General features: G+C 61.8%; 87 protein-coding genes and 3 tRNA genes (1 of these 90 running past the window's edge). 48 read left to right on the forward strand and 42 right to left on the reverse strand.

Annotated elements, in window-relative coordinates; genetic code table 11:
• Nucleotides 1–120 precede the first annotated feature (120 nt).
• From I2I01_RS16550 to I2I01_RS16560, 3 genes are all read left to right on the forward strand, one after another.
• A complete protein-coding gene (locus I2I01_RS16550; protein ID WP_196287622.1) occupies nt 121–1,527 on the forward strand; it encodes a radical SAM protein in 1,407 nt (468 codons plus the stop codon).
• Nucleotides 1,528–1,667: 140 nt separating this feature from the next.
• Entirely contained in the window at nt 1,668–2,003 is a 336-nt protein-coding gene (locus tag I2I01_RS16555; RefSeq protein ID WP_196287623.1) for a hypothetical protein, read from the forward strand.
• A 15-nt stretch (nt 2,004–2,018) separates the two neighbouring features.
• Nucleotides 2,019–2,318 (forward strand): hypothetical protein, encoded by a 300-nt coding sequence (locus I2I01_RS16560; protein WP_196287624.1) that lies wholly within the window; start codon nt 2,019–2,021, stop codon nt 2,316–2,318.
• On the opposite strand, the gene I2I01_RS16565 is transcribed toward I2I01_RS16560, so the two are convergent.
• From I2I01_RS16565 to I2I01_RS16575, 3 genes are all read right to left on the reverse strand, one after another.
• A complete protein-coding gene (locus tag I2I01_RS16565; RefSeq protein ID WP_196287625.1) occupies nt 2,274–3,143 on the reverse strand; it encodes an Fpg/Nei family DNA glycosylase in 870 nt (289 codons plus the stop codon). The genes I2I01_RS16560 and I2I01_RS16565 overlap by 45 nt on opposite strands.
• A gap of 203 nt (nt 3,144–3,346) precedes the next feature.
• Nucleotides 3,347–4,261 carry a PhzF family phenazine biosynthesis protein gene (locus I2I01_RS16570; RefSeq protein ID WP_196287626.1) on the reverse strand — a complete coding sequence of 305 codons (915 nt, stop codon included), beginning with the start codon at nt 4,259–4,261 and terminating at the stop codon, nt 3,347–3,349.
• 132 nt (nt 4,262–4,393) lie between these two features.
• Nucleotides 4,394–5,362: a M48 family metalloprotease gene (locus I2I01_RS16575; RefSeq protein WP_196287627.1), complete on the reverse strand. Its 969-nt coding sequence runs from the start codon at nt 5,360–5,362 to the stop codon at nt 4,394–4,396.
• Between the two features lie 341 nt (nt 5,363–5,703).
• On the opposite strand from I2I01_RS16575, the gene I2I01_RS16580 reads away from it, so the two are divergent.
• The 3 genes from I2I01_RS16580 (at nt 5,704) to I2I01_RS16590 (ending at nt 11,541) form a co-directional block, all read left to right on the forward strand.
• Complete coding sequence (locus I2I01_RS16580; protein ID WP_196287628.1) at nt 5,704–6,162, forward strand: hypothetical protein; 459 nt, start codon at nt 5,704–5,706, stop codon at nt 6,160–6,162.
• Nucleotides 6,163–6,274: 112 nt separating this feature from the next.
• The gene (locus I2I01_RS16585) at nt 6,275–6,790 is read left to right on the forward strand and encodes an MOSC domain-containing protein (protein WP_196287629.1); all 516 of its coding nucleotides are present in this window, start codon (nt 6,275–6,277) and stop codon (nt 6,788–6,790) included.
• A gap of 173 nt (nt 6,791–6,963) precedes the next feature.
• Nucleotides 6,964–11,541 carry a fibronectin type III domain-containing protein gene (locus I2I01_RS16590; RefSeq protein WP_196287630.1) on the forward strand — a complete coding sequence of 1,526 codons (4,578 nt, stop codon included), beginning with the start codon at nt 6,964–6,966 and terminating at the stop codon, nt 11,539–11,541.
• A gap of 254 nt (nt 11,542–11,795) precedes the next feature.
• On the opposite strand, the gene I2I01_RS16595 is transcribed toward I2I01_RS16590, so the two are convergent.
• From I2I01_RS16595 to I2I01_RS16615, 5 genes are all read right to left on the reverse strand, one after another.
• Nucleotides 11,796–13,196, reverse strand: a complete 1,401-nt coding sequence (locus I2I01_RS16595; protein WP_196287631.1) for an RtcB family protein — start codon at nt 13,194–13,196, stop codon at nt 11,796–11,798.
• A gap of 162 nt (nt 13,197–13,358) precedes the next feature.
• Complete coding sequence (locus I2I01_RS16600) at nt 13,359–13,847, reverse strand: SgcJ/EcaC family oxidoreductase (RefSeq protein WP_196287632.1); 489 nt, start codon at nt 13,845–13,847, stop codon at nt 13,359–13,361.
• Between the two features lie 99 nt (nt 13,848–13,946).
• Complete coding sequence (locus tag I2I01_RS16605; protein ID WP_196287633.1) at nt 13,947–15,347, reverse strand: RtcB family protein; 1,401 nt, start codon at nt 15,345–15,347, stop codon at nt 13,947–13,949.
• A 1,447-nt stretch (nt 15,348–16,794) separates the two neighbouring features.
• Nucleotides 16,795–18,318, reverse strand: coding sequence for a TROVE domain-containing protein (locus I2I01_RS16610; RefSeq protein ID WP_196287634.1), 1,524 nt, complete (start codon nt 18,316–18,318; stop codon nt 16,795–16,797).
• A 103-nt stretch (nt 18,319–18,421) separates the two neighbouring features.
• Nucleotides 18,422–19,597 carry a PcfJ domain-containing protein gene (locus tag I2I01_RS16615; protein ID WP_196287635.1) on the reverse strand — a complete coding sequence of 392 codons (1,176 nt, stop codon included), beginning with the start codon at nt 19,595–19,597 and terminating at the stop codon, nt 18,422–18,424.
• 995 nt (nt 19,598–20,592) lie between these two features.
• Here I2I01_RS16615 and I2I01_RS16620 point away from each other — a divergent pair.
• Entirely contained in the window at nt 20,593–21,495 is a 903-nt protein-coding gene (locus I2I01_RS16620) for a histone deacetylase family protein (RefSeq protein WP_196287636.1), read from the forward strand.
• Nucleotides 21,496–21,519: 24 nt separating this feature from the next.
• Nucleotides 21,520–22,542, forward strand: coding sequence for a J domain-containing protein (locus I2I01_RS16625; RefSeq protein WP_196287637.1), 1,023 nt, complete (start codon nt 21,520–21,522; stop codon nt 22,540–22,542).
• A gap of 144 nt (nt 22,543–22,686) precedes the next feature.
• On the opposite strand, the gene I2I01_RS16630 is transcribed toward I2I01_RS16625, so the two are convergent.
• The 6 genes from I2I01_RS16630 to I2I01_RS16655 all read right to left on the reverse strand — a co-directional run bounded on the left by I2I01_RS16630 (nt 22,687) and on the right by I2I01_RS16655 (nt 28,538).
• Nucleotides 22,687–23,625, reverse strand: coding sequence for an aromatic alcohol reductase (locus tag I2I01_RS16630; RefSeq protein WP_230679178.1), 939 nt, complete (start codon nt 23,623–23,625; stop codon nt 22,687–22,689).
• A gap of 75 nt (nt 23,626–23,700) precedes the next feature.
• Nucleotides 23,701–24,627 (reverse strand): alpha/beta fold hydrolase, encoded by a 927-nt coding sequence (locus tag I2I01_RS16635; RefSeq protein WP_196287638.1) that lies wholly within the window; start codon nt 24,625–24,627, stop codon nt 23,701–23,703.
• Between the two features lie 44 nt (nt 24,628–24,671).
• Nucleotides 24,672–25,265, reverse strand: a complete 594-nt coding sequence (locus I2I01_RS16640; RefSeq protein ID WP_196287639.1) for a TetR/AcrR family transcriptional regulator — start codon at nt 25,263–25,265, stop codon at nt 24,672–24,674.
• 116 nt (nt 25,266–25,381) lie between these two features.
• Nucleotides 25,382–26,098, reverse strand: a complete 717-nt coding sequence (locus tag I2I01_RS16645; RefSeq protein WP_196287640.1) for a PD-(D/E)XK nuclease-like domain-containing protein — start codon at nt 26,096–26,098, stop codon at nt 25,382–25,384.
• Nucleotides 26,099–26,203: 105 nt separating this feature from the next.
• Entirely contained in the window at nt 26,204–27,547 is a 1,344-nt protein-coding gene (locus tag I2I01_RS16650) for a DUF4270 family protein (protein WP_196287641.1), read from the reverse strand.
• Entirely contained in the window at nt 27,537–28,538 is a 1,002-nt protein-coding gene (locus tag I2I01_RS16655; protein WP_196287642.1) for a Kelch repeat-containing protein, read from the reverse strand. Before I2I01_RS16655 ends, I2I01_RS16650 begins: the two co-directional genes overlap by 11 nt.
• Nucleotides 28,539–28,765: 227 nt before the next feature.
• Here I2I01_RS16655 and I2I01_RS16660 point away from each other — a divergent pair, with 227 nt between their 5' ends.
• Both I2I01_RS16660 and I2I01_RS16665 read left to right on the forward strand, forming a co-directional pair.
• Nucleotides 28,766–29,182 carry an EamA family transporter gene (locus I2I01_RS16660; protein WP_196287643.1) on the forward strand — a complete coding sequence of 139 codons (417 nt, stop codon included), beginning with the start codon at nt 28,766–28,768 and terminating at the stop codon, nt 29,180–29,182.
• 361 nt (nt 29,183–29,543) lie between these two features.
• Nucleotides 29,544–30,734 (forward strand): T9SS type A sorting domain-containing protein, encoded by a 1,191-nt coding sequence (locus tag I2I01_RS16665; protein ID WP_196287644.1) that lies wholly within the window; start codon nt 29,544–29,546, stop codon nt 30,732–30,734.
• A gap of 104 nt (nt 30,735–30,838) precedes the next feature.
• On the opposite strand, the gene argH is transcribed toward I2I01_RS16665, so the two are convergent.
• The 3 genes from argH to argB form a co-directional block, all read right to left on the reverse strand.
• Nucleotides 30,839–32,140, reverse strand: a complete 1,302-nt coding sequence (gene argH / locus I2I01_RS16670; RefSeq protein ID WP_196287645.1) for an argininosuccinate lyase — start codon at nt 32,138–32,140, stop codon at nt 30,839–30,841.
• Between the two features lie 69 nt (nt 32,141–32,209).
• Nucleotides 32,210–33,277, reverse strand: a complete 1,068-nt coding sequence (locus I2I01_RS16675; protein WP_196287646.1) for a M20 family metallo-hydrolase — start codon at nt 33,275–33,277, stop codon at nt 32,210–32,212.
• Complete coding sequence (argB, locus tag I2I01_RS16680; protein ID WP_196287647.1) at nt 33,265–34,047, reverse strand: acetylglutamate kinase; 783 nt, start codon at nt 34,045–34,047, stop codon at nt 33,265–33,267. Before argB ends, I2I01_RS16675 begins: the two co-directional genes overlap by 13 nt.
• 423 nt (nt 34,048–34,470) lie before the next feature.
• Between argB and I2I01_RS16685 the strand changes: the two genes are divergently transcribed.
• From I2I01_RS16685 to I2I01_RS16725, 9 genes are all read left to right on the forward strand, one after another.
• Complete coding sequence (locus I2I01_RS16685; protein WP_196287648.1) at nt 34,471–35,103, forward strand: GNAT family N-acetyltransferase; 633 nt, start codon at nt 34,471–34,473, stop codon at nt 35,101–35,103.
• A gap of 2 nt (nt 35,104–35,105) precedes the next feature.
• A complete protein-coding gene (argG, locus tag I2I01_RS16690; RefSeq protein ID WP_196287649.1) occupies nt 35,106–36,296 on the forward strand; it encodes an argininosuccinate synthase in 1,191 nt (396 codons plus the stop codon).
• On the forward strand, nt 36,286–37,266 hold the full coding sequence (gene argC / locus I2I01_RS16695) for an N-acetyl-gamma-glutamyl-phosphate reductase (RefSeq protein WP_196287650.1): 981 nt from the start codon (nt 36,286–36,288) through the stop codon (nt 37,264–37,266). Before argG ends, argC begins: the two co-directional genes overlap by 11 nt.
• Entirely contained in the window at nt 37,266–38,429 is a 1,164-nt protein-coding gene (locus I2I01_RS16700) for an aspartate aminotransferase family protein (protein ID WP_196287651.1), read from the forward strand. Before argC ends, I2I01_RS16700 begins: the two co-directional genes overlap by 1 nt.
• A gap of 63 nt (nt 38,430–38,492) precedes the next feature.
• Complete coding sequence (locus I2I01_RS16705) at nt 38,493–38,786, forward strand: hypothetical protein (RefSeq protein ID WP_196287652.1); 294 nt, start codon at nt 38,493–38,495, stop codon at nt 38,784–38,786.
• 41 nt (nt 38,787–38,827) lie between these two features.
• Complete coding sequence (carA, locus tag I2I01_RS16710; RefSeq protein ID WP_196287653.1) at nt 38,828–39,916, forward strand: glutamine-hydrolyzing carbamoyl-phosphate synthase small subunit; 1,089 nt, start codon at nt 38,828–38,830, stop codon at nt 39,914–39,916.
• Between the two features lie 142 nt (nt 39,917–40,058).
• Entirely contained in the window at nt 40,059–43,292 is a 3,234-nt protein-coding gene (carB, locus tag I2I01_RS16715; RefSeq protein ID WP_196287654.1) for a carbamoyl-phosphate synthase (glutamine-hydrolyzing) large subunit, read from the forward strand.
• A gap of 74 nt (nt 43,293–43,366) precedes the next feature.
• Nucleotides 43,367–44,143: a hypothetical protein gene (locus tag I2I01_RS16720; protein ID WP_196287655.1), complete on the forward strand. Its 777-nt coding sequence runs from the start codon at nt 43,367–43,369 to the stop codon at nt 44,141–44,143.
• Nucleotides 44,144–44,200: 57 nt separating this feature from the next.
• Nucleotides 44,201–45,145: a Rossmann-fold NAD(P)-binding domain-containing protein gene (locus tag I2I01_RS16725; RefSeq protein WP_196287656.1), complete on the forward strand. Its 945-nt coding sequence runs from the start codon at nt 44,201–44,203 to the stop codon at nt 45,143–45,145.
• Between the two features lie 202 nt (nt 45,146–45,347).
• On the opposite strand, the gene I2I01_RS16730 is transcribed toward I2I01_RS16725, so the two are convergent.
• Nucleotides 45,348–45,420: transfer RNA gene (locus I2I01_RS16730), tRNA-Lys, on the reverse strand.
• Between the two features lie 325 nt (nt 45,421–45,745).
• Between I2I01_RS16730 and I2I01_RS16735 the strand changes: the two genes are divergently transcribed.
• From I2I01_RS16735 to I2I01_RS16745, 3 genes are all read left to right on the forward strand, one after another.
• The gene (locus I2I01_RS16735) at nt 45,746–46,264 is read left to right on the forward strand and encodes a hypothetical protein (RefSeq protein WP_196287657.1); all 519 of its coding nucleotides are present in this window, start codon (nt 45,746–45,748) and stop codon (nt 46,262–46,264) included.
• Nucleotides 46,265–46,288: 24 nt separating this feature from the next.
• Nucleotides 46,289–47,113 (forward strand): MOSC domain-containing protein, encoded by an 825-nt coding sequence (locus I2I01_RS16740; protein WP_196287658.1) that lies wholly within the window; start codon nt 46,289–46,291, stop codon nt 47,111–47,113.
• A gap of 78 nt (nt 47,114–47,191) precedes the next feature.
• Nucleotides 47,192–47,869 (forward strand): DUF2461 domain-containing protein, encoded by a 678-nt coding sequence (locus tag I2I01_RS16745; RefSeq protein WP_196287659.1) that lies wholly within the window; start codon nt 47,192–47,194, stop codon nt 47,867–47,869.
• A 138-nt stretch (nt 47,870–48,007) separates the two neighbouring features.
• On the opposite strand, the gene I2I01_RS16750 is transcribed toward I2I01_RS16745, so the two are convergent.
• Complete coding sequence (locus tag I2I01_RS16750; protein ID WP_196287660.1) at nt 48,008–48,631, reverse strand: deoxynucleoside kinase; 624 nt, start codon at nt 48,629–48,631, stop codon at nt 48,008–48,010.
• 127 nt (nt 48,632–48,758) lie between these two features.
• Between I2I01_RS16750 and I2I01_RS16755 the strand changes: the two genes are divergently transcribed.
• The gene (locus I2I01_RS16755; protein ID WP_196287661.1) at nt 48,759–49,205 is read left to right on the forward strand and encodes a hypothetical protein; all 447 of its coding nucleotides are present in this window, start codon (nt 48,759–48,761) and stop codon (nt 49,203–49,205) included.
• A 93-nt stretch (nt 49,206–49,298) separates the two neighbouring features.
• Here I2I01_RS16755 and I2I01_RS16760 read toward each other — a convergent pair whose 3' ends face one another.
• Nucleotides 49,299–49,757 (reverse strand): hypothetical protein, encoded by a 459-nt coding sequence (locus I2I01_RS16760; RefSeq protein WP_196287662.1) that lies wholly within the window; start codon nt 49,755–49,757, stop codon nt 49,299–49,301.
• 113 nt (nt 49,758–49,870) lie between these two features.
• On the opposite strand from I2I01_RS16760, the gene I2I01_RS16765 reads away from it, so the two are divergent.
• Nucleotides 49,871–50,398, forward strand: coding sequence for a GNAT family N-acetyltransferase (locus I2I01_RS16765; RefSeq protein ID WP_196287663.1), 528 nt, complete (start codon nt 49,871–49,873; stop codon nt 50,396–50,398).
• A 121-nt stretch (nt 50,399–50,519) separates the two neighbouring features.
• Nucleotides 50,520–50,750, forward strand: a complete 231-nt coding sequence (locus I2I01_RS16770; RefSeq protein ID WP_196287664.1) for a CDGSH iron-sulfur domain-containing protein — start codon at nt 50,520–50,522, stop codon at nt 50,748–50,750.
• 72 nt (nt 50,751–50,822) lie between these two features.
• On the opposite strand, the gene I2I01_RS16775 is transcribed toward I2I01_RS16770, so the two are convergent.
• The 4 genes from I2I01_RS16775 to I2I01_RS16790 form a co-directional block, all read right to left on the reverse strand.
• Nucleotides 50,823–53,456, reverse strand: coding sequence for a T9SS type A sorting domain-containing protein (locus I2I01_RS16775; RefSeq protein ID WP_196287665.1), 2,634 nt, complete (start codon nt 53,454–53,456; stop codon nt 50,823–50,825).
• Nucleotides 53,457–53,537: 81 nt separating this feature from the next.
• A complete protein-coding gene (locus I2I01_RS16780; protein ID WP_196287666.1) occupies nt 53,538–56,201 on the reverse strand; it encodes a T9SS type A sorting domain-containing protein in 2,664 nt (887 codons plus the stop codon).
• 198 nt (nt 56,202–56,399) lie between these two features.
• The gene (locus I2I01_RS16785) at nt 56,400–57,440 is read right to left on the reverse strand and encodes a hypothetical protein (protein WP_196287667.1); all 1,041 of its coding nucleotides are present in this window, start codon (nt 57,438–57,440) and stop codon (nt 56,400–56,402) included.
• 149 nt (nt 57,441–57,589) lie between these two features.
• On the reverse strand, nt 57,590–57,844 hold the full coding sequence (locus I2I01_RS16790; RefSeq protein ID WP_196287668.1) for an acyl-CoA-binding protein: 255 nt from the start codon (nt 57,842–57,844) through the stop codon (nt 57,590–57,592).
• Nucleotides 57,845–58,058: 214 nt separating this feature from the next.
• Between I2I01_RS16790 and I2I01_RS16795 the strand changes: the two genes are divergently transcribed.
• Both I2I01_RS16795 and I2I01_RS16800 read left to right on the forward strand, forming a co-directional pair.
• The gene (locus I2I01_RS16795; protein WP_196287669.1) at nt 58,059–59,357 is read left to right on the forward strand and encodes a metal-dependent hydrolase family protein; all 1,299 of its coding nucleotides are present in this window, start codon (nt 58,059–58,061) and stop codon (nt 59,355–59,357) included.
• 269 nt (nt 59,358–59,626) lie between these two features.
• A complete protein-coding gene (locus I2I01_RS16800; RefSeq protein WP_196287670.1) occupies nt 59,627–60,184 on the forward strand; it encodes a CinA family protein in 558 nt (185 codons plus the stop codon).
• Here the strand turns inward: I2I01_RS16800 and I2I01_RS16805 are convergent.
• Nucleotides 60,181–60,801, reverse strand: a complete 621-nt coding sequence (locus I2I01_RS16805) for a hypothetical protein (protein WP_196287671.1) — start codon at nt 60,799–60,801, stop codon at nt 60,181–60,183. The two genes, I2I01_RS16800 and I2I01_RS16805, sit on opposite strands and share 4 nt — an antisense overlap.
• A gap of 155 nt (nt 60,802–60,956) precedes the next feature.
• On the opposite strand from I2I01_RS16805, the gene I2I01_RS16810 reads away from it, so the two are divergent.
• Together I2I01_RS16810 and I2I01_RS16815 are read left to right on the forward strand one after the other, a co-directional pair.
• On the forward strand, nt 60,957–62,153 hold the full coding sequence (locus I2I01_RS16810; RefSeq protein ID WP_196287672.1) for a zinc dependent phospholipase C family protein: 1,197 nt from the start codon (nt 60,957–60,959) through the stop codon (nt 62,151–62,153).
• A 64-nt stretch (nt 62,154–62,217) separates the two neighbouring features.
• On the forward strand, nt 62,218–62,940 hold the full coding sequence (locus I2I01_RS16815) for a peptidylprolyl isomerase (protein ID WP_196287673.1): 723 nt from the start codon (nt 62,218–62,220) through the stop codon (nt 62,938–62,940).
• A 311-nt stretch (nt 62,941–63,251) separates the two neighbouring features.
• Here I2I01_RS16815 and I2I01_RS16820 read toward each other — a convergent pair whose 3' ends face one another.
• Nucleotides 63,252–65,351 (reverse strand): M13 family metallopeptidase, encoded by a 2,100-nt coding sequence (locus I2I01_RS16820; protein ID WP_196287674.1) that lies wholly within the window; start codon nt 65,349–65,351, stop codon nt 63,252–63,254.
• Between the two features lie 231 nt (nt 65,352–65,582).
• A complete protein-coding gene (locus tag I2I01_RS16825; RefSeq protein WP_196287675.1) occupies nt 65,583–67,649 on the reverse strand; it encodes a M13 family metallopeptidase in 2,067 nt (688 codons plus the stop codon).
• A 225-nt stretch (nt 67,650–67,874) separates the two neighbouring features.
• Here I2I01_RS16825 and xseA point away from each other — a divergent pair, with 225 nt between their 5' ends.
• From xseA to I2I01_RS16855, 6 genes are all read left to right on the forward strand, one after another.
• A complete protein-coding gene (gene xseA, locus I2I01_RS16830; protein WP_196287676.1) occupies nt 67,875–69,248 on the forward strand; it encodes an exodeoxyribonuclease VII large subunit in 1,374 nt (457 codons plus the stop codon).
• 37 nt (nt 69,249–69,285) lie between these two features.
• Nucleotides 69,286–69,576 (forward strand): exodeoxyribonuclease VII small subunit, encoded by a 291-nt coding sequence (gene xseB / locus I2I01_RS16835; RefSeq protein ID WP_196287677.1) that lies wholly within the window; start codon nt 69,286–69,288, stop codon nt 69,574–69,576.
• Between the two features lie 100 nt (nt 69,577–69,676).
• On the forward strand, nt 69,677–69,991 hold the full coding sequence (locus tag I2I01_RS16840) for a hypothetical protein (RefSeq protein ID WP_196287678.1): 315 nt from the start codon (nt 69,677–69,679) through the stop codon (nt 69,989–69,991).
• Nucleotides 69,992–70,019: 28 nt separating this feature from the next.
• Nucleotides 70,020–70,721, forward strand: coding sequence for a hypothetical protein (locus I2I01_RS16845; protein WP_196287679.1), 702 nt, complete (start codon nt 70,020–70,022; stop codon nt 70,719–70,721).
• Between the two features lie 203 nt (nt 70,722–70,924).
• Entirely contained in the window at nt 70,925–71,746 is an 822-nt protein-coding gene (locus tag I2I01_RS16850) for a sensor histidine kinase (RefSeq protein ID WP_196287680.1), read from the forward strand.
• Nucleotides 71,743–72,156: a response regulator gene (locus tag I2I01_RS16855; RefSeq protein ID WP_196287681.1), complete on the forward strand. Its 414-nt coding sequence runs from the start codon at nt 71,743–71,745 to the stop codon at nt 72,154–72,156. Before I2I01_RS16850 ends, I2I01_RS16855 begins: the two co-directional genes overlap by 4 nt.
• A 119-nt stretch (nt 72,157–72,275) precedes the next feature.
• Here I2I01_RS16855 and I2I01_RS16860 read toward each other — a convergent pair whose 3' ends face one another.
• Complete coding sequence (locus I2I01_RS16860) at nt 72,276–74,966, reverse strand: TonB-dependent receptor (RefSeq protein WP_196287682.1); 2,691 nt, start codon at nt 74,964–74,966, stop codon at nt 72,276–72,278.
• 194 nt (nt 74,967–75,160) lie between these two features.
• Here I2I01_RS16860 and I2I01_RS16865 point away from each other — a divergent pair, with 194 nt between their 5' ends.
• Complete coding sequence (locus I2I01_RS16865; protein ID WP_196287683.1) at nt 75,161–76,681, forward strand: hypothetical protein; 1,521 nt, start codon at nt 75,161–75,163, stop codon at nt 76,679–76,681.
• Here I2I01_RS16865 and I2I01_RS16870 read toward each other — a convergent pair.
• Nucleotides 76,678–77,034: an MGMT family protein gene (locus I2I01_RS16870; RefSeq protein ID WP_196287684.1), complete on the reverse strand. Its 357-nt coding sequence runs from the start codon at nt 77,032–77,034 to the stop codon at nt 76,678–76,680. The two genes, I2I01_RS16865 and I2I01_RS16870, sit on opposite strands and share 4 nt — an antisense overlap.
• Nucleotides 77,035–77,216: 182 nt before the next feature.
• Between I2I01_RS16870 and I2I01_RS16875 the strand changes: the two genes are divergently transcribed.
• From I2I01_RS16875 to I2I01_RS16890, 4 genes are all read left to right on the forward strand, one after another.
• Nucleotides 77,217–78,434, forward strand: coding sequence for an efflux RND transporter periplasmic adaptor subunit (locus tag I2I01_RS16875; RefSeq protein WP_196287685.1), 1,218 nt, complete (start codon nt 77,217–77,219; stop codon nt 78,432–78,434).
• A gap of 128 nt (nt 78,435–78,562) precedes the next feature.
• Complete coding sequence (locus tag I2I01_RS16880) at nt 78,563–81,676, forward strand: efflux RND transporter permease subunit (protein ID WP_196287686.1); 3,114 nt, start codon at nt 78,563–78,565, stop codon at nt 81,674–81,676.
• A gap of 133 nt (nt 81,677–81,809) precedes the next feature.
• On the forward strand, nt 81,810–83,192 hold the full coding sequence (locus tag I2I01_RS16885) for a TolC family protein (RefSeq protein WP_196287687.1): 1,383 nt from the start codon (nt 81,810–81,812) through the stop codon (nt 83,190–83,192).
• On the forward strand, nt 83,192–84,070 hold the full coding sequence (locus I2I01_RS16890; protein WP_196287688.1) for an EamA family transporter: 879 nt from the start codon (nt 83,192–83,194) through the stop codon (nt 84,068–84,070). The genes I2I01_RS16885 and I2I01_RS16890 overlap by 1 nt, the downstream gene beginning before the upstream one ends.
• Nucleotides 84,071–84,233: 163 nt before the next feature.
• Here I2I01_RS16890 and I2I01_RS16895 read toward each other — a convergent pair whose 3' ends face one another.
• The gene (locus I2I01_RS16895; RefSeq protein WP_196287689.1) at nt 84,234–85,118 is read right to left on the reverse strand and encodes a T9SS type A sorting domain-containing protein; all 885 of its coding nucleotides are present in this window, start codon (nt 85,116–85,118) and stop codon (nt 84,234–84,236) included.
• A gap of 173 nt (nt 85,119–85,291) precedes the next feature.
• Nucleotides 85,292–88,594, reverse strand: a complete 3,303-nt coding sequence (locus I2I01_RS16900; protein WP_196287690.1) for a pectinesterase family protein — start codon at nt 88,592–88,594, stop codon at nt 85,292–85,294.
• 206 nt (nt 88,595–88,800) lie between these two features.
• On the opposite strand from I2I01_RS16900, the gene I2I01_RS16905 reads away from it, so the two are divergent.
• Together I2I01_RS16905 and I2I01_RS16910 are read left to right on the forward strand one after the other, a co-directional pair.
• Nucleotides 88,801–89,280, forward strand: coding sequence for a cupin domain-containing protein (locus I2I01_RS16905; protein WP_196287691.1), 480 nt, complete (start codon nt 88,801–88,803; stop codon nt 89,278–89,280).
• 227 nt (nt 89,281–89,507) lie between these two features.
• On the forward strand, nt 89,508–91,277 hold the full coding sequence (locus I2I01_RS16910; RefSeq protein ID WP_196287692.1) for a T9SS type A sorting domain-containing protein: 1,770 nt from the start codon (nt 89,508–89,510) through the stop codon (nt 91,275–91,277).
• A gap of 243 nt (nt 91,278–91,520) precedes the next feature.
• On the opposite strand, the gene I2I01_RS16915 is transcribed toward I2I01_RS16910, so the two are convergent.
• The 9 genes from I2I01_RS16915 to mltG all read right to left on the reverse strand — a co-directional run bounded on the left by I2I01_RS16915 (nt 91,521) and on the right by mltG (nt 103,456).
• Nucleotides 91,521–97,259 (reverse strand): IPT/TIG domain-containing protein, encoded by a 5,739-nt coding sequence (locus tag I2I01_RS16915; RefSeq protein WP_196287693.1) that lies wholly within the window; start codon nt 97,257–97,259, stop codon nt 91,521–91,523.
• 194 nt (nt 97,260–97,453) lie between these two features.
• Nucleotides 97,454–98,716 carry a zinc dependent phospholipase C family protein gene (locus I2I01_RS16920; protein WP_196287694.1) on the reverse strand — a complete coding sequence of 421 codons (1,263 nt, stop codon included), beginning with the start codon at nt 98,714–98,716 and terminating at the stop codon, nt 97,454–97,456.
• A 149-nt stretch (nt 98,717–98,865) separates the two neighbouring features.
• Nucleotides 98,866–99,717, reverse strand: a complete 852-nt coding sequence (locus I2I01_RS16925) for a DNA/RNA non-specific endonuclease (RefSeq protein ID WP_211538005.1) — start codon at nt 99,715–99,717, stop codon at nt 98,866–98,868.
• 262 nt (nt 99,718–99,979) lie between these two features.
• Nucleotides 99,980–100,064: transfer RNA gene (locus tag I2I01_RS16930), tRNA-Ser, on the reverse strand.
• Nucleotides 100,065–100,136: 72 nt separating this feature from the next.
• Nucleotides 100,137–100,223: transfer RNA gene (locus I2I01_RS16935), tRNA-Ser, on the reverse strand.
• A gap of 113 nt (nt 100,224–100,336) precedes the next feature.
• On the reverse strand, nt 100,337–101,341 hold the full coding sequence (locus I2I01_RS16940; RefSeq protein WP_211538006.1) for a YihY/virulence factor BrkB family protein: 1,005 nt from the start codon (nt 101,339–101,341) through the stop codon (nt 100,337–100,339).
• A 91-nt stretch (nt 101,342–101,432) separates the two neighbouring features.
• On the reverse strand, nt 101,433–101,924 hold the full coding sequence (locus I2I01_RS16945) for an acyl-CoA thioesterase (protein ID WP_196287696.1): 492 nt from the start codon (nt 101,922–101,924) through the stop codon (nt 101,433–101,435).
• A 39-nt stretch (nt 101,925–101,963) separates the two neighbouring features.
• Nucleotides 101,964–102,317 carry a four helix bundle protein gene (locus I2I01_RS16950; protein ID WP_196287697.1) on the reverse strand — a complete coding sequence of 118 codons (354 nt, stop codon included), beginning with the start codon at nt 102,315–102,317 and terminating at the stop codon, nt 101,964–101,966.
• A gap of 50 nt (nt 102,318–102,367) precedes the next feature.
• Nucleotides 102,368–103,456 (reverse strand): endolytic transglycosylase MltG, encoded by a 1,089-nt coding sequence (gene mltG / locus I2I01_RS16955; protein ID WP_196287698.1) that lies wholly within the window; start codon nt 103,454–103,456, stop codon nt 102,368–102,370.
• Between the two features lie 207 nt (nt 103,457–103,663).
• On the opposite strand from mltG, the gene I2I01_RS16960 reads away from it, so the two are divergent.
• Nucleotides 103,664–104,296 (forward strand): L-threonylcarbamoyladenylate synthase, encoded by a 633-nt coding sequence (locus tag I2I01_RS16960; RefSeq protein ID WP_196287699.1) that lies wholly within the window; start codon nt 103,664–103,666, stop codon nt 104,294–104,296.
• A 244-nt stretch (nt 104,297–104,540) separates the two neighbouring features.
• On the opposite strand, the gene I2I01_RS16965 is transcribed toward I2I01_RS16960, so the two are convergent.
• Together I2I01_RS16965 and I2I01_RS16970 are read right to left on the reverse strand one after the other, a co-directional pair.
• Nucleotides 104,541–105,458, reverse strand: a complete 918-nt coding sequence (locus tag I2I01_RS16965; RefSeq protein WP_211538007.1) for a lysophospholipid acyltransferase family protein — start codon at nt 105,456–105,458, stop codon at nt 104,541–104,543.
• A 2-nt stretch (nt 105,459–105,460) separates the two neighbouring features.
• On the reverse strand, nt 105,461–106,330 hold the full coding sequence (locus I2I01_RS16970) for a hypothetical protein (protein WP_196287700.1): 870 nt from the start codon (nt 106,328–106,330) through the stop codon (nt 105,461–105,463).
• A gap of 298 nt (nt 106,331–106,628) precedes the next feature.
• On the opposite strand from I2I01_RS16970, the gene I2I01_RS16975 reads away from it, so the two are divergent.
• The 5 genes from I2I01_RS16975 to I2I01_RS16995 all read left to right on the forward strand — a co-directional run.
• On the forward strand, nt 106,629–107,045 hold the full coding sequence (locus tag I2I01_RS16975) for a hypothetical protein (protein WP_196287701.1): 417 nt from the start codon (nt 106,629–106,631) through the stop codon (nt 107,043–107,045).
• A 148-nt stretch (nt 107,046–107,193) separates the two neighbouring features.
• Nucleotides 107,194–111,609, forward strand: coding sequence for a CusA/CzcA family heavy metal efflux RND transporter (locus tag I2I01_RS16980; RefSeq protein WP_196287702.1), 4,416 nt, complete (start codon nt 107,194–107,196; stop codon nt 111,607–111,609).
• 135 nt (nt 111,610–111,744) lie between these two features.
• Nucleotides 111,745–112,938, forward strand: coding sequence for an efflux RND transporter periplasmic adaptor subunit (locus I2I01_RS16985; protein WP_196287703.1), 1,194 nt, complete (start codon nt 111,745–111,747; stop codon nt 112,936–112,938).
• A 69-nt stretch (nt 112,939–113,007) separates the two neighbouring features.
• Nucleotides 113,008–113,682 carry a WbqC family protein gene (locus I2I01_RS16990; protein WP_196287704.1) on the forward strand — a complete coding sequence of 225 codons (675 nt, stop codon included), beginning with the start codon at nt 113,008–113,010 and terminating at the stop codon, nt 113,680–113,682.
• 183 nt (nt 113,683–113,865) lie between these two features.
• Nucleotides 113,866–115,343, forward strand: partial view of an ATP-dependent Clp protease ATP-binding subunit gene (locus tag I2I01_RS16995; RefSeq protein ID WP_196287705.1) — the 5' portion only. Its footprint extends 1,135 nt past the window's final position; 1,478 of the gene's 2,613 nt are visible here — the first part of the coding sequence; it begins with the start codon at nt 113,866–113,868; its stop codon lies beyond the right edge, outside the window.

Here is a 115,343-nt window from a genome sequence, read left to right on the forward strand (position 1 = left end):
GGACCTTCTCACGCTAGCAGTCTAAGCGTGAGAAGGTCCTTCGCGGCGCTCAGGATGACAGAAATAATGCTAGCTCCTCCCCTATCTTCCACTGTCGAACTTCCTTTCCCCGCGTCCGCCATGCCCGAACGGCCTTACACTTACTACGATTTCACCCTCAGCCTCTGCCCACAGTGCCTTCGCCGCATCGAGGCCAAGATTGTTTTTGAGGACGGCAACGTGTTCATGCTCAAGCGCTGCCCCGAGCACGGGCGGCAGAAGGTGCGCATTGCCACCGACATTGAGTACTACAAGAGCATCCGCAACTACGTGAAGCCCAGCGAAACGCCGCGGCGCTTTAACGCGGCCACGCACTACGGCTGCCCCTACGACTGCGGCCTCTGCACCGACCACGAGCAGCACAGCTGCCTCACAGTGGTGGAAATAACCGACCGCTGCAACCTCACCTGCCCCACTTGCTACGCCGAAAGCAGCCCCACCCATGGCCGCCACCGCTCCCTGGACGAAGTGGAAGCCATGGTGGACCTGGTGGTGGCCAACGAAGGCGAACCCGACGTGGTGCAGATATCCGGCGGCGAGCCCACGCTGCACCCGCAGTTCTGGGAAATTCTGGATATGTGCAAGCGTAAGCCCATCAAGCACCTGATGGTGAACACCAACGGCGTGCGCCTGGCCAAGGACGAAGCCTTCGTAGCCCGGCTGGCTACCTATGCAGGCGCGTTTGAGGTATACCTGCAGTTCGACTCCTTCCGCGAAGACGTGCTGCTGCAAATGCGCGGCCGCGACCTGCGCGAAGTGCGCCAAAAGGCCATCGAAAACCTGAACAAATACAACCTGAGCACCACGCTGGTGGTGACGCTGCAAAAGGGCCTGAACGACGACGAGATGGGCGCCATCATCGACTACGCCCTCAAGCAGAAGTGCATCCGCGGCGTCACATTCCAGCCCACACAGGCGGCCGGGCGCATCGAGAATTTCCGGCCCGAAATCGACTCATTTTCGCTCACGGAAGTGCGCCAAGGCATCATCGACCAAAGCCCAGTGTTTACGGCCGACGACCTGCTGCCCGTGCCCTGCAACCCCGACGCCCTGGCTATGGCTTATGCGCTGAAACTGGACGGCGAGGTTTTCCCACTAACACGCTACGTCGACCCTGCCGACCTGCTCACCAACGCTGGCAATACCATTGTGTATGAGCGCGACCCCCGCCTGCGCCAGCACATGCTCAAGCTCTTCAGCACGGCCAATACGGTGGACACGGTGGTGCCCGAAATCAACCAGCTGCTGTGCTGCCTGCCGCAGGTGTCGGCCCCCAACCTAAGCTACGAAAACCTGTTCCGCATCATCATCCTGCAGTTCATGGACCCGTGGAATTTCGACGTGCGGGCCGTGAAGAAGTCCTGCGTCCACATTGTGAGCAAGGATTTGAAAATCATCCCGTTTGAAACGATGAACATTTTCTACCGCGACCAGGAAAAGCTAGCGCGGCTGGAAGAGCTGCGGGCCGAGCGGGTGGGCGTTGTGTAATGGAGCCGTTTAAGCCAGTTGGCCCGCCCCGCGGCGAACCGCCCAAATCCAACGGTTGCCTCATTGCCGCGCTCGTCGGGCTCGTATTGCTGCTGATTGGCTGGAGTATGTGCGGTGGGGGGTACTAAATGTTCTAAAAAATGGCTACCAACCCACCTGACAAGAGAAAGCATCCTTACGCCTGGCCCGTGGGCATCAACCTAGCGTTCCTGCTATTCATGGTGGCATTCAACCGGCATAATGGTCCCGGCCTGGGCTTATTCACATTGGCTTTGGCCTTATTTAATGGCTTCCTTGGCTTAGTGTTTCTACTGTTTGAGCGGCTTCTGTTTAGGCGGCAGCGCGGTGCGGGCTACGCGGGTGGATTTTTTCTGTCGTTGCTGCTCCTGTTGATTATCGGGTTTGGCATGTGCGCCAGGGAATCCCGTAACCACCAAGAGGTAGAAGTTATCGAAGACCCAGCACAAATTCACTAAAATCTGTATCCGCTTATGAATAAGCCCACCTTCGGCAGCATTGTTCGCAACAATCTGCTGGTTCTGCTGGCTACGGCCGTGGTGCTGGGTGCAGCAGCCAATATGGGATTCGATGCCGGTATTTTCTTGTTTGGCTTTTTTTACCTGGGCCAGGCGTTATATAATTTAATTCTGGCCATTGCGCACAGTGGCCGCGGCCCCGAAGGTGTGGGCGCCGCGCCTTATTTCGTGAGCATGCTGCTGGTGCTCATCGTGGGCTTCGGGGCGTGCTCAGGCATTTTTATTGTTGCCGGCAGCCTTGGCAACATGCACTGATTCGGGGGCAGGCTGGCACTTGGGGCAGGTGTAGGTAGCGCGTCCTCCCACGTAGTATTTGTCGATTTTTACGTTTTGGTGGCGCGGACAAAACGTGTGGGCGTCGTCGCTGGCCGGCGTGGCCGAGGTGTCCCACTCGCGGGCGTGAATGAGAAAGCTGGCCGGGAAATGCCGGTAGTTGGCATCCTGGTTGATGGTCGTGTTCAGCACCAATTGCACAGCGTCGTGCAGAGCCTTGCCCTCTTTCTCGGTGAGCGTGGCCCCAATGCGCTCAGGGTGAATTTTGGCCTGGAACAGCACTTCGTCCACAATCCAGTTGCCGAGGCCGGCCGTAATGCCCTGGTCGAGCAGAAGCGGCTTCAGCAAGGTTTTGCGGCGGCTAAGTTTCTGGTGCAGTTCGGCGGCGGTTATTTCCAGCGCATCGGGGCCTATTTTTTTGGCTTTCTGGTGGGCAGCCGCGCTATCGGCCAGCCGAATGCGGCCAAACTTGCGCGGGTCGATGAAGGCCAGGCGCAGGCCGGAGTATGCGAGGTGCAGGGCCACGCGGGTGAAGCGCGGGGCGTCGGGCTCGTCGCGGTAGGCGCCCACGTCGCCGGTCATGCCGAAGTGCAGCACCAGCACCTTGCCATTGTCCAGCTCCACAAAGCAGTTTTTGCCCAGGCGCGAAGTGCCCGTGATGGTGCGGCCCACAAGGCCGGCGCGCAGCTCAGCTTCGGGCGTGGCCAGCACGTGGGCATCGTTTACCTGCACGGCGGCAATGGTTTGGCCCACGGCCAGCTCGTCAATAAATCGGCGGTAGGTTTCGACTTCGGGTAATTCGGGCACAGACGGAGTGGTTGGGTTGACGGATTGAATGCTGCGTTTATAATGAACGTCATGCTGAGCGCAGTCGAAGCATCTCTCCCGCTTTGCTAAAATCAATTAGTTGCGCGGGAGAGATGCTTCGACTGCGCTCAGCATGACAGTATAACACAACGTTCTGCTATTGCTTTAAACAGCCCAACTTCCGTCGTAGTTGCACCAGCGCGCTACAAATCCGCCCGCAGGCCGCCTTCCAGCACCACCACGCCAGTACCGCCAATCTGTACCGACTCAATGGCCTCGCGGGGGCCGTGCACCCGTACTTGCACGGTGCCGGCGCGACCCATATCATGCCCCTGCTCGGCAATAAATTCCGCTGAATCGAGATAGCCGTGGTGCCAAAGGTAGGCCGCCATGCCGCCCGTGGCCGAGCCCGTCACGGGGTCTTCCGACACGTCGGGCGGGGTGCCGAAGTGGCGGGCAAAAGTGTGGCCCGCGGGCGTGGCCCCGCCCAGGCAAAACAGGTGCGGGCTAAAGAAGTCGCTGCCGGCGCGGTAGCGGCCCAGCGCGGCGGCATCGGCTACGTGGGCACGGCGCAGGCCAGCGTGGTCGCGCAGGGGTATCATGAGCTGCGGCGTGCCGGTGCTCACCGTCTGGATGGGCGCGCCGGGCAGCAGGTCGTCGGGCGTGAGGCCGAAGAGCGGCAGCACGGTTTCCGGGGCGTGCGTGGCGCCGAAAACGGGCCGGCGCTGCGTCATCCACACCAGGGCCGGCCCACCCGAGGCGCCCGGCAGCACATCAACCCGGATGGGGCCGTGCAGCAAGTGCAGCGTAAGGGTGAGGGCCGCGCCGCCCGCCGGTAGCGCCACCCGGTCGGCGTGCAGCAGGGCCGTGACGGCGGCAATGGTGGGGTGGCCAGCCAGCGGAATTTCCTCGGCCGGCGTGAAGAAGCGCACCGTAAACTCGGCGCTGCCGGGCGCGGCGCGGTTCACGAAAGCCGTTTCCGACTGGTTGAACTCGCGGGCCAGGCGCTGGCGCCGCTCGGGGTCGAGGTCGTCGGCGTCGAGCACCACCGCGCAGGGGTTGCCGCGCAAGGGCTCGGCGGTGAAGGCATCGACCAGCAGAAAAGGCAAATGGAGCATGGTTAAAGGGAACCGTGAAAGAGGAAACGGCCGCGAAGGAACAACAGCCCATCAAAACCCGCCCCGTAACCGCACAAAAAAGCCGACCTACTATGCAGCAGGCCGGCTTTTTTGAACAGGACTAAGCGCTTTTTAGATGGTATCGTGCACTTTGGCTACGCGCTGGCCGGCCTTGTCGTACACATCGCCGCGGGCGGTGATGAACAGGCGGCGCTGCTGGGTATCGGTGAGCACGAAGGGAAACGTTTCGCTGCCGGTACGGCTGATGCGACCCACCACTTCGGCGTTGTCTTCGTCGTCGACGCGGACCACCTTCAGGGCGTTGGTGAGGTAGTAGCGGCGGCTGGGGTCGTTGCGGAACGTGAGCTGGCCCACGAGGCGCACCGCGTCGCCGCTGGTTTGGCTCACGGCCACCATTTCGCGCGAATCGTCGCTATCCGTCTGCACGGTCGGGAACAAGCGCACCGAGGTATTGTCGTAGCTGGGGCGCGAGGCCGGCTGGGGCTTGCTGGCCGCCACCACGGCCGGCGCGGCCGACGGGGCTTTAACTTGGGTGCTGGCCACAATCTGCGTGTTGGCGCGTTGCCAGCCCTGGCCGATGGCCACGAGGCGCGGCGCCCGGCCGGGGTGGGTGGCCGAGCCGCCATCGTCGGGCACGGTGGCCATAGCGGCCTGAGCCTGGGCCAGACTGGCGCCCAGCTTGCGCAGCACGAAGCCCGAAAACTCATCGGCCTCCAGCTCGTCGGCCGGCTGCGAACCACCACCGCGCAGGGTGTGCCCGTTGAGGTGGTGGCCCATTTCGTGGGCCAGGATGCTGATGCCGGCCCAGTCGGTGTGGCCGGCGCGGTTGATTTCGTTTAGGAAATCGGGGTTGTAAAGCAGGTAGCGCTTGCCGTCGTAAATAACGGCCGCGGCGTTATCAACCTCGCGCGTGGAACGCAACTCGAAGCGCGCTTTGAGGCCCACGGCGTCCGTAATCTCACGGATGACATCGGTGGGCGCCGGGGCGGATTGGGCCTGCGCGGCGGGCGCTGCCAGGACCAAGGGAAGGGCCAGCAGCGGAGCAGCCAGCCGGCTCAGAAGACGTGAGAACAAAGTCATAGCAGGCAATCGAAAAAGTGAATGACTAGTAGCGAAACCTAAGGCAAGCGGGATGCCAGAAATGTGACACGGCGCCTTCATCCGGCAACCCGCAGCGGCGCATGCGCCTTGTTATTGTTACAACGAGTAAGCTCGGTTTTCATTGCCGCAGCCCCCTCCGATGGCCGCTTCGCACAACGTACCGGCGGCTGTTGAAATAACGATTCCGCCGGCGTAGCAGTTCAATTGCAAAGAGTCGCACGGCGCCGCTTACGGTTGCGTCGCGGGGCACTGCTGTGGGGCACTGCAGTAGCTTTGTGGCCCCTGCCGCTTGGGCCGGGCCCCCTTCTAGTTTCTTTTTCATGAACCAAGCCCACATTCACCTGCTCGTCAACCACTTGCCCATCGCGGGCAGCCTGTTTGCCGCCGTGCTGCTGGGTGTGGGGTTACTTAAGCGCGATGCGTCGCTGTCGAAAGCGGGGCTGGTGGCCGTGCTGGCGGCCGGCCTGCTGTGCTGGCCCGCCCAGCTCTCGGGCGACGGCGCGGCGGCCGTGGTACAGGGCTTGTCTGGCACAAGCCCTGCCCTCGTCCAGGCCCACGCCACGGCGGCCGAGTTGGCCTTCTGGACGCTGGAGGCCACGGCGGCGCTGGCTTTGTTCGGGCTCTTGCTGCTCAAGAATGCTTCGCCCAAAGCCCGCCTGCTGGCCTGGGCCACGCTGGGGGCCGCGCTGCTCAGCTTTGGGCTGCTGGCGCGGGCCGGTAGCATGGGCGGCCTCATCCGGCACACCGAAATTCGGGAGGGCCTCGACAGGCCCATTTAGCTGTAATACCTCAGCGCTTGGCTTTTTGTGATTGATTCAGGGGCTTTTTCGTAGGCTAAGCCAAAAGTCAACGACGAAAACGCATTAACCAGACTTCCAAAACCTTCCTGCCATGGCATTCCCTTTCTTCGGCGACGACAAGTCGACCGTGGCCCGCCTGCTGGCCACCCTGCCCCAAACCGGCCGCCTGGAGTGGATTGGCCAACGGCCGGTGCGCCGCCAGCCGCTGCTGGCTGTGCCCGAAGCCGAACTAAAAACCGACTCGCACCTGCTCGGCGACCATGCCCGGCCCAAAGCCGGCGGCAAGCGGCAGGTCACGCTCATTCAGCACGAGCACCTGGCGGCGGTGGCCGGCTTTCTGGGCCTCGATGCGCCGCTCGACCCGGCCCGCCTGCGGCGCAACCTGGCGGTGAGCGGCCTCAACCTGCTGGCCCTGAAAAACCGCCAGATTCAAATCGGTGATGAGGTCATTCTTGACATCACCGGCGAATGCCACCCCTGCTCGCGCATGGAAGAAGAGCTGGGCCCCGGCGGCTACAACGCCATGCGCGGCCACGGCGGCCTCACGGCCCACATTGCCCAGGGCGGCCTCATCCGGGTGGGCGATGCGGTGCGGGTGTTGGGTTGACTTGTAGCGGGAATTTTCTTATTTTTAGATGCATTCGGGTGCCCAGGCCCTGACAAAGGAATGCACTTTTTTCGTGCATTTTCATCCTAAAATGGGCCGAAGTCGTATGAGCCGCCACGGGCGGCGCTGCCGTCCTCGTTGGTGATTGTTCATTATTTTTTCCCTTTCATCTTATGTACACACGCCTACTTTCGCGCCCGGACGCGGGCCGGCTACTGAGCCCAAGTCGTTGCCTGAGTATCATTCTGAGTACACTGCTGATTTTAGCGGGCAGCTTCCTTGCCCAGGCACAAACGTCCATTATTGGCCTCGGCACGCTCACGCAGAACGTTTCGGCAGGCAACCCGATTTTCCCGCCGGGCGGCAGCACTGGCGACCAGGGCCTGGCCTCGTTCGACGCGGTTTTGGGCGGCCCGAATTTGCAGTTGCGGAAAATCTTTGGCGTCACGAGCGGCCAGAAGCTGGTGGGCATCGATTTCCGCGCCAGTACGGGCCAGCTGTACGGCCTGGGATATAATTCTCTGACCAATGACGTGCAGCTCTATATGCTATTGGCGGACCCGGCCGACCCGCAACGCGCCGTTGCCGCGCCGGTCAACACCACGCCGGTGACGCTGCTGCTGGGCGGCCCCACGGCGCGCATTGGGTTTGCCATCGAGCCGAATACCGATTCGGTGCGGGTGGTGAGCTCCAACGAAAGCAACTACCGTCTGAGTGTGCTAACCGGCCAGAGCCCCTTGGTGGCTGGTACCGCCACGCCCCGGCCGTTTGGCCCGCTGAATTATGCCAGCCCCGACGCCGCGCTGAACCCAGCCCGCGTGAGCGGCATCGCCTACACGAATTCCTATCCGGGCAGCACGAGCTCAGTGGCTTACACCGTGGACGTGCGTCCCGACCCGAGTGCGCCTCCCGGCGTATTGGCGACGTTGGACCCTGGCTATGCCGGCACGCTGAACAAGGCCGCTGACATTCGGCTGCTAGGGGCGGGCGTGGCCGCGCAGGCGGTGTTGAATCTGGATATTTACTCCAACGGGCCGGGAGTCAACACGGGTTATTTGCTGGAACTAACCGCTCCCAATGCCAGTGGCTACTCTTCCAGCAACATATACGATTTTTCGCTGACCACCGGCGCCGCAACCAACAAGCGAAATGTGGTGCCCGCTTTTAGCTTTACGCCGTTCAACCTGCTGGCCATTGCAGCCGTTCCGCAGGCCACCATCACCAGCCTCGTGCCCCCCTCGGCCGAAGTGGGCACCGCCGGTCTCACGCTCACCGTCAACGGTACAGGCTTTATGCCTGGGGCCACGGTTCAATACAACGGCTCCGACCGCACGACCACCTACGTATCGTCCACGCAACTCAGGGCCGTGTTGACCGCCGCCGACCTGGCCACGGTGGGCTCCTACAACGTGACCGTGACCAATCCGCCCTTCCCCGGCGTGCCCTCGGCCCCGGCCATCTTCCGCGTGACGCCGACCTGCGCGGCTCCCACCAACCTAGTAGCCAGCAACGTGACCAGCAGCTCGGCCACGGTTTCCTTCACGGGCAATGGCTCGGCCACGAGCTATACCGTCACAACTTCGCCGGCCACTACTCCCCAGACGCTGCCCGCTAGCGCTACTTCGGTGAACTTCACCGGCCTCACGCCTGGTACGGCTTACACGGTGAGCATCACCACTACCTGCCCCAGCGGCACAACCGCCCCGGCCACGGTAAACTTCACTACCAACAACGCCGCGCCCACTATCACCAGCCTTTCGCCGGCGGCGGTGACGGCTGGGGCCGCCGCCCAAACCCTGACGGTGAACGGCACGGGCTTCATTAGCGGCTCAACGGTGAGTTTCAACGGTACCACGCGGGCCACCACGTTTGTATCGGCCACGCAGCTCACCATTCAGCTCACGGCCGCCGACCAGGCCACGCCTGGCACCTACAACGTGACCGTGACCACGCCCGCTCCGGGCGGCGGCACCTCGGCCCCGGCCACCTTCACCGTGAACGCGGCAGCCTGCAACGCACCCTCGGGCCTGGCGGCTAGCAGCGTGACCAGCAGCTCGGCCACCGTGACGTTTACGGGCAGCGGCACGGCCACCGGTTATACGGTGACCACCTCGCCGGCCACTACGACGCAGACGCTGCCCGCCGGGGCTACTTCGGTGAACTTTACCGGCCTCACGCCCAGCACCACTTATACGGTGAGCATCACCACCATTTGCCCCAGCGGCACCGCCGGCCCGGCCACGGTAAACTTCACTACCAACAACGCTGCGCCCACCATCACCAGCCTTTCGCCGGCGGCGGTGACGGCTGGGGCCGCCGCCCAAACCCTGACGGTAAACGGCACGGGTTTCATCAGCAGCTCGACGGTAAGCTTCAACGGCACCACGCGGGCTACCACGTTTGTATCGGCCACGCAGCTTACCATTCAGCTCACGGCCGCCGACCAGGCCACGCCCGGCACCTACAACGTGACCGTGACCACGCCCGCTCCGGGCGGCGGCACCTCGGCCCCGGCTACGTTCACCGTGAATGCGGCGCCTTGCAATGCGCCTTCGAACCTGGCCTCCACCAACGTAACCAGCAACTCGGCCACCGTCACGTTTACCGGCAGTGGCACGGCCACGGGCTACACCGTGACCACCTCGCCGGCTACCACGACGCAGACGCTGCCCGCCGGGGCTACTTCGGTGAGCTTCAGCGGTCTGACGCCGAGCACGTCTTACACGGTTAGTATTGTGAGCAACTGCGCCGGCGGGGCTACGTCTAGCGCGGCCACGGTTGGTTTCACCACTCAGGCCGCACCGCTGACGGACCTGACCGTGAGTACGACGCAAAACGTGCAGGGCAGCTACAACAACGTGACCGTGACGGGCTCCGGCAATGCCATTCTTACCGGTACGCTGAACGTAGCGGGCACCCTGACCGTGCAAACGGGCGGCGGCCTGGTGCAAAACTGCCAGCTGGTGACAGGCACCGGCAGCTTCGTGCTGCAGGCCGGCGCCAACCTCGTGATTTGCGACCCGGCCGGCATCACGGCCTCGGGCGCTACGGGCGCTATTCAGTTAACTCCCCGTTCTTTCAGCCCCGATGCCAGCTACGCTTACAACAACCCCGGCACGGCGCAGGTGACGGGCTCGGGCCTACCGAGCCGCGTGCTCAACCTGGTGGTGGCCAACTCGGCCGGCCTTACGTTGAGCCAAGCCTTGAGCGTGACTCAGGTGTTGCGCCTGCAAACCGGCAACCTGAATACCAACAGCCAAGCCCTGACGCTGCTCTCGTCGGCTGCCGGCACGGCCATTGTGGACAACACGGGCGGCGTGGTGAGCGGCCTGGCCACGGTGCAGCGCTACATCACGCCCACCAACCCGGGCTTGGGCTACCGCCACTACAGCTCGCCGGTGACGCGCAACACGACCGTGGCCACCAGCAACACGGTGGCTGACCTGGCTACTACCAACTTCACGCCGGTGGTGAACCCGGCCTACAATACTTCCAACACTCCCCGCCTGGTGACCGCCTACCCCAACGTGTTCTATTATGACCAGTCGCGCCTGGCCACCAGCAACGCCTCCTACGCGGTGGGCGATTTCGACAACGGCTTCCTCTCGCCGAACGCGCTGACCGACGTACTGGTGACGGGCCGGGGCTACACCGTGAACCTCAGCAGCAACAATCTGGTCGATTTCCAGGGCACGCTCAACACCGGCACGTATGCAACGGGCACGCTGCCCCGCGGCGCGCAGACCAACGCCGGCTGGCAGTTTTTGGGCAACCCCTATCCTTCGGCTATCGACTTCACTACCGTGCGGGCCAACTCGACGGGCATGGAAGACGCGCTGTATGTATTCAAGAGCAGCGGCCAGTACACGGGCGCTTACGCAGGGTACGTGAACGGGCAATCTGTGAATGGTGGCACCAACCTGGTACCGGTGGCCCAGGGCTTCTTCATGCGGGCGCAGGTCGGCGGCGGGGCAGTGACTTTCACCAACAGCAGCCGCCTGACTACCTATGACACCACGCCCTTCCAGCGCACCACCGCCGACACCCGCCCGCGCCTGACCCTGTCGCTGGGCACGGCCAGCCTGCGCGCGCAAACCGTGGTGTACTTCGAGGCCGGCGCTACGGCCGCCTTCGATAGCCGCTTCGACGCCCACTACCTGCCGGCCACCAACGGCCTGACGCTGGCCACCGAAACGCCCGCCGGCGAGTTCCTCGCCATCAGCGGCCAGCCGACCTTGACGGGTGCCGACGTGGTGCTGCCCCTGCAACTGGCCGTGGCTACTGCCGGCACCTACACGCTGGCCGTGGATGACCTCTCCCACCTGCCCGCCGGCTACCACGCCTACTTGCGCGACGCCCTTGCCGGCACCTACACCGACCTGGCCACTACGCCCATGGTGAACCTGACGCTGGCCGCCAACGCCGCCCCCGGCGGGCGCTATGCCGTGGTGTTCACGCCGCAGGCCCGCGTGCTGGCCACGGCCCCGGCCGCACTGGCCAAGCTAGCCACCGTGTACCCCAACCCGGCCCACGGCTCGGCCACGCTGCTGCTGCCGGTGGCCCTACGCGGCCAGCAAGCCACCAATGTGTCGGTGGTTGATAACCTGGGCCGCACGGTGCTCACCCGGACGCTGGCCGCCGGTGCCGCCGAAACGCTGGAGCTGCCCCTGAGCGGCCTGGCCCCGGGCGTGTACTCGGTGCAAGCCCGCACGGCCTCCGGCCTCGTGGTGAAACGCCTCGTGGTGGAATAAGCCACTGCTGCGGAAAGCGCTTTAGCAGCGCCCCGAATGAAGAGCCCCGCCTGATTACAGGCGGGGCTTTTTTGTTGATAGCTACACCACAAAAGCTGGACGGCAGCTGATTTTATGGACGTTGATTCTGCGGCAATAAAAAACCTCCCGCCAAAGACGGGAGGCTTTCCTAGCTATGAAAACAACTGTCTCCTGTAGAAGACATAGGGACATTTACGTTGAAACTCAGGTAGTCGGTTTGTAAAACTTGGATTTTAGGCGCCATCCATTCGCACTATTTTGGGAGTGAAAGAACCCAGCACGTCCACCAGGTCTTGCTGGTGCGCCATCACCTGCCGGATGTCTTTGTAGGCGGCCGGGGCTTCGTCAAGGCCGCCGCCTAGCAGGTCCACGCCGTGGTCGCGCAGTTCGCGGCGCAGCTCGCCTTCGGTGATTTTAGCTTTGGCCTGGGTGCGCGAGAGGCGCCGCCCGGCCCCGTGCGAGGCCGAGTTGAGCGACTCCCGTTCGCCGCGCCCGCGCACGATGAAGCCCGGGGCCGTCATGGAGCCGGGAATGATGCCGAGCACGCCTGCCCCGGCCGGCGTGGCGCCCTTGCGGTGCACAATGGCCGTGCGCCCGTCGGCCAGCACTTCCTTCCAGGCAAAATTGTGGTGGTTTTCGACCTGGGCCAATGGCTTCTCGCCCAACGCCTGGCTCAGGCGGCGGTGAATGTCGTGGTGGCAGGCCGAGGCGTAGTCGCCGGCCAGGCTCATGGCGGCCCAATACTCCTGCCCTTCCTGCGAGTCGAGCGAGAGCCAGGCCAGGTGCCGCGCCTCGGGCGGCAGGGGGCATTTGTCCATGGCCACTTTAGTGTAGTGCTGCGCAATGGCCGCGCCCAGCCCGCGCGAGCCGCTATGCGAAAGCACGCCCAGGTACTGCCCCACAGGCACGCCTAGGTCGTTTTTCGCATCGGTAATGTCCACCAGGCCAAACTCCACAAAGTGGTTGCCGGAGCCCGACGAACCCAGCTGCTTCACAGCCGACTCACGCTTCTGGCGCGCCACGGCAATTTCCCGGAATTCGGGCCGGTCAAAAATGGGGTCGTCCATGTTTACCTGCTTGAAGACCTCTTTGTTGCCAAACTTGGTGTGGTGTAGCAGCAGCTTGCGCAACTCGTCGCGCCGCTGCTCCAGGTACTTGGGCGGCAGCTCAAACACCGACAGAGCCATGCGACAGCCAATGTCCATGCCCACGCCGTAGGGAATCACCGCGTTGTCGGCCGCCAGCACGCCCCCGATGGGCAAGCCGTAGCCCTGGTGGGCGTCGGGCATGAGCGCGCCATCCAGGGTGATGGGCAGTTGCATAGCAACGTCCATCTGTCGCCGGGCGCCGTCCTCGATGAAGTCGTTGCCATAGCGGCGGTAGTCTTTGATGGCGGGGCTCAGGGCCACGTCGCGGCTGGGCTGGGGCACGAGTTCCTGGGCCACGGGGCGCCAGTTTTCGTCGCGCACGTATTTGAAGGGGTCGTCCTTGATTTGCTTGAGCAGGGCCAGGGCGCTGCCTTTGTCCATCTTTTTGAATTCCTTGCGGGCCAGCACGTCGAGGGCGCGGTTGATGGCCGGGCCTTCGGGGTAGCCAATTTTGCGGAGGTCGTTGCCGCGGAGTTGGTTTGCCATAGCAGGAGTCGGGAAAGGGTGTGAGTCTTTCTCTACGCCGCAGGAATGGCGATGTTTGAGAATGGCCGGCACAAATAAAAAAGCCTCAGCTGTAGCAGCTGAGGCTTTTCAGTACCAGAATCGGATTGCTGACCAAGCGGTTTACCATTTGGCTCCGCTTGGCTATTTCTTGTATACTGGCGGTATTCCTGTATCGAGCAACTTCGAGTTGTGCATTACTTTGATTAGCCAGCGGCCATCGGGCTCTTTCGTTGCGACCCAGTTCATCAAAAACTTTATTGGTGGCATGTCTTTGCCGTCGAAGGTTTTGCCACCGGTTACATCGGTCTGAACGTCGACGGCAGCCACATCGGGCCGAATAAACCGGATTTTGGTATTGGCTATTTTCTGGGCGCCGTTTTTGTAGACGACCGTGAGTATCGGCACATGGAATGTTTCAATGTTAGCGCGTCCGTGTGCCGACTGGCCGACCCAATTGGTGAAGTCCGCATCTTCCGTAAAAGCAGCCGCAAAAGCCTTTGTATCGTGGGCATTGAAGGCGGCATTAAAGCTTTCTATGAGCGACTTCACTGCCGTTTCATCGGCCGATTGGGCCTGGGCCAGCGACGTAAAACCAAGGCCTAATGTGAGGAGTAGGAAGCATTGTTTCATGAGCTCATGTGCATTAGTTGCAATACGATAAAGCAAAGCTATTCCATTTCACCTTGCACTGCTAAACACCTCTGAGATAAGAAGCTAGCGAATGAGGTTTTACGCCCCGTCCATCCGCACAATCCTGGGCGTGAACGAACCCAGCACGTCCACTAATTCGCGCTGGCTAGCCATCACGGCGCGGATGTCCTTGTAGGCCTGCGGAGCCTCGTCGAGCCCGCCGCCGATGAGCTCGATGCCGTGCTCAGCGAGGTACTTGCGCACCTGGCCTTCGCCCAGTTCGGCCTTGGCGCGGGTGCGCGACAACAGCCGCCCCGCTCCGTGCGAAGCCGAAGCCAGCGACTCGGCCACGCCCCGGCCGCGCACGATGAAGCCAGGCGCTGTCATCGAGCCGGGGATGATGCCCAGCACGCCCGCGCTGGCCGGCGTGGCGCCCTTGCGGTGGGTGATGACCTCGCGGCCATCGGCCAGCCGTTCTTTCCAGGCGAAGTTGTGGTGGTTTTCCACCTTTGCCAGGGGTTTTTCGCCCAGGGCTTTGGCCAGGCGGCGGTGAATCTGCTCGTGGCAGGCCGAGGCGTAGTCGCCGGCCAGCGTCATGGCGGCCCAGTATTCCTGGCCGGCTTCAGTGTCGAGGCCGAGCCAGGCGAGGTGCTGGGCTTCGCCGGGCAGTTGGCACACGTCCTTGGCCAGCTTAGTGTAGCGCTCGGCGATGCCGGCGCCCAGCCCCCGCGAGCCGGAGTGCGACAACACGCCCAGGTACTGGCCTACGGGCACACCCAGCTCGTTTTCCGCCTCGGTGATTTCGACAATGCCGAATTCTACGAAGTGGTTGCCGGAGCCGGATGTTCCTACTTGCTCAGCAGCCTTATCGAGCTTGTTTTTCAGGAAAGGAATTTCTCGGAACTCGGCTCGGTCAAGCACGGCGTGGTCCAGCCGCTGGCCGCGCTCGAAGCCACGGCCGCTGCCGAAACGAGTGTTTTCGAGCAGCAGGCTGCGCAGCTCCTGGGTACGCTGCGCTAGGTATTTGGGTGGCAAATCGAACACCGACAGGGCCATGCGGCAGCCGATGTCGACGCCCACGGCGTAGGGAATCACGGCGTTATCCGTGGCCAGTACGCCGCCGATGGGCAGGCCGTAGCCGTGGTGGGCGTCGGGCATGAGCGCGCCGGCCACGGTCACGGGCAGTTTCATGGCCGTTTCCATTTGGTGGATGGCGCTAGGGTCGATGTGCTCGGCCCCGAACACGGCGTAATCCTTGCGCTCTACCAGGCCGATGTGGCGGTTGGGCGGGGGCAGCAGGGCCGCGGCCGTGTGGCTCCAATCCAGGTGCGTGAGGTAGTCGTTGGGGTTGGCTAAAAGTTGACCTAGCAAAGCCAGCTGGTCGGTTTGAGAGAGTTTCTTGAGGTGCTTGCGCTGCAATTGGGCCAGCGCGAGCCCGATGGCACGGCCCTCGGGGAAACCGAGGTTTCGGAGGTCGTTGCCGCGTAGTTGTGAGGCCATGAGAATGGTTGTGGCACGAGGCGGGGGCGCTTAAGTAGGCCTCCGTCGTTGATTGATGAAAAAGAAATAAAACGGGCCGGGCAACAGGCGCAGCGCCTACATATGTGCTCTAACCAACTGAGCTACCGCGGGCCGAAGCCCACGGGCCGGCCTCGAACCGGCGACCCCATCGTCCTTAACGAAGTATGGCGGTGCTACGGCACCAGCCCGTTTTATCCAGAAAAACCGAAGCAATAAGCGTCTCGCGTGGTGGCCCCGCAGGGCCGACGTGGCATGTCGAAGTAGCGCGAGACTACGGCATCCGGTTAGGTTTGTAGCGTGGACTCTGCGAGTCCGCGCCTGGGTGAACGTTTTGCAATGCGCGGACTCGCAGAGTCCACGCTACATCAACAAAACCTGTCCGGGGCAACATGCGCCCGGCCTTTCCTGCTCTACCAACTGAGCTACGGCTACTGCTTGCGCAGTTTCCGGCGGGATTCGAACCCGCGACCTGGGCATTAGGAGTGCGAAGTATGGCCGGGCTACGACACCCGGACAGGAATTGAATTCAATGCATTGGGGCAAAAAGCGACTGGTGTCTATTAAATAGCGCGTCTACCAATTTCGCCACTTGCAGTTTTCACGCTGCAAGACGGGACTCGAACCCGCAATTCTTTACAGAACTGATTTCCGAAGTATCACCAGTCTACGGCACCCAATGCAAGCTTTTGTTTCCGGGCGGGGCAACAGGCGCCGGGCCAGTCGGTATGGCCCTACCGTTACGCAGTTACGCCCTGCCTTGCGGCAGCACTTCGGGAGTCGAACCCGCGACCATACCTGGGAATGGCGAAGAACGGCCCGGCTACGGCACCCATCCAGAAACGTATTTTTTAACTTAACTCCCGAAAAATTCAGGGCAACAAGCGGCGGGCGTGTCAACCGCAGCCGGGGCTGCGGAGGGGGATTCGAACCCAGTCTCTCTGATTAACAGTCAGATTTCAACCAACGAAGTAACGCCCGCCTACGGCACCCGAACCAAGCGGATTCTGCCGGGGTGGGACGGGTCACCGCAGTGGCCCCGTCCCGGTCGGCGACTACCCCGAGTGGGCAGCCGTCTTCCTCATGTCGGCAGTTTTTAAACGTGAGTCATGTAGTTTTTATTTTAAAGCAGTTCCCAAAAGCAAGGGGAATGAGCGGCGGGCCACATTTGATGAAGGGATTCGAACCCTCGCCGCCGAAGCGGCCACCCAGCACCCGCGAAGTAGGCCACGCCTACGCCACCTTGCACCGCAGCGGCCGGGGGTTCCGCTTTATTGCCCGGCCGGTTTTTGTTGTTTTTCTGTCATCCTGAGCGCAGCGAAGGACCTTATTAACGAAGAACGGTTCGCAGTAATTCTGTTAAACGCGACCGTGATAAGCTCCTTAGCTACGCTCAGGATGACAGATGATTTATATCTGCATTAGACAGTTACAAATCAATTTTCTCAATCTCCGTCAGGGCCGAGCCGCCGTTATCCAGCGCGCTCAGCACGTCAAATACCTTGTCGGACCAGCCGGCGATGAGGGCCACGCCCGTTTCGGGGCGCACCTCCAGCGGGGCGGTGCCGTGCCCGGCTAGGTCGAAGAGGTAGAGGCGGGCATTTGGCGCCACGGTGCGACGGTAGTCGGCCCAGATGCGACCGAACACTCCGCCATCACCGGTGCTGTTCCAGAGCTGGCAGTCGGTGAAAATCATCACCTTGTCTACCACCTCGCGGCGCAGCAACAGCTCCTCTACCACTAGGTGGCCGTTGGTGGCGTAGCCCACCTCGCCTTCGCGCTGGTAGAGTTCATCCACGTTGCGCAGCACCGGGCCGCGGGGCAGGCTGATGCGCTTCCAGATGTTGCCGAACATGCCGGTAATCACGTTCTGGCAGCGGCTCTGCAGCAACATGCTAAGCACCAGACCCACGTCGTAGAGCAGCACTTTGCTGCGAGCCGAAATGGGTTGCTGCATCGAGCCCGACACGTCGCAGGCCAGCACCACGCGGGTGTCGTGCCCGAAACCGCGCAGGTTCACGGCGCTGTGCGCAATGGCCGTTTCCAGGGCTGCCAGTACGCCGGCCACGTGGCCGCTTTGCAAGGCTTTCACCTCGCGGTAAGCGGCCAGGAAGCGGAACGGCAGCTGCTTGCTGCGCGCCACCGCAAACCGGTCGGCCAGGGTGTCGCACACCTGCTCCATCGTGGCCGCCGAAATATTGGCTTCCATGATGTTGCGCAGGTTGCGGAGCAAAGCCATGTAGCCCAGCTTGCCACTGCCAATGAGCGTTTCCCAGGTTTGGCGGACGGCCGTTTGCCGGTCCGCATCGGAAGCGTAGGTCCCCTGCCCTACCGCCGAAAGCTCGGTTTCCCAAGTGTAGGGCGTGGGCAGTTCACCGCGCACCAGCTGGTCGAACAAGGCTTGCTGGGCCTCGTCTTTCGCATTCGGGTGAACGAGAAAGAGGGCATCACGCAGGCGCACCGCGCCGTCACGGTCGTACTTGGCCAGCTGGTAGCCGTCGAAACGGTTGAAGCTGAGCGCCAAGCCTTTCTGCAGCTGCTTGGAAAGGCGGTTGAGGATTTTGGTCCCGCTCCGGGTGTTGGCCTGGGCGTAGAAGGCCAGCAATTCTGTGATTTCATCGGGGCGCTGCACCACGCGGGCCACCAGGCGGCTCACGAGGCTGTCGCCACGGTGCAGGCGGGCCAGTTCCACGCACAGTACCAGCGGCACTGAGCGCAGGTTCAACCGCTCGCGGGCATACACCGCCAGCTGCGCCACAAAACGCGGCTCGTTCTTCGCCACCAGTTCGCGCAGGCGCGCCAAGCGGGTGTCGGCTTTTTCGTAGAACTGGTCGCTGAGCGCGGCGGTAGCCACGGCGGCGTACAGCTCCACCGCCGGGGTGAGCGTGAAGGCGGGTGCGCCTTCGTGGTTTACCGTGGGAGCGGCTTTGCGGGAGAAGAAGTTGAAGCGCATAGTGGTGGGAATTAGAAGGATTGATTTTGAAATGAGCGCTAAGCGAGCAGGCATTTAGCGCACAAGCAGTAAGAGCATTAGCTCTTGTTTTGAATAGACTGTGTTATCCGGCAACGTGAACGTGCCGGGACAGCACCAGACGAGCTTCGTCGAGCCACTGGTTTACCCACTTGCTCTCGGCGGCGGTCATCCAGCGGTTGTGCTTGCCGCGCACCTGCACCAGTTTGCGGCTGGCGTCCACTTCCAGGGTCAGGGCGCGGGCCCCGTCCACGGTGAGGGAGAAGATGCCGCAGCGGCCCTGCCGGCACGATTGCAGGTAGGTGGCCACGCAGTGGTGCAGCGCCCGCCCCTCTGCCACCAACTGGCCGTAGGTAAGGAGCTGCTCGATGCGGACCGGGCCGTCCACGAAATCGGCCACGGGCAGGCCGGTCCAGCGGTGGTTGGCGTCCGGCTCCACCTCGCCCAGGCGCCGGCGCTCGCGGGCCTGGCCCTGGTGCCAGCGCTCGGCCTGGGCCAGCACCGACGCCATGCTGCGGCCCTTCAGCGAAAAGCCCGGCTGCGGCGGCTCGGGGCCGATGCCCACGCTGCGCTTCTGGTGAATCCAGTCGCACACGGGGCCAAAGTGCCGCGGGTCGACCATGGGCGCGGCCACGAAAAAGTCGACCACGCTCAGCCAGAAGTCATCGTCGAGCAGCGGCGCCCGGCCCAAGCGCGACTCCATCACCAAGCCCCACCATTCCAGCGCGTCGCGGGCCGCGAGTTGGGCGTAGCGCAAGGCTTCGCGAAACGTGCAGCCAGCGGGGGCCTGCCGCATGCCGTGCTCCAGCCGTTTGCTGAGTTTCACGGGCAGGCCGGCGAAGCTGCGCAGCGAGCGGCCCCAGCCCAAGTGCAGCGTCAGGTCGGGCAGGTTTACGCCATCCTCCACCAACGACGGCTGCGTCCAGGCGTTGAGCAGCCAAGCCGGCAGGTTGCCGTACTGGTCGAAGAGGTGCTGTACCAGGCTCACCAGCTGCCGGAAAGCGTTGTTGCTCTTCGGCTTCCAGTCGGCCAGTTCGCGCACCCGCTGCTGGTAGCGTTCGGCCAGCGCCGCCACGGCCGGGCCCAGCTCGGGCCGGAACAGCAGCGCCATTGGCTTGGTGGCCAGCAGCTGCAGCGCCTTGCGGATGCTGTGTTGCACGGCCACCGGCCGGCCCATCACACAAGCCGCGTAGAGGTGCGCCAGTTCCGAGTGCACGCCCACGGCATTGTACAAGTCGCGCGGCGAGGGAAAGGAAAACATATAATCAACTTTCTTCGACAGGGGCCATTTGCGCCAGTCGACGTGCCGCGCGAGGGCGGCACCAGCCTCTTGCCAGCGGAGGGTTGCCGCCGGAATCGGTTTGTTACGGTTTGCCATAAAGCGGGAGCCTGCCCGCAGACAGTGCCTAGCTAGGTTTTCGATAGGGAGAAGTGGGCGCCCGCAGGGAGCGGCCCGGTTTCAGCCGTTTTTGGTTTCGCGCAGGGCGCAACCGGTGGGCCGCTGGCTGGAGCGGCTGGCCCATTGCAAGGGGCCGATGAGCGGGAGGAGGAGCTAAGAAGCGCATGGTGAAAACAGAAATTAAAAAGGTGGAAATGCAGAAATACGCAGCGGAATTATCGCGCAATAATTAATTAACCGAAATTCAGTTTTTACTCGATTTGGATTAGGCGCACCTTTCCTGTTCAAATAAAAACGTGTTTTTATTTGGCAATTAATTACACGAAAAAGCCCGGCCTTGAGGGCCGGGCTTTTCTATTTCGCGGGAGTTTGCGCCGAGGTTATCAGCGTTTCCAACAAAGAAGAGAAGCACGGCCGCACCCATCCAGCAAGCCACCATCGGGCCGGAGCTGGAACTGTTTGGGCAGGTAACTGGGGCGGATATTGCGCATGGATTGAATGAGGCAAGCGGTTGAAAACCGGCTAGCAACAAAAAACCCGAGCTTATGGGCTCGGGCGGTGTCGGGTTTCAGCGGGGTGCTGAAATCAGGCAAACGTACCGAGCGGAGACAGCCAACCTAGCTGTTTCTTATCCGAATTACTGGTGAGGAATGTGTGGCGGTACATGGTTGTTTGCTTTTGGTGCGACAAAGGTTTGTAATTAATTTTTATCACGCAAATTATTTTCAAATTAATTATTAAATATTTTTCTCAACCCGCGAATTCAAATGAATTAAGCAGATTTTATCAATAAATATTTTTTTCGCCCTCATCCAAAAACAAGAACTCCGACCCCGGCTTTCTGGTATTACGGCTACATGCCCCGCCTCGCCACTTCCGACCACTATACCCTCGACCTGCCCGCCGGCCACCGCTTCCCCATCGCCAAATACGCCCTGATTCGGGAGCAGCTGTTGTGGCAGGGCATTGCGGCGCCGGAGGACTTTTATGAGCCGGGGCTGTGCGCCGAGGAAGATGTGCTACGGGTGCACACGGCCGAGTACTGGCACAAGGTGCGCGACTTGCAGCTCTCGGCCCGCGAGGTGCGCAACCTGGGGCTGCCACAAAGCCCGCAGCTAGTGCGCCGCTCACTGAGCAGCAGCGCGGGCACGTTGCAATCGGCCTTGCGGGCCCTGCGCGATGGCATCGGGCTGAACCTGGCGGGCGGCACCCATCACGCCTTTGCTGACCGAGGCGAGGGATTTTGCGTGCTGAACGACCAGGCCATTGCCGCCGCGCACCTGCTGGCGCACGGGCTGGCCCGGCAGATTCTGATAGTGGATTTGGATGTGCACCAGGGCGACGGCACGGCCAGCATTTTCTGGGATGAGCCGCGCGTGTTCACGTTTTCGATGCACGCCGGGGCCAATTATCCGCTGCGCAAGGAGCAGTCGGACCTGGACATTCCGCTGGCGCTGGGCACCGGCGATGCCGAGTATCTGGCGCAGCTCTCCGCTACGCTGGCGCCGCTGGTGGCGCGGGTGCGGCCCGATTTCATCTTTTACCAGGCCGGCGTGGATGTGCTGGCAACCGACAAGCTGGGCAAGCTGGCGCTCACGCCGGCCGGATGCCGACAGCGCGATGAACTGGTGCTGGGCCTGTGCCGGGCGCAGCATTTGCCGGTGGCCGTGAGCATGGGCGGCGGTTACTCCGAGCGGCTGGCCGACATCGTAGACGCGCACTGCAACACGTTTCGAGTAGCGTTTGAACTGTGGCCCTAGGCCCCGGGCGTACCTTTGCCGGCGATGAAAAACCCCAATTCCGCGCATCCCAACCGCATTACGGTTCCCGTTCGCACCGATGAGCAGCCCACCGGCACGCCTGCGCAACAGGCCTTCCGGCAAGCTATTCTGGACGTGGAAAACCTGCGCGAGCGGCTGCGCGACCTGCGTGCCGAGCAAGCCGAGGCCCGGCGACGTTACTGGCAGCAGGTGGGGCCGGCAGCTGCGGCCGTGGTGGCAGCCCGGCGCGACCTATTTCCGGCGTTGGAAGAAGCCCTGCTGCTGGGCTACTTCAGCCGCCTGGAGGAGCAGCAGATTACAGAAGTAATTCTGGGCAACGCGCGGGCCCTAGAAGACCGGTTTGGGGAGGACGAGGGCGAGATAATTCGCAAGTATGCGCCCCACGGGCGTGGCCCCGGAGCGCAGTTCGATAAACAACCAAACGAGACCAAGGCGGAGGCTGCGCCCGAATTTATCCCCGACCCCACCCTGCCACCGCACGAGCAAGCCGCCCAGGCCGCCCGCGCCCGCCGCAAAACCAAGGCCCAACGCCAGCAGGAAGCCGCCGCCCAAGCCGCCCGCGCCGACCAGCAGCAACTCGAGTCCAACGCCAAAACCATCTACCGCCAGCTGGCCCGCCAGCACCATCCCGACCTGGAGCGCGACCCCGAAAAGCAAGCCGCCCGCACGGCCCTGATGCAGCGCATCACCGAAGCCTACGAGGCCGACGACCTGTACACGCTACTCCAGCTATTGGCCGAATCGGGCCCCGCCGACGCGGAGGCCGACGACGTGCTGGCCCGCTACACCCGCGCCTTGCTCCAGCAGCAAACCCAGCTGAAGCAGCAAATGAACGAACTGAAATACGGCCCCAACGGCTTCGTCACGGGCTCGGGCCGCAAGCAAGAATTGGAATTGCGCCAACTCAAGCGCGACCTGCGGGCTGAGGCGGAATACGTGCAGCACATCGGGCGCATGATAAGCGAAGCCGCCGGGCTGCGCGAGGTGCTGCGGCAGTTGGCCGCCGAAGGCCTAACGAGTATTTAAAGCTTGAATCTGTGAATAATTGTAGGGTCTGTTAGCAACCCCCGTTAGAACATCATGCAGCGCGCAGCGAAGCATCTCGCTTGTGGCAGTAATCACTGCTTCTGCGACGAATCAAGCAAGATGCTACGCTCTGCATGACGGCCTTTACTTCTCCTCTCGCGGACGCGTGGCCAGGACTTCCTGCACCGAAGTCCACCGGATTTCGGGGTAGCGGGCGTTGTCGAGCGGGCTCAGCTTGGACTGGCCGGTAAACATGTCGTGCAAGTACTGCATGCCCTGCCAGGGCGGAAACACGTCATCACTTTTGGGCATCATAGCCTTGGTGAGCTTGCTGAGGGCACCCAGCACGCCCACGCTGCCGGCCCATAGCAGGCGGAACGGCTGGCCCGTGGCGGCGCTGGCGGCCCGTTGCACGTCGCGAATGGTGGCCACTTCGCCAGCTACCCGCAGGTAGCGCGGCGTGTGCGGGTCGAGGGCGGCCGCGGCGGTAAACTCGGCGGTGTTCTCGATGGTGGTGAAGTCCAGCGGCTGATTGGCATCGCCCCAGTACACCACGCGTTTCAGGCCAAAAAGCACCACCGGAGCCTGCCCGGTTAGCAAATCGGTGAACATACCGTTGAGGACAGACGTGGCGGCAATGGGCGCCTGGTCGAGCCTTTGGTTGAACTCGCGGCGCAGGTCGAGGTTGCGGTTGCCGCCGGCGGGCAGCTTGGTGTAGTCGATGCAGTAGTCCGACGGAATAAAACGCGGCACCCCAGCCGCCACCGCCGCATCGAGCAGCCGCTTCTGGGCGTCCACAATCACCTCACGCAGGCCCGACAGTGCCGAAACTACGCAGTCGGCGCCGGCACAAGCCTGCGTCAGAGCCGTTACGCTGTTAAAATCAATTTCCACCACCGTGGCGCCCAACTCGCGCAGGACAGCCATGGCCGGACCGGTGTTGCCGCCGCGCACCAGCGCCCGCACCGCGGCCCCACGTTGCACCAAGTGCCGGGCGATACGCAGACCCAAATCGCCGGTGGCGCCGGCCAATACAATAGTAGGATGTTGAGCGGGCGGAATGGGAGCTTGCGATGGAGCCAAAACAAAGTGGTTTTAGGGTGCGTGAACGGTGCTGCTTACGCGCCCGCACGCACTGAAGATGCCCGCCGTCGCCTTTTACCCAATAAAGGCCACGCCCGCCTGCACCACAGCGGCATCGCGCAAAATGCGGTTGTGCCCCAGCCCTTTGGTAGCCTGCAGCGTTGCGCCCGGCCAGGCAGCAGCTATTTGACGGCCTTCGGCAAAAGGAATGATTTCGTCGTCCTCGTCGTGCAGCACCAGCACCCGCTCGGTGCCAGCCGTGGGACCCGCCACGGCCGCCCCAAACGACTCGGCCGTGCGGCCCGTGGCCTGCTGCACGTAGCGGGCAAACTGCTCCACGAACGTGCGAGGCAAGTGCAGAAAATCCGCAAACCGCCCAGCCACGGCCCGCGGGCCGATGGGCGTACTCAGCAGCACCAGACGTGGCAGCGGCTGCCCGCCCGGCAGGCGCACCGGCAAGCCCGCCACCGCCGCCCCGCCAAACGAATGCGCCACAATGGCGCGCACCTCCCCCACCGCATCAACGACGGCCTGCACCGCCCCGCCAAAGTCCGTGAGCGTAGTCATCTTGCCGCTGGAAGCGCCATGGGCCGGCCCGTCGAGGGCCACCACGCGGTAGCCCGCCGCCAGCAGCGGCTGCACCCAGGCCCGCCAGAAGCTGGCCCGGTGCTCCCAACCGTGCACCAGCACCACGGCCGGCGCTGCGCCTGGGCCCCATTCATACACCGCCACAGAGCCGGCGCCGGAAGCAACGGTGCGGCGCCGGGCATCGGCCAGTGCAGGCACCTCCCAATCTTTTTGCGGCAGCCGACGCGGCGTGCAAAACACCTGCCAGGCTCGCCGGAACGCCAGGCCGGGCGCCATGACCGAGAGTACCTTCAGCTGCCCGCGCAACAGCCGCAAGCCCGCCGGCGGCGAGGGGTAGCGCACCCGTGGGGCGGCAGGGCGCGCCGGAGCTTCGAGCGGAAAATAGTCGTGGGCGGGCGAGAAGGTGTTGGTCATAGCGCAGGTGAAAAAGAATGTAAAACCGGCATGTTGCCGCTATATCAGGCCAGCAGCTCCAGCCGCAGCTGACCCACAATGACCTGAAACGGGGTTTCGTCGTGCACGCGGGCGGCCTGTAGCGCCCCGGCCAGCGTGATGAGCACCTGCGCCGCCTTAGCCGCCGGGCTGCCCACAAAACGCAGGCCGCCCGTGGCGCGGCCCACGGCCAGCACTTGGGCCAGCCACTCGGTCAGTTCCCGGTTGAAGGTGCGCAGTTCGGCCTGCATGGCGGGCGGCAGGGTGCGGAAGTCGGCCGCTAGTGCGCCGAACAGGCACACCCGGCGGTCGTGGCCCAGGTGGTTGTCATACACGGCCAGCAGGGCTTCGAATTGGGCGGCCGGTGGCAAGTCGGCCACACGGGGCAGGTCGCGCCACTTGCGCAGGCGCCGCAGCTGGCGGGTCACCAGGGCCGTGCCTAGGTCGTCCTTGCTGGGGTAATGATAGTGAATGGCCGCTGGTTTCACGCCCAATTCCTTAGCCAGGTGCTGGTAACTGAAGGCATTGAAGCCCCGCTCCAGCAGCAGCGTTTCGGCCAGGTCGAGAATGCGAGTGCGGGTGTCCGGTGCGAGGGCGGCTTGATGTGCTGGATTTGACATTACGGAACAAAGATAATACTTACTTACTAATTAGTAAGTTTCTTTATAAAAATAAAAAAAGCCCCTTATCTGCATGGAGAAGGGGCTTTTCTATAAACCGATGGGTATTAGATTCTCTATTCTTCCGGCCCCAGGCCCAGGGCATCAACCGCGGCCTGCACGGCGTCGGCACGGTAGGCGGGGGCGGTGGCGGGCGCCTTCAGCAGGCGCAGCAGGCGCTGGTACTTCTGGCGGCCTTCGGCCAGCATCTGCGGGCTCACCTCAATGGTGAACACGCCGAAGGGCTCAACTTTCTGCACGCCCACCAGCAGAAACCGTTCGGCCTGCAGGGCATCGGTGTAGAAAGCGGCCTGGCGGTCGTAATCATAAGCCGAGCATTGCCAGAGGAAGTGGTCGGCATCGCGCGCCATGGTGGTTTTGAAGTCGATGATGGTAAAAGGGTGCTCCGGGTTGTCCACGATGAGGTCGGCGCGCAGCTTGCAGAGCGTATCGGTCTCTGGCTCTGTGAACAGGGCGCTCATTTCGGGACGGCCCACGGCCAGCAGCTCGTTCAACCGAGTATCCATCTTCACGCCATCCACCAGCCACCACACCAGCGTGTCGTTGAGGCCCGGCTGGCCGGCCACATAGTCGTCGGGTTCCAGCAGGGCCGTATGGAAGGCGGTGCCGAAGCTCAGGGCACCGTCGTTGGCACTGCTTTGGGCGCGCGCGGGGCGGCCGTCGAGGGCATCGCGCAGGCGTGAGAGGTCCGAGTTGGCCACGGCGGGCAGGGCGCGGTAGGTATCGTAGTCGAGACGCAGCAGGTCGGGGCGCGGAGCAGAAGGAGTGGGCATAGGCCTTAAACAGCAAAACGCCCCAATTGGTGGCGCCGCTGCCACAAGAAAAGGGCTGGTTGCCGCCGAACAGCAACCAGCCCCGCTATTTAGTTGGCCCTTCCTTTAATGCGTGAGAAAATACAGCCCCAGCTTCAGGCGGTTTTCGCTGCGCTTGGGGCCGCCCAGCACCACCCGCTCCGGGCTGGCACCGGCACCAGAGGCCAGCAGGATGCCGTTGTTGTCGAGCGTGTGGTCGACCACGGCCTGACAATAATCGGTAGCCACGAAAGTGTAGCTGGCAGTTTCCAGTCCCGTCACGTTCGAGACCCCACTTTGGTACGGAATGGCCAGTGCCGCCGTGCTGCCGCCGATGGTGCTGCCCTGCTGGTTGCCGCGGGTGCTCAAGTAGGCCACCAGCGAGTTGGGCGGCGCCAGGTAGCGGGTAGCCGAGCCGGGCACTACCTCCAGCGTCAGGTTGGCCTGCACAATGGTGAGCCGCGAGCCAAAGCTGCGCAAGTCGTTCAGATACGGTATTTCGAGCTTGACCTGCCAGCCCAGGGCGCCGTCGATGTAGGCCTCCTGCGCCGTGCGGGCCACGTCGAGCGCCTGCAACGAAGCGCTGAGCGGAGCTAGCAAGGTGCCGGTACGGTCGGACGTGACCTGGTAGAAATGCTTGCCGCCCGAAGCCAGCGTAAACGCCTTGGTGATGACGGTACCAGGGTCAATGGGCGAGTGCGTGTAAAGATTAAGGGCGCCGCCCTCGGTGCTGAGTTGCGTGCGCAGCAGCGCGGCATCGTCGGTGGAGCCGGGCGCGAGCACTAGGCCGGCCAGGCGATTGTTCAGCTCGGCATCGGTGTTGAGGCTGCCGGCCAGGCCGGCGCTCAGCAGCTCGCGGCCCAGGGCATCGGCCAAGCGCAGGCGCAGGGTGCGCACGCTGGGGCGGGCCGCAAAAGGCCGGGTGCTGCGGCCCTGGTTGAGCGCGGCCGCATCGTAGCCCAGCTGGCTGAAGGCGTAGTAGTTTTTCGTAGGCACCAGAGCGTCGCGCAGGCGGTGCACTTCCAGGTTTTGCAGCTGGGTGGTGTCGCCGTAGCGGTAGGCGTCGGGCTTGAGCACCAGCACCAGCGAGTCGTACACCTCGTCGCTGGCCGGAATGTAGGCAGCGCCCAGGCCTACCTGGAAGTAGCTGCGCGCCGTGATGGTGCCCAGGCGCGGGGCTTGGTAGCGCCCCACCAGCAGGTTGTCGCTGGCCGAGGTCAGCACCGAGTCGTGCCACACCGTGGCCACGCGCACCGTCAGGGTATCCACGTAAAAGGCATCATTGGCCACGCCGGTGGCGGGGGCATCCACGGTGATGTTGCCCACGGGGTCGCAGGCAGCGCAGGCCCAGAGCAGTCCCAGCAGGCCCAGCAGCCAGTGCCCGGCCCGCAACCAGCGCGCGGCGCGGGTAGCCGAGGCCTTAGTCCACATCGGCATTGGAGTCGAGTATCCAAAGGTCGTCGTAGCGCGTGCTACCGCTGGCGCCCAGGGCCACGTAGCCCGCATCGCCCAACCCAAAGCCCACGCCCGATATGCGGGTAGCGCCGCTGAAATCGGTTTTCTGGTACCAGTTGTCGTCCGTCGGGCTGTAGGCCCAGCAGCTCAGTAGGGCGGTGTCTTTGTTGCCCAGGGCCACGTAGCCGTTGTTGCCGATGGTGAAGGCCACCGCGTAGGCCCGCGGCACGGCGCTGAAGTCGAAACCCGTGCCGTTGGTGTCGGTGCCTTCCAGCTTGCGGTGCTCGGTCCAGGTTTCGGTGGCGGGGTTGTAGCTCCAGTTATCGGTTTCGTACACGCCGTTGTCGAGGCCGGTGCAGATGTAGCCCTCGTTATTGGCCACGAAAGCCACCGCCCCCAGGCGCTTGTTGCCACCAAAGCTGGGTTTCTGCGTCCAGACGTTGGTCAGAGGGTCGTACTGCCAGAAGTCTTTCTTGTAGTTGCCGTCGTAGCCCGTGCCCACGTAGCCCTTGTCGTTGATGGCGAAGGCCACGGCCCCGTAGCGGGCACTGCCGGCAAAGTCGGCCTTCTGCGTCCAGGTATTGGCCGCGGGGTCGAATTCCCAGAAGTCCTTGAGGCGGTTCAGGCCGTCATAGCCGGTGCCCACGTAGCCTTTGCCGTTGGCCGCAAAGCCGATAGCGAAGTAGCGCCCCACGCCCGGGAAGGAAGCACACTGCTTCCAGGTGTTGGTGCTGGGGGTGTATTCCCAGAAATCGGTGAATTTGTCGGTGCCGTCGGTGCCGAGGCCCACGTAGGCCTTGCCATTCAGCACGAAGCTCACCGCGCCGTTGCGGGCCAGGCCTTCAAATTGGGAGCGTTTGTACCAGGCGCCTACCACGTAGTCTACATCGGCAGAATCTTTGGTGCAGCTACTCAGGGCACCGGTCAGCAATAGCAGCAGGACTGCCAGCAAGCGTGTTTTTTTCATACAAAAAGGGATGGTGAAATATGCCTAGAGGAGGCCTGCAGCACGAACTCCAGTTGCAACCCCACTTGTCCGGCCTCCTCTGTTTCGGCCCAAACCACGCTTTCATCCCCCCAAACCGGCAACTAACATCGACCAACCCACCGCATTCGTAGCCGGTTTCTGGGTCCTGTCGTACGAGCTAAATCCGGCTTTTTGCCTTTCACCCGCTCTCCCCTCCCCCATTTGCCATGTGGATTCCCTACGCGCTGCTCTCGGCCTTCTTTGCCGCCCTCACCGCCATTTTTGCCAAAGTCGGTATCAAGGGCGTCGACTCCGACCTTGCCACCGCCATTCGCACCACGGTCATTCTGCTCCTGGCCTGGGGCATTGCCCTAGCGCGTGGGGCCACTGCCGGGCTACCGACCCTCACGCAGCGCACCTGGCTGTTTCTGGTGCTGTCGGGCTTGGCCACGGGAGCGTCGTGGCTGTGCTACTTCCGGGCCCTGCAGCTAGGCCCCGTGACCCGGGTGGCCCCAGTCGATAAACTAAGTGTGGCGCTGTCACTGCTTTTGGCAGTAGTGTTTTTAGGAGAATCGATTTCAATGCGCGGTGCCGTGGGCGCAGGTCTTATCCTGGCCGGTGCCGTGGTACTGGTATGGGCCTAGCCCATTTCCAGTTCCCAACAAACCACCCCTGGTAACTGCCTGACGACCATCTGCGGGTCAGCCGGGCGCCGGTACGTCACGTCTAGTGACCAAATCGATTTTAACCGAGGCCCCCCTTGCCAAAGCCAGCAAGCCCGATAGACCAGTTCATGAAATTGGACTTTACTGGCTTATTATATAATTCACGAATCTTTAATTCGATTTCGTTGTAAAAGGAGGGTTGCATTACTATCGCAATAATCCAGTTTTTACTATGAAAAAGATTTTTTCACTCCTCCTATTAGCTATAGCAATAAATAGTATTATTACTATTAATGCTTTTGCTCAGCGCCAATGCACTTACCGGGCCGTTAGCAGTGGTTTGTTCTCCAGCCCCAGCACTTGGAATTCTAACTGCGGCGGCGCGCCTACTTCTGACAGCGATGCTATTATCATCATCGACGGCTTCGACGTATCGCTCGACACCAATTACAAAGTGGCCAAAAACGGTTCCATCAGCGTGCTGAACGCCGGGTCGCTGGTGGGCGGCGCCGACTTGATAGTGGGCGATGGCACCGGCGCGCAGGTGAATACCTGGCTCACGGTTTCGCCCGGCAGCACCGTGCGGGTGGCGCAGCTCACCGTCAACAAAGCCACGGTCAATGTCGACGCCCCCCTCAACGCCGCCGCCCCCACCACCCTGGCCACCGACTGCAACTTGGTGCTAATGAACTCCAACATCACCGACGACAGCCGCGTGATGATTAACGGCAACGTGGACGTAACCGGCGGCGGGGCCAACAACACCCTTTGCGGCACCGGCAGCGTGCGCATCACGGGCTGCGTGTACGGCGGCAACGGCGCGGTAAATAAGCTGGCCAACAACTGCGCGGCCTCACTCGTGACTACCGTGTGCGCCCAGCAGGCCACCACCGGCTGCCCCGGCCCCGTGGCCGGCGCCAACGCCAACGAGCGGGCCTGCGACGCCTTGGTCACGGCTTGCCCCAAGCCACTTCCCGTCGAGCTGGTCATCTTCTCGGCTACGGCCACCGATAAAAAGCAAGTAGCCCTGCACTGGGTGACGGCTTCGGAAAAGAACAGCCGCAACTTCGCGGTCGAACGCTCGATGGATGGCAAGACATTCAGCAGCTTTGCCACGGTAGAAGCAGCCGGCGTTTCCCAAACCCAAAAAGCCTACAACTTCATTGACGAGCAGCCCCTGCCCGGCGTCAGCTACTACCGCCTGCGCCAAGTTGATTTGGACGGCACCACCACCTACTCAGGCGTGCGCACCGTGAAGCTGGGCAGCGCCAGCAGCGAAACCCTGGCCGTGTACCCCGGTAGCACGCCCCGCCAGTGGGTGGTGCTCAGCACCCTGCCCGCCGAGGCGCTGGTTGCGCCTGCCACAGTGCAAGTATTCGACGCCGTGGGCCGCCTCCAAAAGGCCACGCCCGTAGCCGACGCTTCCCAAACCGGCCGCTGGGCCCTCGACCTGGGCCCGCTGCCCACAGGCGTTTACATCGTGCGCCTCGTGACGGTAGCCGGCACCTTCAGCCAGCGCATCGCGCAGTAATGCTTTGAGTAGCCAGGCAATAAAAAAAGCCGTTCCTGCCAGTCAGGAACGGCTTTTTTATTGCCTGGCTACTCGGCGTGGCACTAATTGCCAGAAGCAAGCAATTAGCGCAGCAGCGCGCTTCTGTTCTTCAAGGCTTGCACTTTCTCCGCAATTTTCGCCAGCCCCAGGTTGTGAATGCTGCCCAGGTGCGTGGTTTGAAACGCCCGGTGCGGCACGTAGCTACCATCTTCCACGGCCCGGCCCACCTGCTGGTAAGCATCGCGAAACGGCACCCCAGCAATAATTAGTTGGTTAATATTTTCAACCGAAAAAATCGGGTCGTATTTCTCCTGTTCAATCACGCCGGGTTTAATCTTGATTTCGGGCAGCGCAAACAGCAGCATGTCCAGCAAATCGGAGAACTGCATCATGGGCCCAAACAGCAGCTCCTTTAGCAGCTGGAAGTCGCGGTGGTAGCCGCTGGGCAGGTTGCTGGTAGCCAGAATAATGTCGTTGGGCAACGCCTGCAGGCGGTTGGTATGGCCGCGCACCAGTTCAAACACATCGGGGTTTTTCTTGTGTGGCATGATGCTGGAGCCCGTCGTGAACTCCTTGGGCAAGGTCACGAAGCCCAAATCCTGGCTGTTGTACATCACCAGGTCATACGCAAGTTTGCCCAGCGTACCGGCCGCGCCGGCAATGGCGAAGGCCAGCGTTTTCTCGGTTTTGCCGCGCAGCATTTGGGCCCCCACGCTGCTCACCGCCACGCTGCCAAAACCCATCTCGCGAGTTGTCATTTCGCGGTCTATCGGGAAGCTGCTGCCAAAGCCCGCGCCCGAGCCCAACGGGTTCTGGTCGGCCACCGTGTGGGCCGCTTCAAACAAGGCCAAATCCAGCAGCAAATGTTCGGCGTAAGCCGAAAACCACAGCCCAAAACTGCTCGGCATGGCCGCCTGAAAGTGCGTGTAGCCCGGCAGCAAGTCGTTTTGGTGCGCCTCCGCTTTTTGTAGCAGCACCTCAGTCAGCGCCACCATCCGGGCAGCCGTGCGCTCGGTGTAGTCTTTGATGAACAGCTGAATGGCGGTCAAAACCTGGTCGTTGCGCGAGCGGGCGGTGTGAATTTTCTTGCCCGCGTCGCCAAACTTTTCGGTTAGGTAATACTCAATCTTGGAATGCACATCCTCAAATTCTTCACCGATGGTGAAGGTGCCCGCTTCAATTTCAGCAGCCAATTCACTCAGCCCCTGTTGCAGCTGCTGGTTCTCAGCCTCGTTTAGCAACCCCACTTTGGCCAGCATGTTGGCTTGGGCCTTGGAAGCCTGCACGTCAAACTTGGCCAGATAAAGGTCCAGTTCCCGGTCGTGTCCCACGGTGAACTGCTCTATTTTTTTATCAACGGCAATGCCTTTCTCCCAGATTTTCATAGCGCGAGGTTTCGCAGAGTTAAAATACGTTTCGCAAAGTGCAGTCGTCGTTTGCGCCGCAGCGTTGCATTAAAGTTGCAAATCTGTCAGCAGCTTAATATAATCCCGAATACCCGCCCGTATTTCGCTTACCAGAATAAATTCATCTGGCGTGTGCGAGCGGGCGCTTTCTCCTGGACCCATTTTCAGCGTTTCAAACGGCATCATCGATTGGTCCGACAGCGTGGGCGAGCCATAAGTTGTCTTCCCCATTGCAATCCCTTTACGAATAAGCGGGTGGTTTTCGCTGATGCGTGAAGAATTTAAATGCGTGGAGCGCGGCACAATTTCAGACTGCATTTTCCCGCGCAGGAAATCAACAATTCCCTGGTTCTGATACAGTTCATTCGTACGCACGTCAATCACGAATTGGCACCTATCCGGCACTACGTTGTGCTGTGTCCCGGCGCTAATCTGTGTCACCGTCGTCTTCACCGGCCCCAGCAGTGGCGACACTTCCGGAAACTGAAAGCTGCGAAGCCACTGAATATCATCCAGAGCCTTATAGAGGGCATTTTCACCTTCGTTGCGAGCGGCATGACCGGTTTTGCCGTGCGCAGTGCAGTCGAGTACAATCAGGCCTTTTTCGGCAATGGCCAGGTTCATGCCCGTGGGCTCACCCACAATGCCTAAGTCAATTTTACCAAATTCCGGCAGTACGCTGCGAATACCATTAGCGCCTGAAATTTCTTCTTCAGCGGTAATAGCACAAATTAAATTAAATGCGTTAGGCTTGTCTTGCAAATACAGAAACGTCGCCAGCAAGCTCACTGCTGAAGCGCCCGCGTCGTTGCTACCTAGCCCAATTAATTTATCACCTTCCAGCACCGCTCCAAAAGGGTCGTACACCCAGCCCGCGCCGGCCTTCACCGTGTCGTGATGGGAATTGAGCAGTATCGTAGGCTTGCTGGCATCGAAATCGTGTGAAACGGCCCATACGTTGTTCTGCTGCCGCTTCGGCCTCACGCCATGTGCCGTCAGAAACTCCTCAATCAGCGTGGCCGTGCCGGCTTCTTCGCGGGAGAAAGAAGGAGTTTTAATTAGCCGGATTAATAGCTCAACGGCTTCGTCGCTTAACTGAGCTATCAGGTCAGACATAACGTGGTTTTGAGTGGGTCGTTGATGTGCAGCGCGTGCTCAATAATTACTTTCTCAACGCCGAACTGCAAAGCCTCGAATGCATTCTCCAATTTGGGCAGCATTCCATCGGCAATTACCCCGCTTTCTTTTAGCTCAGCATAATTTGCCAGATTAATTGTAGAGATTACCGAATTTTCATCATTAATATCCGTTAATACTCCACGCTTTTCGAAGCAGAAATGCAGTGCTACGGCGTATTGTCTGCTCAACGCCTTCGCTACTGAGGCAGCAATGGTATCGGCGTTGGTATTTAATAACTGGCCCTGACCATCGTGGTTAATCGGGCAGAATACCGGCGTCAAGCCCAGCGTCAGAAACTGCTGAATGAGGTTTGTATTCACGCTGGCCTCGCTCAAATCGCCTACAAAACCGTAGTCTATTTCGCGCACCGGACGCTTCGTAGCTTGAATTACATTACCATCTGCACCACTGAGGCCCAGCGCGTTGACGCCGTGGCTTTGCAGCGCCACCACAATTTGCTTATTGGTTTTGCCGGCGTAGAACATGGTCACCAAATCCAGCGTGGCCGCGTCGGTAATGCGGCGGCCGTTGACCATCCGGGGCGCAATGCCCAGGCTTTTCATCATCTCGCTGGCGCCTTTGCCACCGCCGTGCACGAGAATTTTCGGGCCATTTATTTTGGCAAATAGCCGCACGAATTCCATTAAATCGGATTCGTTGTCAATTATGCCACCGCCAATTTTAAATACGTGTAATTCGGGCTTCATCACGGCTTCACCTGCTGGCGCCTACCCGGGAGCCGGCGGCGCTTCATTCAAAAATAATGCGGGAACTGTTGTGGGCAAAAGTAGCGACTTCTACCTTTGCGGCAGAATTGAACCTCTTGGTTCGCGGCTTCGTTAGAGCGCCGAATCGACTTTGATTTTCACCATGCCCCTCCTCGTTTCCACGTCTTTAATGCCTGCTCCGGCCTTCGAACCGGTGGTGGCTGACGTGCGCGAAATGACGTGCGCCCTGGTGCGACGACCCTAGCGGCTTCAGCAGCCGCATGTTGGCCCCTTGGCCAGCCCTTTGAGCCGGGCCAGTATCCGCTCAACTTACAGACAGGTTTGGGCTTTTTCCCCCAACATCCGTACACAGCGGATGGGCAGAAGCCGCGTATCTATCCCTAAGTTCTTTCTAACTCAACAATGACAATTCGGGTTGCAACGGAGGCGGACGCACAGTACGCTGAACAATTATGCCAATGGTACATCGAGTCGGCCAAAACGCGTGGCACCGGCATCGCCAAGCGCGAGCCCGACTACGTGGCTAAAAAGATGGCCAGCGGCGACGCCATCATCGCCTTCGTAGACGATGAACTGGCCGGCTTTTGCTACATCGAAACCTTTGACGACAAGACTTTTGTGGTCAACTCAGGCCTGATTGTAAACGCCGAAATCCGCAAGGGCGGCGTGGGCCGGGCCATCAAGCAAGCGGTGTTTGAACTTTCGCGCACCAAGTACCCGCAGGCCAAGATTTTCGGCATCACGACCAGCTTGGCCGTGATGAAAATCAACACCGACCTCGGCTACGAGCCCGTCACTTTCTCGGAGCTCACCACCAGCGAGGACTTCTGGAAAGGCTGTAAAAGCTGCAAAAACTACGGCATCCTGATGGAGAACGAGCGCAAGATGTGCCTCTGCACCGGCATGCTCTATGATACGCCCGAGAAGCAGCTCGTGCAGGTGCAAGTGCCCGACTTTGCCAGCCACATCACACCCCCGCTGCCCATCGGCACCGACCCCGCCCCTACTCCTTCTGAAACCGATTCTGCACAGTAATAATGAAGAAAAAAGCCATTCTCGCCTATAGCGGCGGCCTCGACACCTCGTTCTGCGCCGTGTACTTGTCGCGCGAGCTTGATTTAGAAGTTCACACCGTCATTGTCAACTCGGGCGGGTTCACGGCCGAGGAGCTGGCCGCCATCGAGAAGCGCGCCTACGAGCTGGGCTCGGTGAAGCATGAGGTGATTGACGTGACCACCCGCTTCTATCAGGATTGCCTGCGCTACCTGCTGTTTGGCAATGTATTGAAAAACGACACCTACCCGCTGAGCGTGAGCGCCGAGCGCATGTTTCAGTCGCTTGCCATTGCCGAATATGCCCGCGCCAACGAGGCCGACTACATTGTGCACGGCAGCACCGGCGCCGGCAACGACCAGGTGCGCTTCGACGTGGCTTTTGCGGTGATTGCACCGAAAACGGAAATCCTCACTCCCATCCGCGACCTGAAACTGTCGCGCCAGGCCGAGATTGAATACCTGCAGAAACAGGGCTTCGAAATGAGCTGGGAAAAGGCGAAATACTCCATTAATAAAGGCATCTGGGGCACCAGCGTGGGCGGCGTCGAAACGCTGACTTCGCACGAGGCCCTACCCGAAAGCGCTTATCCCTCGCAATTGCAGCGGCAGGATTCGGAGCGTGTGGAAATCACCTTTGAAAAAGGCGAGCCCGTGGCGCTGAACGGCGAGACGCTGGAGCCCGTCGCCCTGATTCAGAAGCTGAACGAGCTGGGCGCGGCCTTTGCCGTAGGCCGCGACATTCACGTGGGCGATACCATTTTAGGCATCAAGGGCCGGGTGGGTTTTGAGGCGCCCGCGCCGCTCATCCTCATCAAGGCGCACCACCTGCTGGAGAAGCACACCAGCACCCGCTGGCAGCTGCTACACAAAGACTACATCGCCAACTGGTACGGCACGCTGCTGCACGAGGCGCAGTACCTCGACCCGGTGATGCGCGACATGGAAGCCTTCCTCACGTCGTCGCAAAACCACGTGTCGGGCAAGGTGTTCGTGCAGCTCAAGCCTTACCAGTTCGACTTGCTCGGCGTAGAATCGAAGTACGACATGATGCAATCGAAAGTGGCTACCTACGGCGAGGAAAACAACGCCTGGGACTCGCGCGACGCGAAAGGTTTCATCAAGATTTTCGGCAACCAGCTGAAAATTAGCGCCAGCCTGCACGATGAAAATTAAGGCCGGCATCGTGGGCGGCGCCGGCTACACGGCCGGCGAGCTCATCCGCATTCTGCTGCACCACGAGTTCGTGGAGTTGGGCGGCATCGTCAGCTCCTCGAACGCGGGCAACCCCGTGTACCAGGTGCACGACGACTTGGTGGGCGAAACCGATTTGGTTTTCGCCTCCGAACTGGCCGGGGATGAGGACGTGGTGTTTCTGTGCCTGGGCCACGGCAATTCCAAGGCGTGGCTGCACAAAAACGCCCTGCCCGAAACCACGCACGTCATCGACCTGAGCAACGACTTCCGCCTGCATGCGGACGCCGAGTTTGAAGGCCGCGAGTTTGTGTACGGCCTGCCGGAGCTGAATAAATCCCTCATCCAGCAAGCCCAGAGCATTGCCAACCCAGGCTGCTTCGCCACGGCCATTCAGCTGGCGCTGCTGCCGCTGGCCCAGGCCGGCCGCCTAACCCACGACATCCACGTGTCGGCCATCACCGGCTCCACCGGCGCGGGGCAAAGCCTGTCTGAAACGGTACATTTCTCGTGGCGCACAAACAACGTGTCCATCTATAAGCCCTTCACGCACCAGCACCTCGGCGAAATCGGCGAGAGCCTGGCGCAGCTGCAGCCGCAGTCCGATGCCGAGATGCACTTCATCCCCTACCGCGGCAATTTCTCGCGAGGCATTTTCGCCAGCGTCTACACGCCGTCGGAGTTGACGCAGGACGAGGCGCGGGCGCTGTACCGGCAGTTTTACGCCGACGCGCCATTCACCACGGTTTCGGACAAGGAAATTCACCTCAAGCAGGTAGTAAATACCAACAAATGCCTGCTCCACGTGCAGAAGCAGGGCAAGCAGCTATTAATTACCTCGGCGATTGATAACCTGGTGAAAGGCGCCTCGGGCCAGGCAGTGCAGAATATGAACTTGATTTTTGGCTTGCCGGAAACGACAGGCCTTAACCTCAAATCGGTGCTTTTCTAATGGAGCTTTTCAACGTTTATCCCCTCGTCAACATCACGCCCGTGAAGGCGCTGGGCGCCAAGCTGTGGGACGATAAGGGCCAGGAATACCTGGATTTCTACGGCGGCCACGCCGTTATTTCCATCGGCCACAGCCACCCGCACTACGTGCAGCGCCTCACCGAGCAGCTGCAAAACATCGGCTTCTACTCTAACTCGGTGCAGATTCCGATTCAGGCGCAGCTGGCACACAAGTTGGGCAAGGTGTCGGGCTACGACGACTACGCGCTGTTTCTGTGCAACTCGGGCGCCGAGGCCAATGAGAACGCGCTGAAGCTGGCCTCTTTCCACACCGGCAAAACGCGGGTGGTGGCGTTCAAAGGCGCGTTTCACGGCCGCACGAGCGGCGCGGTGGCGGCTACGGACAACCCCAAAATCGTGGCGCCCTTCAACGCGAACCACGCCATCAGCTTCCTGGAATACGACCTGGCGGCGGTGGAGGCCGTGCTGCAAGGCGGCGACGTGTGCGCCGCCATCATCGAGCCCATCCAGGGCGTGGGCGGCATTATCATGCCCTCGGATGCTTTCCTGCAAGGGCTGGCGGCGCTGTGCCAGCAGTACGGCGCGCTGCTAATTGCCGACGAGGTGCAGAGCGGCTACGGCCGCAGCGGCAGGTTTTTCGCCCACCAGCACGCCGGCATCCGGCCCGATATCATTTCGGTGGCCAAGGGCATGGGCAACGGCTTCCCCATCGGCGGCATCCTGATTGCGCCCCATCTGAAGGCTTCCTACGGCCTGCTGGGCACCACCTTCGGCGGCAACCACCTGGCCTGTGCCGCTGCTTTGGCTGTGCTCGAAGTCATCGAAGACGAAAACCTGCTCACCCACGCCGCCGAAATGGGCGACTACTTGCGCCGCGAGCTACTGGCCCACGCCGGTGCCGAAGAAATTCGGGGTCGCGGCCTGATGGTGGGCATCAAGTACGATTTCCCCATCAAGGACGTGCGCGACCAGCTTTTGAGCGACTACCACATCTTCGTGGGCAACGCCTCCGACCCCACTGTGCTACGATTATTGCCACCACTGAACATCACAAAGGCCGAAGTTGACCTATTTTTGCAGGCGCTGTACGCGCTGACGGCGAAAGCGGTAGAAACCATACCGCAAGCCTCGGCGCTCGATTAAGTCATCTGCGACGGTGGCGCCTGCTTGCGGCTCCCCGTCGGATTTGATGTAAAAGCCCGCGCGATGAAAGCTTCCACCGTTGCCGTTGTTGCTTGCTGCTGCCTCTCGGTGGGTTACGGGATTTATCTAAAAAGCTACGACACCTTTTCCCGCCTCATCGAGGCTGAGAAAGGTATGTCGCGCCAGCAGGTCATCGCGGCCATGCAGCAGCCCGACTCCACTTATTGGGAAAAGTCGAAAAACGATTCGCTGCTAGTCATGATGTATGAGATAGAGAATTCCGACGGCAAGCGGCTGCTGCTCAAGCTGCGCCACGACACCGTGCGGTCTGTAAAATTTAATCGCAAACCCATATAGGCGCTCCTGCCATCATCCGTTTTTCAACCTTAAAGAAGACATTGGAAAATACGAAACCGGTAAAGCTGGTCCTCGAAGACGGCACCGAAATTCAAGGCCAATCGTTCGGCGCCTACACCTCGGTGGCGGGCGAAGTGGTGTTTAGCACGGCCATGACTGGCTACCCCGAAAACCTGACCGACCCGTCCTTCGCCGGCCAGATTCTGGTGCTCACCTACCCCATGGTGGGTAATTACGGCGTGCCCGGCGAGGAATTGTACGAGTCGATTTCCAAGATTTTCGAGTCGGACAAAATTCACATTGCCGGCCTCGTGGTCAATTACTACTCCGAGGAGCACAGCCACTGGGCCGCCGCTAAAAGCCTCGGCGACTGGCTCAAGGAGTACAACATCCCCGGCATTTTCGGCGTCGACACCCGCCTGCTCACCAAGAAGCTGCGCGAAAAGGGCGCCATGCTGGGCAAAATCGTGGCCGAGGAGGACGTGCCCCTGCACGACCCCAACCTCGACAACCTGGTGGCGCAGGTGAGCCCGGCCGGCGTGCGGCACTACGGCCACGGGCAGCACAAAATCGTGCTGGTGGACTGCGGCACCAAAACCAACATCATCCGCTGCTTCCTGGAGCGCGACGTGGAGCTGATTCGGGTGCCCTGGGATTACGATTTCACGACCCTCGACTACGACGGCCTGTTCCTGAGCAACGGCCCCGGCGACCCCAAAATGTGCGCCCCCACCATCCAGAACCTGCACAAAGCCTTGCAGCAGGACAAGCCGATTTTTGGCATCTGCCTGGGCAGCCAGCTCATGGGTCTGGCCGCGGGCGGCGACACCTTCAAGCTGAAATACGGCCACCGCAGCCACAATCAGCCCGTGAAGCTCACCGGCACCCAGCACTGCTACATCACCAGCCAAAACCACGGCTTTGCAGTAGACACCGCTACGCTTCCCGCCGAGTGGGAAATGCTCTTTGAAAATTTGAACGACGGCACCTGCGAAGGCATCAAGCACAAGACCAAGCCGTTCTTTTCCACCCAGTTTCACCCCGAAGCCGCCGGCGGACCAGAAGACACCGAATACCTATTTGATGATTTTTTGAAAGCGGTCGAAGAATACAAGACCACCGCAAACTAGACCGGAAAGCTAGTTTTCTTCCTTAAAGAGAGGCGGAAAACTAGCTTTCTAATTTAAGTCAAGCTTTAATATTAAAATTCAGTCCCTCCTCGGGTTGAGGCGCAAGGGGCAGGGGGCGCGGCCCCTGCCAGCACAATACGAAATGAACAAACCCAACAAAGTTCTCATCCTTGGTTCCGGCGCGCTGAAAATTGGCGAGGCCGGGGAGTTCGATTATTCCGGCTCGCAGGCCCTCAAAGCGCTGAAGGAGGAAGGCATCCGCACCATCCTCATCAACCCCAACATTGCCACCGTGCAAACGTCGGACAACATCGCCGACGACGTGTACTTCCTGCCCGTGACGCCCTTCTTCGTGGAGGAAGTCATCAAAAAAGAGCAGCCCGATGGCATTCTGGTGGCCTTTGGTGGCCAAACGGCGCTGAACTGCGCCGTGGCCCTGTACCGCGCTGGCGTGTTCGAGAAGTACAACGTGAAGGTGCTGGGCACGCCCGTGCAAAGCATTATCGACACCGAGGACCGGGATATTTTCAAGGAGAAACTCGACCAGATTGGCGTGCTCTCGGCCCGCAGCGTGGCCGTGACCACGATGGAAGACGCGCTGGCGGCGGCCGAGAAAATCGGCTTCCCCATTATCGTGCGGGCGGCGTTTGCGCTGGGCGGCCTGGGCAGCGGCTTCGCCAACAACATGGACGAGCTACGGGCCCTGGCCCAGAAATCCTTCACCACTTCCGACCAGATTCTGGTGGAAGAATCGCTGAAGGGCTGGAAGGAAGTGGAGTATGAAGTGGTGCGCGATGCTTATGATAACTGCATCACGGTCTGCAACATGGAGAACTTCGACCCCATCGGCATCCACACCGGCGAAAGCATTGTGGTGGCCCCGTCGCAGACCCTTAGCAACCGCGAGTACCACAAGCTGCGCAGCATCGGCATCAAGACCATTCGCCACCTGGGCATTGTGGGTGAATGCAACATTCAGTACGCGCTGGACCCGCATTCCGAGGATTACCGCGTGATTGAGGTGAACGCGCGCCTGTCGCGCTCCTCGGCGCTGGCCTCCAAGGCCACGGGTTACCCGCTGGCCTTTGTAGCCGCCAAGCTCAGCCTGGGCTACTCGCTCGCCGAGCTGAAAAACAGCGTGACGCAAACCACCTCGGCCTTCTTTGAGCCGGCCCTCGACTACGTGGTGGTGAAGCTGCCGCGCTGGGACCTGGGCAAGTTCTCGGGCGTTAACCGCCAGATTGGCAGCGCCATGAAGAGCGTGGGCGAAGTAATGGCCATAGGCAAATCCTTCGAGGAAGCCATTCAGAAAGGCCTGCGGATGCTGGACACCGGCAAGCGCGGCTTCGTGGCTAACAAGCCCGACGAGGAACTGGAAAACGTGGCCATCGACCAGCTCCTGAGCGAGCCGAACGAGGAGCGCATCTTCGCCATCAATAATGCTTTCGAGGCCGGCTACTCGGTGGCGCAGGTGCACGAGCTGACCAAGATTGACCATTGGTTTTTGCAGCGCCTCTACGGCATTTTTGAGCTGAGCAATCAGTTGGCCGCCGGCCGCAGCGCAGGCGTGGATGGACTGGAAACCAAGCTACTGCGCGAAGCCAAGAAGGCCGGTTTCTCCGACCAGCAGATTGCCGTGAAATTGCTGGGCGAGGGCGACGTGAAGGCCGACGAGCTGCGGGTGCGAGCCCGCCGCAAGGCCTTGGGCGTTGTGCCCGTTATCAAGCAGATTGATACGCTGGCGGCCGAGTTTCCGGCCAAAACCAACTACCTCTACACCACTTACCACGGCACCGAAAGCGACCTGGCGCGCGAAGCCGCGCAGTCGGTGGTGGTGCTGGGCTCGGGCGTGTACCGCATCGGCTCTTCGGTGGAGTTTGACTGGTGCGGCGTGCAAGCCGTGCAAACGGCGGCGGCCGAGGGCTACAAAACCATCATCATCAACTACAACCCCGAAACCGTGAGCACCGACTACGACGTGTCGGACCGGCTCTATTTTGAGGAGCTGAGCTTTGAGCGGGTGATGGACATCCTGGACTTTGAGCAGCCAGGCGGTGTGATTCTGAGCACCGGCGGCCAGATTCCCAACAACCTCGCCACCCGCCTCGAAGAAGCCCACGCGCCCATCCTCGGCACCTCGGCCGCCCGCATCGACGAGGCCGAGAACCGCCACAAATTCAGCAGCATCATGGACGAGCTGGGCATTGCCCAGCCGCGCTGGAAGGAGCTGACTTCGCTTGAGGCCATGCACGGCTTTGTGCAGGAAGTGGGTTTCCCGGTGCTCATCCGGCCGAGCTACGTGCTGTCGGGCGCGGCCATGAACGTGGTTTCCAACAACTTCGAGCTGGAAGAATTTCTGAAAGCGGCCAAGGAAGTGAGCGCCGAATACCCGGTGGTGGTGTCGGAGTTCATTCAGGAAGCCAAGGAAATTGAGCTGGACGCGGTGGCCGACCATGGCAACATCGTGAGCTACGCCATTTCGGAGCACGTGGAGTTTGCCGGCGTGCACTCTGGCGACGCCACCATGTACTACCCGCCCCAACGGGTGTACGTGGGCACCATCCGCAAGCTGAAAACCATTGCCGAGAAGATTGCCAAGCGTTACGAAATCAGCGGTCCGTTCAACATCCAGTTCCTGGAGAAAAACGGAGTAATCCGCGTGATTGAGTGCAACTTGCGCGCCTCGCGCAGCTACCCCTTTGTGTCGAAGATTTCGGGCAACAACCTCATCCAGAAGGCCACGCAAATCCTGCTGGGCCGCCCCGTAGCGCGCGACGAAAGCGAGCGGGTGTACGACTTGCCCTTCGTGGGCGTGAAGGCTCCGCAGTTCTCTTTCACCCGCCTGCCCGGCGCCGACCCGGTGATGCGCGTCGACATGGTGAGCACCGGCGAAGTGGGCTGCCTGGGCGATACCGCCCAGGAGGCCCTGCTGAAATCGATGCTGAGCGTGGGCTACAAAATCCCGCAGAAATCGGTGCTCATTTCCGGCGGCCCCATCAAGTCGAAACTGGCCCTGCTCTCGGCCGTGGAGTTGCTCGTGAAAAAAGGCTACCAGATTTACGCTACCCAGGGCACGCACCGCTTCTTCGCCGAAAATAACGTGCCCAGCAGCCTCCTCTTCTGGCCCGATGACCACGTGGAGCCCAACGTACTGACGTATTTGAAGGAAAAGAAAATCGACTTGGTTATCAACATTCCCAAAAACCTGTCGAAAGGCGAGTTGGACAACGACTACAAAATCCGCCGCACGGCCATCGATTTTGGGGTGCCGCTGCTGACGAATGCACGCTTGGCAAAGGCATTTATTCAGGCCTTCTGCACGCTGGAGATGAAGGACTTGAAAATTAAGAGCTGGAATGAATACAAGGCTGGTTAATTAGCTGAATAAGCGAAAAAGAACGTCGTGCTGAGCGCCGCCGAAGCATCTCTCCCGCTTCGTTGCAGTTTAGCATGACGTTCTTTTCGTTTCCGCGTAATCAGTCTTCAATGCTCAATTCAATGCGGCTTACTAATGCGTTTACAGCAGCCCTACTTGGCATTAATTTATTTTCCTGCGGTTCGGACAAGGCATCGCAGCAAGCAGTCGCCACCGTAGCAAAGCAGGCGGTTACTAAAGATTCCATAGTTGCTGCTACACCGGCTACAACACATCTGGATGCCTGTGGTGAGCGAATGAAAGAGTTTCTGCGGTGGTATCTGGACCTTATGGATTATGAGAAGCCTAGCTCTGAGTACTCAAGTGTGCGTTTCAAAATCCCTATCAGTCCGGAAACTGATTCAGCTTTAGCAGCACGCGTGGCTCCAGAGCAAAGAAGCTCAACGAAGTATTATCAAATAGATTGGCACAGCGTCGACAGCTATTTGGCAATGCTTGGTAAATCTGGCTACTTCTCAAAAAGCTATTTGCAGGAGAAGCGCGCATCACTTCTTCGCCGGGGCAAAGCGCTGGATGCCGCCAAAATGGAAGATGGCGAACCAGAAGGATTTGAGGCAGATGAAGTATTCTGGATGATGGAGCTTTACGCCCCATCGGACATTGACAGGGTACGAGTTTATCGAGTGCCGAATGCAAAAATCCGCGACGGTATTTACGAGTTGCCGGTAGAATTGCCCGGAGACGAAAAATCCAGCTTTCTGCTTTACACTAAAAAAGAGAATGGCCGGTGCGTTATTGACAGCGTAGCTCGCCTATTTAACGGAGAATATTCAAGCGTCGGAAATAAGTAGGATATTATTTTCCTTTTTTCGCAAGGCCTACCCGGGCCTTAAATCACTGCATAGCCCATGAAAAATTTCACCTCCTTCGCCGATGCGGGCGACTACCACGCCCTCCTGAAGCAAGCCCTCGAAATCAAAGCCAACCCCTACGGCTACCAGCACATCGGGCGCAACAAAACGGTGGGCCTCATCTTCTTCAATCCCAGCCTGCGCACCCGCCTTAGCTCGGTGAAGGCAGCTTACAACCTGGGCGCGCAAGCCTGGGTGCTGAACGCCGGCGCCGACTCCTGGACCCTGGAAATGGCCGACGGCGCGGTGATGAACGGCGGCACCCAAGAGCACATCAAGGACGCCATTGCGGTGATGAGTCAGTATTGCGACGTGCTGGGCGTGCGTACCTTCCCCACCCTCAAAGACAAGGCTGAAGACTACGGCGAAGTCGTCTTCAACAAGATTCTGCAGTACGCTACTGTGCCCGTCATCAGCCTTGAAAGCGCCACCCTACACCCGCTGCAGTCGTTTGCCGACCTTATCACCGTGGCCGAAACCAAGAAGAATGAGCGCGTGAAAGTGGTGCTCACCTGGGCGCCGCACGTGCGCGCTCTGCCCCAATGCGTACCCAATTCCTTCTGCGACTGGTTCTCGGAAATTGACTGGGTCGATTTCGTCATCACCCACCCCGAGGGCTATGAGTTGGACCCCAAGTTCACCAAAGGCGCCCGCATCGAATACGACCAGCGTAAAGCCTTGGAAGGCGCCGACTACGTGCAGGCCAAAAACTGGAGCAGCTACCTCCAATACGGCCAGGTGCTAGCCAATGACCCCGCTTGGATGCTCACCCCCGAGCACATGACCCTAACCAACAACGCCAAATTCCTGCACTGCCTACCCGTGCGCCGCAACGTGGAGGTATCCGATGCTGTGCTCGACGCGCCCGGCTCGCTCATTATCCAAGAAGCCGGTAACCGCACCATCTCCATGCAAACCGTGCTACACGAGCTGCTGAAGTAGCGTTAGCCACAAGCAATACATTAAAAAGTCTGTCATCCTGAGCGCAGCGAAGGACCTTCTCACGATAGTGCTTACGTGAGAAGGTCCTTCGCTGCGCTCAGGATGACAGACTTTTTTCTTCCCAGTCCACCGCACCTTGCTGCAACTGGACCCATCAAAACGAAAACGCCCCAACCTGTTTCCAGATTGGGGCGTTTTGCTGTGATCCCGCTGGGATTCGAACCCAGGACCCGTACATTAAAAGTGTACTGCTCTACCAGCTGAGCTACAGAATCGGTTATCTTTACCTTGGCGAGGCGTTTCCTGCTTTGGTGGTACAAAAGTACTACAGCCTCCCGAACTACACAAACACGACTCCAAAAAAAAGTCGTTCTACTTACTGTGCGGACCCTTTTCCTCCTTCTAATCTTCCTGCCTATCTGTGGCTTGAGTTCGCAGCTACCCGTTAAAAAAAAATTAACATTCGGCTCATTGGCCCTCCCCATTAACCTTGGCCAGGCCGATTCTCTTTTCGCCGCAGGGCAATATGCAGCGGCATTTCCGGCTTTTCGGGCCCAGGTGTGGCAAAAAAGACAAGCTTCGACCGAGCTTTTATTGAAAATGGCTTACGCGCAGCAGCAGTTGGGACACGCACCAGCCGCACTGCTGTACCTGAGCATGGCCCAGGCCCGGCAGCCACGGGTGCGCACCTGGCGGCAGATGGCGGCGGTGGCGGCCCGGCACCGGCTGGTGGGCTACCCGGCCACCTGGCAGCAGGAACTACGGGTGCAAGCCCAGCGCTACTACTACCCCGGCTTGCAGGCGCTGCTGGCCGGAGCGGTGGTGGGCGCCATCTGGTTGCTGTGGCGGCGCGGGCCGCGGGGTGCCTGGTTGGGCTACGCGGCCTACGTGGCGCTACTGGGGGCTTACCTGCACTGGCTGCGGCCAGCGCCGGTGGGGCTGGTGGCCCGCTCGGGCGCGGCGCTGATGGCCGGGCCCAGCGCGGGCGCTGCCTGGCTGAGCACGGCCGCGCTGGGCGACCGGCTGCTGGTTCTGGGGCAGCAGGACATTTGGTGCCGGGTGGAGTGGCAGCGCAAGACGGCGTTTGTGCGGGCAACGGATTTGCTGGTGGTGGAGTAGGCAGGGGGCGGTACTTTTGCGCCCATGTCTGCACCGCTTACGCTTTCCGGTTTATTTATCTACCCTGTCAAGTCGCTGGGCGGCTATGCTGTGCCCGAGGCCGAGGTGACGGCCCGCGGCCTGCGCTATGACCGGCGCTGGCTGCTGGTGGATGAGCGCAACCGCTTCATGACGCAGCGGCAGCAGCCTGAACTGGCCTTGCTAACCGTGGCCCCGGCTTACAACGGCTTCCTCATCAGCCACCGCCAGCGGCCCGATTTGCTGCCCCTGTTTATTCCCTTTGAAGCCACGCCCGACCGCACGCTGTTTGTGACGGTGTGGGATGATATTCTGTGGGCCTGGCGCGGTACGCCGGAGGCCGATGAATGGCTAGCCGAAGCCCTGGGCCGCCCCTGCCGGCTGGTGTACATGTCGGACATGGTGCGGCGCGACGTAGAGCCAACCCTCAACCCCGAAGGCCAACTCGTGAGCTTTGCCGACGGCTACCCCTTTCTGCTGGCGGGCGAGGCGGCACTGGCCGACCTCAACACCCGCCTGGCCCAGCCCGTGCCCATGAACCGTTTCCGGCCCAACCTGGTATTTGGCGGCGGCGAGGCGTACGAGGACGACCGGTGGGAGCGGTTCCAAATCGGCGAATTGCCATTTCGGGCGGTGCGCGGCTGCGGCCGATGCGTGATGACGACCATCGACCAGGTCACCGCTCAGAAAAACCCCGTGGGCGACCCATTGCGTACCCTGGCCGCTTACCGCAAAGTTGACAACAGCTCGCTTTTCGGCCAGAACGTGACCGGTCCCGGCCAGGGGCGCCTGCGCGTGGGCGACGCCGTGACGGTGCTCAGCTACAAGTAAGCGGCTGGCCGGAGTCCAGCGCAACTCTTGGCTCGGCCGTGGCGTTCTGCTGGGCCGGGCCCAATGCCTGGTTTGCGCATGGAACTGGATTATCTGCTGAACTTCATGGCCCGGCTGGCGGCCAACAACACCACCGCCTGGATGGCCGAGCACCGCGCCGACTACCAGCGCGCCCGCGCAGCCTGCACCGAGCTGGTGCGCCAGGTGCTCGCCCGCGTAGCCGCCACCGACCCCGACCTGGCCAACCTGACGCCCGCTGACGTGATGTTTCGGCTGCATAAGAACGACCGCGCCCACCGCGACCCCGAGCCCTACAAGCGCCGCATGGGCGCCGGCCTCAAGCTGGGCGGGCGCCATGCGCCGCGGGCGGGCTACTTCATCGCCATTCAGCCCGAGGGCAAAAGTTGGCTGGGGGCGGGCACCTTCCACCCCACCCCGGAAATGCTGGCGGCCATTCGGCAGGAAATCCACTACAGTTCAGACGAGTTTCACCGGCTGCGGCAGGCGCCGGAACTGCTGCGCTACTTTCCGGATGGTCTCGACACCGCGGGGCCGCAGCTGACGCGGCCGCCCCGCGGCTACACGGCCGACGACCCGGACCTGGCCTGGCTGCGGCTGAAGACGTTCGGGGCCGGGCGGTTTTACACCGATGTGGAGGTGCTGGCGCCGGACTTTGTGGACCAGCTGGTGGCGGCCATTGCGGCCGCGCGGCCGCTGGTTGATTTTTTCAATGAAGCGCTGCCGGGCGGGCAGTAGCGTACTGGACGAGACAAAAAGCACGTCATGCTGAGCGCAGCCGAAGCATCTCTACCGCTGTACTAATCATTTACTCTCGCGGTAGAGATGCTTCGGCTGCGCTCAGCATGACGTGCTTTTATTCCTGCAATTAACTGCTTAAAACAGGCCGAACAGCGTCGTATTAATCTTATCGATGATGGTGCCGAGGTCCTCGGGGCGGCGCACGTAGTCCAACTCGCTCACGTCGACGATGAGGTGGCGGCCGGCGGTGTAGCCGCTAATCCACTTTTCGTAGTGCTCGTTGAGGCTTTTGAGGTACTCGATGCTGATGCTGTTTTCGTAGTCGCGGCCGCGTTTCTCAATCTGGCTCACCAGCTTGGGCAGGTCGGCGCGGAGGTAGAGCAGCAGGTCGGGCGGGGCCACGAGGTCAATCATCGACTCGAACAGCGCGTAGTAGTTGTTGTAGTCGCGGGTTTCGAGCAGGCCCGACTCGTGCAGGTTGGCGGCGAAGATGTGGGCGTCTTCGTAGATGGTGCGGTCCTGGATGATGCCCCGGCCGGCCTTTTGCAGCTCCTTGATGCGCTGCGTCTGGCGGAAACGGCCGTTGAGGAAGTACACCTGCAGGTGGAAGGCCCAGCGGGGCATGTCGTGGTAAAAATCCTTCAGGTAAGGATTGTCGTCCACGTCTTCGAGAAATACTTCCCACCGAAAATGCTGGGCCAACTTGTGCGCCAAGGTGGTTTTACCGGCTCCAATGTTGCCGACGATGGCAATGTGCATGCGCTACGAACGAATAAAGGCGAGGGAAAAGCAGAACCCCAAAGGTAGCAGGGCCACGCTATTACTTGCCCTTTATGCGTGGCTGACTATATTTGGAAACCCTGCGAAATTATTGCAATTTCCTGCCATGCTCTCCTCCCCTCCTACCCATCTGCTCAGCCTGCCGGATTCGCATGGCGCTCCGCTGGCCGAATACCTTTATTACCCTGACCAGCACATCTTGTACGTGCGTTGGCACGGGCACCTCACGGGGGGCGAGGTCATCCGGGGCGTGCAGCAGGGCGGGCAGTGGCGTGGGCAACTCGATTACCCACTTATTTTGAACGACAAAAGCGACACCAGTGGTGACTGGAGCGACGCCGTGCCCTGGCTGCAATACGAGTGGCTGCCCCAAGCCGTGAAGCTGGGGGTGCGGGCCATGGCCTACCTGTTCTCGCCCGACCGCGACAACCATTTTGCCAGCCACGAGTTCATTGCAGCCCTGCGGCCCCACATTATCGTTGAACAATTTGAAGACCCCGAACTGGCCATGAAGTGGCTAGCGCAGCAAGTGCCGCAGCCCACGGCGCAGTAAGGGCAGAACGAAAGAGCCAAAAAATATAAAACGAACGTTGCGCCGGGCACAGCAGAGCATCTGCGCCCGGCGCAACGTTCGTTTTCAAGGCCATTACTCCAGCTTTTCTTTCACGTTGCGGGCACCGCGCAGGGTGTGAAACTCGCCCTGCAAACTGCGGACGCGCAGGCGGTCGTCCAGCGGCAGGTCGGTGCGGACTTGTTCGTAGCGCTGGTTGAGGCGGGCGAGGACTTCGCCGGCGGCGTCCCACTGCGGGGCGGTCCAGGTGCGACGCTCGTCGCGGGTGGTGGCCATAAACCGCTCGTAGAGGTTGGGCAATTCCTCGGCGCGGGCCTGGGCCAGATTGATGTCGGTTTGGAGCAGGTGCTGCTGGGCGGGGTCGGAAGCGTGGTTAGCGGGGCGTGAGGCCGCTTGCATTTGGGCTTTGGCCGAAGGGCGGGAGCCGGTGAGTTCGCCGCGACGCAGCAGTTCGCCTTGGGCGGTGTTGGGTTGGGCGATGGCGGCAGCGGGCAGGCCGGAAATCAGCAGTAAAACGAAGGCAGAAGCTTTCATAGAAGAGTCAATTTTGAAACGGGAATCGACCTTTTAACGCAAGGAGCGCGCCAACCGTATCAAAGCGGGCGGCCGGTTCGGGTTTTTCGCCGCAATTTCGTGTTTTGCCGCCTATGACTTCCGACGCCCAACTCGCCCCGCCGCGCATCGAGCCCGCCACGCTCAAGGACATTCCCACCATCATCGGCCTGGCCGAGGCCACCTGGGAGCCCACCTACCGCTTCATCATCTCGCGCGAGCAGCTGGAGTACATGTACCGCGTGATTTACACCTCGGCCTCGCTGAAACGGCAGATGGTGGAGCAGCAGCACACGTTTCTGCTGGCGTACGTGGAGGGCGAGCCCGTGGGCTTCGCGTCGTTCAGTCCGCTGCCGGCCGAGGAAAACGGCGACAATGGCTACAAGCTGCACAAGATTTACGTGCTGCCCACCCGGCAGGGCCAGGGCCTGGGGGTGCACCTCATCGAGGCCGTGGAAAACGCTGCCCGCGCAGCTGGCGGCCGCTTTCTGGACCTGAACGTGAACCGCTATAACCCCGCCATTGCTTTCTACGAGCGGCGCGGCTTCGTGCGCCAGCGTGAGGTAGACGTGCCTATCGGGCCGTACTTTATGAACGATTACATCATGCGCAAGGCGCTGTAAAGGGGCTGAGTTTTGAGGGTTGAATGTTGAGTTATCAATTCAGTTCGACCTCGGCACTCTATTCTCTTAACGCAGTCTTTCCGCAATTCAACACTCAACCCTAAAAACCAACCCCTCTAAAATGGCCACCAAACTCACCGTGCTTTCCAACGGCTCCCTCCGCGTAGAGGGCGAAGAAATTGAACTAGTAGACGCCCAAGGCAACCCCTACGGCCTCGGCGGCCGGCAGCGCATCAGCATCTGTCGCTGCGGGCTTTCGAGCCAGAAACCCTTCTGCGACGGCTCGCACAAAGGCCACTTCGAGCACGATGCCACTGCGTTTGACCTGCCCGCGCCTAAGCCGGCGGTGTAGTTCGTCTGCTTCAAACGTAAAAAGCCCGCTGCCCAAATTGGCCAGCGGGCTTTTCTTTTTCAGACAGTCGCTTTATTCCACCACCAAGCGCTGTGTGTATTCGCCACAGCGCACCAGGTAGGTGCCGGCGGGCAGGCCGCGCAGGTCCAGCGCGGCCTCGGCCGTGGCGGGGGCGGGGTAGCGGCGCACGGTGCGGCCCTGCGCATCGACCAGCGTGAGCGGCAGGCGGGGAGCACCGGCGGGCAGGCGCAGCGTGGCCGCGCCGTGGGCCGGGTTGGGGAAGAGCTGCGCAGCGAGTGCGGCTTTCGCCGCGGTGGCAGCCAGCGGAGCAGCAGGGTCGTAGATGGCGAAACGAGACATGACCTTGCTACCATCGCCAACGCCGGTGAAACTGCCGCCGAAGTGCAGTTTGCCATTCGTGCCGAGGGCCAAGGCAAAAACGGCGTTGTTAAGGCCAGTGCCAAGCGGGCTCCAGGCCGTGCCGTTCCAGCGTGCGGTGCGGGCCGCGGCCACGCCGTCGAATTGCGTGAAGTCGCCGCCCACGTAAATGTCTCCGTTGCCGGTCACCACCAGGCTGCTCACCGCGCCGTTTGTTCCGTTGGCTGCGCCCGTGCCCACTGGGCCCCAGGCCGTGCCGTTCCAGCGCGCTACCCGGCTGGCCGGCACCCCGCCTGCCTGCGTGAAGCCTCCGCCCACGTACAAATCACCGTTGGCGGCTAGGCCCAAGGCACTCACGTAAGCATCGACGCCGTTGGCCGGCCCGGCGCCCATGCCGCTCCAGGCGCTGCCGTTCCACTTCGCAATGTGGTTGGCCAGTACGCCGCCAACCTGGTTGAAGCCGCCGCCCACGTACAAGTCGCCATTCGAGGCCACCAGCAGCGTGTGCACCGGACCGTCGGCGCCGTTGTTATTTCCTACGGCGCTCCAAACAGTACCATTCCAGCGGGCGATGTAGCTGGTGTAGGCGCCGCCAGCCTGGGTAAAATTGCCGCCCACGTACACGTCGCCGTTGGGGGCCAAGGCCAAGGCATTCACAGTGTTGTTGACGCTATTGGCCGTGCCGGTGCCCAGGGCACTCCAGGTGGTGCCGTTCCAGCGTGCTACGTAGTTGATGGCCGCCCCCCCTATCTGGGTGAAGTTGCCGCCGATGTACACGTCGCCATTGGGGGCCACAGCCACGGCCCGCACGGCGCTGTTGATGATGCCGCCCACCGCCGGACCCACCGGGCTCCAGGCCGCGCCGTTCCACCGGGCCACGGAGTTCACTATGGCGCTGCCGGCCATGCGCAGCTCCCCACCGGCGTACACGTCGCCGTTGGCGGCAGTTGTCAGTGCATAAATTGGGGTATTGTAATTTATGCCAAACACCCCGTTCAAGCCGGTGCTCACAGTGTTCCAGGCAGTGCCATTCCAGCGCAGCAAGTAATATGCGGCGGTACTTGCAATGGTGTTGAAGTCGCTGCTGGCCGCATACACGTCGCCGTTGGTGGTTACGGTCAACGACAATACCGTGGTGCCGATGGCATTGGCCGGGGGCGTGCCCACGGCGCTCCAGGCGGTGCCGTTCCAGCGCGCTACGCGGCTCACGGTGGCTCCGCCCGCTTGCGTGAAGTTGCCGCCGATGTACAGGTCGCCGTTAGCAGCCACGCCCAGCGTTTGCACCGCCACGCCCGTGCCCGTGGTGCCCGTGCCCACGGCGCTCCAAGCGGTGCCATTCCAGCGGGCCACGTTATTGGCCGGCGCGCCGCCCGCCTGGGCGAAGCTGCCGCCCACATACAGGTCGCCGTTGGGGGCAATGGCCAGCGCCGCCACCGCGCCATTTACGCCGTTGGCTGTGCCCGTGCCCAAAGGATTCCAGCTGGTACCGTTCCAGCGCGCCACCCCAAAGGCAGGCGCGCCACCAGCTTCTGTGAAGCTTCCTCCGGCGTACAAGTCACCGTTGGCGGCCACGACTAACGCGTTGACCGGACGCCCACTCGCGGTGCCGAGGCTAACGCCCGCGCCCAGGGCACTCCAGGCCGTGCCGTTCCAGCGGGCCACGTTGTTGACCGGCACAGCGCCGGCCCGACTAATCGCGCCGCCCACGTACAGGTCGCCGTTCGGGGCAATGGCCAAAGCAGAGGCGAAGCCATCCAAGTCGTTGCCGGCAGCCGGGCTTAGCGGGCCCCAAGCCGTGCCATTCCACTTCGCCAGGCCATTGGCCGGTATGCCACCCGCTAGGCTAAAAAATCCACTTGCGTACACGTCGCCGTTGCCGGCAACCGCCAAGGCCACCACTTCGCTATCGGTTCCATTAGCGGCGCCCGTGCCCAAAGAGCTCCAGGCCGTGCCGTTCCATTTGGCTACGTAGTTGGCTGCGAGGTTGCCGATAAGCCGGAAGGCTCCGCCCACGTAAATGTCGTTGCCGACGCGCACCACGACGTTGATGCGGCGCTCGGCGCCGTTGAGGCCAAAGCCATTTTGCCAACGCTCATCGCCGGTTCCGGTGGTACCGGCGGGCCGAAACACGGGCCGCCCGTCGGGCGCCGTGCTCACGCAAAACTCGCGAGCATCGAATGAGCCGTTGGCCCCCGGCCGCAGCGTACCATCAGGGTTGAGGACTTCGGCGAGGGAGGGACCGGTTGTGGGCAGAGCGGTGGCGTGGGCCGGACGCATCAGGCCCAGCGCCAGCAACAAGAGCAACAGGTAACGTAGCGTTTTTTTCATGCAGGGCGCGGGAGGAGAATAGTGGAAATCGAGGAAAATAACCTCGCCCAAAAACCCTGCCACGCTGGTCCCAAACGGTTGCTATTCTACCAGCAGACGTTGCGAATATTCACCGCAGCGCACCACGTAGGTGCCGGCAGGTAGGCCGCGCAAGTCCAAATTCGTTTCGGCATTGGCCGGGGCGGGGTAGCGGCGCACGGTGCGGCCCTGCGTATCGACCAGCGTGAGCGGCAGGCGGGGCGCACCGGCGGGCAGGCGCAACGTGGCCGCGCCGTGGGCCGGGTTGGGGAAAAGCTGCGCGGCTGGGGTGGTGCGGGCGGCTTTGGTGGCGAGGGGAGCGTTGGGGTCGTAGATGGCGAAGCGAGCGGTAAACTTACTGCCGTCGCCGGTGGCCGTGAAGCTGCCGCCGGCATACAGCTTCCCATTACCTCCCACGGCAAGGGCACCAACCAACCCATTCAGTCCGGTGCCCAGGTTGCTCCATGCTGTCCCGTTCCACTTAGCTATGCGGTTGGCCACTGTGATGCCGGCCAGCGGCCGAAAGCTCGTGCCTATATATAGTTCCCCAGCCGCTCCCAAGGCCAGCGCGGTGACCGCAACGTTGATACCGCTGGGCGTAGTCGTTCCTACCCCGCTCCAGCCAATTCCGTTCCAACGGGCCAGGTAATTGACGGGTATTCCATTCGCCAGTGTAAAATCTCCGCCTACATACACATCACCGTTCGTGGCCACGGCCAACGCACTGACCGGGCCGCTTACGTCGTAGTAGCTTCCTGTCGCGAAGGCCACCCAAGCGGTGCCGCTCCAACGGGCGATGAAATCAGTGGGGCCGCGCTTGCTCCGGGAAAAGCTGCCCCCCGCGTACACAGTCCCATTAGGAGCTACCGCCACAGCCGCTACTTCTCCGGTTGAATAGGTTCCACCGCTGCCAAGCCCCGTGCCCATCGCACTCCAGGCGGTTCCGTCCCATTTGGCGATGCCATTTGCGTAGACGTTGTTGCCGGCCCGGTCAAAGCTGCCGCCTGCGTAGAGCTCCCCCGTTGGGGCCAAGGCCAGCCCGTTCACCGCCCCGTAATTGAAGCCGTTGGCAGCCCCAACGCCCAGCGAATTCCAGGCCATGCCATTCCAGCGGGCCACCCGATTGGCCGCCGCCCCGCCGGCCAGTGTGAATTCTCCGCCCACATACACTTCGCCGCTGGAGGACACGGCCAGCGCTTTCACGGGTCCGTTGGTTCCATTGGCAGCCCCCGCCCCTAACGCCCGCCAGTCGTTGCCGTCCCAGCAGGCGACGTTATTAGCCAACGTGCCCCCGGCCAAACGAAAAGTACCGCCCACGTATACCAGTCCGCCGGGCGCCGCCACCACGACCGAAACGGAAACATCGAAGACGGTGTACCCGTGCAAGCCAAGGCCCACGCCCGGGCCCAAGGCCCGCCATGTTCCGCCCGATAGCCGGGCAATATTGTTTACGGGCACTCCACCGGCCTGCGAAACGTATCCGCCCACGTATAGGTCGCCAGCAGGCGTGGTCACCATTTCGCCGACGGACGCCAACGGTGCGCCGGGCACTAGGCTCCAGGCCGTGCCGTTCCACATCGCCACGGTGTTGCTGGTCGTGGCCCCTACCGTCACGAGTGCCCCGCTCACGTACACCTCGCCGGAAGCGGCGATGGCAAGCGCCGCCGGTCCGTAGCCAAAGCTCACGGCCCCTCCCACGCCCAGGCTGTTCCAGGCGGTGCCATTCCACCGGGCGACGTAGTTGGCTGGCGCACCCCCGGCCTGGCTAAAGCCGCCGCACGCATACAGGTCCCCATTGGCCGCCACGGCCATGTCGTACACCACCGCGTTGAGGCCCGTGCCGGCGCCGCTGTTATTCAAGCCGCTCCACGCGGTACCGCTCCATTTAGCCACGCAAGTGGTACCCAGCAGGCCACCCGCCTGTAAAAAATCGCCTCCCACGTACACCGTCCCGTTCGGCCCCAACGCCAGGCACCACACCGACCCTAACCGCACCCCGTTGGCAGCGCCCGTGCCAAAGGAACTCCAAGTGGCACCGTTCCAGCGTGCCACGTTGATGGCCGCCACATTGCCAGCGTTGCCAAACGTCCCCCCGGCGTACACATCCCCATTAGAGGCCACTACTAATGTCCTCACCCGGCCATCCGTCCCGTTGGCAGCCCCACTTCCCAAGGCATTCCAGGCAGTACCGTCCCAGCGGGCCACGTTGTTGGCCGCCACATTGCCAATCTGGCTAAATGCCCCACCGGCATACACATCCCCGTTGGGCGCCATGGCCAGCGCGGTCACGCTCAGCGCCCCGCTGGGGTTCGTGGCTACACCGGTTCCCATTGCGCTCCAAGCCGTGCCGTCCCAATGGGCCAGGCAATTGGCCGGCACGTTCCCGGCGGCCGTGAAACTGCCCCCGATGTATACATGAACACCAAATTTCGCAATAGCGGCCACATACCCGTCTACTCCGTCGCGCACAGCAAACCCGTCGGCCCACCGCTCATCCCCCGCCCCCGTGGTGCCCGCCGGCCGAAAGACGGGCCGCCCGTCGGGCGCCGTGCTCATCCGAAACGCGCGGGCATCGAACGAGCCATTCGCGCCGGGCCGCAGCGTGCCGTCGGGGTTCAGAGCTTCGCCCAGTGGACGGCCCGGGGCAGGCAGAGCGGTGGCGCGGGCCGGACGCACGGGGCTCAGCCCAATCAGCAACAGAAAAAGGTAGCGTAGAAGGTTTTTCATGCAATGCGTGACAAGTAACTGCTGAAGTGGAAAATTAGGCATAAAAAATTCCTGGCATGGCGCGCCAGGGACTTCAAAAGCAATGCGTTAGCATTATGGTCGCTCCAGGTCGTTACTCGTACCCAACTTCGGTTTCTGTGCGACTGCAGGTTCTTGTTTCGCGGCCGTAAGTCAGTCCATATTAGCATCGGCCCTCCCCTACCCCGCCGCCGGCTTGGCACTCGGCCCTAGCATCTGCCACAAGTGCTGGCGCACGAGGTCGCCCATCGAGTCGCAGGCGTCGAAGGCCTGGGTGTGGTGGTAGCGGTTGAGCTCGGTTTTGAGCTGTTCCACCTTGTCCAGCGGGGCCAAGTCGTGGGCGCGCATCACGTCGAGCAGGGCCTTGAGGCGGTGGCGCTCGGCGCGGGCGCGGCCGGCCATGAGGGCGCGCTCCTCCGTTTGGTACTGGCGCACGGTATCGGGCTTGAGCAGGTGGGCGCACATGTCCACCACCGGGGCGTTGTCTTTGAAGGACCGGGGCAGGTACATGCTGCGGCGGCCCTCGTAGCTCTGCTGGTCGAAGTCGATGGCCCGGACGCGGTACTGTTCGTCCTCGAAGTCGGGCGTCACGGCGATGACGTAATTGTAGGCGCGCATGTCGCCGAGCAGCCGCACGAAGCAGCGCTCGTTGAATTTCACAAACTCTTTGGCGATGCGCACCTGGTTGAGGTGGGGCCGGCTGAGGTGCTTCTCGATGAAGTCGTCGCCGGGGATGCCCACGATGTGCTCCTCAATGAGCGTGTCGCCGCTCACCAGGAAGTTGATGGAATTGGGCGAGAGCAGGTGCTCCAGCTCCAGGCCGTAGAGGCGCGAAGCGTCGGCCTGCTTCACGTAGAAGTAGTCGTAGTTGTCGTTGAGCAGGTTCACGATGCGCACCCGGAAGGGCTGCGAGTTGCCGAACTCGCAGTAGTCGATGCGGTCGGCCACAAGGTGCTTGGAAAAGGACAGGTCGCCGGCCGTTTTCAGCAGCGCGTACACCTCCGTGAGGGCTGTGCTGAGCTCCTGCATCTCAGGCCCTTCAAAATAGATGGTTTGCCAGAGCGTGTCCTTGCCGGTACGGTCAATCAGCGGAAACGAGTTGCTGAAGCGGCGCAGGTCGGCGTAGGCCACAGGCAGGGCCACGGCGCGGTCGTAGTCGCGCAAGTACTCGCGCAGGGCGGGCGTGAGCGGGTACGCGGGCTTTTTGCGGGAGATGTCCATGGTGGTGAGATGGCGAGGTGGTTATCAGATATAAAGAACGTCATGCTGAGCGCAGTCGAAGCATCTCTACCGCAGCAGTAAATCTGATTACTTACGCGGTAGAGATGCTTCGACTGTGCTCAGCATGACGTTCTAAATTGAACCTGATTCTACCCTGCCAATTCCGCTACCAGCTCCACATATTGCTGGCGGGCGGCTTCTTTGCTGGTGCCTTTCAGGCTGTTCCAGGCGTCGTACTTGGCAATGGCTTTAAAGTCGAAGCCGCCGGGGCGGTCGCCGGTGAGGTCGCCTTCGGTAGCTTGCTTGTAGAGGGCGTAGAGCTGGAGCAGCACGGTGTTGCTGGGCTTCGAAGGCAGCTGCTGGGCGCGCTGGCTGGCGGTTTCAAACTCTTCCTGGGTGGTCATGCGATGGTGGATTGGTGGATGAATGGATTTGGTGGCTTGGCTCTGCCGTACCGCGCAAAGGAACGCGCTGCAGAGCGCAGCCAAAGCATCTCTACTGCGGAAGTAATTCATTTGATTCAACGAAGCGGTAGAGATGCTCCGACTTCGCTCAGCATGACGTTCTTTTATTGCGAGAACTCCACCAATCCGCCAACTCACCAATCCGCTTTTTCGCATGACGAAAAAATTTACGCACGCCCTGACCACAGCCGCGCTGCTGTTGGCCTCCCCTGCCGTTTTCGCCCAGAAAACTTACCTGCACTGCGGCAAGCTGCTCGACGTGCGCAGCGGCAAGCTGCTAGCCCAGCAAACCATCGTGGTGGAAAAGGACCGGATAACCGCCATTCAAACCGGCTACACGGCCGCCAGCGGCCCGCAGGATAAGGTCATCAACCTTGAGAACCGCACCGTGCTGCCCGGCCTCATCGACTGCCACGTGCACCTGGAATCAGAATCGAGCCGCAACCAGTTTCGCGAGCAGTTCACCCTCAACCCCGCCGACATCGCCTACCGCGCCCAGGGCTACGCGCTGACCACGCTGCGGGCCGGTTTCACCACCGTGCGCGACTGCGGCGGCTCGGGCGTGAACACCAGCCTGCGCAATGCCGTGGCCCAGGGCCTGGTGCCGGGGCCGCGCATCTATTCGGCTGGCATGCCCATCTCGGCCACCGGCGGCCACATGGACGAAACCGACGGCCTCAGTCTGGAGCAGATGGCGCACGCCGGAAACCCCATCAACCTCGCCAACGGCCCGGACCAGTGCCGTCAGGCCGTGCGCGAGCAATTCAAGCGCGGCGCCGACCTCATCAAAATTGCCAGCACCGGCGGCGTGCTCGACCTGAGCAAGGACGGCACCGGCGCCCAGTACACCGAAGAGGAAATCCGGGCTGTGGTGGAAACCGCGCGCGACCTGGGCTTGCGCGTGGCCTGCCACGCCCACGGTGCCGAAGGCATCAAGCGGGCCGTGCGGGCCGGCGTGACCAGCATCGACCACGGCTCTTTGATGGACGACGAGGCCATCAAGCTCATGGCCAAAACCCGCACCTGGTACGTGCCCACGCTCATTGCCGGCAAGTCAGTAGCTGACACCACGCGCACGCACCCGGGTTACTTCCCGCCCGTCATTGCCGAGAAAGCCCTGAACGTGGGCACCAAGATGCAGGGCACTTTCGCCCGCGCCTACAAGGCCGGCGTGCGCGTAGCTTTCGGCACCGATGCCGGCGTGTACCGCCACGGCCAGAACGCCAAGGAGTTTGGCTACATGACCGAGGCCGGCATGCCGCCGCTCGAAGCCATTCGCACCGCCACGCTCAACGCTGCCGAACTGCTGGGCGAAACCGCCGACCTGGGCGCACTGGAAGCCGGCAAGCTGGCCGACATCGTGGCCGTAGACGGCGACCCGCTGCAGGATATTTCGGCCCTGATGCGGCCTCGCTTCGTGATGAAGGCAGGCGTAGCGTACCGGAATGAGTAATTGGGGAGAAAGGAGAAGGGAGAAGGGAGAAGGGAGAAGGGAGAAGGGAGAAGGGAGAAGGGAGAAAAAGAACGTCATGCTGAGCTTGCCGAAGCATCATTACCGCAGCAGTAATTATTTACACTCTCGGCAGAGATGCTTCGACCGCCCTCAGCATGACGTTCTTTCCTTTGCAGACTGTTGCCATTAGGCATTGAGTGCCTAAGCTCCTCTGCAACACAGGCGGCAACAGGTAGCGTATGGCAGGGACGGCACACACCTTTCCCGCTATGAAGAAACCCGATATTGAAGGCCTAGTGCAGCAGTTTCTGCAGCAGAAGCTTACCCTAGCCCTGGCCGAAAGTTGCACCTGCGGCCTCGCTGCGGCGCAAATGGCCGCCGCCACCGGCGTGAGCGAGGTGCTGCTGGGCTCGGTGGTGACCTACCACACCGACGCCAAGCAAAAGCTGCTGGGCGTGAAAAAAGAAACGCTGGCCACCTACTCGGCCGAAAGCCAGCAAACCACCAACGAAATGGCCCTGGGCCTGCACCGCAACCTGCCGGCCGCCGACGTGTGCGTGGCCGTGACCGGCCTCTGCGGCGAGGGCGCTTCGGCCACGCCCGACAAGCCCGTGGGCACCACCTTCGTCACCATCCTGCTCGACGGCCACGCCCACGAGTACCGCGTGGAGCTGACCGGCGATGCCGACAGCCTGCGCCAGCAAGCGGCGGCGTTTATCTACGAGAAGCTGAGCGAGCTGCTGGAGCGGCGCAAGGAAGCGGCCGTAGCGGCCCAGCCCAGCTCGGTGCGCAGCAAGGCCGGCGCCACCACACACCCGGGCGACTAATGCCCGCTGGCCTCGTGATAGAGCGTGGTGACGCGGAAGAGCCCCGTGTTGCGGTCAAAATCAACCAGGCTTTGGTCGACGCGCAGCTTGCCTAGCGACGCCACGAAGGCGGGGTTGCTGGCGGCATAGGCCTGACGCAGGTACGACACGGTGAGCGGGAAAATGAGCCCGGTGAGGCCGCGGCTGAAAAAGTAGCGCGCGTTGGTGTAGGCTCCCATGGAGTTGGCGCCGGGCACCAGCAGGTTGTTGCCGTTGCGGTCGTTGCCGGCCGTGATGTTGCTGGTGCTGTACACGCAGAGCGTGTCGGCGTATTCGAGGCGGTACTCGTTGCCGCGAAACAGGCGCGTGGTGCGGCCCTTGCCATTCACGAAGCCCCACACGCTGTCGGGGGCGAAGCGCAGCTTGGTGGTGCGGGCACCTTGGGGCACTTCCACCACCACCATGCCGCGCTTGTCGGGATAAAAGGCATCGGAGCCGGCGGGCTGGGGCTGGCGGCGGTGGTAGGCCGCGGCCGTGCGGTAGGCCCCAGGTGCACGCGATACAGACGGCACTTGCGCCATGGCCGGACCGGCCAGCAGCGCGCTCCACAGCACAATCGAAAAACAGGAAAAACGCATAAGCAAGAGTTGGCAGGAGCCCGCCATTCGGGCAAAGGTAGGGCCGGCTGGGGCCGCCCACAGGGTTCGGAAGCGGCAACACGAGCGAATGTGCAAACCATTCCCGAACTTTGGGCAGGCCCCGTGTTTTCCCTCCCGCCATCTTTCCATTTTTCATGAAAAAAACCATCTTGCCGCTGCTGCTTGCGGCCCTTATGCTTGCCCACGGCACCGCCGGCGCCTGGGGTTTCTTCGGCCACCGCGTCATTTCGCAGGTGGCGGTGTACGAGCTGCCGTCTTCGATGCAGGCCTTCTACTACCGGCACATGCCCGAGCTGGTGCGCCTGAGCACGGCCCCCGACGAGCGCCGCAACGACGACCCCACCGAGGCGCCCAAGCACTACATCGACATGGACCATTATTCCGAAGACAACCCCTTCGGCAAAATGCCCCGGCAGTACGACAAGGCGGTGGAGAAATTCAAGGCCGACACCCTCAAGAAATACGGCACCGTGCCGTGGGTGGTGATGGAGATGAAAGACAACCTGACGGAGGCTTTCCGCTCGCGCGACACGGCCGCCATCGTGAAGTTCTCGGCCGAGTTGAGCCACTACGTAGGCGACGCCTTCGTGCCGCTGCACACTACCATCAACTACGACGGCCAGCTCACCGACCAAAAGGGCCTGCACAGTCTCTGGGAAAGCACCCTGCCCGAGAAGTACATCAACGACTACAAGCTCGACGGCGAGCCGGCCAAGTACATCAAAGACCCGCTGACGGCCATCTGGGAGGTTATTCAGCAGAGCTACGGCTTCCTGGGAGAGACGTTTGACCGCGCCACCAAGATTGAGAAGGTGATGAAGCCGGAGGTGCGCTTCACGTTCTCGCACAAGTACGGCAAAACCTCGCGCCGCTACTCCGACGCCTTCGCGGCCGAGTACGAAAAGGCCGTGGGCGGCATGGTAGACTACCGCCTCAAGGGCGCGCCCACGCTGGTGTCGTCGCTGTGGTATTCGGCCTGGCAAGACGCCGGCAAGCCCGACCTCAACGCCCTGATGACGCCCAGCAAGCCCAGCAAGGAAGAGAAAGCCAAGCTGAGCACCGAGCTTTCGGCCTGGAAAAAGAACACCCTGGCCCAGGACCAGCTGCTGCTGGCCCAGCAAAAAGTGAAGAAGGCCGAAGCCGCCGACGAAATCAAATCGGCTAAAGACATGGAGGAGCCGGCCCCGGCCAACGCCACCGAAGTAGGCGCGGCCCCGGCCGCCCCGGCGCCGGCACCGGAAGTGAATCCGGCTGCCGACAAGGTGAAAATTAAAACCAAAGGCAAAGACGGCAGCGAAAAAGTGAAGCTGAAGGGCGACGCCCAGAAGTAAGCTTTCCGGCACCGTTGGCTTAAGCCCGGCTCCGCAATGCGCGGGGCCGGGCTTATTTTGTGGTATGAACCGCTTCCTCTTCCTCGGGCTGGCGCTGCTGGCCGCCTGCAACCAAACGCCCCCGCCCAAGGCCGCCCCCGCCAAGCCCGTCATTCCCGGCCCCGACCTGGCCGCGCTGGCCGATAGTACCGCCCCGGCCGCCCTGCTGGCCTACGGCAAGCAATACCCCGGCTCCGAAGTGCTGATTAAGACGCGCCTGGGCAACATCCGGGTGAAGCTCTACGACGATACGCCAATTCACAAGGCCAACTTCCTGCTGCTGGCCCGCAAGGGCGTGTTCGACGAAACCATGTTCAACCGCGTGGTGAAGGATTTTGCCGTGCAGGGCGGCCAAACCTACCTGGCCCGCACCATCCGGCTGAAGCGCTACCGGCTGCCGCCTGAGTTCCGAGCCGAGCATTTCCACCACAAAGGCGCCCTGGGCATGGCCCGCTACGACGACGAGCAGAACCCCGGCCACCTGTCCTCCAACACCGATTTCTACTTCGTGGTGGGCGAGAAAATGGCCCCGTTCCAGTCGCAGGCCATGGCCGGCCGCAAGCTCACGCCTGCCCAGCAGAAAGTGTACGCCACCGAAGGCGGCGTGCCCTCGCTCGATGGCAAGTACACGGTTTTCGGCGAAGTGATAGAGGGGCTGGATGTGGTGGACAAGATTTCCAAAGAGCCCGTGGAGTCGGATAAATGGCCGGTGACGGATATTCCGATGAAGGTGGAGGTGGTGAAATAATTCACCTGTCATTGCGAGCGAAGCGCGGCAATCCGTCCTCTCAACCGCGACAAGCCCTGAGATGTGAAAAAGCCTGGTTCTGCGCAGGAACCAGGCTTTTTCGTTTTGAAAACGGCTTTATCACATCTGCAAACCAGTCGCGGCTGAGAGGACGGATTGCCGCGTTCTGCTGCGCTCCACTCGCAATGACTAAAGCCCTGTATACGCCCTCCAGAATGTAAAAAGGCCCGCCCCCAGGGGGAGCGGACCTTCTCGTATCGGGCGCGGAAACAGTTTCCCGTGCTTGATTCAGGAAAGCTTATGCAAACGGCTTACCAAATTTTGGCGCGGTTCGAAGCCGGGCGTACCATCTTGTCTCCATCCTTGCAGCCGAAGGCCTTATGGAACTCCGGGAAGTTCTGCAGCGGCCCGATGGTGCGGAACTGGCCGGGCGAGTGCGGGTCGGTTTGCACGAGCTGACGGGTGGTTTCGGGGCGCTGGTTGATGCGCCAGATTTGGGCCCAGCTCAGGAAGAAGCGCTGCTCGGGCGTGAAGCCGTCAATCAGCTTGCCGGCTTTGGCCTGGGGCGTCTTCATGAAGGCCTGGTAGGCGATGGTGAGTCCGCCGAGGTCGGCCAGGTTTTCGCCCATCGTGAGCTTGCCGTTCACGTGCACCGAGTCGAGCGGCGAGAAAGCGTCGTATTGCTTGCCCACCACGTCGGCCTTGGCCATGAACTTCTCGCCGTCTTCCTTGGTCCACCAGTCGCGCAGGTTGCCTTCCGAGTCCACTTTGCGGCCCTGGTCGTCAAAACCGTGGGTCATTTCGTGGCCAATCACGGCGCCGATGCCGCCGTAGTTCACCGCGTCGTCGGCCTTGGGGTCGTAGAAGGGCGACTGCAGGATGCCGGCCGGGAACACAATCTCGTTCAAGCTGGCGTTGTAGTAGGCGTTCACCGTGGGCGGCGTCATGCCCCACACCGTGCGGTCGACGGGCTGGCCAAACTTGCTGAGGCGGTCCATCGTGTTGAATTCCGACACGGCAAACAGGTTGTTCAGCGCGCTTTCGCGGCTCACGGTCAGCTTGGAGTAGTCCTTCCACTTGTCGGGGTAGCCGATTTTCACCACAAAGGCGTTCAGCTTCTTGAGCGCTTCGGCCTTGGTGGCGGGGCTCATCCACTCGGTGGCCTGAATGCGCTCGGCATAAGCCTGACGCATGTTTTCGACCATTAGCTTGGCCTTGGCCTTGGCGGCGGGGCTGAAATCCTGGTCCACGTAAATCTGACCAAAGGCTTCGCCCAACGCGCCGTCGGTGGCAGCATAAGCGCGCTTCCAGCGGGCCTGCGGCACCTTGGCGCCGCTCGTCACCTGCGAGAATTTGAAGGCTTCGTCCACATACGCCTTCGGCAGCGCCGAAGTCACCCCTTCCACTAGGTGCCAGCGCAGGTACTGCTTCTGGTCGGCAATGGGCTCTTCTTTTATCATCGTGTTGACCTCCTTCAGGTATTCGGGCTGGCCCACAATGATGTCCTTGGCCGCGCTCAGGCCGCTTTCCTTCAGGCGCAGCGGAATGTCGAGGTTGGGATAGTCGGCGGCCACCTGGGCCACGGTCATCTTGTTGTAGTTCTTGTCGCGGTCGCGCAGGGCCACACGGTCGCGGCTGGCGCGGGCCATGCGGGTTTCGATGCGCATCACGGCATCGGCGTTGCGCTCGGCCGTGGCCTGGTCGTCGCCCAGCAGCTTAAAGGTGTTTACCTGGTAGGTGCGGTAGGCGGCCCGAATAGCTTTCGAGCGGGCGTCGTCCTTCAGGTAGTAGTCGCGGTCGGCCATGGTCAGGCCGCCCTGGCTCATCTGCACGGCATACTGCGTGCTGTTTTTGGGGTCCTGGCCCACGCCCAGGCCATACCAGCCCTTGCCGAAGTTACGGGGGTCGGCGAGGTAGCGCTGCATGCCGGCCACATCCTGAATGGCGTTAATCTTGTCGAGGCGGGGCTGCAGGTATTTCAACCCAGCTTTTTCTACGGCCACGCTGTCCATGGCGGCGGCGTAGAAGTCGCCCACTTTCTGGGCATTCGAGCCCGGCTTGGCGGTGCGGTCGGCGGCCACTTTCTCCAGAATGCCGTGCACCACGTCGCGGTTGCGGTTGCGCAGCACGTTGAACCCACCCCAGCCCGTTTCGGAGGCCGGAATCGGGTTATTTTTCAGCCAGTTGCCGTTGGCAAAGCGGTAGAAGTCGTCGCAGGGCGACACACTACGGTCCAGGTTGGCCAGGGTGATGCCCACGCCCGACTGTCCGGTAGTGTTTACCGTCGTTTTGGTTTTGCCCTCGCTGCTGCTCTTGGTTTTAATCTTGGTTTGGGCCTGGGCTGCGCCAGCCGCCAGCCCCAGCACCGCCGCCGACAAAGCCGCGCGCCGCACAAATGAGAATTGAGTCATGTGGAATATTAAAGTGGGAATGTTAAGAAGTGCAAGTTACAAAGGCCCGTTGGTGTTGAACAATTCAACGAACAAAAAGAAACGGTGCGAATTTGGCAATTTGGGTTTGATAAAAAAAGAACGTCATGCCGAGCTGTCGAAGCAGCTCTACTCACGCAATGACTGGTTGCGCGGTAGAGCTATTTCGACAAGCTCAGCATGACGTTCTACTTCATGCTAACCAATAACGACCTACCAGATTTTGGAACGGTCGGCCTGGGCGCGCATCATCTTGTTGCCGTCCTGGCAGCCGAAGGCTTTATAGAACTCCGGCATGTTCATGAGCGGGCCGTTGGTGCGGAACTGGCCCGGCGAGTGCGGGTCGGTTTGCACCTGCTGGCGCACGGCCTCGGGGCGGATGTTGGTGCGCCAAATCTGGGCGTAGCCCAGGAAGAAGCGCTGCTCAGGCGTGAAGCCGTCGATTTTCTGACCAGCTTTGGCCTGGGGCGTCTTCATGAAGGCCTGGTAGGCAATGGTGAGGCCACCCAGGTCGGCCAGGTTTTCGCCCATCGTGAGCTTGCCGTTCACGTGCACCGAGTCCAGGGGCGTGAAGGCGTCGTACTGCTTGCCCACCATGTCGGCTTTGGCGTTGAACTTGTCGGCATCTTCTTTGGTCCACCAGTCGCGCAGGTTGCCTTTGGCGTCGTACTGGCGGCCCTGGTCGTCAAAACCGTGGGTCATTTCGTGGCCAATCACGGCGCCGATGCCGCCGTAGTTCACCGCGTCGTCGGCCTTGGGGTCATAAAATGGGGGCTGCAGAATGCCGGCCGGGAACACAATCTCGTTCATCGGCGGGTTGTAGTAGGCGTTCACTGTGGGCGGCGTCATGCCCCACTCGTTGCGGTCAATCGGCTTGCCGAACTTCTTGATTTCGTCGTCATTGGCCCACTCCTGCGCGGCAAACAGGTTGTTCAGGTAGCTCTCGCGGCTCACGTTCAGCTTGGAGTAGTCCTTCCACTTATCGGGGTAGCCAATCTTCACCGTGAAGGCGTTGAGCTTGGTGAGGGCCTCCTTTTTGGTAGCGGCGCTCATCCAGTCGGTGGCCTGAATGCGCTCGGCGTAGGCTTTGCGCAGGTTCTCAATCATTTCCTTGGCCTTGGCCTTGGCGGCGGGGCTAAACGCCTTGTCGACGTACAACTGGCCGAAGGCCTCGCCCAAGTAGCGGTCCGTTGCGACGAGCGAGCGTTTCCAGCGAGGCTGCTGCTTTTTAGCACCGCTCAATACTTTGTTAAAGTTGAAGGCTTCGTCGCCGAAGGCTTTGGGCAGGGCCGGCGTCACGCTGCTCACCAGGTGCCAGCGCAGGTACTGCTTCTGGTCGGCAATGGGCTCCTGCTGCATGGCGGCGCTCACTTCCTTCAGGTAATCGGGCTGGCCCACAATTACTTCCTTGGCCGCGCCGAGGCCTTGCTGCTTCAGTATCGTGGGCAGAGCTAGGTTCGGGAAAGCGGCGTTGGCCTGGACCACCGTCATCTTGTTGTAGTTGGCGTAGGGGTCGCGCAGGTCTACGCGGCTCTTGCTGGCCTTGGCCAAGCGGGTTTCGATGCGCGTCACGGCATCGGCGTTTTTCTCGGCCGTGGCCTGGTCATCGCCCAACAGCTTGAACATGTTGACCTGATAGGTGCGGTAGGCGGCGCGAATGGCTTTCGAACGCGCGTCGTCTTTCAGATAGTAGTCGCGGTCGGGCAGGCCCAAGCCGCCCTGGTTCAGGTACACCGCGTACTGGGTGCTGATTTTTTCGTCCTGCCCCACGCCCGAGCTCAGCCACACATTGCCGGCGTGGGCCTTGGGGTCGGCCAGAAACTTCTGCTCGTCGGCCAGGCTGTTGATAGCCATGATGCGGTCGAGGTGCGGCTTGAGGTACTTCAGGCCGGCTGCGTCGATGGCGGCCGAGTCCATGGCCGAGGCGTAGAAGTCGCCCACTTTCTGGTTGTTCGAGCCCTTGGGGGCTTTGGCCGCGTTGGTCGCTGCGTTGGTCAGGATGGTGCGCAAAGTGGCCTGGTTGCGGTCAATCAGCTCGTTGAAAGCGCCCCAGCTCGATTGGGCGTCCGGAATGGCGTTGTTTTTGAGCCAGTTGCCCGAGGCGTAGTGGAAAAAGTCCTCGCAGGGCTTCACCGACGGGTCGATGTTGGCGATGTTGATGCCGACGCCTTTTTGCGCCGAAGCGGTTTTAGTGGTTTGGGCCGAAGCACTGGTGGCTACCAAGCTGCCGAGGCCTAGCACAGCCAGGCTGAGGCGCCGGGCCATTGAAAATGAAGTCATGAATTAAATGAGTGGGATGGGTAAATGATGCCGTGAAGTTAGGGACACGGCGCCTTAACCGGGGTTGCACGAGAGAACTGCCTGTCATCCTGAGCGCAGCGAAGGACCTTCTCACAGCTGCACTGTTTGCCTATCGTGAGAAGGTCCTTCGCTGCGCTCAGGATGACAGACTTTCCAAGCACATATTCCCTTTTAGCCCAAACCGCAACCCGTAACTTGCGCCTTATGCCGCTTTACAACCGCCGCCCCGAGCTTCCTCTTTTCGCCCCGCCTCCGCCGCTGGGGCTGGCCGAGCTGCTGGGCCGCGTGCGCCAGGTGCTGCATCAGCAGCTGGCCGATTCTTACTGGGTGGTGGCCGAAGTGGCCGAGCTGACGGTGCCGCGCTTTGCCGGCGCGCACTGCTACCTCACCCTCACCGAGCAGGGCACCGACAGCCGCGGCATGCCCATGAAGGCCCAGGCCCGCGCCACGCTCTGGAGCCAGCGCTACCAGCAGCTGGCGCCCGCCTTCGAGCGCGCCACCGGCCAGACGCTGCGCCCGGGGCTGAAGCTGCTGCTGCGCGTGCAGGTGCGCTACCACGAGCAGTACGGCCTGAGCCTCGACGTGGTGGCCATTGACCCAAGCTACACCGTGGGCGAGCTGGCCCTGCAGCGCCTGAAAACCCTGCGTCAGCTGGAGGAAAAAGGCCTGCTGGAGCGCCAGAAGCAGCTCGTGCTGCCGCTGGCACCGCAGCGCCTGGCGGTCATCTCCTCCCCCACCGCCGCCGGCTTCCAGGATTTTGTGCAGCAGCTGGACGAGGCGCCGTATGATTTTGCGCTCACGCTTTTTCCGGCCGCCATGCAGGGCGACGACGCCCCGGCCAGTATTCGGGCCGCCCTAGATGGCGTGCGCGCCCGGCGCGGGCAGTTTGATGCCGTGGTGATTATCCGGGGCGGGGGCAGCCGCACCGATTTGCTGGCCTTTGACGAGTACGGCCTGGCAGCCGCGGTGGGCGCGTTTCCGTTGCCGGTGCTCACGGGCATCGGCCACGAGCGCGACGAGGCCGTGGTGGACCTCACCGCCCACCGCGCCCTCAAAACGCCCACCGCCGTGGCTGCCTTCCTGGTAGAGCGCCTGGCCCGGCTCGAGGCCGCCATCTTGGGCTTGGGCGAACAAATCATCAACACGGCCCGCCAGCAGCTCAGCCAGCGCCACGCCCGCCTCGACCAGCTCAGCGGCCAGAGCCGATACGCCGCCCACCGCCAGCTCGACGGCGCCCGCGATGCCCTGCGGGCCCGCACCCGCCAGGCCGCCGCCGGCCCGCGCGAGCAGCTGCGCCAGCTGGGGCACGACCTGGAGCGGTTTCGCCACCTCCTGCCCCGGGCCGCGCGGCGCGCCCTGGCCCACGAGCAGCGCGGCCTGCGCCAGCGGGGCCGGGTGTTGCTCAAGCGTTTTGCCCGCCACCACCAGCGCCGCCGCGAGGCCTTGCTGCGCCGGCGCTACCAGCTGCAGCTGGCCCTGGAGCGCCGGCTGCACCGTGCCGAGCTGCGGCTTTATGAGCTAGCAGTTAACAATGAGCAGTTGAGTGCTGGCCGGCATCATCCCAAACCCAGCGCATAGACCAAAATCACTAACTAATAACTGCTCACCGAGAAAAATGACCTACCGCGAAGCCATTGACGAATTAGAAACCATTTTGCGCGCCCTCGAAACCGACTCCGTGGACGTAGACGACCTCACGGCCCGCGTCGAGCGCTCGGCCGAACTCATCCGGCTGTGCCGCCGCAAGCTCCGTCACGCCGAGGCTTCCCTCGACCGCGTATTCGATACCCTTGACGACGAAGACGATGCCGACGAACGGACGGACGACGAAGCGGAAGACGAGTTTGAAGAGAGCGACGAGGACGACCACGACCACCTGACTGGCGGGCCCGGCCGCGCGTGGTAATTTTTTCTATATCGCCTTTTTTTATTAAATCAACTCTCTATATTTGGCCCGTACATCCAAATCAAACTTTTTTTAATTCAATAAAATCACCCACGGTTTTATGCCATTTAACGGTACCGAAGGCAACGAGATTTCCTTGAGCAGAGCAGCTGAGATGACCAAGGCTTATCGGGAGGCCAATCCCGGCAAGACGCAGTGCACGTTCGTGGGAGCAAACATCCTGCGCAAGCTGCTGGAACAGCCAAACTCACAGGGCATTCGCTTTTACTTCGCCCTAAATGGCGAAACAACCAGCCTGGTGGCAGTGAGTGCCAATGAGCAGGAAGACGACCTGATTGGCGATGGCTACTTAGTGGCAGACGAAGGAACGTCTGGCCCGCCGACCATGGGCATAAGCAACGTGCTCAATAGCTGACTCAACGCCTTTTCCTGCTTGACCTGCTATGAGTCCCGAACAACTTAATGCGTTAAGCAAATGGCTGATGCATTTGAATCAGGCCAGCATCATTGTGCCCATGGCCATGGTGTGGATGCGCCGAAAGCACTTTGCTCCCGCAGTGAAGCTGCTGAGCAACTACGTGTACCTGTCGGCTTTTTGCTCGTTTGGCATCAATTTCCTCTACCCATCGGTTTTTGCAACCAATTATTGGTTTCTTGCTGGGTTCAACCTCGGTAAAACGCTGCTGCTGGGAGCGGTTTACTATTTAGTAATGGAGTCGGCGCCTCTGCGGCGGGTGGTGCTCAACACCTCGCTGGTGGCGATGCTGTGCGTCCTCTCCGTATTCAGCTACGATACCTACGCCGGTGTCACCTGTGCCCGGCTGACCCAATGCGCGGTGCTAGCGGGATTTGCCATGTTGTACCTGGAGCAAACCATCATCCGCCCAGCTCTCCGCCGGACCTGGCAAGACCCCATTTGGCTGCTCAGCGTGGGGCAGCTGCTTTACTCGGCAGGCACAGTCACGGCATTTAGTTTCGACTATTTTTCAGTCACTATTTACGACCAGAGTTCCAAGGCTTTGGTATCTGCCACGTTGGGCCTGGTATTCAACGTGTTCCTGACCCTTGCTTTCCGGCGCGCCAGGCGCACGGCGGCCAAGGCGGCCACACGGCCCGCGCTGGCGGTGCAGCCAGCGCGGGCATAACTGCTTATTAATAAGCAGATTTATTTATAACCTTTCTTTCCTTCGCTCCCCCGAGGGGAAGGAGGCTTGGCTTTGCGAATATTCTTTCGCTGCAACCTCTACCTTGGCCTCTGCGCTACAAATCCCGGAGCTTGGGCAGGGCCCGACGGTTTGGTGGCTTTTTTCTACTACTTTGCGCGTCCGGCTCGCTACGGAGCTTTCATGTGAACTCATTTTTCCCGCTGTTGCTACTTACTCCTACTTTACTCTTGCTCGTGCTCGGGCTGGTGTGGTTCGTGGTACGCTACCAACGCGGGCAGCTCCGGCAGCAGCAAGAGTTGGCCCAGCTGCAGGAAGCTGCGCAGCAGCAGGCCCTAGCCGCAGCGCTGGTAGCCCAGGAAGATGAGCGCCAACGCATTGCCGGCGAGTTGCACGACGGCGTGGGTACTATTCTGGCGCTGGCCAAGCTGCACTTATTTGCCCCGGGCAGCCCGCCGGCTCCCGAAGCCAGCGCCCTCATCGACCAGGCCGTGGCCGAAGTGCGCCGCATTTCGCGCAACCTGCAGCCGGCCACCTTGCAGCAGCTAGGCCTGGCTCAGGCGCTACGTGCGCTGGTGCAGGCCGTGCCCGCCGACCACGGCCCCGAGGTGCGCCTGGAGCAGGAGGGCCAGCTCGGCCGCCTCATCCCCCCGCACGAGCTGATGGTGTACCGCATTGCCCAAGAGCTGCTCACCAACGGCCTGACGCACGCCCAGGCGCCGCATATTTTGCTGCGAGTGGGCGCCACCCCGGGCCTGCTCACCCTCACTTATTCCGACGACGGCCGGGGCTTCGACCTGGCGGCGCTGGAAGAGATGCCGCCGCCCGGGCCCCACGGCCAGCCCGTGGGCATGGGCCTCATCAATTTGCGCAGCCGCGTGGCCGTACTGGGTGGCCAGTTGCATTATCATTCCGAACCGGGCGCCGGCACGCGCGTCGAGGCCATTTTGCCTGTGACGCTGCTGCCAGCCGGCACGCCCACCCCCACTTTTACGCTTAACTCATGAATACTTCCTCTGCTTCCGCGGCCGGGGCCGGTACCGTACGGCTAGCCATCGTCGACGACCACATCCTGTTTCGCAAAGGCCTGCGCGCCTTGCTCAGCGGCTACGCGGGCATCGAGGTGGTGTGCGAAGCCGGCAACGGCCAGGAGCTGCTCGAGCTGCTCGACCAGGGCAGCCGCCCCAACGTGGTGCTCATGGACATGCAAATGCCCATCCTCGACGGCCTGCAAACCACCCGCCTGCTCCGCACGCAGTTTCCCAACGTGCGCGTCGTCATCATCTCCATGCACGACGACCCCTCGCTGGTGAGCACCGTGCTGGCCGAAGGCGCCCACAGCTACCTGGTGAAAAACACCTCACCCGAAGAAATGCGCAGCGCCGTTCTGGCCGCTGCTGCAGCCGGAAATAGGTAAATAATAAAAGGCAGATAGAAAGAGGGGGAGACGGGGAGTTTGATGTTTTGGCGACGCTGACCGCGCCATTTGAACATCAAACTCCCCGTCTCCCCCTCTTTCTATCTGCCTTTCTTACCCTACAGCGTGGCCGAGAGGCCGAGCGTGAACGTGCGGCCGCGGTTGAAGAATGCCTGCAGCAGGTTCAGGCTGCTGGTGTTGGAGCTCGAACGGTTCGACACGTCCGTGAAATAGAACTCGTTCAACACGTTCAGCACGGAGCCCTTGAAGCCGAGGCGCACCCGCTCTTTGAGCACGGGCTTGAAATCGTAGCCAAAGTGAATGTCGAGGTTGCGGGAGGTGGGCAGGCGGTACGAGTCGGTGCTGGTGGTGGGGTCGAGGATGGTTTCGGGGTTGAAGCTGCTGTAGTACTTGGTGAACAGCAGGAACGACGGCCGGATGTAAGCCCCGCGGAAGGGCTCGTAGCGCAGGCCCATCTGGAACTGGTTTTGGGCGGCGTCGCCCACGTGCACGTTGTTGAGGTATACCGGCTGGTCTACCGGGCGGCCGGGAATGAGGAAGCCCGCTTCGTCGGTGTAGTTGGCCAGGCCCTGGCCGGTCCAGCGCCAGTCGCCGAGGGCGATGGCCGCGTTCAGCTGCAGGCGGCGGCTGATTTCCTGGGCCACGCTCAGCTCGATGCCGGCGTGTCGGGCGTTCACGTTGCGCACCGTGGTATAAATCCGGTCGGTCGAGTTATAGGAGTTGGTCGACTTGTTGTTCCACAGCGTGTAGTAGGCGTTCAACGTAGCTTTCAGGCTGGGGTAATTGATGCCGTAGCCCACCTCAAAGCTGGTAATGCCTTCGGGGCGCACGTTGGGGTAGGCGATGCCCTGCGTGGTGTACACTTGGTTGAAGAACGGTACCCGGCTGTTGTAGCCCACGTTGGCAAAGAGGTTGTCGTGCTCCGTGACGTTGTAGTTAACGCCCGCCTTCACGCTGTAGCCCTTGAAGCGCGCCCAGTCGGTTTGCACAGGGCTGCCGTCGGCTTGCGTCTTCTGGAAATAATCGATGCGGCGGTAGCTCACCTGCGACAGCGTGGCGCTCACCACGGCCGATACCAGCGGGGTTTTGTACTCCAGCTGCGAGTAGCCCCCCAGCCAGCGCGTGTTGCCGTCGTAGTTGTAACTGATTTTGTCGCCCACGCCCAGGCGGGTGCCGGCGGGCGCGTTGGCGTTGTTGATAGGCGCGGCGTAGTCGGCCCCGAGCAGGTCGCGGACTTCGCGGTAGTGCAGGCCCGTGTACGTGCGGCCGTCAAGGCCGGCCGACAGCGTGAGCTTGTCGGTCAGCAAGTAGTCGCCACCCAACACGAAGCCGTACCAACGGTGGCTGTTCACGGCATTGACGAGCATGGCCGTGGCCGCCCGGGGCTGGCCATACAGGGTATCGATGCGGCCAGTGGTAGCATTGCGTTGCGTAGGGTAGTTGCGGATGTTGGCGTTGTAGATGCCCTGGAAATCGGTTTGGCCGTTGCGTTGGGCCAAGGTGCTTGAGTTGCCACTGGTGAGGCCGGTGCTGCCGCCGCCGTTGCCATACGAGGCATAAAGCACCGTGGAAATGAAGAACCGGTCGTTCACCTGCCACAAATCGTTCAGGTTAATCTGGGGCTTGTGGTAGAAGTTGGTGCGCTCGTTCAGCACTTCCTGGCCGTTGCTGGTTTTCACGCCGTTGTTGAGGGTATAGCGGTCCAGGGTGCCCCAGTAGGGGTTGTACTTGAAGCCACGGTCACCGGTACGGTCCAGCAAGATGTCCGGCACGCCCAGCTCACGGGCTTTTTCGTAGGAAATGGTGCTCACGGCTACAGGGAAAGCCCGCTGCCCGTGCCGCTGCGGCGAGCCCATGCCCGTGAGCGACAAGTTGTGCTTGCCAATGCGCTTGCTCACGTTGCCGAAGTAGGTCCAGGCGTCGTCGAAAGCTTTGTCAACCCAGCCGTCGGAGGTGCGGCGCGAGCCGTACACGGTCACGGCCCAGTCGCCCTTCAGCTGGCCCGAGCTCAGCATGAGCGAATACTTCTGGTAATTATTGGAGCCGCCTTCCACGCGGGCCAGCACCGATTTTTTGTCGTCGAATCCCCGGGTGAGAACGTTGATGCTGCCGCCCACCGAGGGCACGGAAATTTTCGAGGCCGACAGGCCGCGCTGCACTTGCAAGGACTTGGTGACGTCGCCCAAATCCCAGTTCGACCAGAACACCTGGCCGGTTTCCATGTCGTTCACGGGCACGCCGTTTACGAGCACGGCCACGTTGCGCTGGTCGAAGCCGCGCACGTTGATGCGCGAGTCGCCGGTGCCGCCGCCGCCCTGGGTGGCGTACACGCCGGGCGTCTCGTTGAGAATCATGGGCAGGTCGCGGTTCGAGAGGGTTTCGCGCAGCTTCACCTCGTTCACGGCCGAGAAGGCCACCGGCGTTTGGCGCTCCTGAGCCTGGCTGGCCACCACCTGCACTTCCTCCAGGCTGGCGTTGTCGGAGCTGAGGGAGAAGGTGACCACCACGCTCTGGGTCGAAATCTTCACCGTTTGGGTATTCGGCTTGTAACCGATGAAGCTGGCCTGCACGGTGTAGGTGCCGGCCGGCAGGTTGCCGATTTTGTAGCCGCCTTCGGTGTCGGCGCCGGCGCCGGTGTTCTGGCCGTTGCCCGAAACCTGCACTGTGGCGCCGGGCAGGGTTTCACCCGTCACTTTGTCAAGCACGCGCCCCCGGATGGAAAACGTGTTCTGAGCCAGTGCCGGCAAGGACAGCAACACGGCAAATAGAGCAGTAATAAAGTGCTTCATATCTAATAAAAGACCTACCGGCACACGCCGGGGGCTACAAAGATAATCAGCCGGCCGGGGCTGGCTATGAGGCGCCTTATTTAAGTCTGCATGAAAGTTTGCTGAAGCCCATTCCGGCACAGCAACGCGCGGCCCGCTGAGCAGCATTGTCGCAGCTTCTTTTCAAGGCCAATCAAAGTCAGTAGTTTTGGCAGATGAGCCACACGCTTTCTTTCTACCCAGCCCCCAAAAGCGCAAAACAGCAAGCCGCGGCCAAGTGGTGGCGGGCCTTGCGCGGGCTGGCCCTGCTGCTGGCCTACGCCGGAGCTGTGCCGGCTGCGGCGCAAACCGCCCCTTCGGCCCTGCGCGCGAAAGCCTACATTCTCGACCTGAGCCAGCGACGCATTACGCTGCCGGAGCGCACATTTTACATTGAGCAGGTGGTGGACGGCCGCGCCGGCCGCCCACCCATCGGCATGATATACCGGGGCATGTACGACAAGCAAGCCCCCGTGCTTTTCCGTCAGAGCCTGGAGGCCGAGCTTGGCACCTGGTTGCAACAGCAGTTCCCGAAGCGGCCCACCGACCACACGGTGGTGCTGTGCGTGCGCCAGCTGGGGGTGAATGAAACCGTGCGGGGTACCGCCAAAGGGGCCATTGCCAGCGCCGACCTGGTGGCCGACATCTACGAGCACCAGTCCGATGGCTACCACTTTGTGCGCACCGTGGCCGGCCGCGTCAGCGACCGGGGCATCGGCGACAACAGCGACCACGCCGAGCACCTGGCTTCGGCACTGTGCATCAGCCTGCTGCAGGTGCTGCCCACCGACTGGGGTCGGCCCCAGCCCGCCCGCAGCCTAGCCCAGCTGGCCAGCGACAAGCCGCGCGGCATGGCCCGGCCGGCCATCTTGCGGGCCGCCACGCCCCGGCGCGGCTTGTACTTCACCATCGAGCAGTTCCTGGCCAACCAGCCCGACACCACCGCCGAGCTGCACATCGACACCGTGGGGGTGCACGGCGTGACGACGGTGCTGGAGCCAGGCGTGCCCACCGGCAACAGCTCAGAATGGAAGGGCACCCCCGTGCTGCGCGCCCGCATGCGCACGGCCAAAGGCGACCGGATTCCGAGCAAAGAAGTGTGGGGCTTTTCGGATGGCCGCCAGGCTTATTTCCGCCAGATAAACTACTACCGCCCCCTCACCCGGCAAAGCGACTTTTACACGTTTGTAGGGGCCGCGCCGCTTGATGTGACGGCCGCTAACCGCCGCGCCCTGAACAATGCGATGCAGGGGGCCGCCTCCGGGGGCTTCTACGACTACGGCCCGGCCGGCAACACGGGCCAGCCCATTGTGTATTCGCTCGACTTGCGCACGGGCCAAACCGGGCCTTTTCCGGCCCCTGGCCAGGTGGTGAAGCGCGACACCGCTTTTGTGTACGTGTACCGCCCGCTGGGCGGCAGCGCCGAGCCGCAGCGCGTGCTGCTGAACGACCACCAGATTGGGCAGCTGCAGCCCGGCGAAACCCTGGAGATTCCCTGGCCGCACTTTGGCCGCGCCATGCGCATTGGGCTGGGCACGCCGGGCGGCCCTGCCCTGCTGCTGACGCCCAGCACGGCCACAGCCACCTATATCCGGTTGTGGCCCACTTCGGCCTTCACGCCCTGGCAGCTCATGCCGGCCCAACAGGGCGAGGCCGAGGTAGACGCCCTAGAAAAACGGCGCCAGGAAGCCCGCTAAGCCAGCTCCACGCTGGGGTCCCAGAACAACTTCGCAAAATCGACCACCCGGTCTTCCTCTACCCGAATGCCTTCGGCTTCGAGGGCTTCCTGCATGGCCGTGGGCGTAGCGTAGTGCAGGCGGCCGGTGAGGTGGCCCAGGCGGTTGAGCACGCGGTGGGCAGGCACGTACTGGTCGGCGGTGTGAGCGGCCATCATGGCATAGCCCACGGTGCGGGCGCCGTGGCGGGCACCCAGGTAGTGCGCAATGGCGCCGTAGGTGGTGACACGGCCCCGGGGCACGAGGCGCACCACTTCGTGCACGTCCTGAAAAAAATTGCGCGGTTCGGGGCTGGGGTCGGCAGTTGGCTTCATCGGGACGAAGATAGTTTCGGTCAGCGTGGCAGCCTTCTACGTCTATTTTTTGGCCGACGAAGCAACCTTTTGGGCCAAATTTGCCCTATTGCTAGTTCTTGCCGGGCTCTGCTCTCCCTGTATTTCCTTACTGCCGAGCCAGCTACCGAACATCTGCCGCCGCTTGTGCGTTCTGTCCCCCTATGCCTGCTGAAAACCAAACAACTGCCCCGCCCAAAAACTGGGAAACCACTGCTACCCCGCCGCCTACTGCAACGCCGCCTCCCGCCCCCGCCCCGGAAACGCCCCCGCAACGCAAGCGCGGCTGGATAGGCTGGCTGCTGGCGGCTCTCATTATTGGTGGCATGGCCTGGGCCAAGGTGAAATATTTCCCCAGCCCGACTGCCGGAGAGAAAGGCGGCAAAGGCGGTGCGGCCGGTGGCGGAAAGGGCGGCAAAGGAGGCCCCGGCGGGGGCGGCCCCGGCGCTAAAGTGCCCGTGCAGGTATATGTAGTGGCCGCCACCAAGCTCTCCGACGAAGTGGCTTCCACCGGCTCCATCATTGCCGATGAGTCGGTGACCATCCAGAGCGAGATATCCGGCAAAATCACCAGCCTCAACATTCAGGAAGGCAAGCCGGTGCGCAAGGGCCAGTTGCTGTTCACCATCAATGCGGCCGACGTGCAGGCCCAATTGCAAAAGCAGGAGTACAACATCAAGCTCTACCGCGACCAGGAGCAGCGCCAACGCACGCTACTAGCCAAGGAATACATCAGCCGCCAGGAGTACGAGCAGTCGCAAAACGCCCTGCTCACGGCCCAGGCCGACCTAGCCGCCCTGCGCGTGACGCTGGCCAAGGCCTACGTACGGGCCCCGTTCGACGGCATTCTGGGGCTGCGCAACACGTCGATTGGCGCGTATGTGTCGCCGGGCACGGCCATCACCACGCTCTCGCGGGTGCAGCCGGTGAAGATTGACTTCAACGTGCCGAGCCGCTTTGCTCAATCGGTGCGGGTGGGCGACCCGGTGATGGTGACCGACGAGGCCAGCGCCAAGCAAATTGAGGCCAAAGTGTACGCCATCAACCCACAGATTGACCCGGTGTCGCGCACGCTGCCGGTGCGGGCCATCTATGCAAATAAGAATACCGAGCTGCGCCCCGGCGGCTTCGTGAAGGTGAACCTGGAGCTGGGTGAAACCGATGAAGCCCTGCAGATTCCGACCGAAGCCGTGGTGCCCGTGGCCAGTGGCTACACGGTGTTTACTGTGAAAAACGGCAAGGCTGCCATCCAGCCCGTCAACATCGGTGTGCGCTCGGATAAGGTGATTCAGATTACCAAGGGCCTGGCCGTGGGCGACACCATCATTCGCACCGGTATCCTGCAGGTGAAAGCCGGGGATAAAGTGGCCATTCAGAAGTAATATTTCTATCCTGTCATCCTGAGCGCAGCGAAGGACCTTCTCACGGCTAGACCAGTCGTTGTTGCGTGAGAAGGTCCTTCGCTGCGCTCAGGATGACAGGCAATCATTAGCTATAGACCAAACTAAAAATGAGTCTGTCCTCCGTCAGCATCAACCGGCCGGTGCTCGCCATCGTGATGAGTTTGCTCATTGTGATTTTTGGCGTCATCGGGTTCCGCTCGCTCGCCATCCGCGAGTACCCGAGCGTCGACCCGCCCATCATCACGGTGCAAACCAGCTACACCGGCGCCTCGGCCGATGTGATTCAATCACAAATCACAGAGCCGCTCGAAGAAGGCATCAACGGCATTGCGGGCATCCGCAACCTGTCGAGCACCAGCCGCGACGGCGCCAGCACCATCACCGTGGAGTTTGACCTCGACGTGGACCTGGAAGCCGCCGCCAACGACGTGCGCGACAAGGTGAGCAGCGCGCAGGGCCGCCTGCCGCGCGACGTGGACCCGCCCACCGTGAGCAAGGCCAACGCCGACTCCTCCCCCATCATCCTGAGCTACTTAAGCTCCTCCTCCCGCACGCTGCTGGAGCTGACGGACTACGCCAACAACGTGCTCAAGGAGCGCCTCCAGACCATTCCCGGCGTGAGCGAAATCCGCGTGTGGGGCGAGCGCAAGTACTCCATGCGCCTCTGGCTCGACCCCGTGAAGCTGGCCGCGCTGGGCATCTCGCCCGTGGACGTGCAGCAGGCCCTGGCCCGCGAAAACGTGGAACTGCCCAGCGGCGCCGTGCAGGGCCAGAGCACCCAGCTCTCGCTGCGCACCATGGGCCGCCTCTCCACGGTGGAGGATTTTAACAACTTGATTATCCGCAACGACCCCACCTCACTGGTGCGCCTGAGCGACGTGGGCTACGCCGAGCTTTACCCCGAAAATGACCAAACCATCCTGCGCCGCAACGGCATTCCGATGGTGGGCATCATGGCCATTCCGCAGCCGGGCACCAACCAGATTGCCATCACCGACGAGTTCAACAAGCGGATGAAGCAATACCAGAACGACTTGCCGAAAGACTTGAAGGTGAGCACTGGTTTCGACAACTCGGTATTCATCCGAGCTTCGATTGCGGAAGTAGAAGACACGATTATTGAGGCCTTCGTGCTCGTGGTGGTCGTGATTTTCCTGTTTCTGCGCGACTGGCGCTCCACCATCATTCCGGTGGTGGCCATCCCAGTGTCGCTCATCGGCATCTTCTTCGTGATGGACCTGATGGGCTTCACCATCAACGTGCTGACCTTGCTGGCTATCGTACTGGCCATCAGCCTGGTGGTAGACGACGCCATTGTGGTGCTAGAGAATATTTACAGTCGCATCGAGGAAGGCGAAAGTCCGCTCGAAGCGGCCAAGAATGGCTCGGAGGAAATTCTAATGGCCGTTATTTCGACCACCATCGTACTGGCGGCGGTGTTTTTGCCGGTGGTATTTCTGACGGGCATCACGGGCAAGCTGTTCCGGGAATTTGGCATCGTGCTGGCCGGCTCGGTGCTGATTTCGGCCTTCGTGTCGCTCACGCTAACGCCCATGATGTGCTCGAAGCTGCTCAAGCGCGAGGGCGGCCACAACTGGCTGTACCGTAAGACGGAGCCTTTCTTCCAGAGCCTCACCAGCGGCTATCGCAGCGCGCTAATTTCCTTCCTCGACCGGCGCTGGATGGCCTGGGGTCTGGTGGCCCTGACGGGCGTGGGCATCTGGTTTTTCATGAAAACCCTGCCCTCGGAGCTGGCGCCGGTGGAAGACCGCAACCGCATCAGCATCAACGCCACGGCGCCGGAAGGCGCGTCGTTTGAGTACATGGACGACTACATGAAGACGCTGACGGCTGTATTGACCGACAGCTCGAAGCAGGACGCCGACAACATCCTGACGGTGACCTCGCCGGGCGGCGGCAGCAGCGGCGGCGCGGCCAACTCGGCCATTGCCCGCGTGCTGCTGAAAGACCCCGAGCAGCGGCCGCACTCGCAGCAGCAGCTGGCCGATATTCTGACGGCTACGGTGAAGAAATACACCGGCGCCCGCGTGTCGGTGTCGCAGGACCAGAGCATTAGCTCCGGTGGGGGCGGCGGGCGCGGCGGCAGCTTGCCGGTAGGTTTCGTGGTGCAAACCCAGGATTTTGAGAAGCTAACGGCCGCCGTGCCCAAGTTTCTGGAAGCCGCGCTGGCCGACAAAACCTTCAGCTTCGTGGACGTGAACCTGAAGTTCAACAAGCCCGAGCTGCGCGTGGTAATTGACCGCGAAAAGGCCCAGACGCTGGGCGTGAGCGTGCAGGACATCAGCCAGACGCTGCAGGCCGGCCTCAGCGGGCAGCGCTACGGCTACTTCATTCGCAACGGCAAGCAGTACCAGATTATCGGCCAGGTGGCCCGCGAAAACCGCAATCAGCCGCTCGACGTGCGCACGCTGAACGTGAAAAGCCGCACCGGCAAGCTCGTGCAGCTCGACAACGTGATTACGCTGGTGGAGAAGAGCACGCCGCCGCAGCTCTACCGCTTCAACCGCTACAACGCGGCCACGTTCTCGGCCTCGCTGGCCAAAGGCAAGACCTTGGGCGAGGGCATTGCGGCCATGCAGGCCATTGCCGACAAGCTGCTGGACGACTCTTTCTCGACGGCCCTCACCGGACAGTCGCGCGACTTTGCCGAAAGCTCCTCCTCGGTGCTGTTCGCCTTCGGGCTGGCGCTGGTGCTGATTTACCTGATTCTGGCGGCCCAGTTCGAAAGCTTCCGCGACCCCGGCATCATCATGGTGACGGTGCCGCTGGCCCTCTCGGGCGCTTTGTTCAGCCTTTGGTATTTCAACCAGACCATGAACCTGTTCTCGCAAATCGGCATCATCATGCTGGTGGGCCTGGTGACGAAAAACGGTATTCTCATCGTGGAATTTGCCAACCAGAGCGTGGAAAAAGGCGCCGACTACATGACCGGGTTGATTGAAGGCTCGGCCGCCCGCTTCCGGCCCATTCTGATGACGAGTTTGTGCGCCGTGCTGGGCATTCTGCCCATTGCTATGGCACAGGGCGCGGGCGCGCTGGGCCGCCGGGCCATGGGCATTGGCGTGGTGGGCGGCCTGCTGTTTGCCACCGGCCTCACGCTGTTTGTGGTGCCGGTGATGTACTCGTATTTCGCCACGGCCAAGAAGCATTCGGCCAAAAAGGCCGCGGCGGAAGCCGAGCCTGTAACGGTCACGGCATAATTTGATAAAACGTCATGCAGAGCGCAGCGAAGCATCTCGCCTGCAGCAGTAATTCCTTCGATTGATTTACTACCCCACGCGAGATGCTTCGCTACGCTCTGCATGACTGCCTTTCGAGGCAGCTACTCCTTCCATGAAATTCCCCCAGCTTCTTTTCTTTTCCCTTCTCCCCTTCGCCGCGCTGGCGCAGCAGGTGCCCACGGCCCGCCCGAGCCAGCTCAAACGGCCGGCTTCGGTGGCCACGGCTCCGGGGCTGTCGTTGCAGCAGGCCATTGCCGAGGCCTTGCAGCACAATTATGGCATTCTGCTGTCGCGCCAAGATGAGCAGATTGCGCAGAACAACGTGACGCGCGGCAACGCTGGCCAGCTGCCCAGCCTGACGGGCAACCTGACCCGCACGTTCAACAACAACAACATCAACCAGAAATTTGGGACGGCCGACCCGCGCATCGTGAACGGGGCCACGTCCAACGCCTTCAATACCAACGTGACGTTGGGCTGGACGGTGTTCGACGGCCTGGGCATGTTCATTGCCTACGACCGGCTGAAGACGCTGCGCCAGCAGCAGCAGCAAATCACGCGCGCCACGGTGGAGGAAACCATCGAAACCGTAACCAACGCCTACTTCGACGTGGTGCGGCAGGCCGGTAAAATCACCTCGCTGGAAGAAGCCCTGAAAATCGGCCAGGCCCGCATCGACCTCACCCAAGCCCAGGTAGATGTGGGCGTGAGTGCTAAGGTGGAGGTGCTGACTGCCCAGGTAGACTACAACGCCGACCGCAGCCTGTTTCTGCAGCAGCAGCAGGCGCTGTCGGCTGCCAAAATCGCGCTCAACAACCTGCTGGGCCGGGCGCCGCGCGTCGATTTCGAGCCCAGCGACAGCCTCGTGGTGACGCGTGACCTGCAGGAAACGGCCATCACCGAAGGCATCAAGGCCCGCAACCCGCGGCTGGCCCAGGCCCGCTTGGGCACGGAAGTAGCCACGTATGACCGACGGCTGGTGCGGGCCTCGCGCTTTCCGCAAATCGGGCTGGTGTCGGGCTATGGGCTCACGCGCAACATCAACAACGCGGCATTTGCCGGCACCGTGCTCACCACCAGCACCAACCAGGTGCAGGGGTTGAACTACGGCATCACGGCCTCGGTGCCCATTTTTAACGGCTTCAATCTGCGGCGCCAGGAGCAAAACGCCCGCGTGGTAGAAGAGCAAAGCCAGCTCAGTCTGGCCCAAACCAACCTGCAGCTCGACGCCGACGCGGCCACGGCGTTTGCGCAGTATCAAAACTTCCTGCAGCTGCTCGACCTCGAAGAAGCCAACATCCGCCTGGCCCGCCAAAACGTGGACATTGCCCTGGAGCGTTACCGCCTGGGCCTGCTCACGCCCCTGGCCCTACGCGAGGCCCAGCGCAACCAGCTCGACGCCGAAACCCGGCTCATCGACATTCGCTACTCGGCCAAGCAGGCCGAAACTCAGCTCCGCCGCCTCAGTGGCGACTTGGTGCAGGGCCCTATCTAATGCAGACAACTTCTTCTGTTTCGCGCGTCTCGGTACCGGCCGTGCCCGCGGTGCTGCTGGCCATTGTGAGTGTGCAGGGCGGGGCCGCTATTGCCAAAGGGCTATTTCCGGTGCTGGGCGCGGCGGGCACGGCCAGCATGCGCATTGGCTTGTCGGCGCTGGTGCTGCTGGCGGTGGTGCGGCCCCGGCTGGGGCAGCTGCGGGCGGCGCAGTGGCGGGCGGTAGTGCCCTACGGCTTGGCCCTGGGGGCCATGAACTTCTTGTTTTACTGCGCCCTGGCTCGCATTCCGCTCGGGCTGGCCGTTACGCTCGAATTCGTGGGACCGTTGGGGCTGGCGCTTAGCGGCTCTCGGCGTTGGACCGATGTGGTGTGGGCATTGCTGGCGGCCGCTGGCATTGCCCTCATTACTCCGTGGAGCGGCTCTGGCCTCGACCTACCGGGTATGGCTCTGGCGCTGGCGGCAGGCGGCTGCTGGACAGTGTATATCGTGCTAGGCCGGCGCACGGCCGCCGTGCTGCCGGGCACGCAGGCCGTGGCGGTGGGCATGTTGTTCGCGGCCTTGCTGGTGCTGCCGTTTGGGACGGCCGGGGGCAGCCTGCTGAAACTTACGCCGCACCTGTTTCTGCTGGGGGCGTTGCTGGCTTTGTTTTCCAGCGTACTGCCTTTTTCGCTGGAGATGCAGGCCATGAAGACCCTGCCCACGCGCACCTTTAGTATCCTGATGAGCCTGGAGCCGGTGGCGGCAGCCCTGTCGGGCTGGCTGCTGCTCGGCGAGCAACTCACGCTGGGGCAATGGCTGGCGGTGGGCTTTATCGTGGTAGCCAGCGTGGGGGCTACCCTTTCGGGCAAGCAGCAGCCGGCTGAGCATGGCGAGTAATAGAGCTCACGTGAGCATGTTTCGTGTCAACCACGCGATTCAGGCAAGCAACAAAAAGCCCCAGTGCCATTGCGGTACCAGGGCTTTCTGCTAAAAGGGCGTGCCTGGTGTTGACCGGACAAATTGCTTAGGCTTCGCCTAGCAATGACAGACGAGTTTGCCCTTACTCCTTCACGAAGCGCTTGGTTTCCTTGGCGCCGGTGGTGATAATCTGATAGTAGTAGGTGCCAGCGGGCAGGTCGCTTAGGTTGAGCGTCTGAGTGTGGGCGCCTTTTTCGGCGTTTGGCTCGTTGAGGAGGGTGCGGAGCTGGTTGCCGTTTTTATCGAGCAGGTTGACGGTCACGGGGCCAGCTTTTTTCACCTCGTAGTCGAGCTGGCTGGTGGCGGCGGCGGGGTTGGGATAGAAGCTGGTAGCGCCCAGGGTGCGTTCGGTACTCTCGGTAGCGGCGGGCTCCATCAGCAGAAACATCACGGGGCGGAGGAAGCGGTGCATTTCGCTGTAGCCGCGCCAGTGCCCGGCAAATTTTGCCAGGTGTTCCTGCTGCTCAGGCGTGGCGTTTTTCACCACTATGGCTTTGATGTCAGCGGTCCATTTCTCCTTTTGCGGCTGCACTTCCTCGGCCAGCTTGGTGATGTTGGCTTCGTACTTCTGGGCTATTTGCGCCACGTTGGTCATGATGGAGCGCGTTTCCTTACGAAGTTGAAAGAACTGCTCCCGTTGCGCATCCGTTAGTTCCGGGAATCGGCCTTGGGGGGCATCGGCGGCCATAAGGCTCTGGCGCAGGGCCTGCCCTTTCTCCTTGAGCGTTTGCAGCTGTCTGCGGTAGGTGGCCAGCTGGGCGCGGTCATCGGCGGCGAGCTGCGCCTCCAGTTTCTGGCGCTGCTGGCGTAGCACGGGCAGCACGCTGGCTTCAAAATAAGCTTTCACCTCGCGGCCGCCCGGGCGGCCTTCGGGTGGGCGGGGGCCACCTTGCGCCTGGCTAGGCATGGGAGCTGAAAGCAACACGAGCAACAAGAACCAAAGCAACTTAAGTGGAGGTGTTTTCATATGAATCTGCGGTTAAATAGTGGATTGTCAGCGAATACCTCATAGACGCAGCCGGCGCAGCGGAGTTTAAGCAAATCTCATATTTTTTACTTCTTTAGCACACTTCTGCTGACAGCATGCACAAAAAAGGCCAGCCCGTCCGGGCTGGCCTTTTCCTTGCGTTTCGCGGCGGGTTATTCCACCACCACTTTGCGCGTCACGGGCGTGCCGTTCACATTCAGGCGCAGGGTGTACACGCCGGCAGCCAGGCCACGCACGTTTACCTCCGCGTTGATGCCCTGGCCGGGAGCAGCGCTCAGCAGCTGCGTCCGTACGGTTTGGCCCAGCGTGTTGATGAGCGAGGCCGATACGGCGGTTTTGCTGCTAGCAGCCGGCAGCTGCACCCAGAACGAGGTCGAAGCCGGGTTCGGGAACACCTGCACCTGGGCGTTCAGGGCCTGCGACGTGGTGGCCAGCACGGCCGAAGCAAGGCCTTTGAAGCGCACATTCTTGAGCATGGCGTAGCGCGGGGTGCCCGTGCTGCCGCAGGCATAGTACAGGCGCACGGTCAGCGTTTGGCCACCGGGGATGGTCACGCCGCCGTTGCGCAGGGCCAGGCGGTAGAGGGCCACGGGGCCGCTGGTCTGGTTCAGCAGCGGGAACGAGTTGTTGAAGTTGCCGCTGGCCGTGAAAGTCAGGGCGCCGTTGGGGCCGGTGCCGGCCGCGATTTCCGTCGAGTCGGCCGGTGAGGTAAAGCCGTTCAGCGAGTACACTACCCCCATCTTGGTGTTGGAGCTGGTGTTATAGAACGCCGAGTTAAACAGCAGCGAGTCCACCCGGGCCGTCGAGCCAGCCGCCATGGTCAGCGTGAACTGCTCGTAATAAGCGCGGTTCAGGGTACCGCCCACCGTGGTCCAGGTGCCGTCGCCGTTGGCGCTGGGGCCGAAGGCCTGGCCGTACTGGTTCGAGTATGCCGGGAAAGCGGGCGTCGTGGCGCCATTCGACAAATACAGGCGCTTGAGCGTGGGCGTGGTGGGCACTACACGGCTGCTGCGAATCTGGGTGCTGTCGGTGTTGTTCACGCGCAGCGGCCAGTGCTCTAGCACGTTCGACACGAGCGGCGCGGCTACCACGTCGCCCTTAATGCGGAAGTTCTTGAGCATGGCGTAGCGCGGGGTGCCGGTGCTGCCGCAAGCGTAGTACAGGCGCACGGTCAGCGTTTGGCCGGCATTCACCAGCACGCCGCCGCTGGGGTTGGCGGTGCTGGGGCCGTTCAGGGCCACGCGGTAGAGGGCCGTTGGTCCGTTGGTCTGGTTCAGCAGCGGGAACGAGCGGTTGAAGTTGCCGCTGGCCGTGAGGGCCTGGGCGCCGCCCGGGCCGGTCACGCCGGTGATTTCGGTGGAGTCGGCCGGCGAGGTGAAGCCGTTGAGCGAGTACACCACGGCCATTTTGGTATTGGAGCTGGTGTTATTAAAGGCCGTGTTGAACAGGAGTGAGTCGACGCGCACGTTGGTGGCGCCAGCGGCTACCGTCATTGTAAACTGCTCGTAGTACATGCGGTTCAGGGTGCCGCCCACGGCGGTCCAGGTGCCGTCGCCGTTAGCCGAAGCGCCAAACGCTTGGCCGTACTGGTTCGAGTAAGACGGAATGGCGGGCGCAGTGGTACCGTTCGACAGGTACAAACGCTTGAGTGTGGGCAGGGAAGCCGTCAGGCGAGAGTTGCGGGCCTGGACGCTATCGGCCGCATTCACGCGCAGCGGCCAGAATTGCAGGATGTTGGAAGTAACGGTGGGTGCCACAATGGCCGTGCCGTTTAGGCTCAGCACCACGGTGGAGGCGTTGGTGCTGGTCAGCGTCAGCGTGCCGGGGTAGGTACCGGCCGTGGTGGCGTTCAGGCGCACATATACCGGGGTGCTGGCCAGGGCGCCGCTGGTGGGCGTCAGCGTCACGCTGCTAGTGTAGGTGCCACCCGAGGTGAGCGAAACCTGGTAGTTGGCCGAAGCAGTTACCGTCACGTTACCGGCCAGGTCGGTGCCCGAAACCGCCACGCTCTGGCTCGGCGAACCCGAACCCAGCTGCTGCGTGAAGTTGCCGATGGTGCCTACCGTCACGATGGCCGGGGCGCTGCTGATGGTCACAGTGTCCGACGAAATCTGACGCACGGCGTTGCTGCCCCGCACGAAATACTTGTACAGGCTGCCCGAAGCCGGGATGGCATCAGCGAAGGAATAGTTGAAAATGGTGTCGCTGGGCTCGGTCTGGGTGCCCACCACGGCGAAGGCGCCGAGGGCAGCCGGCGGCGTGGCCGTGGCGCGGAAGATGCTCAGGATGTCGCCGCTGATGGGCCAGCTCGTGTTCCAGGTGAAGGTCGAGTTGGTGGTGCTGGTACCCTTCACGCCTTTGAAGTTGTTAACGATGACGGTTTTCACAAACGGCGTGGCGCAGTCAATCAGCGTGCAGGGGTCCCAGGTGCCCAGGATGTTGGCCTTGGTGTAGGTGGCAGCCTCGGCAGCGGTGAGCTGCGACGACGGCTGTACGGGCGTCAGGCCCTGGCCCGACAGCACGCGGCTGCTCACGTTGATGGGCCGACCGTTGAAGTGGGTGTTTTGGTATTCCACGAAATACGAGTCGCGGATGGTGGCCGTGCCGGCCGAGCTGGTCGGCGACCAGCCTTCGTCCAGAATGAGGGGCGTTGAGAGGTTGCAGTTCAGGAAAGCGGCCTTGGGGTTGGCCTGCCAGGGCCGGCCCAGGTCGTAGCGGGTGCCGCCGGCCACCGAGTGCCCGGTCACGTTGCAGTTCTTGAACACGAGGCCAAACGCCTGTCCGGTGGGCGTGTTGGGCACGGCGATGTACGAGGTCGAGGCCGTGGCCTTGTTCTTGGCGTACACGTTGCAGTTCTCAAACAGGGCAATGGCGCTGCCGAAGATGAAGTCGGTGTTGCCCTCGATGTAGCAGTTCAGGAAATACTGGCGCGGGGTGCCGTTGCCCTTCAGGTACATGGTGTCCTGGTTGCCCAGGAAACGGCAGTTGCGGAAGGCCGCCCGGTCGTTGTTCACCAGAATGGCCACGGCCTGCCCGTTGGAAGCGGCCTCGCCAAACGAGTTTTCAAACGTCAGGTTCATGGCCGAGAAATCGGCGGCGTTGATGGTCACCGAAGCCGAGTTCTGGGTGCCCAGGGCCACGCCATTCACAATGGTGCCGGCCGAGTTGTTGTAGGTGATGACGGTGCTGCCCACGTTTTCGCCCACCAGCTGAATGAAAGGCTTGGTAGCGGGTACGTTCACCACCTCGCGGTAGCGGCCGTTCTTGATGAAGATGGTGAACGGCGCGGTGCGCCCGGTCGGGGCCGCGTCGATGGCGGCTTGCACGGTGGTGTAGTTGCCGGTGCCGTCTTTGGCCACGGTCAGGTCGTAGGCATACAGCTGCGGGCACCAGGCCAGCAGTAGCAGCGTGAAAGCGCCGGTAAGTAAGGCGCGTAGGGTAGGAATTGGGTTCATAGTTTGAACGAATGAACTTGGGTGGGATGATGGTTGAAAGGTGCTTCTTAGCAGAAGAAAGATACGCGGCCAAGTAGCCTGCACCGTGCTGAAAACCCCGATTAAATCCTCGCAATCGTTGCCGGGAACGTTCCCAAAGCCTTTGTAACAGTGCCCCGTTTTGTTCACCGCCTGCCCTCCCCCACCGCCTGTTTACCTTCGGCCCCATGACCACTGCCCAAGACCTTATCCAGCAGCTTCAGCTGCAACCCCATCCCGAGGGCGGGTACTACCGCGAAACCTACCGGGCCGAGCTGCAAACCACAGCTGCAAACGGCGCCCGGCGCAACGTGAGCACCGCCATCTATTACCTGCTCGAAAACGATAATCGCTCGCACTTCCACCGCATCCAATCCGACGAGCTCTGGTTTTTCCACCAGGGCCAGCCGCTGGAAGTGCTGATGTTGCAAAACGGCCAGCTAACCATCCTTACGCTGGGCCATGATGTGGCCAGGGGCGAACTGCCCCAGGCCGTGGTGCCAGCGCACACCTGGTTCGGTGCGCGGGTGAAGGGCGGCGCAGGCTTTGCACTGGTCAGCTGCACGGTGGCCCCCGGCTTCGATTTTGCAGATTTTGAGCTAGCCGACCGCGCCCGTCTCACCCAGGAATTTCCAGACCAGGCGGCAGTTATCGAACAACTTACCTAAACCAGCCTGCTTCGGCAGCGCCATGGTGCTGCTGACGTGCCAAGCTCAAAACCCAACCGCTCCCTGCCCAACGAGCAGCCAGTAAAGTGGTATTGCCATGAGGCGCCTAAGTCCCTGCCGCACTCCAATTATCTTATTACTAATTTATTAACACAGCGCTAGCGCATCCCAGGCAACCCCTCCAAGGGGCAAGGGTATCTTTGCAGGTCAACCCTCCTTTCTTTTTTATGCTTCTTTCTCTACGTTCTGGCGCAGCGGCTTCACTCACGCTGCGCTTCGCGCTTTTGCTGGCCTTGTGGCTGGGCACACGCAGTGCCTGCGCCCAAACGGCGCCCAACTGGCAGTCGGCCATTGCCGTTTCAGAATCATCGGGCGGCACCAACTCCAGTTATGTGTCGGCCACGGCGGCCGATGGCAGCGGCAACGTGTACGTGGCCGGCAGCTTTCGGGGCACAGTCAACTTTGGTGCGTTCACGCTGACCAATGTGGGCGGCGAAAACGCTTTTGTGGCCAAGTGGAGCCCTGTCAGCGGCAGTTTCGTGTGGGTGGCGGCCTCCTCCGGCCACATCAACGAAGTATCCAGCCTGGCTGTGAGCGGCAACAGCGTGTACGTGGGCGGTAGTTTCTACCTCAATGCCACTTTCGGAAACTCCACGCTCACCACCCTCACCCCGGGCACCAGCATAGCCGATGTTTTCGTGGCCAAGCTGACCGATGCCGGCAGCACCGCCCGCTTTGAGTGGGCTCAACAAGCAGGCGGCGCCGAAAATGACTACCTCTACAGCCTGGCAGTGAGTGGCAGCAACGTTTACCTGACGGGCAGCTTCCAGAGCCCTACCGCCACTTTCGGCGCCACCACCCTGGCCAAGGCCGCGCCCACTAATTTCACCTTCGACGGCTACGTAGCCCGGCTCACCGATGCGGGCAGCACCGGCACCTTTGCCTGGGCCCAGCGCCTGGGTGGCCTCTACAACGACAACGGCCGGGCCCTGGCCGTGAGCGGCCCCAACGTATACCTCACCGGCAGCTTCAGCAGCCCGACTCTCAGCCTCGGCAGCTTGAGTTTACCGAATGCCGGCTCCGACTTTAACGTGTACGTAGCCAAGTTTACCGATACCGGCACGGCGCCCGATTTTGCCTGGGTGCAAAGCCTCGGCAATGGCACGGGCGAGTACGTGAGCGCCCTGGCGGCCAGCGGCAGCAATGTGTACGTCACGGGCGGGTTTTTCTCGCCCACTTTGCGTTTGGGGGCTTACACTGTTTCCAATTCGGGCAATCCATTCAGCGGCGAGGTTTACCTGGCCAAGCTCACCGACGCGGGCACTAGCGGCTCCGTGACCTGGGCCCAAAGCCTGGGCGGCAGCGAAAGCGACGAAGCCACTGCCCTGGCCACAAACGGCTCGAAGGTATACCTGGTGGGCAATTTCATCAGCAGTACGATGCGCATTGGCACGCTAACGCTGTTCAACAACGGCAGCAACGGCTACCCCGACATTTACGCCACCCGCCTCACCGACCTCGGCTCCAGCGCCCGTTTCGATTGGGCCCAGAAAGCCGGCGGTCTTTTCAACGACCAGGCCCAGGTGGCCACGCTCAGCAACACTACGCTTTACCTAGGCGGCTTCGTGTACACGGCGGCCACTTTCGGCAACATTCCTTTCACCTACCCGGCTACCAGCTACGTGCCGTTTCTGGCCGGCATTGATGACGCCGCCCTGCTGGCCGCCGCCAATGCCACCCCGCTGCCGGGCCTCAGCCTGGCCCCTAACCCGGCCCACGCCAGCACCACGGTGCGCCTGCCCGCCGTGCCCGGCGCCACCCAGGCCACCCTGCGCCTGCTCGATGCGCTGGGCCGCACGGTGCGCACGCAGCAACTGCCTCTGAGCAGCGCCGGGCTGGTAGCCGAATTGCTACTTCAGGGCTTAGCGCCGGGACTCTACCACCTGCAAGTGCAAGCCGGCGGCCAACGTGCCAGCCGCACGCTGGCCGTAGAGTAGCGAGCCTTCTTGCGAATTCCTGCCAAATCAGAAGCGCCGGCCATTTGGCAGGCGCTTTTTTTATGAGCCCCGGGGTGCCGCTTGAGGCGTTTCGCAGCGTTTGCGGCGCAGTGCCTCGACGATGGGCCAAATAAAAATGCTCCCGCTTCTCAGCCGGAGCATCTTGCACATACGAGTTGTTTTGAAAGCAAAAAAAAGCCGGCCCGCATTGGGCCGGCTTTTTTTGCCATTAAGCGGGGCGGCTTACTCCACCACCACTTTGCGGACCAGCGGCGTGCCGTCCACGTTCAGGCGCAGGGTGTAAACGCCAGCAGCCAGCCCGTGCACGTCAAATGCAGCATCGATAGCCTGACCGGCTGGTGCGCTCAAGGCGCGGGTCAGCACGGTTTGGCCCAGGGCATTTACCAGCGTGGCCGACACGGCCGCCTTGCTGCGGAGCACCGGCAGCTGCAGGCGGAACGAGCCCGAAGCCGGATTGGGGAACAGCTGCACCTGCGCGGCCAGGGCCTGCGCCGGCGTAGTTGCCAGCGCGTTGGTCGAACGGAACTCTACCGAGAAACGGCCCGGGGCCGCAGTGCCCGTCAGCGCAAAGGCATAGCTGGTACCGGTGCTCAGCACCGTGCGGGTGCCGCTTAGCGCATCAATCAGCGTGGCCGTGCCGGTGAAGTTGACCAGCTCGCCCACCTGCAGGCGGTAGCTGCCAGCCTGCGGCACCTGCACCGTGAGGGGTACCAGCACGGTGGCATTGGTGAGGGCGGGCAGGCCGTTGATGGACAGTTCCACACCGCCGGCCAGCGAGGCAAGGCTCAGGCCGCTGGGGTTGGCCAGCTTGCGGGCATCATACTCGGCATCGGTAGCGGTGGTGGCACCGGCTTCAAAGTAGATGTAGGCTTCGTCGAGGCCGGCCGTGGCGCCATTCAGCTGCAGTTGCAGCTGCGGGCGCGTGTCGGCAGCGCCGCGCCCGAAGGCCGGCTGCAGGCCGAAGGTGGTTACACGGTTGGCATTGGTCAGGTTCACCGAACCGGTGCTGCCTTGCGTGGCCACCCGCACGAAGTAGCCGGCCGCCGTGGGCACCAGCGGCGAGGCACCGCCGATGCCGTTGGTGTAGCTGCGGTAGCTGCCGCCGTACTGGCCGCTGCTCTGGAACACGTACATGGCTCCCTCCATGCCGGGGCGCTGGCCAGCCACTACGGTGCTCCAGTCCAGCGGGGCCGGATAGGGGTTGCCCAGGAACTGCCAGCCGCCGTTAGCACTGGTGAAGCCCAGCGCGCCCGAGTTCTGGCTACCGTTGTTCAGCAAACCCACGAAATCTACTATGGCGGTGTTAGGCGCGTTCACGGTGTAGCCGCGATTCACCTGCATGGGGCTGCCCGAGGCCGGCACATACCAACCTTTGTCGAAAGGCCCGTAGGTAGAGGTAACGGTGCCCACGCGAGCCTCGTCGTAGCCAAACACGTTGGGGAAATTTGGGATTGTGCTCGGCGTTGGACTAGTGTTGTAAGCCGTGTTGAAGACCGGCGTGAAGTTGCTCGTGGCTAGGTCGTTCACCGTAGTGTTGCTTACCGGGGCCGAGTATTGGCGGTAGCCAATGGGGTTGGCGTTGTCGATGTAGCGCTGCACGGTGGCCGTGCCGTTCACTACACTGCCGGCGGTACCGTTATCCAGCACTGCAGTGCCGCTGGCCGACGACAGCAGCGTGAAGGTCTGGCCGCCCGTGTTCAGGTTGCCGAGCTGCAAGGTCACCTGCTGGGCCACGGATAGCGCCTGGCTCAGGGTTACGCCGGCGGCGTTGGTCACACCCAAGGCTGCCACTTGCGCGGGCAGGCCGGGGCCCGTCACCTGGGCCACCGTCCCGTTGTATATGTAGGCAGCCCCCGGGCTATAGGTGCGCGAGCCCGAAACCCGAATGGCACCCAGGGCACCTGTGGTGTAAATGCCGGCCTGGTCGCAGATAGCCAATGCCCCACCGGCTTGCAGCACAAAGCTGCCCGTGCCCGTGATGGACTGGCAGTTCTGAATGAGCAGGCCATTGGGCTGCACCGTGAGGGTACCGGCCACCGTGAGAGCACCGGCCACAATGGCGTTGCCGCCGGGAGCAATGGTCACGTTGTTGTAGTTGCCCGAGATGGGCGTTGGTGCTGTGGGCGTGCCCGTCGTCACCGTCAAATCCGGCAGCGTGGCGGCTGTGCCCTGGCCACTCAAGTTGATAACGTAGCTACCATCGAGGGCGCTGTTGCTGCTGATGGTGACGGAGCCCGTGCGCGTGCCGGGGGCCGTGGGCCCAAAAATCACCAGGAACGTAGCCGAGCTTCCCACCGCAATGTCAAAAGGCAGCGTGGGCCCGCCCGGGCCGAACGAAGTCGAAAAATCAGTGCCACCCGGTGCAAGCCCGGTGATGGTGAGGGGCCCGGTGCCCGTGTTCTGGATGGTGAACGTGACGTTGCTGAAGTTGCCCACCGTGGTGGGAGCAAACCCGCTGAACGTGCTGCCGTTGGCGTAGGGCGTGGTGCCCTGCACCACGTTGATAAGCGGTACCGGCACGGCCGAGCCGCTGCCCGTCAGGTTCACGGTGTAAGCGGCGCCGTTGGTGGCGTCCGAGTTGATTACCAGCGTGCCTGTGCGGGTATTCAGCGCCGTGGGCGTAAAGGTTACACTCACCGTGGCCGTGCCGCCGGCCGCAATGGTGGTCGGGGCCGTGCCGCTCACGGCAAAGTCGCCGGTGGTGCTGATGTTGTTGATTGTCAGCGCACTATTGCCGCTATTGGTTAGCGTGAACGTGACGGGCGCGCTGGTAGTAGCCAGCGTCCGGTTGCCGAAGGAGTAAGCCGTGCCGCCGCTGGGGTAGCTGGTAGCACCCTGCGTCACGGCCAGCGTGGGGGCGGGCGCGGCGCTAGTGGTCAGCGTCACGGCGGTAGATGCTTGGCTGGGGCTGGAGTAGCCCGTGTTGCAATTCGAAGTCACCGTCACCGAATAGCTGGTGCCGGCCGCAAGGCCCGTGAGGCTCACGGGCGAGGTGCCCGTGGCGACAATGGCCGTGCCGCCCGCCGTGGGCGTAGCCGTCACGGTGAAGGGGCCGGTGCCGTTGGCACCGGCAGCCACGGTCACATCGGCCGAGTTCGGGGTAATGTTGCTGAACGTGGGCGCGCTGGGCGCCGCGCAAGCAACCTGCGGGGGGTTGGCCGTCACCGAGAGGTCGTCCACGGCCAAGCCGTCATCGGCATTCGCGGCGTCGGCATCCACCCACCGAATGAAGAACGTGGCGCCGGGCGCAATCGACAAGCCAGTGATGACCGCCGAAAGGGCCGTCCGGTTGGCCGCCAGGTTGCCATCTTTGGCGCCGGTGGTCACGGTGTTCGGCGTCACGAAGTCGAGCGCGTCGAAGTCAACAAAAGTGCCAGCGTTGGCGCTCGTGGCGTTGAGGCTGTACTGGAAGTCGAGTCGGTCGAGGCGGTTTTGCGAGCCCAGGCGCCACTGCTCTCCGTTGTAGCCGATGAGCAGGCTGGTAATGGTTTGGCCGGTGTTGTTGACGTATTGGGCGCCGAAGCGCGACACCAAGTTGCCCGTTAACAACGAACCCAGAGCCCGGTCGGTAGAGCCGGCGCTGCCAAAGCTATAGGTGTCACCCGAGGTGGACGAGCCGGTGCCGGCGGTGTAGGTATCGTCCGCGTTGGCATCGGTTTCCACAAAATCGATGCCCGGCGGCAAGCTGATTTTATCGTCGGTGCCAGAGCTGGCCAGCGTATTGAAGTTCTCCGTAACGGCTGTATTGACGGCGGAAATGCTAATCGGCACCAACACAAACACACCGGTGGCCGTTAGTGTCCGGGTGGTGGTGGTGCCGCTCGGGGTCGTTACCGACACTTGGTAGGTGACCGTGGCCGATTGCGTCGGCGCCGTGATGCTGGCCCGGACAGTGGTGCTGCTCACAAACGTCGTGTTCAGGACAGCGCCGTTAAAGTTCACCGTGGCGCCGTTCACGAAGTTGGTACCCGTGAACGTGACCGTAGTGGCCGTTCCTGCCGTGATGGTAGTTGGGTTGATGCTGGTGAGCGTGGGTGCAGGCACGGGGTTCACGGTGAACGTAGCCGGGGCGCTTGTGCCGCCGCCCGGCGCAGGGTTAGTCACGGTCACGTCGTAGTTGCCAGCCGTGGCCTGGTCGGCGGCCGTAAGTTGGATGGTGAGCTGTGTAGCCGATACATAAGTGGTGGTGCGGGCCGCGCCGTTAAAGTTCACCACCGAGGAAGCCAGGAAGTTTGTGCCGTTCACCGTCAGCGTCTGCGCGGCTGCTCCTACAATCACCGAACTGGGCGCGAGGCTGGTGATGGTGGGTACCGGGTTGTTCGGCACCGGGTTCACCGTGAAAGTGCTCGGAGCTGAGGTGCCGCCGCCCGGTGCGGGGTTGGTCACGGTCACGTCGTAGTTGCCAGCCGTGGCCTGGTCTGCGGCCGTGAGCTGAATGGTGAGTTGCGTGGCCGACACATAGGTGGTGGTGCGGGCTGTGCTGCTGAAATTTACCACCGACGACGCGATAAAATTAGTGCCGTTCACAGTGAGCGTTTGGGCAGCCGCCCCCGCAATGACGGAGCTAGGCGACAGGCTCGTGATGGTCGGCACCGGGTTGGTGGCAGGCACCGGGTTTACGGTGAAGGTCGCGGGCGCGGTGGTGCCGCCGCCGGGCGTGGGGTTCGTCACCGTCACGTCGTAGCTACCTGCTGTAGCCAAGTCTGCCGCGGTGAGCTGAATGGTGAGCTGCGTGGCCGAAACGTAGGTGGTGGTGCGGGCTGTGCCGTTAAAATTCACCACCGAGGAGGTGATAAAGTTCGTGCCGTTCACCGTCAGCGTCTGGGCCGGGTCGCCGGCCGTGGCCGAGCTGGGCGCCAGACTGGTGATGGTCGGCACCGGGTTAGCCGACGGCGCGAAGGCTACCCCGCGAAAGGCGTAGTTGGTGCCAGCCGTGGCAATGCTTGCCGAAGGAAAAGTAACCGTAGGGGCCGTGTTATAACCCGAGTTGTCCGAAAAAGTGTAGAGCGCGCCCGTGGTGGCCACGTAAAGCTCCACGCCGGTGCCGGTGAGCCGGGCCGCCACGTAGCGCGTGCCCAACGTCGAGCCAATCAACCCGTTGAATGTCCAGGTGCCCGCCACCTTGCTGTATTTATAGATGCCGCCTCCGGCCGAACCCCGGTCGTCGGCCAGGTAGGCCACGTCAAACCCGCTTTCCGTAGCGCTTTGGTCGAGCAGCACGAAGCCGTAAAGGCTGGTCGAGGCAGTGCCCCCGGGCTGAATGATGAGGGTAGTAGTTTGGCCGCTGGTGGTGGGCGTACCCGTGCCAATTGTGTTCAGGCCCACGTTTGAGCCCGACATAGAAGTGGCGTAGAGTTGGCCACCGTACACGCCCACCACGCGAATGTTGGTGGGGGCAGAACTCAGCTGCACGGCCGAGTTGGTGCTGGCGCTGGGGTTGTCATAGTACTGCACGCCCCCGCTCGAAGTGCCCGAGTAGAAGCCCGTGCCCACGGCGGCCACCGAGCGGTGGTTACCCGTGCTGCCCAGCGTAGAAGGTGCCGTCTGCACCGTGGCCGTCCGGCTGACGTCGATGGTGGCCAAGGTGCGCGGAATTGAGGAGCCCGTCACACTGGTCGCGCCAGCGGCGACGTCGTAACCGGCTATAGTTAGCTGCTGCCCATCGGGGGTGCGGTAAAGGGCGCCTTCGGTAGTGCTGTTACCCGTTAAGGTGAGGCGCGTGCCTGTGCTGCCGCTGTTCAGGTTAAGGGTGCTGACGGGCGTACCCCCCGTGCTGCTGTATTCCAACAGCGACACCGGCGCAGCCGAGCCCGATAAGCTCGTTGTGCCGTTGCCGATGCGCACCACCACAGCGTTGTTGGTGCCAAACTGCGCCTTGCCCGCCAGAGGCAGCAGCAAAGCCAATAGTGTCAGCAGCCGCGTCCAATGGCGCGGCTGCCTATTCCTGTAAGTTTGAAACATAAGCGAAAAAAGAGAGTGAAAAGTGAAGAAAGATAAATGTAAGACCAACTATGTAATTCTTTACGCCGTCAAACCGAGCCGGCCCGCCACCCGGCTACAGCCGCTCTACCAGCCACGAATAGCCAAGGTAGGCAAAAAATCAGCGGGCCCAAACCAGTCTTAAAACCTTAATATTTTGCTTACCCAGGCGTTGCTTAGCGCAAGGCCCGAAGCTGCTGCAGGGCCTCGGCCGTTTCCTTTTGCTTGCTGGCTTCTTTCTCCTCTGCCGAAGCCGGTGCTTTGGGCGCTGAGCCGTAGAAAGCCAAAATGTTTTGGCGGGCGGCCGGGCTCAGGCCCTCAAACTTGTGCTTGGCCAGACGGCGCAGCCAGTCGCCGTAGGTTTCGTCGGCCAGGCCGTATTCGCCGGCGCGGGTGGGCTTGCCGGTGTCGAAGTCGGAATTGACCAACGTCAGAGGTGCGGCGGCGGTGTCGGCGGGCTGGCGGCCGATGTTCGCACAGTAGCTGGCCATCACCTTCTGAAAGCTGGCCCGAAATATCTTCTCGGCCTCAGGCGTGGGCAGCCGGAAAGCAAAGGGTTTGAGCGGCCCGATTTTGGGCAACACCCGGATGAAATACGACAAAATGCGCGCCCCGAAGCCGGGCCGCTGGTAGTCGTTGCCGTACTCCTTGCGAAACGCCGCCGGGCTGTTGCGCCGCATATAGTCGCGCCGCCGGGCGCCGGGGCTTAGCTTCAGAATGTCTTTGCGCTTGTAGTGCCAGGCCGCCCGGGCCGCCTGCGGAATGAGCTGGCTCACGGCAAAGCGGTAGCTGGCAATGCTCAGGTCCACGTTCAGAATCACCTGGCCCAGTTCCAGGCCATAGGTTTTCAGGAAGGCCCGCTCCAGCACGGCTTTGCTCACCTGAAAGCCAATCTTCTGGTGGTAGTCCTGGCTGTGGTACTTGCCGCTGGCCAGCTGCACCACATCAAACGAAAACTCCATTTGCCCGTGCTGGTACTTGCCCTGCTCGTAGGTCACCACATCGCCGTACTTGGCTTTCAGGTCGGGGTACACCAGTGGCACGGCGCGGTTGGTGCCTTCGGCATGGCCGTTGAGGTCGGCCGAGTAGTGGGCCAGGGCGCCCAGGGCAAAGGCGTAATCGTTGCGGTCCTCGGCCTCCATGAGCAGGTTGCGAATGAAGTCGCCCGAGCGCACGTAGTGCGTCAGGTTAGTAAACAGCACCGAGCCGAACGGATAGTAGCCCATGTCCTGGATGATGGCCCCACCGTAGGCATAAGCCTTGGCGTCCACCAGTTGCTCGGGCGTGGTGCCGGGGTAGCGCTTCATGATAGCCGGGACCAGGCAACGCTCCCAGGTTGAGTCAATGTTGGCCTCGTGCGTGAGCACGGCGTAGCCCGCCGCCGGACGGGCCGAAAAAGCCAGCAGTACTGCCAGCAACAGAAAAGAAATGCGCGACATGCAGAAATGAGTAAGCCCGAAGCTGGGAGCAGCCTCGGGGTCTTGCAACGGCAAAGGCCGCGCTTCTGTTTTCCGGCGTCCCCGCACACATTGCTTCTATCTGCTGTTCAGGCCCTTGCCTTACATCTCGCCACCCTGGCTCCACCAGCCTAATTGAGCGGACCAGTATCGACCCGCGCCTCCACCACCTGCTGCACTGCCGCGGGCACGGCAGAAAGCAGGTCGTAGCCGGTAGCGGCTTCAATGGCATCCACGCTGGTGCGGTACGGGCCCCAGCCTGTGCCCAGCGCATTATCATTCGGCGTGTCGATAGCAATGACGCGCGTAGTGGCCGCCACGCGGCGGGCATCTTCCTCCCCTGCCGGCAGCACCACCACCACTTTCCAGCAACGGGCCGGCACCGTCACCCGGCCCTGGTCCAGGGTGCTCATGAAGCCGTTGGTGCCCGTGCCGCCGCGCCCGTAGCTCCCGCAAATGATGTACAGCTCGTTGCCTTGCCCCACCAACGTCCGGCAGTAGTCCTCCAGGTTGGCCCAGGTCTGCTGGTTGAGGCGCGGGGCCTGGGGCATCATGTTGCTCATCAGGAAAGTGGCCGAGTTATCGGCCACGGTACGGGTGCGGTCGGCGCTGGGGCAGTTGTGCCCCCGGTCGAAGCCCGAGCCGCTGTAGCTGCCGGCGCCCACGTGGTACCAGGCGGCTGGCAGCTCGGGGTCGGGCCGGAAGTCGTCCTGCCGCGGCGCCGTGCCCAGCCAATCCGCATCCAAGTGCCAACTCACCCAATTCGGGATGCCGCGGTCGCGGTGATACGACAGCGCGTATTGCGGTTTTAGCAGCAGGTAGTTGGCAGGTTCAGCAGCATCGGCAGTGGCGCCGCTGGGGTTGCCCAAAGTCAGGTGCTCGGGCAACGCCGGCATTGCGGGCGTGGCCTCCTGCTTTTGGCACGCAGCCAGCAACAGTCCTCCCGCGCAGGCACCCACACGAAGGCGGGTAAAAAGATTCATAAACATGGGGCAAAGGTCCGGCAAGCAGGTAGAACGAAGGTTCACGAGGCGTTGGCCGATGATACGGGCAAAGCCCCGGGAGTGGTGCGCACGGCGTACGCGCAAGCTACCCTTGCCGGCAAGCGTGCAGCAATGGCTGCCAGAATCAAGCCCCAATGCCAGCATCACCCCTATTTCCAGGTTTTGCCATCCAAGGCGGTTGCTTGGTAATGCGTGAGAAAGCAAAAACCCCATTTCCAATTTGGAAACGGGGTTTTGCTTGCAGAGAAGGAGGGATTCGAACCCCCGGAGGTTTAACCCTCAACGGTTTTCAAGACCGCCGCAATCGACCACTCTGCCACTTCTCTGGGTCAATTGTGTTGTCGCGCTGAATATGTAGTCAACAAAAAAGGCTTTTCCAGCGCAGAAAAGCCTTTTTGTAGAGAAGGGGGGATTCGAACCCCCGATACCGTTGCCGGTATAACGGTTTTCGAAACCGTCGCATTCGACCACTCTGCCACCTCTCTATACAGGCCCCCGAGTGATTGGGGAGTGCAAAAGTAAAAAGGAAAGCGGAATGGAAAAACCCGCTTTTCAAAAAAACTCCAAACTTTTTGCTACGTCCCTGAATCTCAAGGCCTCATTTTTGGCTCGAACCCTCCCGCTGCGCCGCCAGTTGCTCGCGCATCATCTGGCGCCGGCGGCCGGTGATGGCGTCCATGCTCACGTTCACTTCAAAGCCGATAATCAGCGTCATACACACGAACTCGAGCCACACCATGAAGCCCACCAACGCCCCAATGGAGCCGTAGAACGTGTTGTAGGAGTTGAAGATGCGCACGTAGAGCGTGAAGAGAAACGACACCAGAAAGATGAGCAGCGTGGCCACCACCGCCCCGGCCGAAAGCAGCGGCCACTTGTCGTGCACGGGCGGCACGAAATAGTAAATCACACAGGTCGTGCTCAGGAACAGCCCTACCAGTGAGCCGTAGCGGATGAGTGTAAGCACCAAATCGGTGAACCGCTCCGGCACGATTTCATAGAACACCAGCGCATCCATCATGTAAGTACCGAAGAAGATGCCCGCAATCGAGAGGAGCAATATGAGTGCCAGCACAAAAGTCAAACAAGTAGCTATTAAGCGCTTGCGCAAGTAGCTACGGTGTTTAAACCACGGATATTTCTTCTCAAATGCATCGAGCAGGGCCATGATGCCGTTGGAGCTAAGCACCAGAGCCGTCACAAAACCGAACGAGAGCAAGCCGCCGTGCGGAATGTTCACGATGTCCTCAATGGTGGTGGCTGTGGCGGCGTACAGCTCCGGCGGCATGAAATCGGCCAGGTACTGCAGGATGTCGACGTTTAGATTCGGGATGTTGAGGTAGTCGCTGATGAACGGGATGAGTGTGAACAGGAAAATGATGGTCGGAAACAGGGCCACCGTGAGGTTAAAAGCCATGTAGGCGGCGCGCTTTTCCAGCGAGTCGAGGCGCAGCTCGTGCAGCATGCGGTCGAGCACGTCGTAGAGCGAGGCGTGGCCGCCGGGCAGCCGCAACCGCCGCAAGCCCACAATTATCCGCCGGTAGGTGCGCTGCTTGCGCACATCGGGGAAGCGGGCACGGCTGATGGCGGCGGGGGCTTTCAATCGACAGTTAACAATTATTAGTGAGCAGTTAACAACATCAGCTACCAGAAGCGTTTGGCTAACTGTTCACTGATAACTGTTATCTGATTTCCTACTTCCGAAATGCTGCCGGAGCGGGCGCATCGGGCAAGATGGCGCCAGGTTTGGGCAGCACGGGGCTTTCGAGGTCGTCTTCGCTAAAATACGGCGCCAGCTGCTGCTGGATACTCTCGGGAATGGGCACGGGCCGGCCGGTGGTCGTTTTCACAAACACCATGAGCGTATGGCCTTCGGTTAGCAACTCCTGGGCTTCGTTGTATATCTCGTACTCGAACAGTACCCGCGTGCCCTCGGGCGGCTGACGCAGCAGCAGACGCACGGTGAGCAAATCATCGTAGCGCGCCGGGCGGCGGAAACGGGTGCGCAGCTCCCCTACCGGCATGCCCACGCCATCGGCCTCCAGTTCCTTATAGCTGATGCCGAGCTTGCGAAACGCCTCGGTGCGCGCCACTTCAAAATAGGCCGCGTAGTTGCCGTGATAGACGTAGCCCATCTGGTCGGTTTCGGCGTAGCGCACGCGGATTTGGATGTCGGAAGTATACAAGGGTTGAATTTTGAGGGTTGAATGTTGAGTTATTCAACATTATTCCATGTTAGCCTGGGCCGTTTTAACAATAGCGGTTAGGATATTGATGAGTTGGCTGACTTCGTTCAGAGCAGCGCTCATATCAACTTGGGTCATTCTTCCTTGCGAAAGCAACATCAACCAATATTTCGTTTCACGAGCTTCTTTTGACGCAATTGACATCTTGGCAGCAAAGTCTCGCTTCGATATAGCCGCTGTAGCTTCTGCGACGTTTGCACCAATGCTGGTTCCGCTTCTCAGCAATTGCTTCGACAATACATATTCTCTTTCCGCACTTAATAGCTTGTACAGTTCGACAATCTGTAAGGCAAAAGCGAAGCTTCGCTCAGCAATTGGGTTTTCAACTTTCATTTTGATGGCGAAACGATTAATTCAACATTCAACCCTCAAAATTCAACCCTTCATCGAATTCCCGCCCGGTTCAGCGCCGCCTGGTAGCGGCGGGCGTTGGCAATGTGCTCGGCCTCGTTAGTGGCAAAGGCGTGGTAGCCGCTGAAATCTTCTTTGGCGCAGAAATAGAGGTATTTGTTGCTTTCCGGCTTCAGCACGGCATCAATGCTGGCGATGCTGGGCAGGTTGATGGGGCCGGGCGGCAGGCCGGCGTACTTATAGGTATTGTATGGCGAGTCTTTTTGCAGGTGCACGTTGAGCACGCGCTTGATGGTGAAGTCATGGTTGGCGTACACTACGGTTGGGTCGGCCTGCAGCTTCATGCCGCGCTTGAGGCGGTTGAGGTACACGCCGGCAATGCGCGGCCGCTCGTCGGCGTGCTGCTGCTGCTCGGCTTCCACGATGCTGGCCAGGGTGCTCACCTGGGCGCGGGTGAGGTGCAGCTTCTCGCGCTCGGCGTCGCGCTGGGGCGTCCAGAACTGCTCGTAGGACGTTTTCAGGCGCTGCATCAGGCGCTTGGCCGAGGTGTTCCAGTACACGTCGTAGGTGTTCGGGATGAACATGGTGAGCACCGTGGTGGTGTCGAAACCCAGGCTCTTGGTGTAAGCCGGGTCGCGCAGCAACGAATCGAGCCGGGCGGCGGGCAAGTCGACCTGGCTGGCCAGCTTGGTCACCAGTTCGTTGCGCAGGCGCACGGTGTTGAAGGTGAGCTTCACCGGCGACTGGGCGCCGCTCTTGAGCACGTTGATGAGCTGGCGGTTGGTGAAGCCATCCTTGAGCTCATAGTTGCCGGGCTTCACGGCGCCGGGCTTGTCGTACTTCATCAGCCGGGCCACGAAGTGCAGCGAGAGCTTGTCGACCACCGCCCCGGACCGGTCAATGGCGTTGAGGGCATCTTTCCAAGTGGCGCCGCGCGGAATCACCACGTAGGTGGGCTTGCCCTTGGTTTCTATGTTGGCGGTGAAAAACACCTGGTAGAAATAATACGAAAAGCACACCAGCGTGAGCGTGAACACAATGCTGACGATGCCCCAACGCTTGCGGCGCTTGAGGGCCGCGTCGCGGCGTTCGATGACAGACTTTTGGGCAGGTTTGGCCATGGGATGAGAAGCGGATTGCAGAAGCGCGGCGCCAAAAGTACGAAACCCGGGAACCCGGCCCGCAACGGCGGGGGTTCATGGCGCATTTCGGCCGGGCGTAGTACCTTGCCCGCGCCTTCGGGCCCGGCCTGCAACCTCGGGCCACCGCCGCCCGTCGGTTGCCGGCCCCCACTGCTTCTTCGAACCATCTAATCTTTTTATTCCCTTATGCCCGCCACCCTCCTCCGCATTCACCCCGAAAATCCGCCGCAAGCCCGTATCCAGCAAGCCGTTGAGGTGTTGCGCAAGGGCGGAGTTATTATCTACCCCACCGATACCGTGTACGGCATCGGTTGCGACGTGACCAATGCCAAGGCCGTGGAACGCGTGTGCCGTATCAAAGGCATCAAGCCCGAAAAAGCCAACCTGAGCTTTATCTGCTACGACCTGTCGCACATCAGCGACTACGCCCACGGCATCTCCACTTCGACTTATAAGGTTATCAAAAAAGCCCTGCCCGGCCCGTTCACCTTCCTTTTCGAAGCCAGCGCCGAGGCCCCCCGCTTTGGCGGCGTGAAGCGCAAGCAAGTCGGCATTCGCGTGCCCGACAACCAGATTATCCGCCAGTTGGTGAAAGAATTGGGCAACCCCATCGTGAGCACCTCGGTGCGCGAGAGCGAGGAAACCCTGGAAGAATACGTGACCGACCCGGACCTGATTTACGAAAAATACCGCCTGCTCGTGGACCTCGTCATCGACGGCGGTTTCGGCGGCAACACCCCCAGCACCATCGTCGACTGCACCAACGACGACTTCGACATCGTGCGCGACGGCGCTGGTGATATTGAGCAATATCTGTAGGCGGCCAATTCGTCTGTCATTGCGAGGCCGCAGGCCGTGGCAAACGAAGTTCAGCGGAGCTAATCCGTCCTGTTCTCAGCAACCAACCCTATAATGTGACAAAGCCCCGGCTCCTTCCAGAGTCGGGGCTTTCTGTTATAGGAAAAGCTTTATCACGTCTCATAGCTGGTCGCGGCTGGGAGGACGGATTAGCTCCGCTGAACTTCGTTTGCCACGGCCTGCGCCTCGCAATGACAGGCGCCACCTAGCTCCGCTTGTGCTTCCACCGCCGGTGCGTCCACAGATACTGCTCCGGCGAGGCGCGCATGTCCTTTTCCAGTTGCCTCGCAAAGGCTTCCGTGACTGGGAAGGTACCGGCTGGAGCTAGTTTTGCCTCGCGGCCGTCGGGTAGCTCAGTGAAAGTGACTTCGTAGTAGCCGCGCCGCATGCGGCGGATGCCCACGTAGAGCACGGCACAGTCGAGCTGCACGGCGAGGCGGTCGGCACTGGTGTAGAAGCTGGTGTCCTGGTGAAGGAAATCGGTCCAGTAAGGCCGGTCCTCGGGGCCAGCGGCCTGGTCGGTGAGCAGGCTGAGCGTGCGGCCTTCCCCGCGGTGAGCTACCAGGTAGCGCAGGGTGGCCAGCATGGGCACGGCATCGGCCCCAAGGCGGGTGCGCAGGCGTCGCATGAAGCTCTCGAAGAACAGGTTGTTCAGCGGCTTATACACGCCAGCAGCCCGACCGGGAAACTCCAGCGCCGCGCCGCTCAGAATCCACTCCCAGTTGCCCATGTGTGAGCCGAGCGAAAGAACTAGGCGCTTCTCGGCGAAATGGCGCGTCATCAGCTCAGGATTTACGAAGCGCATGCGCCGCCGCAATTCCTCAGGCGAAATAGCGGCTAACTTCAGGATTTCGATGATAACCTGCGAGAAGTGGCGGTAGAAAGCCTTGCCGATGTACTCAATCTCGGCCGGCGTTTTCTCCGGGAAAGAGTTACGCAGGTTTTCCGTGACGACACGCCAGCGGTAGCGCACTACGTAGGCCAGCAGGAAATAAATCACCTCCGCAAACAGGTACAGCACCGCCAGCGGCAGGTGTGCCAGGCCCAGCAGCAGCCAGCGAATCGGCTCAAAGTACCAGGCATAAGGCCGACCGGAGCCGGAAATAGCGCCTTTAGTGGCCATGCTTAACGGGGCACGGCCGCATTGCCGGGCGCAAATTCGGCCGAGGCGCGCTGGCCAATAGCGCGGTGCCCAGTCAGCAGCTTCTTATTGCCCGGCCCGCCGTATACTTCAATGAAAAGCGTGAACGGCCCGTCGGGCAGCGGCCCCAGCGGGATTTGGCCCACAATGGTGGTTGGGCGCCCGCTCTGCGGGGTGAGCGAGGCGTCAGCGTCGGCCGCCGAGCCGTCGGGGGTGGTGAGGTGGTAGTGCACGCGCAGGGGCTGACCCTGCGGCGCGTTGTTCAACTCGGTGTAGAAGAAGACGTTGTCGGCACCCCGGCCATACGTGCCGCTGGCCGCGCGGGCGAGGCGGTACCCGCCGCGGGCAAAATTGTCGTCGCCCCCACTCTTGGCCGCTGGGCGTGAGAGTAGGATTACATCCGATAGGAAGGGGCCGGCGGGCGCTTCCAGTACCAGCGGCTTTTCCACGGTGGTTTCGCCGCCCGCGCTGCGGTACTGGTCTTTCACGGTGCCGCGCAGGGTGTATTTGCCATCGGGCAGCAGGATGCGCTTTAGGAAACTCTGTGGGTTTTTGATGGCAATGGTGGTATCGGTGAGCACCGGCGGCTTCAGTGTCACCACTTCGTGGTAAGCCGAGGTGCCGTCAGCCTTCAGCACATCGAGCGTAACCACGGCCGACGACTGGAACGACTTCGGTGCCCGCTGTCGATAGGTGAGCGGCTGGGTGGGCACGGTCACGTAGATTTCTACTTCGGCGCCCTTCACCACACGGTCGAGGTTGCGGAAGCGGGCCACGTCGAGCAGGAGCTGGGGCGGCCCGGCCTGGGCGGCCAGCGTGGCGAAAGCGGCAAGGAGAGTCAGGAGGTAACGCATGGGGCAAAAGTACAATGGGTGCGGGGGAGGTGTTGGGGAGATAGCAGAACGTCATGGCGAGGGCAGCCGAAGTATCTCGCGTGCCGCAGCAAATAAATCATCTGTCCTCCTGAGCGCAGCGAAGGACCTTCTCACGTTAGCACAATCGTGAGAAGGTCCTTCGCTGCGCTCAGGAGGACAAACAGTGCGAGCGAGATGCCTCGGCTGCGCTCGGCATGACGTTCTACTGATTCATATTCTATTTTTGTGCCAGCATTTCGGCAAACATTTGCCGCACCTGCCTCGTTTCTCCCCCGCTATGCGTGCTACTGTCGCCTTCTTTCTGGGAATCTTGATGCTGCTGGGCAGCTTCATTCCCGAGAACGACCTGGGCGAGCTGGCCAAGCTGCCATCCTTGGTGGAGCATTACGACTACCACCACTCGGCGGCGGGCGGCGGGCTGAACTTCGGCCAATTCATTGCCGAGCACTACGGCGCAGGCACCAAGCACTACGCGGGTTGCAGCCTCTCACAGCGGCATCAGCAAGACCATCACAACCTGCCCCTGCGCTGCCATCACGGCTGCGTGACGCTCAGTTTCGTGATGGCGCCCGTGACGCGGCTGGTGTTTGTGGCCCGCCCCGTGTCGGCGCCAGTACGTGTCTACCGCGTGGCCGCCGCACCGCGCTACGCCTTCACTTTTAGCAGCTCGCTGGGCCAGCCGCCCCGAGCCTAGCCCGCCCGCGCCCCCGGACGCAGTGTGCCCGGACCTGAGCTGGTCCCGGCCCCGATTTCTGGGCTCCCCCCTTTCTTATTGGATTGATAGCGCCTCCCGGCGCGGCCTCGTGGCCGCGTTTGGGCCGGGCTGTATTGCACCGTTTCGCATGATTTCGGCGATTATTAATTTTAGCATCCGCAACAAGCTGTTGGTGGGTTTGATGCTGGCGGGCCTCATCACCTGGGGCGTTTTCTCGGCCGCCAGCCTCCCGCTCGACGCCATTCCGGACGTCACCAACAACCAAGTTCAGGTCATCACCCAGAGTCCCGCGCTGGCGGCCCAAGAGGTCGAGCAGCTCATCACCGTGCCGCTGGAGCTGGAGTTGCGTACCATTCCGGGCGTCACAGAAATTCGGTCCATATCGCGCTTCGGGCTGTCGGTGATTACCGTCGTTTTCGAGGAAGACGTGGACACCTACCACACCCGCCAGCTGGTGGCCGAGAAGCTGAAAGTGGCCGAGGCCGACCTTGGGCAGGGCTTGGGCGCCCCGGGCATGGCGCCCATTACCACCGGCCTGGGCGAGATTTATCAGTATACCATCAAAGTCAAAAAGGGCTACGAGAAGCGCTACGGCCTGGCCCGGCTGCGCGAAATCCAGGACTGGCTGGTGAAGCGCCGCCTGGCCGGGGTGGCCGGGGTGGTCGATGTGAGCAGCTTCGGCGGCTACGTGCGGCAGTACGAGGTGAGCGTGGACCCGGCCCGACTGGCCGGTGCGGGCGTGAGCATGGCTGAGCTTTACGAGGCCCTGCAAGCTAACAACGGCAACGCCGGCGGCAGCTACCTGGAGCGCGGCCCACGGGCGTTTTTCATCCGGGGCGAGGGCCGGGCCACGTCGTTACAGGACATTGGCAACATCGTAGTGAAGCCCGTGGGCGTGCCAGGCCAGGGTGGCGCCCCGCTTCTGGTGCGCGACGTGGCGGCCGTGCGCTTCGGCCACGCCGTACGCTACGGCGCCATGAACCGCGACGGCCAGGGCGAAACCGTGGGCGGCGTGGTGCTCATGCTGAAAGGCGCCAGCTCCGAGGCCACCATCAAAAACGTGAAGGCCCGCGTGGCCGAAATCCAGCAAACCCTGCCGCCGGGCCTGGAAATTGAGCCCTTCCTCGACCGCACCAAGCTGGTGGACAAGGCTATTCACACGGTGGTTAAAAACCTGATTGAAGGCGGCGTCATCGTGGTGGTAGTGTTGCTGTTGCTGCTCGGTAACCTGCGGGCCGGCTTAGTGGTGGCGGGCATGATTCCGCTGTGCATGCTCTTCGCGCTGGGCATGATGCGCACCTTCGGCGTGTCGGCCAACCTCATGAGCCTGGGCGCGCTGGACTTTGGCCTCATCGTGGACGGGGCCGTGATTATCGTGGAGGCCGTCATCGCCCACCTCGTGCACGAGCGCCTGAAAGCCGCCCACGAAACCATGGACGACATCACCGAGGGCGTGACCAACCGGCTGATGAAATCGGCTTTGTTCGGCCAGCTTATCATCCTCATCGTGTACCTGCCCATCCTCTCGCTCACCGGCGTGGAGGGCAAAATGTTCCGGCCCATGGCTCTCACCGTGAGCTTCGCCATCCTGGGCGCCATGATTATGTGCCTCACCTACGTACCGGCCGTCACGGCCTGGGCCTTGAAGAAAGACATCAGCGAGAAGCCCAGCATTGCCGACCGCATCGTGGGCTTCCTGCACCGCGGCTACGAGCCCATTATTCGGGCGGCGTTGGGCGCGCGCTGGTTGGTAGTGGGCGGCGCGGCGGCGCTGCTGGCACTGGGCGGCCTGGTGTTTTCGCGGCTGGGCGGCGAGTTCATTCCGCAGCTCGATGAGGGCGACTTTGCCATGAACGTGACGCTGGCGCCGGGCTCCTCGCTGGAGGAAAGCCTGCAGCTCACGGGGCGAATTCAGCGCATTCTAAAAAGCCAATTTCCGGAAGTCATTCAAGCGGTGGGCAAAATCGGCACTTCCGAAATTCCTACCGACCCCATGTCGCTGGAAGATGGCGACGTCATGATTATTCTAAAAGACCATGCCGACTGGACCAGTGCCCACACCCGCGAGGAGCTAGCTAATAAGATGCAAAAAGCGCTGGCTGACGTGCCCGGCGTGAGCCTGGAATTTCAGCAGCCTATTCAGATGCGGTTTAATGAACTGATTTCGGGCGTGAAGTCGGATATCTCGGTCAAGATTTACGGCGACGACCTCGATTTGCTCAAAGCCAAGGCCGACGAAGCGGCGGCCCTCATCCGCCCGCTGGCCGGCGTGGGCGACCTCAAAGTAGAGCAGATTATCGGACTGCCCCAGCTACGGGTGAGCTACGACCGCGCCCGGCTGGCTCAGTACGGCCTGCGCGTGCAGGACCTCAACACCCTGCTGCAAACCGCCTTCGCGGGCCAGACTACCGGCCAGATATACGAGGGCGAACGCCGCTTCGACCTCGTGCTGCGCCTCGACTCCCTGCACCGCCGCGGGGCCGACGACCTCAACCAGCTCCTGGTTTCCCTGCCCGACGGCAGCCAGATTCCGCTAGCCGAAGTAGCCACTGTAGCTCTGAAACCCGCCCCCGCCCAAATCTCGCGCGACGACACCCGCCGCCGCGTCAACATTGGCGTGAATGTGCGCGGGCGCGATGTGCAAAGCCTTGTGCAGGAAATCCAGGGCAAGCTGCAAGCCGGCCTGCGCCTGCCCGCCGGCTACAGCATCGTGTACGGCGGGCAATTCGAAAACCTCAACCACGCCAAAGACCGGCTGGCCATTGCCGTGCCAGTATCGTTGGTGCTCATTTTCATGCTATTGTTCCTGGCCTTCCGCTCAGTAAAAGAGGCGCTGCTGATTTTTACGGGCATTCCGCTGGCGGCCATTGGCAGCGTGCTGGCGCTGTGGCTGCGGGGGATGCCGTTCAGCATTTCGGCCGGCGTGGGCTTCATCGCGCTGTTTGGTGTGGCCGTTTTGAACGGCATCGTGCTAGTGGCTAGTCTGAACGAGTTGGCCACGGCCGGCGTGCGCAAAATCCGCGAACGGGTGCTACGCGCCACTGAAGAGCGGTTCCGGCCGGTGCTGCTCACGGCTTCGGTGGCCTCGCTGGGCTTTCTGCCAATGGCCTTATCGAACTCGGCTGGCGCGGAGGTGCAGAAGCCCTTGGCCACCGTCGTCATCGGCGGGCTGATTACAGCCACGCTGCTCACGCTAGTGGTGCTGCCGGTGCTCTACACCTTCTTCGTAAAAGACGATGAGCCCAGCCCCGTCGATGCCGCCGAAGCAGCCTACGAAGCCAAAGTACAGCAAGAAACCGGTAGCACTACTGGCGCAGCTACAGCGATTTTGCTGCTTATTGGCGGACTGGCGCTGGCACCGGCTGCCAGCCGGGCGCAGGCCACGCGGGCCCCGTTTTCGGCGCCGCTCAGCATCTCGCAGGCCCTCAGCACCGGCCTGGCCCAGAGCCCGCTGGTGCAGGCGGCCACGCTGCAGGCCCAGCAGCAGGCCGCCCTCAGCCGCACCGGCTACGACGTGCCGCGCCTGACCATCGACTACCAGTACGGCCAGATTCAGGGGCCCCTGCGCGACCATACGGTCAATATTCTGCAGCAATCGGCCCTGCCTACCCTGTACGCAGCCCAGCGCCAAGTGCTGCAAACCACCGCCGAGGGCGCCAACCTGCGCGCCCAAGCCCAGCGCCGCGAGCTGGCCCGCAGCATCCGTTCGGGTTACTACAATCTGCTGGTAACCTACCGCCTAGCCGCCCTGCTGCGCCGGCAAGACAGCCTCTACCAGCGCGCCGCCCGCGCCGCCACCGTCCGCTACAAAGTGGGCGAAACCAACCGCCTGGAGCAGGTTTCGGCCGAAGCCCGCGCCCGTGAACTGCAAAATCGCCTCGCTACCCTGCGCTCCGAGTTGCTGGTTCAGCGCCGACAGCTGGGCCTGCTGCTGGGCCAGCCTGGCCTGGCCGACATCGACACCTCCGCCAGCCCCCGCGCCGTGCTGCTACCCGCCGACACGGCCGCCATAACGCCCGCCACCAACCCCACGCTGGCCCTCTACCAGCAGCAGCTCACCCTCAGCCAGCAGCAAACCCGGGTCGAAAAGCTGCGCCGCCTGCCCGACCTCCGCGCCGGCTACTTCAACCAAACCATCAACCAGGAACGCGGCTTCCAAGTGGCCCAGGCCGGCGTGGCCGTGCCGCTGCTAGGCGGCGTGCAGCGCGGCCGCATCGCCGCCGCCAAGTTGGGCGAGCAGGTCGCCGAAGTGCAGCTGGCCTACGCCAATACTCAATTCGGCACCCAGCTCAGCACGTTCCGGCAGCAGCTGGCACGCGCCCAGGCCTCCTTGCTTTATTACGAAAACTACGCACTACCCCAAGCCCGCCTCATACTTACCACAGCCGAAAAAAGCTTCCGCGCTGGCGACATCGAGTACGTGGAATACGTGGTGAACACCCAGCCCGCCTGGCAGATTCAGGAGGCATACTTCGAGCAGCTGCGGCAATACAATGAATTGGCAGCCAACATCCAGGCCTTGGCCGGGGCGGATGCACAATAATTAATAAACGTCACGTCATTCAGAGCGCAGCGAAGCATCTAGCCAGCTTCGTTGCAACCGCTTTGATTAATCATAGCATGCGAGATGCTTCGCTGCGCTCTGCATGACCGGCAAAAAGAATACAGTCGAAATCTCATGAAGTCCCTCGCCTACCTCGCTCTACTCCCATTGCTCATCGCCTGCGGCAAAAACGCAGACGAAACAGCCGCCGAGAAAAAGCCCGCCGCCCCACCCCGCGCCCCCGACGAAGTCTTCCTCAACAAAGCCCAACTGCAAGCCGCTGGCATCGAGTTGGGCACCTTCACCCGGCGCGACCTCGGCACCGAGGTGCAGGCCACCGGCCAGATTGACGTGCCCCCCAGCCACCGCGTGTCCGTCACGGCGGTTATGGGCGGCTATGTAGCGCAGCTGCCGACGCTGCCCGGCCAGCACGTGACGCGCGGCACCGTGCTGGCCACCCTGCGCAACCCCGAGTACCTCAAGCTGCAACAAGACTACCTGCAAAGCCAGGCCCGCATCGTGTTTCTGAAGCAGGAAACCGCCCGCCAGCAAGTCCTCAACGACGAGGACGTGGGCGCCCGCCGCAAGCTCCAGCAGGCCACCGCCGAGTTGCGCACTGAGCAGGCTGCCGCCGGCAGCCTCGCCGCCCAGCTCCGCCTCATCGGCCTGAAACCGGAGTCGCTCAGCGCCACCAGTATCCGGCCCAGCGTGCCGCTCGTAGCGCCCATCGGCGGCTACGTGAAGGCCGTGCTGGTCAATCCCGGCCAGTTCGTAAACCCGCAGGACGTGCTGATTGAGCTGGTCGACCGCTCCGACTTGCACTTAGAATTGAAAGTATTTGAGCGTGACATCACCAAAGTAAAAGTGGGCCAGGACATCCTGTTCCGCGTGCCATCGCAGGGCGTCAGTGCCCGGCCCTTGCCCGCCACCGTTTTCCTCGTCGGCAAAGCCTTCGATGACGACGGCCGCACCGTGCCCGTGCACGCCCACCTGCACGACACCGGCCCCGACGCTGCGGCCACCGCCGCCCTCCTACCCGGCCAATACGTCAGTGCACGCATCCTCACCGGCCGCACTCTGCAGCGCACCCTGCCCGAAGACGCCCTCGTGCCCGGCGGCGAAGTCAGCTACGGCTATTACCAGATAAAATCCGACGCCAACGGCAGCACTTTCCGCCGCTTCAGCCTCCGCCCCGGTGCCACCGACCAGGGTCAGGTAGCCGTGCAGTTGCTCGATAAGCTACCCGATACCACTCGTTTGGTTATCAGAGGGGCTTATTTCCTCGACGCCGAGCGCAGCAAAGGACAGGGCGGGGATGATAATGATTAAGCAGAAACATCATGCCACGGCTGCGCTCGGCATGACGTTCTTTTGTTGGGTTATCCTCGAATGCACCCTATGATTATCCTCTCCGAGCTGCACTACCACCCGCCCGCCGCCTTCTTCGCCACGCTCGCGCACGCCGACGGCTTGCTGCTCGAAGCCCACGAGCACTACCGCAAGCAAACCTTCCGCAACCGCTGCCTCATCAAAACGGCCCAGGGCGTGCAGCCCCTCACCGTGCCCGTCATCGACGGCAACCGCGCCGAGAAAGTCAGCATTGCGGAAATCGAAATTGACTACCGCCAAAACTGGATTCACCGCCACTGGCGCACGCTGCAAACTGCCTACGGCAACAGTCCGTATTTTGAGTACTACGCCGACTACCTGCACGATATTTACGTAGGCAAACCCGTACTGCTTTTTGACCTAAATCAGCAGTTTTTGCGTTTGTTACTGAAATGCTTCCGGCTCACCCTACCGGTACAGCTCACCACCGAATACCACGCTCATTACCCCGCGCAACCATCCCCCGCTTTCCCGGGTCTTGCTTCTACCCTGCCCGTCGTGGCCGACCAGCGCGACTGGCTGACACCCAAAACCGGCGTAAAACCGTCCGAACCTGACACTCCGGCAGCCTCGGCCCGGGTGCGGCCCTATCCGCAGGTGTTTGGCCCAGGTTTTGAGCCCGGCTTAAGTGTGCTGGACCTGCTGTTTTCGCAGGGTCCGGCGGCCGGCTCTTTTTTGCAGTAAATCGGTAGTAATTACCGTAACCTGCTAAATTCTGCCGACGTTAAGAATTACCTGCTTGCGGGCTTCACCCGGCCCGAACCTTCGCCCGAACCAGCTTGTTTTCAAGCTACATCGGCCCAACCCGTCATTCGTGTTTACATGCCCGACGCGGGGCTTATCTGATTTTTCACTACGTTTATTGGCATGGAAGCTAAATTCTCAAACCGCGTCAAAGAGGTTATTTCTCTGAGTCGGGAGGAGGCCATCCGTCTCGGCCACGACTACATAGGCACCGAACACCTGCTGCTCGGCATGATTCGCGAAGCCGAAGGAACCGCCCTCGGCCTCTTGCGTAAGCTGGGCGTGAGCATCGACGAGCTTAAGTTTTCGCTGGAGCAGGCCACCCGCAACACGGCCACCCAAGGCACCAGCATCACCGGCTCGATTCCGCTCACCAAGCAAACCGAGAAAGTCCTCAAAATCACCTACCTCGAAGCCAAGATTTTCAAGTCGGAAATCATTGGCACCGAGCACCTGCTGTTGTCCATCCTCCGGGACGAGGACAACATATCTTCCCAAATTCTTTCCAAGTTTAACGTGAACTACGAAACTGTGCGCGACTCGCTGGATTACCACGGTAATGCCGGCGCAGCCCCGCAAAACCGCACGCCCGATACGGACGACGACGATAACGACCGCCTCTTTGGGGCCTCGGGCCCCGGTGGTGGCCGCGGCGGCGCCGGCGCTGGCGCGGCCAAGAAGCCGGGCGAAAAGTCGCGCACCCCGGTGCTCGACAACTTCGGCCGCGACCTCACCAAGCTGGCCGAGGAAGACAAGCTCGACCCCATAGTGGGCCGTGAGAAAGAAATTGAGCGCGTGGCCCAAATCCTGAGCCGTCGCAAAAAGAATAACCCCATCCTCATCGGCGAGCCCGGCGTGGGTAAAACCGCCATTGCCGAAGGCCTCGCCCTGCGCATCATCCAGAAGAAGGTATCGCGCGTGCTGTTCAACAAGCGCGTGGTGACGCTGGACCTGGCTTCGCTGGTGGCCGGTACCAAGTACCGCGGCCAGTTTGAGGAGCGCATGAAGGCCGTGATGAACGAGCTGGAGAAGTCGCCCGACGTGATTCTGTTCATCGACGAGCTGCACACCATCGTGGGCGCCGGCGGTGCCTCTGGCTCGCTTGATGCCTCGAACATGTTCAAGCCGGCCCTGGCCCGCGGCGAGATTCAATGCATCGGTGCCACCACGCTGGACGAGTACCGTCAGTACATCGAGAAAGACGGCGCCCTGGCTCGTCGTTTTCAGATGGTGATGGTGGACCCCACCTCACCTGAGGAAACCATTGAAATCCTGCACAACATCAAGGACAAGTACCAGGACCACCACCACGTCATCTACACCGACAAGGCGATAGAGCAGTGCGTGATGCTGTCGGACCGCTACATGTCTGACCGGTTCCTGCCGGACAAGGCCATCGATATTCTTGACGAAGCCGGCGCCCGCGTGCACATCAACAACATCGTGGTGCCCGAGGACATTCTCACGCTCGAAGAGCAGATTGAGAACATCAAGGGCGAGAAAAACCGCGTGGTGAAATCGCAGAAATACGAGGAAGCCGCCAAGCTCCGCGACACCGAGAAGAAGCTCCTTGACCAGCTCGACACTGCCAAGAAGAATTG

It is taken from the genome of Hymenobacter properus (assembly GCF_015694735.1).
Classification (GTDB): Bacteria; Bacteroidota; Bacteroidia; order Cytophagales; family Hymenobacteraceae; genus Hymenobacter; species Hymenobacter properus.

Coding starts and splice junctions, on each gene's coding strand:
- I2I01_RS16550 (WP_196287622.1), top strand. CDS start 121: ATGCCCGAACGGCCTTACACTTACTACGATTTCACCCTCAGCCTCTGC.
- I2I01_RS16555 (WP_196287623.1), top strand. CDS start 1,668: ATGGCTACCAACCCACCTGACAAGAGAAAGCATCCTTACGCCTGGCCC.
- I2I01_RS16560 (WP_196287624.1), top strand. CDS start 2,019: ATGAATAAGCCCACCTTCGGCAGCATTGTTCGCAACAATCTGCTGGTT.
- I2I01_RS16570 (WP_196287626.1), bottom strand. CDS start 4,261: ATGCTCCATTTGCCTTTTCTGCTGGTCGATGCCTTCACCGCCGAGCCC.
- I2I01_RS16575 (WP_196287627.1), bottom strand. CDS start 5,362: ATGACTTTGTTCTCACGTCTTCTGAGCCGGCTGGCTGCTCCGCTGCTG.
- I2I01_RS16580 (WP_196287628.1), top strand. CDS start 5,704: ATGAACCAAGCCCACATTCACCTGCTCGTCAACCACTTGCCCATCGCG.
- I2I01_RS16585 (WP_196287629.1), top strand. CDS start 6,275: ATGGCATTCCCTTTCTTCGGCGACGACAAGTCGACCGTGGCCCGCCTG.
- I2I01_RS16590 (WP_196287630.1), top strand. CDS start 6,964: ATGTACACACGCCTACTTTCGCGCCCGGACGCGGGCCGGCTACTGAGC.
- I2I01_RS16595 (WP_196287631.1), bottom strand. CDS start 13,196: ATGGCAAACCAACTCCGCGGCAACGACCTCCGCAAAATTGGCTACCCC.
- I2I01_RS16600 (WP_196287632.1), bottom strand. CDS start 13,847: ATGAAACAATGCTTCCTACTCCTCACATTAGGCCTTGGTTTTACGTCG.
- I2I01_RS16605 (WP_196287633.1), bottom strand. CDS start 15,347: ATGGCCTCACAACTACGCGGCAACGACCTCCGAAACCTCGGTTTCCCC.
- I2I01_RS16610 (WP_196287634.1), bottom strand. CDS start 18,318: ATGCGCTTCAACTTCTTCTCCCGCAAAGCCGCTCCCACGGTAAACCAC.
- I2I01_RS16615 (WP_196287635.1), bottom strand. CDS start 19,597: ATGTTTTCCTTTCCCTCGCCGCGCGACTTGTACAATGCCGTGGGCGTG.
- I2I01_RS16620 (WP_196287636.1), top strand. CDS start 20,593: ATGCCCCGCCTCGCCACTTCCGACCACTATACCCTCGACCTGCCCGCC.
- I2I01_RS16625 (WP_196287637.1), top strand. CDS start 21,520: ATGAAAAACCCCAATTCCGCGCATCCCAACCGCATTACGGTTCCCGTT.
- I2I01_RS16635 (WP_196287638.1), bottom strand. CDS start 24,627: ATGACCAACACCTTCTCGCCCGCCCACGACTATTTTCCGCTCGAAGCT.
- I2I01_RS16640 (WP_196287639.1), bottom strand. CDS start 25,265: ATGTCAAATCCAGCACATCAAGCCGCCCTCGCACCGGACACCCGCACT.
- I2I01_RS16645 (WP_196287640.1), bottom strand. CDS start 26,098: ATGCCCACTCCTTCTGCTCCGCGCCCCGACCTGCTGCGTCTCGACTAC.
- I2I01_RS16650 (WP_196287641.1), bottom strand. CDS start 27,547: ATGTGGACTAAGGCCTCGGCTACCCGCGCCGCGCGCTGGTTGCGGGCC.
- I2I01_RS16655 (WP_196287642.1), bottom strand. CDS start 28,538: ATGAAAAAAACACGCTTGCTGGCAGTCCTGCTGCTATTGCTGACCGGT.
- I2I01_RS16660 (WP_196287643.1), top strand. CDS start 28,766: ATGTGGATTCCCTACGCGCTGCTCTCGGCCTTCTTTGCCGCCCTCACC.
- argH (WP_196287645.1), bottom strand. CDS start 32,140: ATGAAAATCTGGGAGAAAGGCATTGCCGTTGATAAAAAAATAGAGCAG.
- I2I01_RS16675 (WP_196287646.1), bottom strand. CDS start 33,277: ATGTCTGACCTGATAGCTCAGTTAAGCGACGAAGCCGTTGAGCTATTA.
- argB (WP_196287647.1), bottom strand. CDS start 34,047: ATGAAGCCCGAATTACACGTATTTAAAATTGGCGGTGGCATAATTGAC.
- I2I01_RS16685 (WP_196287648.1), top strand. CDS start 34,471: ATGACAATTCGGGTTGCAACGGAGGCGGACGCACAGTACGCTGAACAA.
- argG (WP_196287649.1), top strand. CDS start 35,106: ATGAAGAAAAAAGCCATTCTCGCCTATAGCGGCGGCCTCGACACCTCG.
- argC (WP_196287650.1), top strand. CDS start 36,286: ATGAAAATTAAGGCCGGCATCGTGGGCGGCGCCGGCTACACGGCCGGC.
- I2I01_RS16700 (WP_196287651.1), top strand. CDS start 37,266: ATGGAGCTTTTCAACGTTTATCCCCTCGTCAACATCACGCCCGTGAAG.
- I2I01_RS16705 (WP_196287652.1), top strand. CDS start 38,493: ATGAAAGCTTCCACCGTTGCCGTTGTTGCTTGCTGCTGCCTCTCGGTG.
- carB (WP_196287654.1), top strand. CDS start 40,059: ATGAACAAACCCAACAAAGTTCTCATCCTTGGTTCCGGCGCGCTGAAA.
- I2I01_RS16720 (WP_196287655.1), top strand. CDS start 43,367: ATGACGTTCTTTTCGTTTCCGCGTAATCAGTCTTCAATGCTCAATTCA.
- I2I01_RS16725 (WP_196287656.1), top strand. CDS start 44,201: ATGAAAAATTTCACCTCCTTCGCCGATGCGGGCGACTACCACGCCCTC.
- I2I01_RS16735 (WP_196287657.1), top strand. CDS start 45,746: ATGGCTTACGCGCAGCAGCAGTTGGGACACGCACCAGCCGCACTGCTG.
- I2I01_RS16740 (WP_196287658.1), top strand. CDS start 46,289: ATGTCTGCACCGCTTACGCTTTCCGGTTTATTTATCTACCCTGTCAAG.
- I2I01_RS16745 (WP_196287659.1), top strand. CDS start 47,192: ATGGAACTGGATTATCTGCTGAACTTCATGGCCCGGCTGGCGGCCAAC.
- I2I01_RS16750 (WP_196287660.1), bottom strand. CDS start 48,631: ATGCACATTGCCATCGTCGGCAACATTGGAGCCGGTAAAACCACCTTG.
- I2I01_RS16755 (WP_196287661.1), top strand. CDS start 48,759: ATGCTCTCCTCCCCTCCTACCCATCTGCTCAGCCTGCCGGATTCGCAT.
- I2I01_RS16760 (WP_196287662.1), bottom strand. CDS start 49,757: ATGAAAGCTTCTGCCTTCGTTTTACTGCTGATTTCCGGCCTGCCCGCT.
- I2I01_RS16765 (WP_196287663.1), top strand. CDS start 49,871: ATGACTTCCGACGCCCAACTCGCCCCGCCGCGCATCGAGCCCGCCACG.
- I2I01_RS16770 (WP_196287664.1), top strand. CDS start 50,520: ATGGCCACCAAACTCACCGTGCTTTCCAACGGCTCCCTCCGCGTAGAG.
- I2I01_RS16775 (WP_196287665.1), bottom strand. CDS start 53,456: ATGAAAAAAACGCTACGTTACCTGTTGCTCTTGTTGCTGGCGCTGGGC.
- I2I01_RS16780 (WP_196287666.1), bottom strand. CDS start 56,201: ATGAAAAACCTTCTACGCTACCTTTTTCTGTTGCTGATTGGGCTGAGC.
- I2I01_RS16785 (WP_196287667.1), bottom strand. CDS start 57,440: ATGGACATCTCCCGCAAAAAGCCCGCGTACCCGCTCACGCCCGCCCTG.
- I2I01_RS16790 (WP_196287668.1), bottom strand. CDS start 57,844: ATGACCACCCAGGAAGAGTTTGAAACCGCCAGCCAGCGCGCCCAGCAG.
- I2I01_RS16795 (WP_196287669.1), top strand. CDS start 58,059: ATGACGAAAAAATTTACGCACGCCCTGACCACAGCCGCGCTGCTGTTG.
- I2I01_RS16800 (WP_196287670.1), top strand. CDS start 59,627: ATGAAGAAACCCGATATTGAAGGCCTAGTGCAGCAGTTTCTGCAGCAG.
- I2I01_RS16805 (WP_196287671.1), bottom strand. CDS start 60,801: ATGCGTTTTTCCTGTTTTTCGATTGTGCTGTGGAGCGCGCTGCTGGCC.
- I2I01_RS16810 (WP_196287672.1), top strand. CDS start 60,957: ATGAAAAAAACCATCTTGCCGCTGCTGCTTGCGGCCCTTATGCTTGCC.
- I2I01_RS16815 (WP_196287673.1), top strand. CDS start 62,218: ATGAACCGCTTCCTCTTCCTCGGGCTGGCGCTGCTGGCCGCCTGCAAC.
- I2I01_RS16820 (WP_196287674.1), bottom strand. CDS start 65,351: ATGACTCAATTCTCATTTGTGCGGCGCGCGGCTTTGTCGGCGGCGGTG.
- I2I01_RS16825 (WP_196287675.1), bottom strand. CDS start 67,649: ATGACTTCATTTTCAATGGCCCGGCGCCTCAGCCTGGCTGTGCTAGGC.
- xseA (WP_196287676.1), top strand. CDS start 67,875: ATGCCGCTTTACAACCGCCGCCCCGAGCTTCCTCTTTTCGCCCCGCCT.
- xseB (WP_196287677.1), top strand. CDS start 69,286: ATGACCTACCGCGAAGCCATTGACGAATTAGAAACCATTTTGCGCGCC.
- I2I01_RS16840 (WP_196287678.1), top strand. CDS start 69,677: ATGCCATTTAACGGTACCGAAGGCAACGAGATTTCCTTGAGCAGAGCA.
- I2I01_RS16845 (WP_196287679.1), top strand. CDS start 70,020: ATGAGTCCCGAACAACTTAATGCGTTAAGCAAATGGCTGATGCATTTG.
- I2I01_RS16855 (WP_196287681.1), top strand. CDS start 71,743: ATGAATACTTCCTCTGCTTCCGCGGCCGGGGCCGGTACCGTACGGCTA.
- I2I01_RS16860 (WP_196287682.1), bottom strand. CDS start 74,966: ATGAAGCACTTTATTACTGCTCTATTTGCCGTGTTGCTGTCCTTGCCG.
- I2I01_RS16865 (WP_196287683.1), top strand. CDS start 75,161: ATGAGCCACACGCTTTCTTTCTACCCAGCCCCCAAAAGCGCAAAACAG.
- I2I01_RS16870 (WP_196287684.1), bottom strand. CDS start 77,034: ATGAAGCCAACTGCCGACCCCAGCCCCGAACCGCGCAATTTTTTTCAG.
- I2I01_RS16875 (WP_196287685.1), top strand. CDS start 77,217: ATGCCTGCTGAAAACCAAACAACTGCCCCGCCCAAAAACTGGGAAACC.
- I2I01_RS16880 (WP_196287686.1), top strand. CDS start 78,563: ATGAGTCTGTCCTCCGTCAGCATCAACCGGCCGGTGCTCGCCATCGTG.
- I2I01_RS16885 (WP_196287687.1), top strand. CDS start 81,810: ATGAAATTCCCCCAGCTTCTTTTCTTTTCCCTTCTCCCCTTCGCCGCG.
- I2I01_RS16890 (WP_196287688.1), top strand. CDS start 83,192: ATGCAGACAACTTCTTCTGTTTCGCGCGTCTCGGTACCGGCCGTGCCC.
- I2I01_RS16895 (WP_196287689.1), bottom strand. CDS start 85,118: ATGAAAACACCTCCACTTAAGTTGCTTTGGTTCTTGTTGCTCGTGTTG.
- I2I01_RS16900 (WP_196287690.1), bottom strand. CDS start 88,594: ATGAACCCAATTCCTACCCTACGCGCCTTACTTACCGGCGCTTTCACG.
- I2I01_RS16905 (WP_196287691.1), top strand. CDS start 88,801: ATGACCACTGCCCAAGACCTTATCCAGCAGCTTCAGCTGCAACCCCAT.
- I2I01_RS16910 (WP_196287692.1), top strand. CDS start 89,508: ATGCTTCTTTCTCTACGTTCTGGCGCAGCGGCTTCACTCACGCTGCGC.
- I2I01_RS16915 (WP_196287693.1), bottom strand. CDS start 97,259: ATGTTTCAAACTTACAGGAATAGGCAGCCGCGCCATTGGACGCGGCTG.
- I2I01_RS16920 (WP_196287694.1), bottom strand. CDS start 98,716: ATGTCGCGCATTTCTTTTCTGTTGCTGGCAGTACTGCTGGCTTTTTCG.
- I2I01_RS16925 (WP_211538005.1), bottom strand. CDS start 99,717: ATGAATCTTTTTACCCGCCTTCGTGTGGGTGCCTGCGCGGGAGGACTG.
- I2I01_RS16950 (WP_196287697.1), bottom strand. CDS start 102,317: ATGAAAGTTGAAAACCCAATTGCTGAGCGAAGCTTCGCTTTTGCCTTA.
- mltG (WP_196287698.1), bottom strand. CDS start 103,456: ATGGCCAAACCTGCCCAAAAGTCTGTCATCGAACGCCGCGACGCGGCC.
- I2I01_RS16960 (WP_196287699.1), top strand. CDS start 103,664: ATGCCCGCCACCCTCCTCCGCATTCACCCCGAAAATCCGCCGCAAGCC.
- I2I01_RS16965 (WP_211538007.1), bottom strand. CDS start 105,458: ATGGCCACTAAAGGCGCTATTTCCGGCTCCGGTCGGCCTTATGCCTGG.
- I2I01_RS16970 (WP_196287700.1), bottom strand. CDS start 106,330: ATGCGTTACCTCCTGACTCTCCTTGCCGCTTTCGCCACGCTGGCCGCC.
- I2I01_RS16975 (WP_196287701.1), top strand. CDS start 106,629: ATGCGTGCTACTGTCGCCTTCTTTCTGGGAATCTTGATGCTGCTGGGC.
- I2I01_RS16980 (WP_196287702.1), top strand. CDS start 107,194: ATGATTTCGGCGATTATTAATTTTAGCATCCGCAACAAGCTGTTGGTG.
- I2I01_RS16985 (WP_196287703.1), top strand. CDS start 111,745: ATGAAGTCCCTCGCCTACCTCGCTCTACTCCCATTGCTCATCGCCTGC.
- I2I01_RS16990 (WP_196287704.1), top strand. CDS start 113,008: ATGATTATCCTCTCCGAGCTGCACTACCACCCGCCCGCCGCCTTCTTC.